The following is a 111,048-nucleotide window of genomic DNA, read 5'->3' on the forward strand; positions in this document are numbered from 1 at the left end:
CGATCTCTTTGAGGCCGGCCTCGACCGGGCACGCAGCGATGCGCTGGCGACCGGCCGCGCCGCGACGCCGATCGGCATCGGTCAGATGGTGCTGCAACGGGTCGGCGCGGGGGCCGATGTCGGCCTGGTCGCGCTGATCGAGCCTGCCGCCGAGACAGCGGCGGCGCGCGAGGCCGCGCCCGAGGTGGCGCCCGATATCGCACGCGGCCAGCCGGCTCCGCCCGCGCCCGAAGTTACCCCCGTCGAGCCTGCGGCCGCAGGGCCGGAGGACGCGCAGCCTGCGCCGTCGAACGCGCCGCCGTCCGCATTCGCGCTGTTCGACGCCTTCACCGAACCGGCCGAAACAGCTGCGCCAGGCGAGACGATCGCGCATACGCCCGGGCAGCCCGGCTGCGAGGCGACACCGGACGTCGCACCGGTCCGGACCATTGAAGAGCCGGTCGCGCCGATCGTCCCCGCCGCGGCCGAAGCCACGCCCAAGACTCCGGTTGAAAACCCGGCAGAGGCCATTGTGTCGCCGCAGGTTGTGCCGATCACTCGAGCCATGGTCGAGCCGGAGTCGGAGTCCTCGGGCCAGCAGGAGCAGCCCGCACCGCGTCAGCATCCGCTGCGCTTCCTCTGGCAGATGGATGCAGAGGGCCGCTTTTTGCTTCTCTCCGATGAATTCATCCGACTGATCGGCGCGCACACGGCCGCCGGCTTCGGCCGCCCCTGGCGCGAGATCGCCGAAACATTCTCGCTCGACCCGGACGGGCGCGTCGCGCAGGCGCTTGCGAGCCACGACACCTGGGCCGGCATCACCGTGAACTGGCCGGCCGACGGCGGCGAGCGTCTTCCGGTCGAGCTCGCGGGCCTGCCGGTCTACGACCGCGAGCGCAATTTCGCGGGCTTCAGGGGATTTGGCGTCTGCCGCGATCTCGACGGCCTCAACCGGCTCGAGGCGCTGCGCCGCTTCGAGCTGCTCGTCGCGCCGCCGGCGCAGCAGGACCTCGCCGCTGACGCCGCCGGGCCCGCTCCGGAGCCGGAGGCCGAGCCCGACGTTGAGCCCGAAGCCGAGCTCGAAGCAGAGCCCGCAGCCGAGCCGGAAGCAACGGCAGCGCCTCCGCCGATCGAACCGCCCGAACCCGAGCCGACACCCGAGCCTGAACCGGCAGCCGCCACAGCCGACGCGAATTCACACCCAACCGATCTGGAAACGCCCGTGGAAACGCCTCCCAATGTCGTGCCGTTCCGACCGTCCGGCGACACGCGACCGCCGACGCTGACGCCGGTCGAGAACAGCGCGTTCAACGAGCTCGCGCGGCAATTGTCCGAACGGCTCGAACGTGATCGCGAGACGATCGCGGCCGATGCGGCCGAGCCGGCGGCGGAGACCGCAGCCGAGCCACCGGCGCCGGAGCCGCCGCTCACCGCGGCCGAATGGCTGAGCGAGCCCGCAGCCCCGGCGCGCGGCATCAGTGCGCGCGACCGCACGCTGCTCGATCTGTTGCCGACGGGAATCCTGATCTACCGGCTCGACCGCCTGCTCTACGCCAATCCCGCCTTCCTCGCGCGCATGGGCTATGCCAGCCTCGGCGCGCTGGAGAATGCCGGCGGGCTCGATGCGCTCTATGTCGAGCCGGGCGTGTCGTCAGCGAGCAGCACCTCGCAAGGCGGCACGCCCGTCACGATCAGCGCGACGGTTGCGAACGGCGAAGCGCCGCTTGCGACGACCGACGCGCATCTGCACACGATCGACTGGGACGGCGAGAGCGCGCACGCGCTGATCTGCGCACTGCCGCAGGCGACACCGGTCGCCGCGGCGCCCGTCATCGCAGAGACCGTGATTGCCGAATCCGTCGTCGCCGGGTCCGTCGTCGCAGCGTCCTACACCTACGAACCCGAGTCCGCGGCGGGCGAAGCCGAGGCCGAGGATCTCGCCGCCATCCTCGACACCACGGCCGAGGGCATCGTCATGTTCGATGCCGAAGGCAACATCCACGCCTGCAACCGCAGCGCCGAGGCGCTGTTCGGCTATGACGGCGAAGCGCTGCTGGAGCAGAACCTCTCGACGCTGTTCGCGCCCGAGAGCCAGCAGATCGTCGCCGATTATCTCGAAAGCCTGAAGAGCCAGGACATTGCGAGCCTGCTCGACCACGGCCGCGAGGTGCTGGGACGCGAGAAGAAGGGCGGCGTCATTCCGCTCGCGATGATCATGGGCCGCACCCGCCCCGACGGCCCGAACTTCTTCGCCGTGTTCCGCGACCTCTCGCAGAGCAAGAAGGGCGAGAGCGAATTGACGCAGGCCCGCCGCCTCGTCGACGGCGCGGCCAATGCCAAGGCCGACATGCTGGCGCGGATCAGCCATGAGATCCGCACGCCGCTCAACGCCATCATCGGCTTTGCCGAGGTGATGATCTCCGAACGCTTCGGCGCGCTCGGCAACGAGCGCTATGGCGAATACATGAAGGTCATCCGCGCCTCCGGCGAGCGCGTCATCGCCATCATCGACGACCTGCTGGAGCTGTCGCGGATCGAGACCGGCAAGCTCGACCTCACCTTCGACAACCTCAACCTCAACGACCTCGTCGAAGCCTGCGTCGCGGTGATGCAGCCGCAGGCCAACCGCGAGCGCATCATCATCCGCACCTCGCTCGCCCATGCGCTGCCGCAGGTCAACGTGGATGCGCGCGCGATGCGGCAGATCACCATGAACCTGATCTCGAACTCGATCCGGCTCGCCAGCGCCGGCGGCCAGGTCATCGTCTCGACCGCGCTGACCGACCACGGCGAGATTGCCTTGCGCATCCGCGACACCGGCCACGGCCTCACCGAGCGCGAGGTCGCCGCCGCGATGGAGCCGTTCCGCACCCCGCCGCCCGGCGATGCCGCGGACAGCGCTGCGCTGAGCCTGTCGCTGACCAAGGCCCTGGTCGAAGCCAACCGCGCCCGCTTCAACATCAAGAGCGCGGGCCACGGCACGCTGATCGAGGTGGTGTTCGCGCCGGCGCTGGCGAAGGCCTGAGGCGCTCACTGGCTTGCGGGAAGACCGCGCCCAAGCGCCGCCGCCTGCTGCAGGCTGATGCCGTTGGCCAGCGGGTCGGCGTGGCGATGCGCCAGGTGCCACTCGGTGCCCACGCGCCGGTAGACGAGCGTCACGCGCAGAGCCCATTCCTGCGCGGGCAGCCCTCCGACCTCGACGCTGTCCCGCTCGATCAGCGCCAGGACGACCATGTCCTGCGAGCCATAGGTCTGGACGACCTCCTGCCTGTGCGTTCCGTTCCTGAAGAACCGGCCCATCCGCTCCCACCTTTCGGGCGTGTACTCCGCGGCCTTTGACGGGACCCCGCCGAACGGCGACATCAGCACGAAATCGTCGGTGATGGAGATCATCTGCCGATAGGCCCCGACGTCGCCGCGCATCAGCGCCGCGTTCGCCTGCTGGGTATGGTCGATCAGTTTCGCGATGACGTCGTCGGCCGTGGCCGCCTCGGCGACGACGAGCGGCATGCACGCCATCCCTGCGAGCGTGTGACGCCTGGACACCGCCGCGGGCGCGGCTGCGCGAGAGGCTTGATCGTTCTTCATTCGAGGGCTCCGGTGTTGAGGGTCCGACGTGGCTGTACGAGACCCTGGATGCCGCTTTGAGCGTCATGAATCCAGTGATAAGATTTCAGGAGCATGATGAATCCTGCTCAGCTTGCACGGATCGACGTCAGCCTCCTCGTCGTGTTCAGCACCGTGCTGGAGGAGCGCCAGGTCTCGCGCGCGGCGGACAAGCTCAAGCTCACGCCCTCGGCGGTGAGCCACGGATTGGCCCGACTGCGGCGCATCTTCCACGATCCGTTGTTCCTGAAGACGCCGAGCGGCGTGAAGCCGACGGAGCGTGCGCTCGCGCTTGCAGGTCCCGTCGCCGAACTCCTGGCGCGCCTCGATGCGATCGTGTCGGCCGCCGAGCCCTTTGACGCGCGAACGGCGAGGCGATCGTTCACGATCGGCACACCGGATGCGCTGGCCGCGGTGTTTCTCGCGTCTCTCCTCGAGACCCTGGCCCGGGAGGGCCCGGGGATCGACATCCGGCTGCTGCAGCTGATGCCGCAACGTCATGGCAAGCCGTCGAGCCAGGTCTGGCACGACACGCTCTCCGAGCTTGATTCGCACCGGCTCGACCTCGCCGTGCTGCCGGTCGGTCCGCTGCCGTCACGTTACGCCGAACGGCTGCTGTTCGAGGAGACCTTCGTCGTCGCCATGCGCAAGGGCCACACGATGGCCCGCAAGGTCACGCTCGCGACCTACCTGGCAGCAAGGCACATGCTGGTCTCGGCGACCGGTGATGCGCTCGGGATCGTCGACGTCAGGCTTGCCGAACGCGGCCATTCCCGGCGCGTGGCGCTGACCGTGCCCAACTTCATGTTGGCGCTGGCGCAGCTCGCCGAGAGCGATTTCATCGCGACCTTGCCGCGCCATCTGGTCGAACGCCATGCCGCGCGTTTCGACCTGGTGATGCGTCCCGTGCCGTTTCCGTGGACGCCCGACCCGGTGCGTGTCGTCGCCTCGCAAGCTGCAATGGCGGATGCCGGTGTCGCCTGGCTGTTCGAGACGATGGCGCGTTGCTTGGGTCCGCCGACGCCGACAGCGCCCAGACGTCGCGTCTCCGCCTGATGCCCGAATAACAAAAAGGGCACGGCGCTTGCGGCGCCGTGCCCTTTCGCATTCCTGTCGCCTGGTCTCAGCTGTAGATCTCGAACAGGCCGGCGCCGCCTTGGCCGCCGCCGATGCACATCGTCACCACGCCCCACTTCGCCTTGCGGCGGGCGCCTTCCTGCAAGAGGTGTCCGGTGAGACGGGCGCCGGTCATGCCGAAGGGATGGCCGATCGCGATCGAGCCGCCGTTGACGTTGTACTTGGCGGGATCGATGCCGAGCTGGTCGCGGCAATACAGGCACTGGCTGGCGAAGGCTTCGTTGAGCTCCCACAGATCGATGTCGTCGATCTTGAGGCCGGTGCGCTTGAGCAGCTTCGGAATCGCGAACACCGGGCCGATGCCCATCTCGTCGGGCTCGCAGCCGGCGGTCGCCCAGGCGACGAAGCGGCCGAGCGGCTTCAGGCCGCGCTTCTCCGCGTCCTTGGCTTCCATCAGCACCACGGCGGCGGCGCCGTCGGAGAGCTGGCTGGCATTGCCGGCGGTGACGTATTTGCCGGGGCCCTTCACCGGCTCGAGCTTGGCAAGGCCCTCCAGCGTAGTCTCCGGCCGGTTGCACTCGTCGCGGTCGACGACGTAGTCGACGATGCTCTCGGCCTTGGTCTGCTTGTCGACGACCTTCATCTTCGTCTTCATCGGGACGATCTCGTCCTTGAACTTGCCGGCCTGCTGCGCCGAGGCCATGCGCCGCTGCGATTCCAGCGAGAACTCGTCCTGATATTCGCGGCTGAGCTTGTAGCGCTCGGCGACGATGTCGGCGGTGTCGATCATGGCCATGAAGATGTCGGGCGCGACCTTGAGCAGCTCCGGGTCGACCGATTCCTTCGGCGTGGCGCCGCCGGGGATCGAGATGCTCTCGACGCCGCCGGCGACGATGCAGTCGGCACCGTCCGAGCGGATCGAGTTGGCGGCCATCGCGATGGTCTGCAGGCCCGAGGAGCAGAAGCGGTTCACCGAGACGCCGGCGGTGGTCTTCGGCAGGCCGGCGAGCAGCGCGGCTTGGCGGCCGATGTTCGGCGCGCCATGGGCGCAATTGCCGAGATAGCAGTCCTCGACATAGTCCTTCTCGACGCCGGCGCGATCGACCGCGTGCTGGATGGCGTGCGCCGCGAGCGACATCGGCGGCGTAATGTTGAACCCGCCGCGGCCGGATTTTGCCAGGCCCGTGCGCGCATAGGAAACGATGACGGCTTCACGCATGTGTTTCTCCCTTTCGAACGATTGGTACGGAGCGTAGTTACGACGCGTTCTGGGCGCCATTGGTACACAAAGTTGGACAGGCGCGGGAAAGAAAAACGCCGCCTCCGGGTGACGGAGGCGGCGTTGTTCCGCGGGTCGGAATATCGATACGAGCCTCGCTCTATCCACACGTCATGCCCGGGCATGTCCCGGACATCCACGTTCTTCGTGCCGAGCGGCAATACGTGGATGGCCGGGACATAGGCGAGCGGAAGCGACGCCGTCCTTTCGGACGGCTATGCCCGGCCATGACGCAAGAGGAGAGAGCGAAATCAGAACGTCAGCGCCTTGGCCTGCTTGACCTGCGGCAGGGCCTGCACCTTGGCGAGCAGGTCCGCCGGCACCGCGCCGTCGACCTCGACCAGCGCAATGGCATCGCTGCCGGGCGCGACGCGGCCGAGATGGAAGGTGGCGATGTTGATCTTGGCGTCGCCCAAAAGGCTCGCGAACTTGCCGATGAAACCCGGCTTGTCCTCGTTGGTGACGTAGATCATCGACTTGCCGAACTCGGCGTCGACGCGGATGCCCTTGATGTCGACGAGGCGCGGCTTGCCGTCGGCATAGACGGTGCCCGAGACCGACCGCTCCTGCCGCTCGGTGGTGACCGTGACGGTGATCAGGCTCTCATAGTCGCTCTGGGCGGCGCGCACGATCTCGTCCACCACCATGCCGCGCTCCTTGGCGACGACCGGCGCGGAGACGACATTGACCTCGCCCAGCATCGGCCGCAGCAGGCCGGACAGCACGGCGGAGGTGATCGCCTTGATCTTCATCTCGGCGACGTGGCCCTCATAGGTGATCTCGACCTTGAGGATGCCGGTCTCGGTGAGCTGGCCGGCGAAGGAGCCGAGCTTCTCGGCAAGCGCGATGAACGGCTTCAGCTTCGGCGCTTCTTCGGCCGTGATCGAGGGGAAGTTGACGGCGTTCGAGATCGCGCCGGTGAGCAGGTAATCCGACATCTGCTCGGCGACCTGGAGCGCGACGTTTTCCTGGGCTTCGGTGGTGGATGCGCCGAGATGCGGCGTGCAGATCACGTTGGGATGGCCGAACAGCACGTTCTTGGTCGCGGGCTCCTCGACGAACACGTCGAAGGCGGCGCCCGCGATGTGCTTGGAGTTGAGCGCATCGACCACCGCCTGCTCGTCGACGAGGCCGCCGCGGGCGCAGTTGATCAGGCGCACGCCCTTCTTCATCCTGGCGATCGCGGCCGCATCGATGATGTTCCTGGTCTTGTCGGTGAGCGGGGTGTGCAGCGTGATGAAATCCGAGCGCTTCAGTAGGTCGTCGAGCTCGACCTTCTCGACGCCGATGTCCTTGGCGCGCTCCGGCGACAGGAACGGGTCGAACGCGACCACCTTCATGCGCAGGCCGAGCGCGCGGTCGGCGACGATCGAGCCGATATTGCCGCAGCCGACGACACCGAGCACCTTGCCGGTGATCTCGACGCCCATGAAGCGGTTCTTCTCCCACTTGCCGGCCTGGGTCGAGGCGTCCGCCTGCGGGATCTCGCGGGCCAGCGCCAGCATCAGGGTGATGGCGTGCTCGGCGGTCGTGATCGAATTGCCGAACGGCGTGTTCATCACGATGATGCCCTTGGCCGTGGCGGCGGGAATCTCGACATTGTCGACGCCGATGCCGGCGCGGCCGATCACCTTCAGCTTCGCCGCCTTCTCGAGGATCTTGGCGGTTGCCTTGGTCGCCGAGCGGATCGCAAGACCGTCGTAATTGCCGATGATCTCGGCGAGCTTGTCCTTGTCCTTGCCGAGATTGGGCTGGAAGTCGACCTCGACGCCGCGATCCTTGAAGATCTGCACGGCGGCGGGCGAGAGCGCGTCGGAAATGAGAACTTTGGGTTTGGTCATGGGGATGTCTTCCTTCACACCCTCCCCTGGAGAGGGAGGGTCGGCGCGAAGCGCCGGGGTGGGGTGAAGCTACAACGAAGAAAATCGCCGATGCGCCGTGTGGAGAGATCACCCCACCCCGCCGCACCTGCTTTGTTTGAGCATGATCTTGTCGGAAAACCGGAGAACCACTTTTCCGGATCATGCTCGCCGGTGCGTCGACCCTCCCCCTTCAGGGGAGGGCCAGATCGTTACGCTGCCTTGGGCAGAGCGGCCTTGGTCTCGGCGAAGGCCCAGTCGATCCACTGCGTCAGCAGCTCGACGTCCCTGGCCTCGACGGTGGCGCCGCACCAGATGCGCAGGCCGGCCGGCGCATCGCGGTAATAGGCGAAGTCGAAGCCGGCGCCTTCCTTCTCGACCAGCGCGACCAGCTTCTTGCAGAAGTCGGCCTGCGCGTCCGCCGAAAGCGAAGTGATCGCGGGATCAGTGAATTTGAGGCACACCGAGGTGTTGGAGCGGATCGAAGCGTCCCTGGCGAGGAAGTCGATCCAGGGCGTCTTCGCCTTCCAGTCGGCGAGCACCTTGGTGTTTGCGTCCGCACGCGAGATCAGCGCCTTGAGGCCGCCAATCGACTTGGCCCAGTTCAGCGCGTCGAGATAGTCCTCGACGCAGAGCATCGAGGGCGTGTTGATGGTCTCGCCGACGAAGATGCCTTCGTTGATCTTGCCGCCCTTGGTCATGCGGAAGATCTTCGGCAGCGGCCAGGCCGGCTTGTAGGTCTCGAGCCGCTCCACCGCGCGGGGCGACAGGATCAGCATGCCATGCGCGGCCTCGCCACCGAGCGCCTTCTGCCAGGAGAAGGTGACGACGTCGAGCTTCGGCCAATCGAGAGCTTGCGCGAATGCGGCGGACGTCGCGTCGCAAATGGTCAGGCCTTCGCGGGTCGCGCTGATCCAGTCGGCGTTCGGCACGCGCACGCCCGAGGTGGTGCCGTTCCAGGTGAAGACGACGTCGCTCTTGGGATCGACCTGCGACAGATCGGGAATCTCACCGTAAGCGGCGTTCAGCTTGGTGACGTCCTTGAGCTTCAATTCCTTGACGATGTCGCTGACCCAGCCCTCGCCGAAGGATTCCCAGGCGAGCGTGGTGACGGGCCGCGCACCGAGCAACGACCACAGCGCCATCTCGACCGCGCCGGTATCGGAGGCCGGCACGATGCCGATGCGGTAATCGGCGGGGACCTCGAGCACTTCGCGCGTCAGGTCGATGGCGAGCTTGAGCTTGGTCTTGCCGATCTTCGCACGATGCGAACGGCCGAGCGCTGCGTCCTTGAGATTTTGGGCGTTCCAGCCGGGGCGCTTGGCGCAGGGACCGGAGGAGAAATGCGGCACGGTCGGCCGCGAAGCGGGCTTCGCTACAGTCATGATCTACCCTTCCAGATAGTAAGCCTCCCGTTGGGGGGAGGTGTCCCGCCGCGGCTGATACGGGAATCGGGAAGACCAGTCAAGGAAGTTCCGGGGCCTCACGTGCGAGTGATGGCGCCTCGGGTGCGATCTCCGGGGATTGGACGACGGCGAGCGCATTCAGCAAGTCCGTGGCATCGCTGATCAATTGCGCAGCCCTGCGGCGGCTGCCGACCTTCAAAATGCATTTGTCATGGGCCTGCACGACGTAGTCGTTGCCGACCTTGATCATTGAATAGCTTGTCATCGAAATCCCCGAACCAACCGAGCCCGGTGCCAGAAGCTGCCGTAGCACTGTTCGTTCCCGATTCAACGTGAACGACGGACGGGTAGTTTACCGCCCATTAAGATGAACGAATGCGCGATCCGAATTTGCTGATCGTGCAAGGCTCGCGGCCAGAGCCCCATTCCGATACAATGGGAACGGGACTCTGGCTTCTTGTATTGACGCGTTCTCTTGACGCGAACTGGTATCCACTTCGCTCGACAACGCTTTTTGCCTCAAAAGCGGACAGTCATGCCCACATGGCTCGCGGCAAATCCGAGACGCTTGTAGAAGCGCTGCGCGTCGACGCGCGTCTGATGCGTCAGCAACTCGACGAGATTGCAATTGCGCGCCTTCGCTTCCGCGACCGCCCATTGCACCAATTGCTCGCCGATGCCGCGGCTGCGACAATCGGAAGCAACGCGAACGTCCTCCAGGAGGCCGCGCAGGCCGCCTTGGGAACTCAGGCCCGGCAGGATCGCGAGTTGTAGGCAGCCGACCACCCTGCCCGCGCTCTCGGCAACGACGAGCGTGAGATTCGGATCGCGCTCGACCCGCGCGAATGCGTCGTAATAGGAGGCGGGCAAAGGATCTTCCACCCGCTCGCGCGCGCGGCCGAGATGATCGTCGGCGAGCATCGCCACAATCGCGGCGACGTCCTCGCGGCGCGCGGGACGGATGGAGACGGCTTCGGCATTCATGTCAGACAACTCCGCACCTCAGCGCGCCGGCGCAAGGCCGAGAAACGCTTCGACTTCCCCGATCCAGCGGCGGACGGACGCATGGCGGCCGAGATCGAAGCCGCCTTCATGCGCGACACGCGTATAGGCGAGCAGCGACACGTCGGCGAGCGAAACCTCATCGCCGGCGAAGAAGCGGCTGCCGGGCAGATGCTGCTCCATGCGGTCGAGCGCCGCATAGCCGCGCTTGACCTTCTCGGGATCGAGCTCGGATGCGTCCTTGCCCAGATAGACGAGTAGAAAGCGGCACACCGCGATATAGGGCTCGTGGCTGTACTGCTCCCAGAACAGCCATTCGTCCATCTTGGCCGCTGCAAAGGCGTCGCGCGGAATGAGCGTACTGTCGCGGGCGAGATAGCGGATGATGGCGTTGGACTGTGCGAGCGTGCGGCCGTCGTCGAATTCGACGGTCGGCACCTGGCCGGCGCCGTTCATCCTAAGGAATTGCGGCGTGCGCGTCTCGCCCTTGCGCGTGTCGATTTCGATCCACTGGTAGGGCACTGCGAGCTTGTCGCAGACCCACTTCACCTTCAGACAGTTTCCGGAATTGCCGTCGCCATAGATCTTCATCGCTGCCGCCCCGTCTTCGGGCGACAGAGCATCAGCACAGAGGGAATCTGTCAACAGGAGACGGACGGCTCAGAACTTGTAGCCGAGCCCGACGCGCGCGTTGTTCAGCGTGACCTGCGTGTTCATGACGGGCGAGAATCTCACATACTCGTATTCCACGCGCGCGAACAACCCGTCCCAAATGCAATATTCGAGCCCGAGGCCCGCGGTCCAACCCACAGCGAAAGTGTTGGTCCTGTGCTGGCTCTGAGTCTGCGATTGCACCGGAACAGCATACGTATTGCTCGTGGTCGTCGTAACGCCGCCGACCGTTGTCGATACGACCTGCGTAAGCGTCACGTCGCTCGTCACCGTGCGGGAGACGTCCATTCGGCCAACCGCGGCGCCGAAGAAGGCATACGGCATGACATCGCCGCCATCCCAACCTACGCGGCCACGGAGCGAAATCATGTCCTTGACCTTCGCCGCGGCGGTGCCGGTCAAGGTCACGTTGTAATTGTTGGTCGTGCCCTCGGGCGGATTATCCCCGGGCGGGTTGGTGATAACGAGCGAGTTGTAACCGCTGGTCTGCGTGTAGAGAGTGTCGAAGTAGCTGTAGGTGCCTTCAAGACCGAGAATGGCATCGTACCATTGCCAGTTGCGGCCGATGAATCCGCCGAAATTGACGCCTTGCGTGTTGGCCTTGTTCAGCAGCGACCAGTTCGCGGTTGGTTGCTGCAGGACGCTGTCGCGGAAGATGTAGTTGGTCAGGCCGACCACGCTCTGGCTGAAATCGGTCGCGTCGGTCGTGTAGCCGGCGTTGCCGCCGATATAGACGCCATCCCAGTTGCGGGTCGTCTTCGACAGGCCGTCGGTGAAGCCGCCGCGCAGGACGGGCAGATCCGGCATGTCGGCCGCGTGCGCGGCAGACACCGTCCCCAACATCGCCGCCCCCAACAAAAGCCCACGCATCGCAACGCTCCATCGACTCGAACTTTCGCCCGTGATCATGGCTCGTTAACCTTAACCAATGGTTGCGGTAGGCAATTTCGTCAGTGCGAGCCGTGAAAAATACGCAAAGCAAAACGGCGCGGGATGATCCCGCGCCGTTAAGAGACGTTAAGCGATGAAGCTGACGATCAGCCCTTGGTGACGAGCGGCGGCGGCATGTAGGCCGGCGGGCTGTTGAGATCCCAGCGCACGCCGAGCTTGATGTCGTGCGAGGTGATGTCCTTGATCTTGATCGAGGTCGGGCCGGAGGCACTGTTGTCGAACAGGCGGTAGTTGCCGGGCGCGGCGTCGCCGAGGTTCATGTAGCTGTAGGCCAGTTCGACCGTGAAGCCGGGGTTGACCTTGTAGGCGAGACCGGCGTGAGCGGCCCAGGCGAAGTTCCACTTTCCGTTGTCGGCGAAATAGGCAACGCTGGCGCTCGGGGTCGGAGTCAGCGCGGCGAGATATGCGACGCCGTCGTCACGGAAGCCGCTGATCTTGTTGTACGAGCCGCCGACGCCGGCGCCGATGAATGGTGTGATGCACCACCAGGTGCCGAGATCGACATAGGCATTGGCCATGACGACCCACTCGGACTTGCTGCCAGTGTAGTTGTCGGAACCGACGAAGCCGGGCCCGATGACGTTGTCTGCACCGTGCAGGTTGGCCTTGCCGCGGTACTGGCCGATCACGTCCGCACGAAACCAATTGTTGAAGCGATAGCCGACACCGAGACCGAACAGCGGCGCCGAGTCGAAGCCGAACCCCTCCGTCGTCTTCTGATACCCAGCCGGCAAGGCGGCGTCGATGCTCTTGGCGCGCTGGTTGGTCATGCCGATGTCGCCGCGCAGATACCAGCCGCCGAAATCGGCGGGCGGGGCGGGCGGCGCGTACATGGGAGGGGGCGCCGCGATCGGCATATCGGCGGCGAACGCCATCGACGAGATCAGGGTTGCCGCACCCGCGGCGAGCAGAGACTTAACGCTACGCATTGCTTCGTCCTTTTGGCCGGTGAGGCAAAGACGGGCGCCCCACGTTCTGGAAACTCACGACCCGGACGATGGCAGCAAATGTTTAAGCGCCACTTAACCCTAATTTTTAAGGTTGATTTTTTCTCACCGCACACGCCAATGCGGCTGCAGCGTTGCAAAAATGCAGCGCGGGGCGGGCCGCATTTCCTAACGATGTATGAAGCTGCAAGGCAGCGAATAGTAATGCGTTAACGCGCGTGCCGCGGCAGCTTGGGCAGGAACACCGCGAGCAGCCCGATCGCCGGCAGATAGGCACAGACCTGGTAGACGAACTCGATCGAGGTGTGGTCGGCGACCTTGCCCAGCACGGCGGCCCCGAGACCGCCGATGCCGAACGCGACGCCGAAGAACACGCCGGAGATCATGCCGAAGCGGTGCGGCACCAGCTCCTGCGCGAACACGATGATCGACGAGGTCGTCGAGGAGATGATCAGGCCGATGACGACGCTGAGCACGGCGCTGGCAACGAGCCCGGCGTAGGGCAGCGCCAGCGTGAACGGCAGCGCGCCCAGGATCGAGATCCAGATCACGATCTTGCGGCCGAAGCGGTCGCCCAAGGGGCCACCGACAAACGCACCCACGGCGTTCGCGGCGAGGAAGATGAAGAGATAGAGCTGGGCAGCCTGCGTCGACACGTCGAAACGATCGATCAGGTAGAAGATGTAGTAGCTCGACAGGCTCGATACGTAGAGCTGTTTGGAGAACAACAGCGCGACGAGCACGGCCAGCGCCAGTGCGACGCGGCGCGAGCTCGGCGCGTCGGGATGGGCCTGAACCATGGCCGTCTTCTTCGCCTTGATCTGCGGCGCATACCAGCGGCCGATGCGCCAGAGGACGAGGATCGCGAGGAACGCGATCGAGGAGAACCAGGCGATGCTGCCCTGACCGAACGGCACCACGATCAGCGCGGCGAGCACCGGTCCCATCGAGGTGCCGAAACTGCCGCCGAGTTGAAACACCGACTGCGCAAAACCGTAGCGGCCGCCGGACGCGAGTCGCGCGATGCGCGCCGACTCGGGGTGAAACACCGCCGAGCCGAGACCGACCAGGGCGGCAGCGACGAGGATGACGAGATACTGATGTGCGGCGCTGAGCAGCAGCAGGCCGAAGAAGGTCGAGGCCATGCCGATCGCCAGCGAATAGGGCTGTGCCTTCTTGTCGGTGTAGTGCCCGACCACCGGCTGCAGCAGCGAGGCCGTGAACTGGAAGGCCAGCGTGATCATGCCGATCTGCGCGAAGTCGAGCGCGTAGGTATCCTTCAGGATCGGATAGACCGAGGCGATCAGCGACTGCATGGTGTCGTTGAGGAAGTGCGAGAAGCTGATGCCGGCGAGCACGATGTAAGCCGGCCCTGCCGCCTTGGCGGCGGCGGGCGACACGTCGCTGACGACGACGGGCTCGGTCAGCGTTTCCTCGGAGACGACGACAGGCTTGTTCAATGGAGCGGTCCCGGCGGGCGCGGCGAACCGCCGCATCCGCTAGTTACGATGCAAGCGGCGGTCGAACCACCGTCAATCGTCGATGGCTGGGATGCGTGGGTGTTCTCGTCGCTTACCCTCCCCTGGAGGGGGAGGGTCGGCTCATGTTGAACGAAGCGAGACATGAGACGGGGTGGGGTGACGGTCTCTCCGCATCCCACAGTGCCCGAGTGGAGAGATCACCCCACCCCGCTCGCGCTTCGCGCGATCGACCCACGGGCGAGCTACGCTCGTCCCGGACCCCTCCAGGGGAGGGTAAGAAAAACATCAAGCCGCGGCCTGGCCGAGCGCCAGGACGATGGTGTCGACGACGTCCTCGACCAGGATGCGGTCCTCGCCCTCGCCCATGACGCGGATCACGGGCTCGGTGCCGGAAGAACGGATCAGCAGACGGCCGTGGCCGTTGAGGCGCATCTCGCCGTCGGAGATCGCCGACTTGACGTCGGAATCGTCGAGCGGCTTGCCGCCCTTGTGACGGACGTTCTTGAGGATCTGCGGCAGCGGGTCGAATCGGTGGCAGACTTCCGAGACCGGCCGGCGCAGCTTCTGCACCACGGCCAGCACCTGCAAGGCAGCCACGAAACCGTCGCCGGTGGTGGCGTAGTCGGAAAGGATGATGTGACCGGATTGCTCGCCGCCGAGATTGTAGCCGCCGTTCAGCATCTGCTCGAGCACGTAGCGATCGCCGACCGGCGTACGCACGAGATCGAGCCCCTGCCCTTTCAGGAAGCGCTCCAGGCCGAGATTGGACATCACGGTGGCGACGATGCCCGGGCGCGACAAGCGTCCGTCCTCTTTCCAGCTCTGCGCGATCACCGCGAGCAGCTGGTCGCCGTCGACGATGTGGCCGCGCTCGTCGACCAGGATGACGCGATCGGCGTCGCCGTCCAGCGCGATGCCGATATCGGCGCGCATCTCGCGCACCTTCTTCGACAGCGCTTCGGGCGAGGTCGAGCCGCATTCCTTGTTGATGTTGAAGCCGTCGGGCTCGACGCCGATCGCCACCACGTCGGCGCCCAGCTCCCACAGCGCTTCCGGCACCACCTTGTAGGCGGCACCGTTGGCGCAATCGATCACGACGCGCAGGCCATCGAGCGACAGGTCGCGCGGCAGCGTGCGCTTGGCGAATTCGATGTAGCGGTCGTGCACGCCGTCGATGCGGCGGGCGCGGCCGAGGCTCGCACTTTGTGCCAGCCTCCTGTCGAGAGATTCGTCGAGCAGCTGCTCGATCTGCTTCTCGACGTCGTCGGAAAGCTTGAAGCCCTGCGGGCCGAACAGCTTGATGCCGTTGTCCTCGAACAGATTGTGCGAGGCCGAGATCATCACGCCGAGATCGGCGCGCATCGACTTGGTCAGCATCGCGACCGCCGGCGTCGGCATCGGGCCGACCAGCAGCACGTCCATGCCGACCGAGGTGAAGCCTGCGACCATCGCGTATTCGATCATGTAGCCGGACAGACGGGTGTCCTTGCCGATCACGACCCTGTGGCGATGGTCACCGCGCTGAAACGCAAGGCCTGCGGCCTGGCCGACCTTGAGCGCGAGCTCCGGCGTGATCAGTCCGTTGGCGCGGCCCCGAATCCCGTCCGTCCCGAAATATTTGCGGCTCATATCGTCCCCCAAAAGGCAACAACCAGGGGATCCCCTCTACAACCACGGGATGCCCGAAAGGGCCCCGCATCCCTGATTTGCTGGGGTCTTATAATGCTATCGCGGCTAACTTGGCTTCAAGAAATATGATGAATCATTACGGAACCGGGCACCGCGCCGGCTCAGTAAGATCTTGTTAACACTATATTTCCGACCGGAACGCGCCACCGAGGCGGAACCCGCCCCTACCGGGTGCGCTTCACATGGCCGTCCTCGCGGCTCGGCGCCGGCTGGGTGACATTGACGGGATCGGAGCCCGGAAAGGTCTCTTCCAATCCTTCTTCCAGCGCCTCCTCGAGATCGCGCTTCTCCTTGATCTCTTCCGGCGAAGGTCCAGCGTGCGGCCTCGTCATCGCGCCCTCCTGCAAAACGTCCTGCAAACGATTTGGCTATGCATCCAACCATGGTAGATGACCCCGAAATCTTCCGATGCAAGACTTCCAAGCAAGACGGGCCGGGGAAAAGACATGAAGCATATCACCTGTATCGACGATCTTCGCGCGCTGCATCAGCGCCGCGTGCCAAAGGCGTTCTTCGATTATTGCGATCGCGGCTCCTATGCGGAGGAAACGCTGCGCGCCAACCGCGAGGACATGCAGGCGATCAAATTCCGCCAGCGCATCCTGGTCGACGTCTCCAAGCGCGACACCTCGACCACGATTTTGGGCGAACCCGCGACCATGCCGCTGATGCTCGCGCCGGTCGGCCTGCTCGGCATGCAGCACGGCGACGGCGAGATCCACGCCTGCCGCGCCGCGCAGGCCGCCGGCATCCCGTTCACGCAGTCGACCATGTCGATCTGCTCGATCGAGGACATCGCCGCCAATGTCGAGAAGCCGTTCTGGTTCCAGCTCTACGTGATGAAGGACCGCGGCTTCATCAAAGCGCTGATCGAGCGCGCGATCGCGGCGAAATGCTCGGCGCTGGTGCTGACCGTCGATCTCCAGGTGATCGGGCAGCGCCACCAGGACATCAAGAACGGCATGACTGTGCCACCGGAATGGTCGCTGTCGAAGCTGATCGATTTCGCCACCAAGCCGGCCTGGGTGTCGGGTGTGCTCCAGGGCAAGCGCCGCACCTTCGGCAATCTCGCGGGTCATCTGAAGGTCAGTGACGACATCACCTCGCTGTCGACCTGGATCAACTCGCAGTTCGACACCTCGCTGAACTGGAACGACATCGACTGGATCCGCTCGATCTGGCCGGGCAAGCTGGTCCTGAAGGGCATTCTCGACGTCGAGGACGCCGAACTCGCCGCAAAGACCGGCGCGCAGGCGATCGTGGTCTCCAACCATGGCGGCCGTCAGCTCGACGGTGCACCGTCCTCGATCGAGGTGCTGCCGGAGATCGTCGACACCGTCGGTGACAAGATGGAGATCATGTTCGACGGCGGCATCCGCTCCGGCCAGGACGTGATGCGCGCGCTCGCGCTCGGCGCAAAATCCTGCATGATCGGCCGCGCCTATGCCTATGGCCTGGGTGCCGGCGGCCAGGCCGGCGTCGCCAAGGCGATCGACATCATCCAGAAGGAGCTGCTCACGACCATGGGCCTGTGCGGCGTCAACCGGATCGACGAGATCGACGATCATATCATTGCGATGTGAGGCGTAACCCTCGCGTCAATCGCGGCCGTCGTCCCGGACAAGCGCTATCTAAGCGCGCCGATCCGGGACGACAGCGGAGATTGTGGCGATAGGCGCTCCTAGATCATCCCTCACATTGGCGGCGCCAGGCCGTCGCGGCCGACGCTGACGCGGTTGGTCTCGAATGAGCCGTCGGGCAATTGCTTCATGAAGGCGATGACCTTCGCACCCGGCTTCAACTCGGATTTGTCGCTCGGCACGAAGAGAGCTGGCCCCGCAAATTCGGACAGTAGCTTGAGTGGATTTTCTGCCTGACAGCGGCGAGGATTCTTGCTGCGAATCAGGAGCGAAGATGACGAAGAAGAGCCGCCGGACGCATTCTCCGGCATTCAAGGCGAAGGTTGCTTTGGCTGCGGTCAAAGGCGACAAGACACTGGCGGAGCTGGCGCAACTGTTTGATGTTCATCCGAACCAGATCACGATCTGGAAAAACCAGCTCCTGGAAGGCGCCGCCGGCGTGTTTGGGCATGACAAGACATCGGCCGAGACGCCGGTCGATTTGAAGGCGTTACATGCCAAGATCGGCGAGCTGGCGTTGGAAAACGATTTTTTGTCCGGCGCGCTCACCAAGGCGGGCCTGCTGAGCGCAAAGCGATGATCGACCGCGATCATGATCTTTCTATCGTGCGCCAGGCGAAGGTCCTGAAGCTGGCTCGCAGCACGGTCTACTATGAACCTCGGCCAGTTTCGGCCGAGGACCTTGCCTTGATGCGTCGGCTCGATGAGCTGCATCTCGATTATCCCTTCGCGGGAGCGCGTATGCTGCGATCGTTGCTGCGGCGGGAGGGCGTATACGCCGGTCGCCGCCACATCGCGACGCTGATGAAGCGCATGGGGATCGAGGCGGTCTATCGTCGCCCGAACACGAGCAAGCCGGCTCCGGGGCACAAGATCTACCCGTACCTGTTGCGCGGATTGAAGATCGAGCGGCCCGACCATGCGTGGGCAATGGACATCACCTACATTCCGATGCGGCGTGGCTTCGTCTATCTCGCGGCGGTCGTCGATGTGTTCAGCCGACGGGTCCTGGCCCATCGCGTCTCGATCACAATGGAGGCGGCCTTCTGCGTCGAAGCGGTCCAGGAGGCGTTGGCGAAGCACGGCAGGCCCGAGATTTTCAACACGGATCAGGGCAGCCAGTTCACCAGCCTCGAGTTCACCGATGTGCTGCTGGACGCGAAGATCGCCATCAGCATGGACGGCAAGGGCGCCTGGCGCGACAACGTGTTTGTCGAGCGGCTCTGGCGCACGGTCAAATACGAAGAAGTATATCTCCGCGCCTACGACAGCGTGTCCGAGGCGCGAGCGTCAATTGCCAAGTATCTGGCCTTCTACAATCAGGGACGCCCTCACTCGAGCCTTGACGGGCGCACGCCCGACGAGGCTTACTTCGGCACGCAAGCTATGGTGATGGCCGCATGACCGTCGCCGACGGTTTTGTCGTCGCTCTGGTCGGGCTACGCCCTCCCGACGCAACGACAAAACCGTAAAGCCCCGCGTTCAGCATAACCCGGCAGGAATCCACTTAAATCCAGCGGGGCGCTGTCCAAACAACCGGGGCCAGCTCTAAGGTCACCACCGGCGTGTTGTCGGCGACGAACACCTTCTTCTCGCCGTCCTTGTACTTGACCAGCAGCGTGTGGCCGTCATTGCCGACGACGCTTTCGGCCACCGTCGCATTGGTCATGCTGGAGTTCGGCTTGAGGTCCCAGGGCCGGGAGCCCTCGCCGGTGCCGCGCATGCTCTCCGGAAACACGTGAACCTCGACCGCGTTCTGGCTGCCGTCCGGTCCCGGCACGGTGGTCGCACCGATGAACGAACCCGGCTTGATGTCGGCGAGTGAAATCCTGGTGATCCCCGACACGTTCACGTCGGAGGCGATATGAAGCCTGACGTCTTCACCGCTGCGCGACTTGACCTGCATGGTGTCGCCATTGACGCTCTCGATCGTGCCGCGCACGCGCGTCGGCACCGGCGCCCTCTGGGCAAAGGCGCAGTAAGTCGAGACGGCCACCATCGCGACGGCGATCAGCGGACGTGTGAAAGTTGCACGTTGAACAGACATGACGGTCTCCGATTGTCCCACGACGGTAGAACTCCAGAGATGGTGTGCTATTCGCCGCGCCCCTCTCAAGACTTTGTGAGATCGGCCTCGACCAGCGCGCGTAGCTCGGCCGTGACCTCGGGCCGCCGGCCGAACCACAGCTCGAAGCCGCGCACCGCCTGGTGCAGCAGCATGCCGAGCCCGTCGGCGGTTTTCAGGCCGCGCGCCGTTGCTGCCGCGAGCAGCGGCGTCACCAAGGGAACATACACGAGGTCGGCAACGACCGCCGTTTGCGGCAGGCGCGCGACATCGATATCGAGCGAAGGCTGGCCGTGCATGCCGAGCGAGGTCGTGTTCACGAGAAATTTTACGCGCGGCAGCACGTCGTTGATCGCGTCCCACGGCAGCGGACGCACATTCGGCCCGAACTGCGTTGCCAGCGTCTCAGCCCGCGCGACGGTGCGATTGGCGACATGCACGCATTTGATGCCGCGTTCCAGCAGGCCGAACACGACCGCGCGCGCGGAGCCTCCGGCGCCCAGCACCAGCGCCTCCTCGGCCGCGCCCCAGCCGGGCGCGCTGGCGTCGAGATTGTTGATGAAACCTTCGACATCGGTGTTGGTCGAACGCAGCTCGCCGTCGGCAAACCACAGCGTGTTCGCAGCGCCGACCGCCGTTGCGCGGGCGTCAGGCGTCGACAGCTCCAGCACGCTTTCCTTGTGCGGGATGGTGACGTTGGCCCCGACGAAGCCACGGAGCGACAGCCGCAGCACGAAATCGCGCAGATTCTCGGGCGGTACCGCCTCGATGACGTAGCCGCCTGCAATGCCGAGCGTGCGCAGCCAGTAATGATGGATCAGCGGCGAGCGCGAATGCGCGGCCGGCCATCCGATCAGACAGGCTGCAGGAGCCTTGGTCAGGGTCATCCGTCCCTCAGGAAGTGTGGGAGGCGATCCATTTCGCGTCCCGCAGGACCTGTCAAGACGCCGGCCCGCGCGGCCGCGGCAGGGTCGGTCAGATCGGCCGGCGCGATAACAGTGTCGTCAGCTCGCGGCTGCCTCGTCGGCGGCCCGGCTCTTGATGTCGGCGATGGCGCGCTCGAGGCTCGTGCGATAGCGCGCGCGCGGCGGCGTCACGCCATGGGTGAGCAGCGCGCGGCGGACCGTGGGCGAGGCTCCCGTGATGAACAGCCTGATGCCCTGGCGGTGCGCCTTGGCGGCAACGCGGCCGAGCACGTTGGCCGCGGTCGAATCCAGGAACGGCACCGCGGCGAAATCGACCACGAAGGCCTTGCGTTTGTCGGCGATGCCGTCGAGCACGCCGCCGATCGCCGAAGCCGCGCCGAAGAAGAACGCACCGCTGATGCGGTAGACCAGCACGTCGCGGTCGACCGCAAGGGCGGAATCGTAGGGAACCCGATCGCCATTGCCGTCGTCGGGGCGATCGGCCGCCACCAGCGGCGTGCGTTCCTCGATGCCGGTCATCTCCGCCATGCGGTGGATGAACAGCACCGCGCCGAGCGCGAAGCCGACCAGGATGCCTTCGGTGAGATCGCGGAAGACCGTGAGCAGGTAGGTCGCGAGCAGGACGACGGCATCGCCCCATGACGAGCGCAGGAGCGTTGCGAATTCGTGCTTCTCCGCCATGGTCCAGGCCACCACGACCAGCACGGAGGCGAGCGCGGCCAGCGGAATGTAGCTCGCCAGCGGCGCCGCGATCAGCATGAACAGCAGCAGGAACACCGAATGCAGCATCCCCGCCAGCGGTCCGCGCGCGCCGGCGCGGATGTTGGTGGCGGTGCGCGCGATCAGGCCGGTGACGCAGATGCCGCCGAACAGCGCCGAGCCGACATTGGCCGCTCCCTGCGCCACCAGCTCGCAATTGGAGCGATGACGGCGGCCGGTCATGCCGTCCGCGACCACCGCCGACAGCAGGGATTCGATGGCGGCCAGCAGCGCGAACGCGATCGCATCCGGCAACACGGCGGTCGCTTTCGCGACCGAGAACGCGGGCAGCGCCGGCGACGGCAATTCGCGCGGAATACCGCCGAAGCGCGAGCCGATGGTCTCGACCGGGAGCGACAGCAGCGCGCTCGCGATCGCCGCAAACACGACCGCGATCAGAATGCCGGGCCAGGACGGCCGCCAGCGGCGCAAGCCGGCGATGATGGCGATGCTGACGATGGCAACAGCGACGGCGGACGGATTGATGGTGTTGAGGCCGCCGGCAAGCGCAATGAGCTTTGGCACGAACTCGCTGGGCTCTTTCCCTGCGAGCGTGATGCCTGAGAGATCGCGGAGCTGGCTGGCGAAGATGATCACGGCGATGCCGGCGGTGAAGCCGACCGTCACCGGATAGGGAATGAACTTGATGTAGGTGCCGATCCGCAACAGGCCCGCGGCGACCAGGAACAGGCCAGCCATCATGGTGGCGAGGATGACGCCATCGACGCCGTGCCGCTCCGCGGTCGCCGCGACCAATACGATGAACGCGCCCGCAGGCCCGCCGATCTGGAAGCGGCTGCCGCCGAGCAGGGAAGCGATGAAGCCGCCGACGACGGCGGTATAGAGACCGCGGTCCGGCGTCACGCCCGAGGCGATCGCGATCGCCATCGACAGCGGCAGCGCGACGATCGCAACCGTCAGGCCGGCGAAGACGTCGGCACGGAAATCCGCGAGGCCATAGCCTTCGCGCCAGACGGTGACGAGTTTCGGCAAATACAGTTCGGCAAAGGTCGGCTGACGCAGCTGGTGCAGCCGGCTTGCCTGATCGCTCGTGATGCTCATCCCCACAATGCTCCAAAGCACCGTGCGCCCCTTCGTTGCCGAGGTGCGACGATGCGCTAGCCCATCCTGATCCCGGGCACGATCAACGCGCGATCATGCTCCGACGCGGCGCGGCTGCCCCGGCTCCTTCAGGCGAACGCCACGCCCGCCGCCGTCGCTGCGGGCCTGCTCGCCGATCAGCTCGACGCCGGCCCGGTCGAACGCCTCGACCACCTTGATCAGGGTTTCGACCACGCCACGAACATTGCCGGTGCTGGCCTCCATCCGCTGGATGGTCGGCAGCGAAACGCCGGCGAGTTCGGCCAAGGTATTCTGGTCAATGCCGAGCAGCGCGCGGGCTGCCCGCATCTGGAATGCCGTGATCACCTTGGCCTCACATATCGGAACTTATATATGATGCTTAGAACATATACAATGATGTATAATACATCATTCTTGCCCAAATGCAAGGCTCTGCGCATGTGTCTCCGCCGTCATGGTGAGAGCTCTTGCGACGAAGCAATCCAGGCCGGCTCCTCGGAGACCGTCCGGATTGCAGCGCTTCGCTCGCGGCAATGACGAAAGGAGGCGGCTTGGCCGGAGGGAACGCCGCGCTCCTGGTTACAGCCTTTCCACCCTCTCCCCGGCCTGAACAATCAGGGCGGGAGAGGGTGTGAGGGAGGGGCGCCTCCCTTCCAGATCACGCCGCGTGCTGATGCGCGGCGATGATCTGGTCGGCGGCGCGGCCGGTGACCTCGGCCATGTGGTCGAACTGGCGGGTGAAGCTGCCGGCGCCGGCGGTGGCCGAGCGCAGCTCGACGATCAGTTCCCCGATTTCGGCTTCGGGCATCATGGCGCGGACGCAGTCCCAGCCGCTCCAACCCTCGCGGGTGTCGAAGCCGAGAATCTGGCCGCGCCGCGCCGACAGGATCGCGTTGATCTTGGCAGTGGCGTCGGTCGGGCAGACGATCTCGACCATGTGGATCGGCTCCAGCAAGACCGGCTGGCATTGCGGCAGGCCTTCGTTCAACCCGACCCGCGCGGCCGTACGGAAGGCGAGATCGGAGGAGTCGACGCTGTGATAGGAGCCGTCGGTCAGCGTCACCTCCACGTCGGTGACGGGGAAGCCGAGCGGGCCGCGGGCCAATCCGTCGACCACGCCTTCTTCCACCGCCGGGATGTAGTTGCGCGGCACCGCGCCGCCCACGACCTTTTCGCCGAACCTGAAGCCGTCGCCGCGCGGCAGCGGCCTGATGTCGAGCACGACGTCGCCGAACTGACCGTGGCCCCCGGACTGCTTCTTGTGCCGCCCGCGTTGGGTGATCGGCTTGCGGATGGTCTCCTGGTAGCCGATCCCCGGCGGATGCGAAGTGACCTTGACGCCGAAGCGATCGCGCAGCCGCTCGCCGGCCACGCGCAGGTGCATCTCGCCCTGCCCCCACAGCACGGTGTCATGGGTCTTGGCGTTCTGCACGACGACGAGTGACGGATCCTCCTCATGCAGCCGCGCCATCGACTGGCCGAGCTTGACGTCGTCCTTGCGATCGACGGCCGCGATCGAGATCGCGAGCACCGGCGGCGTCGGCTCGATCGCGATCAAGGCCGCGGGCGGCGTCTTGCCGTTCGACACCGTGTCGCCAGTCTTGATCGCATCGAGCTTGGCCAGCGCCACCGTGTCGCCGGCTTCGGCCGAGGCACGCTTGGTGTCGTAGGCGCCGCTGACGGCGAGGATGCCGGAGATGCGCCCCAAGCCCCCGGAGGCGGATTGCAGCGTCGCTCCGTCGTCGAGATGGCCGGCAAGCAGGCGCGTCAGCGACAGCTTGCCGCCATGCTGCGAATGTAGTGTCTTGAAGACATAGCCGAGCACGTCCCTGGACTCGGGAACGCCGAGACGCTTCGCCGTCTCCGCGATGCCGGGCGCCTCGTGGCGCAGCGCCTTCATCAGGCGCAGCACGCCGTTTTCGCGCGCAGCCGAGCCCAGCAGCACCGGGCAGATCAAGCCTTCGCGCAATTCGCGGGCGAGATCGTCGAACACCGCATCGCGCGGCGGCTGGATGTCCTCGAGCAGTTGCTCCATCAGCGCATCGTCGTGATCGGCGAGCTTCTCCAGCATCGAGAAGCGGGCTTCCTTCTCGCGATCGAGATCGCCGCCTTCGAGCGCGATCACCTCGGAGGCCTTGTGCTCGCGATAGATGAAGGCGCGTTCCAGCGCGAGATCGACGAAGCCCTCGATCAACTCGTCCTTCCAGATCGGGATCTGGCGCAGCACCAGCGGCACGCGCGAGGCGGGCTGCAGCATGGCAAGCGTCTCGCGGATGCGCTTGTTGGCGCGATCGATCTTGTTCAGGAACAGGAAACGCGGGACCTTCAGCTCCTCCAGCTCGCGCAGGATGATCTGAAGCTGTGGCAGCTTCTTCTCGTCGGCCTCGCAGACCACGATTGCGGCGTCGACCGCGGGAAGCGCGGCGCGCATGTCGTGGGCAAACTCGACGGAACCGGGACAATCGAGGAAAGTGTAGCTGTCGCCCATGAAACTCGTGGTCGCGGCGGTCAGCCCGACGGTCATCTTGTGATGACGGGCCTCCGGCGTGGCGTCGCCGACGGAGGTTCCGGCGTCGACGCTGCCGGCGCGCGGGATTGCGCTCGTTCGCGCCAAGACTGCTTCGAGAAGTGTGGTTTTACCGCTTTGGAAAGGGCCCACCAGCGCGATGCACCGTGGACCTCGGGGACTTCTGACGTCTTGTCCCATTCGCCGCCTCCTTGGTGTGGAGCTCGGCCCGTGATTGGGTCGGCAAACGCGGATGCTCTGCCCCTCCCCGAGATTTGGCAAGCATCAAACGTCGCTGCGGTGCGTCGTCAGGCCTGATTGATCTCGCTCGTCGCGGCCGGCGAAGACAACGGTCAAGCGCACCCGTTCTTCGGCACGAGGCGAGCCAGCATTGGTTCCCTGCAGAGACCGCGGGTCGGCCGCCTCATCCGGCCCGATCAATCATCCAGACCAGAGTTCTCGCGACAGCCTCCGACGATCGCAATTTCCCGTCCTTCTTCAAGGCGATGAAGTCCTGCACGCCGGGAAATTCGGAGCCGCGGATATGTGCTTGCATGTCCGTGTCGACCACACCCGGATTCAGATTGAACACGCGTCGCCCTTCCGTCTCCACGGCACGGACATAGCCTTCGAGCGCGGCCTTCGCAGCACAATAGAGGGACCAATGGGGTATCGGCTTGGCTGCCGCTCCGGATGTCACGTTGGCGATCTCGCCATCGGGGAAATGGCGCAGGAAGGTCGTGATCGCGATGATCGGGGAAGCCACGTTGACGGTAATTTCATGCAAAATTTCGGCCACATCAAACGAAGCCGCTGCACCTATGACTTGGGTCGCTGCATTGTTGACGAACACCGCACGATCGAACTGTTCCGAACGCAGCGACTTGAATGTGGTATCGAGCTTTTCGACATCGACGGCGGATAGATCGAACGCGGGCCGGTTCAATTCCGCGACGCGCCACCCGACCCGCTCGAATTCCTGCTTAAGGGCCCTGCCCAGTCCCCGGCTCGTGCCCGTGATGATGACGAGATTGGTCATCTTCAAAGCGGTTTTGCACAGAGGAAACCGGCGAGACTGGGCGTCAGATTGCGCGGCTTGGAACCCGGAGCGCTCTCTTCCTGGATACGCGAGATTTGAAAGCCGGCTTCGCTAAGCATCTTCTCGACCTCGACGGGATGACGAATGAGGAAGATGTGGTCGGAATGGCCCGCGTTGAGTGCGGCGGTGATAAAGGCTTGCCCTCCCGGGCGGATCATATCGAATAGCCAGCGGCAGAACTCCGCTGGATTTTCCAGATGTTCGAGGACCTCCTGGCAAATCAGGAAATCCGCCTTGACGTCATAGGAGCTATGGCTGATTTTGGGTGACGCGGCCTGATCAGGCGGCGTGGCTTTCAGTGTTCGGAATGACTTCGATTCCGTCGATGAACTTTACACCGGCGATGACTTTCGGCAACTGGTTCGTGCTCTTCAATCGCCGCCAGGTCTTCGAGAGCTATGGCTGATTTTGGGTGACGCGGCCTGATCAGGCGGCGTGGCTTTCAGTGTTCGGAATGACTTCGATTCCGTCGATGAACTTTACACCGGCGATGACTTTCGGCAACTGGTTCGTGCTCTTCAATCGCCGCCAGGTCTTCGATGCGGCGTCGATGAGCTTGAACACCATCAGCTTCGCAGTTTGTTGCGACAGCGATCCCTTGGTCCGCACCGTTCGGTGGCGCACCGTGGCGAAGACGCTCTCGATCGGGTTCGAGCTGCGTAGGTGGATCCAGTGCTCAGCAGGGAAGTCGAAGAAGGCGAGCAGCGCATGGCGATCCTTGATCAGGCACTCCACCGCACGTCCGTATTTGACGTGGTATTTCTCGACGAAGACGTCGATCGCGGTTTCAGCTTCGGCCCGGTGTGGGGCCAGATAGATGTTCCGCAGGTCGTTCTTCATGGGGCCCTGCACGGATTTGGCGACCTTGTCGAGTACGTTGCTCACTTTATGGCACCAGCATCGTTGGTGCCGCGTGCCGGGAAAGGCCTCGTCCAGTGCCTTCCAGAAGCCGAGGGCGCCGTCGCCGATGGCGAGTTGCGGGGCAATCCGTAACCCGCGTTGCCGCAGGTCGATCAGGAGTTCGCGCCAGCTCTGCGCGCTCTCGCGCACGCCGACCTGGAAGCCGATCAGCTCCTTCTTGCCTTCCGGCGTGGTGCCAATCAGCACCAGCATGCATTCGCTGTGATCTTCCATGCGGGCCTGCAGGTACACGCCATCGGCCCAGATGTAGACATAGCGACGCGCCGACAGATCGCGTCTCTGCCAGCGTTCGTACTCGACCTGCCAATCGGCCTTCAGGCCGGCGATCACCGAAGGCGACAGGTTCGGCGCATCCTTGCCGAGCAGCGCCGAGAGCGCCTCCTGGAAGTCGCCGGTCGAGATGCCGCGCAAATAGAGGACCGGGATCAAGGCATCCAGGCTCTTCGTCCGCCGCGCCCATAGCGGCAGGATTGCCGAACTGAAGCGGAGGCGGTCGCCTGGCCCGCTCGCTCCGCGGTCGCGGACCTTGGGACGAGCGACCTCCACCGGACCGATGCCGGTCGCAATCTCGCGCACCGGACCGTGCCCATGTCGGACCAGGCGCGCTCGACCGTCGGGCAGCGTCAGATTGGCCGTGCTGGCCAGAAACGCGCCAACCTCGATCTCGATCGCCCTGGCAAGCAGGTCCCGCGCGCCGGCACGAACGATATCGGTCAGTGGATCATCAACCGCGGACGGCTGACGGAAAGCAAGAACATTGGTAGTCTCGGTCATGGCGTATCGCTCTCCTCGAGAGGTTCTGGCAGGCTCGTCACCCGCCTCGATACGCCGCCTTCCTCACACCGTCATCACCCAGATTCCGCCATAGCTCGGTCTTCGATGCGGCGTCGATGAGCTTGAACACCATCAGCTTCGCAGTTTGTTGCGACAGCGATCCCTTGGTCCGCACCGTTCGGTGGCGCACCGTGGCGAAGACGCTCTCGATCGGGTTCGAGCTGCGTAGGTGGATCCAGTGCTCAGCAGGGAAGTCGAAGAAGGCGAGCAGCGCATGGCGATCCTTGATCAGGCACTCCACCGCACGTCCGTATTTGACGTGGTATTTCTCGACGAAGACGTCGATCGCGGTTTCAGCTTCGGCCCGGTGTGGGGCCAGATAGATGTTCCGCAGGTCGTTCTTCATGGGGCCCTGCACGGATTTGGCGACCTTGTCGAGTACGTTGCTCACTTTATGGCACCAGCATCGTTGGTGCCGCGTGCCGGGAAAGGCCTCGTCCAGTGCCTTCCAGAAGCCGAGGGCGCCGTCGCCGATGGCGAGTTGCGGGGCAATCCGTAACCCGCGTTGCCGCAGGTCGATCAGGAGTTCGCGCCAGCTCTGCGCGCTCTCGCGCACGCCGACCTGGAAGCCGATCAGCTCCTTCTTGCCTTCCGGCGTGGTGCCAATCAGCACCAGCATGCATTCGCTGTGATCTTCCATGCGGGCCTGCAGGTACACGCCATCGGCCCAGATGTAGACATAGCGACGCGCCGACAGATCGCGTCTCTGCCAGCGTTCGTACTCGACCTGCCAATCGGCCTTCAGGCCGGCGATCACCGAAGGCGACAGGTTCGGCGCATCCTTGCCGAGCAGCGCCGAGAGCGCCTCCTGGAAGTCGCCGGTCGAGATGCCGCGCAAATAGAGGACCGGGATCAAGGCATCCAGGCTCTTCGTCCGCCGCGCCCATAGCGGCAGGATTGCCGAACTGAAGCGGAGGCGGTCGCCTGGCCCGCTCGCTCCGCGGTCGCGGACCTTGGGACGAGCGACCTCCACCGGACCGATGCCGGTCGCAATCTCGCGCACCGGACCGTGCCCATGTCGGACCAGGCGCGCTCGACCGTCGGGCAGCGTCAGATTGGCCGTGCTGGCCAGAAACGCGCCAACCTCGATCTCGATCGCCCTGGCAAGCAGGTCCCGCGCGCCGGCACGAACGATATCGGTCAGTGGATCATCAACCGCGGACGGCTGACGGAAAGCAAGAACATTGGTAGTCTCGGTCATGGCGTATCGCTCTCCTCGAGAGGTTCTGGCAGGCTCGTCACCCGCCTCGATACGCCGCCTTCCTCACACCGTCATCACCCAGATTCCGCCATAGCTCACGTCATAGCCGTAGCGGATGTCGCGGTTTTCCAACCTATACCTAGATTCGTAGCCGAACGATTTCATCACCCGGCCGGTGTAATCGAGTGAGTGCTGGCTGATGTCGAAACCAATGCCCCGAATGCCCGGCTTGTTGTCCAGGGTGATCTTGGAATACATGCCACAGCCGACGCCGACTTCGAAGAATACGCCCTCATCCTCGATCCGCGGCAAGACGCAGTTCGTGAATCCGATCAGCGTGAAGTAATGCTGCGGCCAGACGTAGTGCGAGAACCAGAGACCCGGCAGATAGTTCTGAGTCATGTGGTCAGCGTTGTCGTACAACGCCGCGCGCACCTCCTCATAATTGGAGGCACGATATTTTCCGCTTCGCTCGAACATGACCTGATGACGCATGGAATCGTTCGCGAACTCGGCGTAGCAACCCAAGGCGTCTTTCAGTCGACCCGACAACGGACTGCCGATGTCACCATACATCCCCTCGATGGCCGGCACCGCTTCCTCGACCCAACGCGGCCCGAACCGCTTTTCTGCAGCAAGAAACGGGGTCGCGAGAACCGGATAATTTTCCTGCATCTCGTCACAAATGGCGGCCCATTTTTGCAGATTGTTCAACAAATTGACCTCGGCTTTCCACTGCGAAAGTACCACCGAAATCCCGTGGCAAACAAGCTGAACAGGAACATCGGCAATTCGCCCCAGACGCACCACCGGGCTGGCACTTCGCCGCTTCAACCCCGCAGAGCTGTGGTCTGAGCTCTAACTCTAGTTGGGCTTTGACTGCCATACCCGCTTCGTGGGAGCTATGGCGGAATCTGGGTGATGACGGTGTGAGGAAGGCGGCGTATCGAGGCGGGTGACGAGCCTGCCAGAACCTCTCGAGGAGAGCGATACGCCATGACCGAGACTACCAATGTTCTTGCTTTCCGTCAGCCGTCCGCGGTTGATGATCCACTGACCGATATCGTTCGTGCCGGCGCGCGGGACCTGCTTGCCAGGGCGATCGAGATCGAGGTTGGCGCGTTTCTGGCCAGCACGGCCAATCTGACGCTGCCCGACGGTCGAGCGCGCCTGGTCCGACATGGGCACGGTCCGGTGCGCGAGATTGCGACCGGCATCGGTCCGGTGGAGGTCGCTCGTCCCAAGGTCCGCGACCGCGGAGCGAGCGGGCCAGGCGACCGCCTCCGCTTCAGTTCGGCAATCCTGCCGCTATGGGCGCGGCGGACGAAGAGCCTGGATGCCTTGATCCCGGTCCTCTATTTGCGCGGCATCTCGACCGGCGACTTCCAGGAGGCGCTCTCGGCGCTGCTCGGCAAGGATGCGCCGAACCTGTCGCCTTCGGTGATCGCCGGCCTGAAGGCCGATTGGCAGGTCGAGTACGAACGCTGGCAGAGACGCGATCTGTCGGCGCGTCGCTATGTCTACATCTGGGCCGATGGCGTGTACCTGCAGGCCCGCATGGAAGATCACAGCGAATGCATGCTGGTGCTGATTGGCACCACGCCGGAAGGCAAGAAGGAGCTGATCGGCTTCCAGGTCGGCGTGCGCGAGAGCGCGCAGAGCTGGCGCGAACTCCTGATCGACCTGCGGCAACGCGGGTTACGGATTGCCCCGCAACTCGCCATCGGCGACGGCGCCCTCGGCTTCTGAAGGCACTGGACGAGGCCTTTCCCGGCACGCGGCACCAACGATGCTGGTGCCATAAAGTGAGCAACGTACTCGACAAGGTCGCCAAATCCGTGCAGGGCCCCATGAAGAACGACCTGCGGAACATCTATCTGGCCCCACACCGGGCCGAAGCTGAAACCGCGATCGACGTCTTCGTCGAGAAATACCACGTCAAATACGGACGTGCGGTGGAGTGCCTGATCAAGGATCGCCATGCGCTGCTCGCCTTCTTCGACTTCCCTGCTGAGCACTGGATCCACCTACGCAGCTCGAACCCGATCGAGAGCGTCTTCGCCACGGTGCGCCACCGAACGGTGCGGACCAAGGGATCGCTGTCGCAACAAACTGCGAAGCTGATGGTGTTCAAGCTCATCGACGCCGCATCGAAGACCTGGCGGCGATTGAAGAGCACGAACCAGTTGCCGAAAGTCATCGCCGGTGTAAAGTTCATCGACGGAATCGAAGTCATTCCGAACACTGAAAGCCACGCCGCCTGATCAGGCCGCGTCACCCAAAATCAGCCATAGCTCGCTTCGTGGCAATAGTCTGCAATGTCGGGCAACAGTTCGGCAATAATCAGCTATCGATTGCCATCATTGCGGCATACAGCGGACCAGCCACGAATGTTGACAGCATTTCACGTCGGCCAGACCCATCATCTGGGAATTCCGATCACCCGGGATGACCTGGCCCGATATGTCGCGCTGTCCGGCGACACTGCTCCTTTGCATGTTGACGCGGAGTTCGCAAAGGCCGCAGGCTTCGACGGCGTCGTCGTGCACGGGGCTTACCTAATGGCTTTGGTGTCACGCCTCGTCGGAACGGAATTTCCGGGCCCGCGATCGGTCCTTGAGCGAGCGGATATTGCCTTTCGCAAGCCATGCTACGCACCCTGTGACGTCACGCTGGCAGCGACGGTCAGGCAGGTCAGCGAGGCTGTCGCGACGATTGTACTTGATATCGCGATCACTGACGACAGCGGGACTGTTCTGGCATCGGGCAAGACCTGGCATCGCATTCTGGATGTGGGGTCGCTCAATGACGCGACCGATAGCGATTTACCAGTGACCGTCTAGCTCTAATCGGAACTCCCGGCGTATGGATTTGCTCAACTTGCCGCAGGCGTGGGAACTGGCCGATTTGCCGTTCCATCGGTTGATTTCGCTCGGCCGGCGCATCGAACGAAAGGACGGGCAGCCGAACTTGCGTATTGCGCTGCTCGGCGACGCGGCCACCCAACACTACGGGCAGGCACTCGCCGCAACCTTGAAGTTGAGGGGATGGTGGCCTGAGATATACGAGGCCGAGTTCGATATGATACGCCAGGAAATATTGAACCCGGCGAGCGAACTCTATCGCTTCGATCCGGAAGTGGTCATCCTGTTAACGGCAACTCAGGCGCTCTACCACCGTTTTGCGCGAAGTGCCGAAAAGGCCGCGTTCGCGGATAGTGTCAGCAGCGAGATCGTTGAACTGTGGAAGCGGGTTCGGTCGCGCAGTAACGCTATCCTGATTCAGCACAATTTCGTGGTGCCGCTCAATCGTCCGTTTGGCAATCGCACCGCGAGCGAGCGCGAGACTTTGACGTCCACCGTAACCCGGATAAATCAGAGCCTTCTCGACGCCGCTTCCGAGCAGGGCGTGAAGATCGTCGATACCGAATTTCAGGCCAGCTACCACGGCAAGCGCCATTGGCTCGACGAGCGACTCTGGTGCCAGGCGAAGCAGGCATTGTCCCCGTCCTTCATCCCTTCACTGGTCAAGAACGTCAGCGATACCATACTGGTGGAACGCGGCGCCGGCATCAAATGCGTGATCGTCGATCTCGACAATACGATGTGGGGAGGCATTCTGGCCGAGGACGGCGCGGACCGGCTCGAGATTGGGCAGACCGAACTCGGGCTTGCTTTCCAGCGCTTCCAGATCGCTCTGCTCGAACTGAAATCTCGCGGCGTCCTGCTCGCGGTCTGCAGCAAGAACGACCAGGCGAACGTAGCTGACGTCCTGAAAAATCATCCAGACATGATCTTGCGTTGGGATGATTTCGCGGCCGTCGTCGCCAATTTCGGCGACAAGGCCAGCAATATTCTCGCGATCCGGGAAAAGTTGAACCTCGGCCTCGACAGCTTCGTCTTCCTAGACGACACAGCTTTCGAGCGGTCGCTCATCCGAACGGCGTTTCCCGCGATGCAGGTACCGGAGTTGTCGACCGACCCCGCCGACTTCATCAGCGATCTGGCCCGCTGGAATTTGTTCGAAGGCCGGTCGGCGACGGCCGAGGATCTGGCCCGGCTCGCCTATTATCAAGCGGACGACCAGCGTCAGACGATCCGGGAGAAGTTCCACGGGCTGGACGACTTCATCGCCGAACTCGGGATGGAGGCGCACATCCTGCCGTTCGACAGCTACGCGCTGCCCCGTGTCCTTCAGCTTGTCCAGCGCAGCAACCAATTCAACCTCACGACCATCCGGCACAGCGAGGCCGATCTGCGCCAGCTTGCCGCTGATCGCGACGTCGCGGCTTTCTGCATCCGGCTCGCCGACCGGCTTGGCGACAACGGCATCATCGCAACGGTGATCTTTAGGAAGTCGGGCAGTGATGCCATCGTCGACACATGGATCATGAGCTGCCGCGTGCTCGGGCGCCGCGTCGAGGACCTGACGGTTCAGGTTATGGCCGAAAAAGCCAGGCAGCTGGGCTGCCACAGGCTGGTCGGGCGCTACATCCCGACTACAAAGAACGGCATCGTCGAAAATCTTTATCCGCAGCAAGGTTTCGCCGCGGCCGGCGAAGAAGGCACGACGCGCGTCTATTCGCTGGATCTTGGCCAATACCGTCGAGAGTCCATCCCGATCATCATTCACGAACCAGAGCCGCAAACATAATGAGCGATTTTGAAACACGCGTACAGAACGTCTTCCGCGAGGTGTTCGACAATCCGGACTTGAACATCTATCGTGAGATGCAGGCAAAGCATGTCGTGGGTTGGGATTCGCTGAATCACATCACCCTGATCATGACGCTCGAAGAGACCTTCAAGGTGAAATTCAGCACGCGCGAAGTGATGGGTTTCCAGAACGTCGGCGAGATGATGGACTGCTTGCGCGAGAAGCTCCCGACATAGCCAATGGCCTTCAGCGATCTGCGTTACCTGCTGGTTCTTGGAATTGTGACGCTGATCGTGCACGCCATTCCGCAGGGCGCGCCGCGCCTGCTCGCGACGACCTTCATCAGCCTGCTCTTCTATGTCAGCCTCAATCCTGGCACGTGGTACGTGCTGGTCGCAGTCGCCACGCTGGCCTATTTCTCCGGACTCGTCCTGTCTCGCGTGCCCGAGGGCCGGGCGCGGGGTATGCTGTTTGCGGCGCTCCTGACGGCGACCCTCCTGCCGCTGCTGTTCTTCAAGTACGCAGCAACCGCCTATCATCTGCTGCCACCCGACGGCGATCTGGCGGTCCGATGGTCGACGATGGCCAACATCATCCTGCCGATCGGCATCTCGTTCTATTCGTTTCTCGCAGCCGGATACGTCATTGACGTCTTTGTCGGAAGCCAGCCGGCCGAAAGGAACGCGATCCGATTCGGTGCAGTGATGTTCTTCTTCCCGCATCTGACCGCCGGTCCGATCGAGCGCGCGCGGCATTTGCTGCCGCAACTCGGAAATCTCGGCGTGTTCAACTACGAACGCGCGGTTACCGGCTTGCGCGCCATCCTCACCGGCCTGTTCCTCAAGATCGTCGTCGCCGATACGCTGGCACCTTATGTTGACGCCGTCTATTCGGCGCCCCGCAATCACGGGGCCGTCGACCTGGCGCTCGCCACCATCTATTTTTCATTTCAGGTCTACGCAGATTTTGCCGGCTACTCATTGATCGCGATCGGAAGTGCTCGCCTGCTGGGTATCGAACTCACGATCAATTTCATGCAACCCTGGCTTAGCCAGAATCTGCCCGACTACTGGCGGCGCTGGCACATCAGCCTGTCCTCCTGGTTTCGCGACTATGTTTTCATGCCATTGCAGTTCCAGGCGAGGCGTTGGGGGAAGTATGGTCTTGCTGGCGCACTGGTCTTTACGTTCGTTCTGGTCGGCATCTGGCACGGCGCCGGCTTCAACTTCGCCGTTTTCGGCTTGATCCACGGCGCCCTCGTCGCCTTTTCGACGCTCACCTTCGCCCGGCGCGATCGGTTCTGGCGATCCCGCGTTCCGCGTCCAGTGTTGCTGGTGCTGCGCGCCACGACGACGTTCCTCATCGTCACCCTGACGTTCATCCTGTTTCGCGCCAGCGGCCTGCGAGAAGCGCTTTGGATCTACAAGGCCCTCTTCACCGGAGCCGAGGGCGTCCGAACGGTCGCGCTGACGAAGCCTCTGATAGCAATCGCGGCAGTCATCGCATACGACCTCCTGGTCACATGGGCCAAGGACGCCAAGCCCTTCCCGGTCTGGCTCCGCTGGTCAGGCTACTACGCCGCCGTCGCATGCATCGTCTCCGCAATGATCCAGCACGTTTCACAAGCGTCTTCGAATGTCCAGCAGTTCATTTATTTCAAGTTCTAGCCCGTCCTATTCGTGAGAGTGCGGCTTTTGGGCCCGATTGATGCGGCCGCACATCTTGTCTGACGAGGCGCACAGGATTGCCTTCGGCTTTTCGCCGCCTGACGACCGGTACTTTGCAACGCGCTTGAGGGATGGGTTGGGCGAACGGGGGCGGACGCCCCGCCGGTCAAGGACCGAGCGGCAGCAGCGCGCCGGGCAAGCCGCAGATCAGGTCGGCTTCGGGACATGCCGCGGCAAACGCAAGGCGAATGCGGCTCGTGGTCTCGACGACACGGGCGGCGATTTTCAAGAGCCGAAGACGCAGCGTCGCGAACTCGGCAGCGGCCAATTCCCGGGCTTTGGGAATGGCGTCGCGCACGGTCAGCATCAGCCAATAAGCGGCCGTATGGAGCACGAGACGGACCTGGTTGGCGAGCGCCGAACGGCAGCTGGTGCGATCGGAGGCGAGCTGCGTCTTATGCAGCTTGATCAGATTCTCGGCTTGGCCGCGCGCGCAATACAGGCTGTCGTAGATCCACTCGGCCGAGCCGACATCGAGGCTGGTGACGACGAAGCGGATGTCGAGGCCGAGCATCGTCGCCTCAATACGGGCGACAGTGCGCCGTTCGCGATCCCAGGACTTTGCCTTGTGGCGCGTCTCGGTATAGCCACGCAGAACCGGCAGGTTCTCGATGGCGCGTCGCGTGCGGATGTCGTCGGCGACCTCGTCGACTTTTCTGGCGAGAGGCTTGGTGCCGGACAGACCGAAGATGTAGTCGATGCCGTTGGTCTCGCACCACGCCATTGCCTCCGGCCGGGCATAGTGCCCGTCGCCACGGAACGTAATTTGCGTGTTGTGCCATCGCGTCCGGATATGCCGTACCAGGCGGCGCAGATGGGCACGCACCTCGACGCCGCCCGGCGTCTTGCCGGGCCGCAGCACGACGGCCACGGGCCGGCTCTTCTCCGTGTCGTAGACGTGGATCGGCAGGAAGCAGCGTTCGTCATAATGAGCGTTGAACAGCGAGAGCTGCTGATGGCCGTGGACGACGTCGCAGGTATCATCGATGTCGAGCGTGACGGATGCCGGCTCGCGCGGGTAGCTATCCATCCATGCGTCGACCAAAGTGTAGGTCAGCCGGATCACGTCGCGCAGGCGCGGAGCATTCTCCAGCCGCGACAGCGTCGGCTGGGAACACAAATCCCGGCCCGTGTCCGGTAGGCGACCGCAGGCCAGTTTGAATGCCGGATCGGACCTCAGATGATCGAGGTCGTCGGCGTCCTCGTAGCCGCAGCAGATCGCGAACATGCGAGCGCGGAACATATCGACCAGGCTGTGCACGACCCGCGTCGGATCGCGCCGATCCGGGAACACCCGGGCCAGATTGTTGGCCAAACCGAGACGCCGCTCGGCCATCGCCAGAAGCATCACGCCCCCGTTCGAGGTTAGGCGCCCACCATCGAAGGCAGCTGTGACTTTCTTGGCGTGAACGGCTGGAAACGAGAAGGGCGGAATCGTATCGTCGGTCATGGCGGGCGTGGCGTTCGCGGTTGGAGGTGATGGGGTTGGCTTCGCAACCGAATCCTACGCCGCATCAGCGCTTTACCCCTCAGGCGCACTCTTACGAATAAGACGGGTTAAGTTGAAGAAAGATTGAGTGACTCCCGATCATTTCTGTGCCGAAACGTGGAGTCGCGGTCGTGCCGCGTCCAAAGAAACCGGCGCGAGCGGCCTATTAGACGCGGTAGGTGCTCAGCCTCCGAAACGAGACTATCAAGCATGAAGAGATCGAGCGCGAGGCAGAGGTTTTATTTGTGTTGAATTCTTGCTTCTCGATAGTGGTCTGAAATCGTATCATCGGTCATGGCGGGCGTGGCGTTCGCGGTTGAAGGTGATGGGGTGGCTTCGCAACCGAATCCTACGCCGCATCAGCGCTTTACACCACGCTCGCCAGCCTCTCAGGCGCCCTCTCGCGAATAAGACGGGCTAGCCCGTTCACCGGCACTCACCCGGCCAGACGATTCCTCCTGCGGCTGGGCATGTTTCTGCTGCCCCTGGCGATGATCGCAGTTCCTGGACTCGGAATCCCCTTCTGTGCGGCGAACTGCTGCCCGTGAGCACCGTCGCGTGGCTGCAGGCCCATGGAGCGTCATTCGTCTACCTTCCCAAGCTGTCGGATCATTCATACCGGCTGAAGGTCGATGCGGTTCTCCAGAGAAAACCGGAGGCGGTGGCGATGGGATCCTCACGCGCAAATCAGTGGCGTAGCGCCATGTTTCATCCCACAAGGTTTTATAATGCTGCGAACGCGGTTTTTGTGGTCCGTGACTTCGCTCGCATGCTCGAGGAATTCGGCGACTTCAGCCCCCGCGTTATTATTTTCTCGATCGACTATTTCCCCTTCGTTCCCGCATTCGAGACAACCTACTCATCTCAATCCCGCAGCGAAATGGGCGGCTGGGCGACACCTGAACAGATCGGCATTATTCTCGGCGTATTCGAGGATCTGGTGCGCACCCGCAGATTTCCCTGGCCCTCTTACAATGGCACCCCCGCATTGGGTTTGTCGGCGATACGGACCGGCTCTGGATTTCGTCTTGACGGATCCTACAATTACGGATCTCGCACGTTCGACGACGGAACGGACAGCGTTTCTGCAATCGAGGCAGGAAAGCAATGGCCTCTCGTTCCCGCCCAGCGTCTCGACAGCTCTATTCTCCGGGACTTCGAACGCTTCACCGAGTTGGCAAGACAGAAAAGTATCGCGCTGGTCGGAGTGACCATGCCTTACATTCCCAAGGTGCGCGACGCCTTAGAGCGATCATCACACTACGGGGCGTGGCGACAGTTCCGATCGGCAGAAACGCAGGAATGGATCCGAAACCAGGGCGTGCTCTATTTTGACTTCAGCAGACTGGAGAGTTTCGGTGGCCGGCCGGATGAATTTGCCGATCCCTACCATCCGAGCGAACCGGCTTACATTAGGATGCTGCTTTCGATGCTAACCGACGAGAGATTTCGCGCCCTGTTTCCAGACATCGATGCTCACGACCTTCAGGAAAGACTGAAACACGCTACTCGGCTAGCCCGTCTTATTCGTAAGAGTGCGCCTGAGGGCTGGCGAGCGTGGTGTAAAGCGCTGATGCGGCGTAGGATTCGGTTGCGAAGCCACCCCATCACCTTCAACCGCGAACGCCACGCCCGCCATGACCGACGATACGATTCCGCCCTTCTCGTTTCCAGCCGTTCACGCCAAGAAAGTCACAGCTGCCTTCGATGGCGGTCGCCTGACCTCGAACGGGGGCGTGATGCTTCTGGCGATGGCCGAGCGGCGTCTCGGCTTGGCCGACAATCTGGCCCGGGTGTTCCCGGATCGGCGCGATCCGACGCGGGTCGTGCACAGCCTTGTCGATATGTTCCGCGCGCGCATGTTCGCGATCTGCTGCGGCTACGAGGACGCCGACGACCTCGATCATCTGCGGTCCGATCCCGCATTCAAGCTGGCCTGCGGACGGCTGCCGGACACGGGCCGCGATCTGTGTTCCCAACCGACGCTGTCGCGGCTGGAGAATGCTCCGCGCCTGCGCGACGTGATCCGACTGACCTACATTTTGGTCGACGCATGGATGGATAGCTACCCGCGCGAGCCGGCATCCGTCACGCTCGACATCGATGATACCTGCGATGTCGTCCACGGCCATCAGCAGCTCTCGCTGTTCAACGCTCATTATGACGAACGCTGCTTCCTGCCGATCCACGTCTACGACACGGAGAAGAGCCGTCCCGTGGCGGTCGTGCTGAGGCCCGGCAAGACGCCGGGCGGCGTCGAGGTGCGTGCCCTTCTGCGCCGCCTGGTACGGCATATCCGCACGCGGTGGCACAACACGCGAATTACGTTCCGTGGCGACGGGCACTATGCCCGGCCGGAGGCCATGGCGTGGTGCGAGACCAACGGCATCGACTACATCTTCGGTCTGTCCGGCACCAAGCCTCTCGCCAGAAAAGTCGACGAGGTCGCCGACGACATCCGCACCCGACGCGCCATCGAGAACCTGCCGGTTCTGCGTGGCTATACCGAGACGCGCCACAAGGCAAAGTCCTGGGATCGCGAACGGCGCACCGTCGCCCGTATTGAGGCGACGATGCTCGGCCTCGACATCCGTTTCGTCGTCACCAGCCTCGATGTCGGCTCGGCCGAGTGGATCTACGACAGCCTGTATTGCGCGCGCGGCCAAGCCGAGAATCTGATCAAGCTGCATAAGACGCAGCTCGCCTCCGACCGCACCAGCTGCCGTTCGGCGCTCGCCAACCAGGTCCGTCTCGTGCTCCATACGGCCGCTTATTGGCTGATGCTGACCGTGCGCGACGCCATTCCCAAAGTCCGGGAATTGGCCGCTGCCGAGTTCGCGACGCTGCGTCTTCGGCTCTTGAAAATCGCCGCCCGTGTCGTCGAGACCACGAGCCGCATTCGCCTTGCGTTTGCCGCGGCATGTCCCGAAGCCGACCTGATCTGCGGCTTGCCCGGCGCGCTGCTGCCGCTCGGTCCTTGACCGGCGGGGCGTCCGCCCCCGTTCGCCCAACCCATCCCTCAAGCGCGTTGCAAAGTACCGGTCGTCAGGCGGCGAAAAGCCGAAGGCAATCCTGTGCGCCTCGTCAGACAAGATGTGCGGCCGCATCAATCGGGCCCAAAAGCCGCACTCTCACGAATAGGACGGGCTAGAGGCCTATCGAGACAAGTGGCCCGCGAACTAACGCCCCGGACGCAGTTCCAGGCTTTCGAGTCCGGCGGCGATGTTGAGGCCGACCTGGCCCTGCACGCTGAGCGGCTGGAGCGCGATCGAGTTGTTGGAGCCGCCGACCAGCACGTTGCCGCCAAGTCCGACACCGACCGAGGCGCTGCCCTGCGCGCCGGCGTAATTGCCGGAGAGGTCGCCGGGGCCGAGCCGGTCGACCGGTGCGAACACGCCCCAGGCCAGGGCCGTCTCCTGGGTGATGCCGATGTCGAGGCCGACCTTGCGGATGGTCGCGACGTAGCGGTCCTCGGGCAAGCCGTCGGCGCGCAGCACACAGCCGAGATGGGTTACCGATCCCACGATGAAGCCGACACTGGCGCCGCCGCGGCACTCGAGCACGCCGACCCGCGTCATCCGCTGCTGCGCGCCACCGGTCGCGACGGAGGCAAGGAGGCTGGCGGCGGTGAGCCCTGCGAGGAGGAATGAACGGCGCATGAATGTCTCCGGCGATGATGTGATGCGAGCAGAGAGAGCGCCCCACCCGTGTTGCGTGATGGTCTATGCCACAACAGCCGTGGTGGTGCCAGATCGCGCACGAGGATAAACGTGCAAACAATTAAAAAGGCCCGCCAGAGGCGGGCCTTTTCGATGTCTTGTCGCGGCAGAGCCTCAGCGCAGATTGCCACAGAAGCGCTGGATGCGTTTGCAGGCGTCTTCGAGGTCCGAGGTCTTGGTCGCGTAGGAGATGCGGAACGCAGGTCCCAGGCCGAAGGCCGAACCCTGCACCACGGCGACGCCTTCGGTCTCCAGGAGCTCCGTGACGAACTGCTCGTCGTTGGAGATCACATTGCCCGACGGCGCTTTCTTGCCGATGGTGCCGGCGCAGGACGGATAGACGTAGAACGCGCCTTCGGGGCGCGGGCACTCGATGCCGCTCGCCTGGTTGAGCATGGAGACGACGAGGTCACGCCGCTCCTTGAAGACCTTGTTGTTGGCGGGAATGAACTCCTGCGGACCGTTCAGCGCCTCGACCGATGCCCACTGCGCGATCGAGCACGGGTTCGAGGTCGATTGCGACTGGATCGTCGCCATCGCCTTGATGAGATGCGCCGGACCGCCGGCATAGCCGATACGCCAGCCGGTCATGCAATAGGCCTTGGAGACGCCGTTCACGGTGAGCGTGCGGTCGTAGAGACCAGGCTCGACCTGCGCGACGGTGGTGAACTGGAAGTCGTCGTAGACGAGATGCTCGTACATGTCGTCGGTCATCACCCAGACATGCGGATGCTTCACCAGCACGTCGGTGAGTGCTTTCAGTTCCGAACGCGTATAGGCGGCTCCCGTCGGGTTCGACGGCGAGCACAGGATGACCCATTTGGTCTTCGGCGTGATCGCGCGCTCGAGCGCCTCTGCCTGGAGCTTGAAGCCGGTCGCCGCGGTGCAGACCACCGGCACCGGCTCGCCGCCGGCGAGCGCGACCATCTCGGGATAGCTGACCCAATAGGGCGCGGGAATGATCACCTCGTCGCCCGGATTGATGGTCGCCATCAGCGCGTTGTAGAGCACCTGCTTGCCGCCGGTGCCGACGATGATCTGGTTCGGCTTGTAGGCGACGCCGTTCTCGCGCTGAAACTTGGCGATGATGGCTTCCTTCAGCTCGGGGATGCCGTCCACCGCGGTGTACTTGGTCTTGCCGGCCTCGATGGCGTGGATCGCCGCCAGCTTGATGTTGGCGGGCGTGTCGAAGTCGGGCTCGCCGGCGCCGAGGCCGATGACGTTGCGGCCAGCCGCCTTCAGCGCGCGTGCTTTATCCGTGACCGCGATGGTCGCGGACGGCTTCACACGGTCGAGCGCAGCGGCAAGGAAGGACATCATCATCTCCTGGCGAGCGTCGTGAAGCCTGTCGCCTCACGACTCCAATTGTGGGAATGAGCCACCCTAAAACGTGCGCCGCTGCGCCGCAAGAAACTTCGGCCCGATCTCGAAAAAGATTGCCGATTTCCGGCGTTTCAGAGCGCCCCGACCGCAATGTTCCGTAACTTTGCCGGCCAAATTCCTCATATCCGGCAAGGCCTGTCCTCGGAGCAATTTTGCATGCCCGGGACTTGTCCCGCCCAGTCACGTACTTCTTGCCATGTGGCAACACGTGAATGGCCGGGACAAGCCCGGGCCATGACGATGCGGAGGCATCAGTCCGTCTCCGATCGTCGATATGATCCCTACCTACTTGATCATCTCGCCGAGCAATGCCCGCGTTGACGCAAGCGTGAGCTGAATTGCATGCTCGCGCGGAAATGATCTTCCGCAACGTTGCAGTGCGGCAGGGTTTTCGAGTTTTTCTATTGGCCGGCTCTTGCGGCGGATTCGCATCGGCATCATTGTTTAGCCGCCTCGCGGGGGCAACGATCGCCGCGTCTTCACGTCCTCGGATTCGAACTGCAGAATGTACAAGCTCTATTCGATGCAACGCTCGGGCAACAGCTACAAGGTCCGCCTTGCGCTGGCGCTGCTCAACCTGCCTTATGAAGCGGTGGAGGTGGACATCCTGCGCGGCGAGAGCCGCACGCCGGACTTTCTCAGCAAGAACCCGTCGGGACAGGTGCCGCTGCTCGAGGTCGGCGAGGGCCGCTATCTCGCCGAGTCCAATGCCATCCTCTGGTACGTCGCCGTCGGCACGCCGCTCGCGCCGGAAAACCGCATCGATCGCGCCGAGGCGCTGCAATGGATGTTCTTCGAGCAGCACGCGCTCGAGCCGAACATCGGCGCCGCCTATTTCTGGCTGTCGCTGGTCAAGGGTGGCCGCGATCTCCAGACCCATTCGCTGGAGGACTGGATGGAGCGCGGCTATGGCGCGCTCCAGGTGATGGAGAACCATCTCAAGACCAACACCTATTTCGCCGCGCGCCAGCTCACCGTCGCCGACATCGCGCTGTACGGCTACACCCACCTCGCCGACCGCTGCGACTTCGATCTTTCCACCTTCCCGGCGATCCGGGACTGGCTCGAGCGCGTCGAAGCCGCGCCCGGCTTCGTGACCATGGACTGGCGCCCGGCGGACATCGACGACCCCGCCAGCATCGCGGCGGGCGCCTGACGGCGCCACGCCCGGGCGAATAGCGGGCACAAGGGCCCCCTTTGCCGCAATCTCGCCATTTTTGGCGCGATAGCCGCCGCAATATTGCCGGTTGAAACTGGGAAATTCCGGAAAGTCGCGGGTGATTCGCTCGCGTGTTGAAGGATTTAGACCATGATGCGGGCGTCCGGCACGGCAGGCTTTCAGAGCCCATCCGCTACCGTCGCGTCTTCCCGGCTCACCCATGCGGTCGCGGCCTCGCTCGCCGTCGCCGCGCTCTCGCTGTGCCTGATCGTCACCCTGACGGTGCTGTCGACCAAGGCGACCATGGCGATGGGCCTGCCGGTCTGATTCCCGTTTCATCCTGGACCTGCCTTCAGGGCGCCGTGCGGCCCGCGCCGACCGGCATCGCGACAGGACGTCGATGAAATCACCTGTGGTAGTCGTTGCAATCACCTTGACCGCGGCCATCCTGGTCGCGGCGTCGCTGTTGATCATCGTCGGCACGCGCAAGGGCGTAGGGACGTCGACGCTGAATGCGCCCGCACTGCAACAGCGCGTCAAGCACGCGCACATGGTCTAAAATCATCGGAAAGCTTGAGGGGTGCACGCAAGCGCGCCTTAAGCACGCCGCACGAAACCGCATCGCAGTCACGCAACAATCAGTCAGTGTTGCGGCCTGACCTCGTTCGTGAGGAGCGAGACTGGTCCATGCGGTTCGGATGGCGCGCGATCTCCGGTCCGGCGCTGACGGCAGCGGCCCTGCTGCTGGCAATGCTGTTCGATCGCCTTTTCCCTACCCCCTCGCCCGCGCCGCTGTTGGTCTGCATCGTGGCTCTCGCCGGCGCGCTCGCGGGTCTCGCCTCCGCCATGACGACCGCCGTTGTCGCAGTGATCGGCGCGGCGCTGTTCTTCCTCAACCGCCACGGCGTTTCCGGCTATGGCGCCGCCGATCTGGTCCGGCTCGGTCTCCTGACCGTCACGGCTGTCGGCACCGCCGGCATCACCGGCCTGATGCGCGAGCGGCTGCTCGGCACGGTCGCGGCCGAGCGCCGGAGCCACGCCACGGCCGCGCGGCTGTCGGCCGCGCTCGACCAGGTCGATATCGGCATCGTGCTGCTCGATGCCGAGACCCGGGCCGAGTTCATCAACCGCGCGTTCCGCGATTATTTTGCGGTGCCGGACGTGATCGCCGAAAGCAAGCCACCCTTCATAGAGCTGGCCCCGCAAATTCGGACAGTAGCTTGAGTGGATTTTCTGCCTGACAGCGGCGAGGATTCTTGCTGCGAATCAGGAGCGAAGATGACGAAGAAGAGCCGCCGGACGCATTCTCCGGCATTCAAGGCGAAGGTTGCTTTGGCTGCGGTCAAAGGCGACAAGACACTGGCGGAGCTGGCGCAACTGTTTGATGTTCATCCGAACCAGATCACGATCTGGAAAAACCAGCTCCTGGAAGGCGCCGCCGGCGTGTTTGGGCATGACAAGACATCGGCCGAGACGCCGGTCGATTTGAAGGCGTTACATGCCAAGATCGGCGAGCTGGCGTTGGAAAACGATTTTTTGTCCGGCGCGCTCACCAAGGCGGGCCTGCTGAGCGCAAAGCGATGATCGACCGCGGTCATGATCTTTCTATCGTGCGCCAGGCGAAGGTCCTGAAGCTGGCTCGCAGCACGGTCTACTATGAACCTCGGCCAGTTTCGGCCGAGGACCTTGCCTTGATGCGTCGGCTCGATGAGCTGCATCTCGATTATCCCTTCGCGGGAGCGCGTATGCTGCGATCGTTGCTGCGGCGGGAGGGCGTATACGCCGGTCGCCGCCACATCGCGACGCTGATGAAGCGCATGGGGATCGAGGCGGTCTATCGTCGCCCGAACACGAGCAAGCCGGCTCCGGGTCACAAGATCTACCCGTACCTGTTGCGCGGATTGAAGATCGAGCGGCCCGACCATGCGTGGGCAATGGACATCACCTACATTCCGATGCGGCGTGGCTTCGTCTATCTCGCGGCGGTCGTCGATGTGTTCAGCCGACGGGTCCTGGCCCATCGCGTCTCGATCACAATGGAGGCGGCCTTCTGCGTCGAAGCGGTCCAGGAGGCGTTGGCGAAGCACGGCAGGCCCGAGATTTTCAACACGGATCAGGGCAGCCAGTTCACCAGCCTCGAGTTCACCGATGTGCTGCTGGACGCGAAGATCGCCATCAGCATGGACGGCAAGGGCGCCTGGCGCGACAACGTGTTTGTCGAGCGGCTCTGGCGCACGGTCAAATACGAAGAAGTATATCTCCGCGCCTACGACAGCGTGTCCGAGGCGCGAGCGTCAATTGCCAAGTATCTGGCCTTCTACAATCAGGGACGCCCTCACTCGAGCCTTGACGGGCGCACGCCCGACGAGGCTTACTTCGGCACGCAAGCTATGGTGATGGCCGCATGACCGTCGCCGACGGTTTTGTCGTCGCTCTGGTCGGGCTACGCCCTCCCGACGCAACGACAAAACCGTAAAGCCCCGCGTTCAGCATAACCCGGCAGGAATCCACTTAAATCCAGCGGGGCGCTGTCCAAACAACCGGGGCCAGCTCTCAAACCGCAAGCTGACCCGCTACCTGCGCGTCGCGGAGTGATGCAACGGCGCGATTGATCGGCAGTGCGACCATCACGTATGAAGGACGCTTCATCGATCGCGGGAATTTCACATGTCGCTCACCATTCGCGCCGTGACCAGGCAGGATTACGATCAATGGCTGCCGCTGTGGGACGGCTACAACGCCTTCTACGGCCGCTCGGGCCCGACCGCCCTGTCGCCCGAGATTACGAAGATGACGTGGCAGCGCTTCTTCGATGCCTATGAGCCGATGCATGCGCTGGTGGCCGAGGACGACGGCCGCCTGCTCGGGCTGACGCATTATCTGTTTCATCGCAGCACCACCGCGATCGAGCCGTCCTGCTATTTGCAGGACCTGTTCACGCTCGAATCCGCGCGCGGCAAGGGCGTCGCCTCGGCGCTGATCCATGGCGTCTATGAGCGGGCAAAGCTCGCGGGATCGCCGCGCGTGTACTGGCAGACGCACGAGACCAATCTGACGGCGCAGCGCCTGTACGACAAGGTCGCGGAGCGGTCCGGCTTCATCGTCTATCGCAAGATCTTCTGAGTCCTGCGCCCTGGACCCCTGTGGATAACTCCGCCTGTCACCCGCGCGTAACACAGCGAGACTAGGCTGCACCTGCGTCTGGTCAGGCCCCCCGTCACCGATCAAGCGCCCCAAAGCGGTCCCCGTCAGTCGCCGCGTCTGACAGGGGCCGCATTTTTTTGTCCGGGATCGTCTGCATGGCAGCAGCGCAGGCATCGGCTTGCTGATGCGGCGCACGGTGGTCACAATGCGCCGCTGCTCATCTGACGGGATCTCCCATGGAAATTCGCAATCTCGGCGCCTCCGGCCTTCGCGTGTCTGCGGTCGGCCTCGGCTGCAACAATTTCGGCCAGCGCACGGATCTGGAGACCTCGCGCAAGGTGATCCATCGCGCGCTCGATCTCGGCATCACGCTGTTCGACACCGCCGACATCTATGCCGGGATGGGCGGCTCGGAGACGGTGCTCGGCACCGTGCTCGGCGACCGCCGCAAGGACATCGTGCTCGCCACCAAATATGCCAAGCCGATGGCGACCGACGGCACCAGGCAGGGCGCCTCGCGCCGCTACATCATGGATGCGGTCGAGGCGAGCCTGAGGCGGCTCAAGACCGACTACATCGACCTCTACCAGCAGCACGATTACGATCCGCTGACGCCGATGGAGGAGACGTTGCGTGCGCTCGACGATCTCATCCGGCAAGGCAAGGTGCGCTACATCGGCAACTCCAACTTCCCGGCCTGGCGGATCGCGGAAGCCGAGTTCACCGCGCGCGCGATGAATGTCAGCCGCTTCGTCTCCTGCCAGGACGAATATTCACTGCTGGTTCGCGACATCGAGAAGGACCTGCTGCCGGCTGCGCAAGCGTACAGGCTCGGCCTGCTGCCGTTCTTCCCGCTCGCGAGCGGCCTGCTGACGGGTAAGTATCAGCGCGGCGCGGCGGCCCCCGCCGACACGCGCTTTGCCAAGGCGCCGGCGCTACGCGACCGTTACGTCACGCCGCGCAACGAGGACATGGTCGAGAAGCTCCAGGCCTTCGCCAAGGCGCACGGCCGCTCGATGCTGGAGCTCGCCTTTTCCTGGCTCGCCGCGCGCCCGCAGGTGTCGAGCGTGATCGCAGGCGCCACGCGCGTCGAGCAGATCGAGGAGAACGTGAAGGCGATCGCCTGGAAACTCAGCGTGGATGAGATGGCGGAGATCGACGAGATCACTCTGGGCTGAGCTCTGCGGCGCGCTACTTCGCGCCGCGCTCGACCGTCTGCACTACCTCGAAGCCCTCGAACTGGGGATGGCCGAGATAAAGCGGCTTGTTGTCTCCCGCCTTGTGATGCGCCGCGCGAAACGCCTCCGACTTGGTCCAGGCCTCGAACGCGGCGTGGTTCGCCCACACGGTGTGGGAGGCGTAGAGCGTGTGGTCCTCGAGCTCGGGGCCCCTCAGCAGATGGAATTCGACGAAGCCCGGCACCTTGTCGAGATGGGTGTCGCGCGAAAGCCAGACCTGCTCGAAAGCAGCCTCGGAGCCCTTGGCGACGCGGAAGCGGTTCATGGCGATGTACATTGGGTGGTCTCTCCTGATGCTCGGCCCATCATGTCGTCATTCCGGGACGCGCCGCAAGGCGCTGGCCCGGAATCCATTTCGCCACGGAACAAGTCGATGAATGGATTCCGGGGTTCGCGCTCCGCGCGCCCCGGAATGACGGCCTAAGCCACCAGCCCCTTCATTGGCCTTGCGCTTGCGCTATCCGGAAACACCGTCTCCGCCAGCACGTGATCGGACAGGCCGAACCGGTCCTGTAGCACGCCCTTGATCACCGAACGCAGATCCGTGGTGGGCTTGAGGTCGCGGCCCTCATACAGGTTCGCGAGCTTGAGGCCAGGCCAGTCGGCGATGACGCGGCCGCCTTTCACCGCGCCGCCGGCGAGCAGCGCGATCGTTCCCGTGCCGTGATCGGTGCCGTCGGTGCCGTTGATGCGCGCGGTGCGGCCGAACTCGGTGGCGACGACGACGACGGTCTCGCGCCAGCGATCCCCCAGGCCGCTTTCGAACTCGGCGAGCGCGCCGTCGAGGCCGCCGAGCAGGAAGGCGAGACGCCCCACAGGGCCACCTTCATTGGCATGCGTGTCCCAGCCGTCGAAGGCGAGCGCGGCGATGCGCGGGCCGTCATCGGCCGCCATCAGCTTCGCCGCGCCGCGCGCGACCTGCCGCATCTGCGCGACGGCGTTGCCGCCCTTCGCCTTCATATCTTCGCCGGCTGCGACCTTGTCGAGCTGGAGGCCTTGCGACAACGCCGAGGCCAGTGCGGGATCGCGGTGACGGTAGAGCTCCATGAGGCGCATCGCAGTGTCGTCATCCGCCTGCGGCAGCGCCACCGGCGCCCAGCCGACGGTGGGCGCGTTGCCACGCAGCACCAGCGGCGTGGTCGGCCCGACGGCGAGACCGCTCGACACGCGCTCGCCGCGCGGCAGTGCTTCCAGCGCGCGGTTGAGCCAGCCGGACTGCACGCGGCCCGGGCCGGCATAGCCGCTTTCGAGCACGTCCTGGCCGTCGAAATGCGAGCGGTCGCGGTAGGGCGTCGCCACCGCGTGGATCACCGCAGCATGCCTGTCGCGATACATGCGCGCAAATTCCGGCATCGCCGGATGCAGCGCGAAGAAGGAATCGAGCATGATCGCAGGATTCGCACCATCGGCGGTGAGCGTGATCGAGCCGTGCAGGCCGGCATAGTCGGGGTCGCCGATCGGCCCGACGGTCGAGAGACCGTCGAGCGCGCCGCGCAGGATCACCACGATCAATCGCGGATCGCGCCCATCGGCGGCGCGGGCGAATTTCGGCAGGTAAGCCCAGGCTGCAAAGGAGGCGCCGCCGAGCAGCAGGCCGCGGCGCGAGGTGAGGCGCCGGTTCTCGACGCAGTCGATCATCTTCATCTCCTCTGCATTTCCGGCGACATCAACAGCAGCGCCAGCGCCTGCTGTCGCGACTCCGCGCGCTCGATGCTCCGCCGCGTCTCGGTCGAGGCTGCATCGGCGGCTGCGAACTCCAGGAGGTCGAGCGGATCGATGTTGTTGCCGAGCCGCGCGCCGATCTGCGCGGCGATGTCCAGCCTGAGCTTGATGCCTTCAGGCGCGGCCCAGGCGGCATTGGTGTCGGGAAAGCCGTTGGGACCGGGCGGCGACCATAGCGGCTGACCGAGCAGGTTGAGGCCGTTGAGATAGCGGCTCGGGTCCTCCGGCACCTGCGCGAGCAGCCGGCCGCTCGCGACCAGGAAATCGTAAGGCGCGCGCATCTTGGTCAGCGGCGCCTTCCACGCTTCATCGGAATCGACCAGCGCCATGGCAAGCGCCTTGAGATCGCCGTCGGACTTGACGAAGACGTCGCGCAGGCGCGCAACCAGCGCCGGCGGCGGATCATCTGCGACGAAGTGACGAACGAATTTGGTGGCGATGAAATTCGCGGTCGACGGATGCCGCGCGAGGTCGGCGAGCGCGGCTTCGCCCTGTGCGAGCCCGGTGGCCTCGTAGCTCCTGCCGAGCAGGACTTGCGGCCCGGGCTGATGCGCATTGACGTTGAAGACGAAGGAGCCGGGGGACCCTAGCTGCCCCTGCCGGCCGGCAAAGGTCCAGCCGGTGATGATGCGCGCGAGCGAGGTGACGTCGCCTTGCGTGTAGCCGCCGCCGACGCCGAGCGTATGCAGCTCCATGATCTCGCGCGCGAGATTTTCGTTCAGCCCGCGCTTGCGATTCTGCCCGGCGCGCGAATCCGGTCCGAGCGATTGCTGGTTGTCGAGAAAGAACAGCATCGCGGGATGCTGCTCGACCGCCCTCAGCATGTCGGCGAAGCGCCCGAGCACGTGTGGCCTGATCGCCTCGCGCTCGAACGCACCGGCCCAGATCCGTGTCAGCTCGCCCTTGCTGGCGGAGATGCAGAAATGGTTGGACCAGAACGCGACGAGGCGTTCGGTGAAGCCGCACTCGGCCAGCGTCGCGCGCTGCAACCGCGCCAGCGCCTCGGCGCGAAACGTCTTCTGGATCACGTTGAGCGGCTGCGGCGCGGGCTTTGCGGCCGGCGGTGCCGCCGCGTTGGGCTGCATGGCGTCCGACTTTGCCGCATTGTCCACAGGCTTCGCATCCGCCATCTGGCCGGCGATCTCCGTCGCCGCCGCGTTCAGCGAGGGATTGCGGCGGAGCCCGGCGTTTCGTTCAGTCGGCGCGGCCGGCGGCGTCTCAGCGGGCGCGGCGGCCTTCGCCGCCTCGCGCGCCTGCTTGACCTGGTCCTGATAGGCAAAGACGGCCTGCCCGAGTTGCGGCGTCGATTGCAGTCCCGGCGCTTCCAGCAGCACGCCGTTGGGACGCGCAAGCTCGGCCTTCACGAAGCCGCGCGGGTCGGAGCTTGCGTTGATGAGATCGCCCGACGCGCCGCCGCGGGCGCCGAAGCCAAAGCGGTTGAGCGCGACGAGGGCAGCTTGCGTATCGCGGGCCATCGATCTGTCCTTCGCGCGTCGGAGCCGCTTTCCTGATACGTGCGCGGCGCGTAATATACCGCAGCGACAGATGAACCCGACATGAAAATGACGGCGAAGCTTCGGCGTAGATCATGGCAAATCCGAAAGAATCCGCGTTGCAGGAACCACGCCGCCTCGCCTGCTCCCGCTGCGGCACCGAGTTCGGCTGCGACCTCTCGGGCACCTGCTGGTGCGCGGAGGAGACGGCAAAACTGCCGATGCCGCTCGAGGGCGAGGATTGCTTGTGCCGGGAGTGTTTGCGCAAGGCGGCGGCGGCGAGCGCTGCTCGTTAGATGCGAGAGCGCGCGACACACGCCAGTGTCGTCCCCGCGCACGCGGGGACCCATAACCCCAGGGAGAAGTTTGGCGAAGACTGGACGTTCGGGACGAATATCATCAGCAACCGATAGATCACGCGGTATGGGTCCCCGCGCCCCGTGCGCAATTGCGCACTAGGCGGGGACGACAGTGGAAAGAGTGTGCCCTACGCCGCAAACCCCGGCGATGTCCGCGCCATGCCGTCGAACGCATCCAGCAGTCTTTCGCGCCAGCCATAGACCGGATCGTCCGCCTCCAGCAGCTTGAACGGGCTGACCACGCGCGCCCATTGAAAACCGCCGAACACGATGTAGTCGGCGTAGTTCGGCGCGTTGCCACCGAGATAGGGCTGTTTCTTCAAGGCCTGCCGCATCACCTCCAGCGACTTGCGGAACGCGACGACGCCGGTGTCGCGGCTCGCCATGACCTCTTCCAGGCTCTTGCCGCCGAAGCGCGCCTCACGCGACTTGCGGAAATAGACGGCGTCGACCTCGGCAAGGTTGTTCGGGATGTCAGCGACGATCAGCGGAAAGATGCCGCCGACGATGGCGATGTCGCCGAAGGCATTGATCATGCGCGCCATGGCGCGGCCGCCCTCGCCGCCGAACAACGACGGACGATCCGGAAAATTGTCCTCCAGATAATTCGCGATGGTCCAGGAATCGACCACGGGCTTGTCGTCGTGCAACAGCACCGGCACCTTCTCCGAGCCGTGGGGCGCGATCGCACTCTTCTCGGTGAAGCGCCAGGGCAGTGACTCCGCCGACAGCCCCTTGTGCGCCAGCGCCATCCGCGTGCGCCAGCAATACGGGCTGAAGGGACGAGAGGCGTCGGTGCCAACGAGTTCGTAGAGCTTGAGTGACATGGGCTGGCAGCCTCCTTATGCTCCGTCATTGCGCGGAGCTCTTGCGCCGAAGCAATCCAGACTGTCGCCGCGGACGCATTCTGGATTGCTTCGCTGGCGCTCGCAATGACGATGTGGAGGCAGATGTGCGTATCAACGCCCGTTCGTGCGCAGCAATCTCTCGCCGTCCTCCGTCACCGCGATGACCAGCCCCACGCCGGCTATCGTCTCGCGGGCGACGTAGCCGCGATCCGCGGCGTCCTCCCAGATGGTGAGGCGCGGGCAGGAGGTTTTCCAGGTCGCGATCACCTCGGCATAGGCGCGCGGCTCGCGCGCGACCCATTCGACGAAGTCCAGCACCAGCGGATCGGCGTTGCGGCTCATTGCAAACCTCCCTTGTCGAAGGCGGCCAGCACCGGAGTACGAACCAGGAGCCAGCCGCCATAGGCGATGTAGTAGCAGGCAATGGTGGTGATCAGCTTGTTCGACCATGCCAGGAATTGCTGGTCGGTCATGGCTTCGAGGATGCGCCGCGCCAGCGTGGTGCCGAGCATCGAGGCGGCAATCGCAACGCCGGCGAGCACGGGATCGAGGCTCGCCGCCTGGTCGATGATGCCGCCGAAATAGAGGAGCTTGGTGAAATGGCTGACGAGCTGGCACATCGCCTTGGTCGCAACCTTCTCGCGCCGGCCGAAATTGCCGCCGAGGAAGAAGGTGTCGAGCAGCGGGCCGGAGACGCCGGTCATCAGCATCAGGCCCATGCAGATCGTGCCATAGACCGTGCCCTGCCAGAGACGGTCGGGATCGGGCTTGATGTTCGCCGGCAGGAGCCGCGCCATGAACGGCGTGACACCCAGCATCAGCAGCGCGACCGGCTTGTCCGGCACGTAGCGGGTGAGCGACCAGGCCGCGAGCGCGACGGCAGCGCCGACCATATAGTTCGCGACCGGCCGCCAGCGGATATGCGCCCGCCACAGGAAAGCGCGCCAGCCGTTCGAGGCCATCTGCGTGATCGCATGCAGCACCATCGCGGTCGGCAACGGCATCAGGGCCAGCAGCACACCGATCAGGATCAGCCCGCCCGCCATGCCGAACAGCCCGGACAGGAATGCGGTGGCGACCATCAGCAATCCGAGGGCCGCGATCATGAGGGGCGTCACGCGCAGGATCTCCAAGTGCTCGGGTCAGGGGAGCGGGCTGCTGAGGTGAACGTGCCTAGCTTGCCCCTTCTCCGCAAACTGAGTTATCTTGCCCTGGCATCAGCTTTCCTGAGGGTCGGAATTTGCGGCGGTTGCTGTTTCTCAACGGCATCAAGGCGTTCGAGGCGGCGGCGCGGACCGGCAGCTTTGCTGCGGCCGGGCTGGAGCTGAGCGTGTCGGCGGCTGCCGTCAGCCGCATGGTGCATCTGCTCGAAGAGCGGCTCGGCGTCGCGTTGTTCGAGCGCAAGGCCAACCGCCTGGTGCTGACGCAGGCCGGCCGCGCCTATCAGAGCGGGCTGACCCCGATCTTCGATGCGCTGGCGAGCCTCACCGCGCAGGTGACGGCGCCCTCGAGCGTGCGTGTGCTCACCATCGGCGTCGGCCACACCTTTGCGATGCGCTGGCTGATCCCGCGCCTGTCGGAGTTTCGCAGCGAGGAGCCCGACATCGAGGTGCGCTTCACCACCGGCGGCGCGTCGGTGCCGTTCGGCGAGGACTGGAGCTGCGGCATCAAGCTCGGCACCGGCGACTGGCCCGGCCTCGTCGCCGAGCCGCTGTTCGCCGGCGACCTGACGCCGGTCTGCGTGCCCCGCCTCGCGGGCGGCCTGAAGCGGCCGGCCGACCTGAAGGGACCGAGCCTGATCCGCGTCGCGCACTCATCCGAGGACTGGCCGATCTGGCTGAAGGCCGCGGGCGTTGCGCGGATCAACGCGCGGGGGCCCGAGTTCCAGTTCTACGGCCAGGCGCTGCAGGCAGCCGCCGACGGGCTCGGCATCGCCATGGGCATCCGCCCCTATATCGACGACGATCTCGCCGCCGGCCGGCTGGTGGCGCCGTTCGACCTCTCGGTGCCCAAGGGCATGCGCTGGTACCTGCTCTATCGCAGCTTTCAAACCGAGCAGCGCGACTTTGCCGCCTTCCGCCGCTGGATCATGCGCGCGGCCTCGGAACCCGCCGCCCGCCCCCGCCGGATCGGTCGCGCCGGCGCGCGGAACTGAAGTCTTTTCGACAAGCTTGAGCAAAAAAAGCCGCGTCGCTTGTGAACCGCTTCACATTCTGAAACCCGCAATCGTGGTCCCCTGACCCTCCGAAAAAAAAGTGGGACCTACACTCATGACGACCCTTTACGACGGCTTTGACATCGAATCCTTCGAAGCTGGCAAGGGGCTGTGGCACGCGCGGATCCGCCGGGCCGATTTCAGCCCGGTAGCCATCGACGGCGTGCTGTTCCCTGCCATGGAAGTCGGCTTCGCCTGGCCCGATCCCGATGCGGCGATTGCCGATGCCAAGCACCACATCGATCGCTTCCGCCGGCGGGCCGAAGGCGACGACGAATAGCCCAGCGGGTCCGCGGGCGGACCAGAGAAAAAGCGCGCAGGGGGGAACACCGGTCATGTCCATCATCGAAACCGACGCAGCGCGGCCGCGGATCTACACCCGCGCGGTGCTGTCCAACTGCCCGGAATGCGACGGCGATCTCGCGGTGCTCCGCGTGATCGCCGGCCGCGCCGGATGCGAGTACTGGACCATGCGCTGCAGCGATTGCGGCGGCATCCATCTCGACATCCTCGAACCGCATGTCCCGGCCGAAGACGACGGCGGGCCGCTGCCGGCGGCCTGAAGGTCCCGGCCTGCTGCCAACCTGCTGTCAGCAGCGCGCATCGCGACGGGCATTCGCCCTTTATCGCGGGGCGGACTCGTCCCATATTCGGCTGATGGCGAAGAAACCTGCATCCTCCGAAAAGTCCGGCAAATCCCCCAAGACCAAGGCCCCGAACTCGAAGGCTCACCGCCCCGACGTGCAGCCGATCGGGCCGGCGCTGGCCGAGCTGCTCAATCCCGCGATCAATCGCGGCGATGCGGGCCTGGGGTCGGGCACCGGCCTGCAGCCGCCGCCGGACAATTCGCGCGACCGCCGCGCCGGGGGCGAGGCCGCCGCGCATCGCGCGCGCGCTTCGACGCCGAAGGAATTTCCGCAGGATGCCGGCAGCGCGACTCGTGGCTTACCCCCCTCCCCTACCCTCCCCCACAAGGGGGGAGGGAGCGGAGAGACCGGTGGGTTGGAAGAAGCGCCGCAGGCCAATTACGGGACCGCGGCCACGATCCCGACATTCGATCCGGAACTGGCCCGGCAGCTCGGCCTTCCCACCGAGGAGGACGATGCTGAAGCGCTGGCCCGCCCGCCGCGCAGCAAGATGGAGGCGCTCGGCGTCAAGGCCACAGCGGATGCGCTGGATGCGCTGATCCGCGAGGGCCGGCCGGAGTTCCGCAAGGGCGACGGCTCCATGAAGGTGTGGACGCCGCATCGGCCGCCGCGCCCGGAGAAGTCCGAAGGCGGCGTGCGCTTCGAGATCAAGTCGTCCTACGAGCCCAAGGGCGACCAGCCGACCGCGATCGCCGAGCTGGTCGAGGGCATCAATCGCAACGACCGCAGCCAGGTGCTGCTCGGCGTCACCGGCTCGGGCAAGACCTACACCATGGCCAAGGTGATCGAGGCGACGCAGCGCCCGGCCCTGATCCTCGCGCCGAACAAGACGCTGGCCGCCCAGCTCTACGGCGAGTTCAAGAACTTCTTCCCGGACAACGCGGTCGAGTACTTCGTCTCGTATTACGACTATTACCAGCCGGAGGCCTACGTCCCCCGCACCGACACCTATATCGAGAAGGACTCCTCGATCAACGAGCAGATCGACCGCATGCGCCACTCGGCGACGCGCGCGCTGCTGGAGCGCGACGACGTCATCATCGTGGCGTCGGTGTCCTGCATCTACGGTATCGGTTCGGTCGAGACCTACACCGCGATGACGTTCGCGCTGAAGAAGGGCGAGCGCATCGACCAGCGCCAGCTCATTGCAGACCTCGTCGCGCTGCAATACAAGCGCACCCAGGCCGATTTCACCCGCGGCACGTTCCGTGTCCGCGGCGACGTCATCGACATCTTCCCGGCGCACTATGAAGACCGCGCCTGGCGCGTGAACCTGTTCGGCGACACCATCGAGACCATCGAGGAGTTCGACCCGCTCACCGGCCACAAGCAGGACGAGCTCGAATTCATCAAGATGTACGCCAATTCGCACTATGTGACGCCGCGCCCGACGCTGGTGCAGGCGATCAAGTCGATCAAGTCGGAGCTGAAGCAGCGGCTCGACCAGCTGCACGACCAGGGCCGCCTGCTCGAGGCGCAGCGGCTGGAGCAGCGCACCACCTTCGACCTCGAAATGATGGAAGCGACCGGAAGCTGCGCCGGCATCGAGAACTATTCGCGCTATCTCACGGGACGCCGCCCCGGCGAGCCGCCGCCGACGCTGTTCGAATACGTCCCCGACAACGCGCTGATCTTCGCCGACGAGAGCCACGTCACCATTCCGCAGATCGGCGCCATGTTCCGCGGCGACTTCCGCCGCAAGGCGACGCTGGCGGAATACGGCTTCCGCCTGCCCTCCTGCATGGACAACCGCCCGCTGCGCTTCGAGGAGTGGGACATGATGCGACCGCAGACCGTCGCCGTCTCCGCCACGCCCGGCAGCTGGGAGCTGAATGAGAGCGGCGGCGTGTTCGTCGAGCAGGTCATTCGCCCGACGGGCCTGATCGATCCGCCCGTCGACATCCGCCCGGCGCGAACGCAGGTGGACGATCTCGTCGGCGAGGTGCGCGCCACCGCGCAGGCCGGCTATCGCTCGCTGATCACGGTGCTGACCAAGCGCATGGCCGAGGACCTCACCGAATATCTGCACGAGCAGGGCATCCGCGTCCGCTACATGCACTCGGACATCGACACCATCGAGCGCATCGAGATCATCCGCGACCTGCGCCTCGGCGCGTTCGATGCGCTGGTCGGCATCAACCTGCTGCGCGAGGGTCTCGACATTCCCGAGTGCGCCCTGGTCGCGATCCTCGACGCCGACAAGGAAGGTTTTTTGCGCAGTGAAACGTCCTTGATCCAGACCATCGGCCGCGCCGCGCGCAACGTCGACGGCAAGGTGATCCTCTATGCCGACCAGATGACCGGCTCGATGGAGCGCGCCATCGCCGAGACCAACCGCCGCCGCGAGAAGCAGGTCGAGTACAACACTGCCAACGGCATCACGCCGGAGAGCGTGAAGAAGCAAATCGGCGACATCCTCAACTCGGTCTACGAGCGCGACCACGTGCTGGTCGAGGTCGGCGGCCACGACATGACCGACGACGTCATCTCGATCGGCCACAATTTCGAAGCCGTGCTCGCCGATCTGGAAACGCGGATGCGCGAGGCCGCGGCCGACCTGAACTTCGAGGAAGCCGCCCGCCTGCGCGACGAGGTCAAGCGCCTGCGCGCGACAGAGCTCGCCGTGGTCGACGACCCCACCGCCAAACAGCGAACTGTTGCGGGCAAGGCTGGCGCCTATGCCGGCAGCAAGAAGTACGGCGACGCCGCCAACTTGCCGGTCAGTGCGATGAAGAAGAAGACCGTGAGCTCCGCGCTGAAAGCCAGCGGCGGCGGCAGCGGCTCGAAAGTGCACAAGCCGCATCTCGACGAGATGCACGGCCCGGAATCCCTGCCCTACCGCGAGAGCCGCGCGCTCCCGTCAAAACCGTTCGGCAGCACCAGCCGGATCATCCAGCCCACGGACTCAAGGCAGTCGGGTCCAGAGTTCGGACCGGCGCCGAAATCGACGGGCGGGATGCCGGGGCGACGGGGCGGGTGGAAGAAGAGGTAGGCGCAACCGCGCGAGTGGTGGCGATGGATTCCGGGCCCGCTGCTTCGCAGCGCCCCGGAATGACAGGGAGTTACAACCTCCCTTGCCCGTTCACCTGGCTCTGCTGCCGCTGCCTCTCCTGTTCCTTAGCGTGGTGCCGGCCGTAGAGGCAGCCGGCGGCGGCACCCAGGACGCCGTGATGGCCGGCATAGTGGCCAGCGACACCGCCGACGATGGCGCCCTTGATGCAGCCCTTGGCGCTGGCGGCGGAGGTCGCGCTGAGCACGAGCAGCGCGGCCGCGACGAGCGTTTTCATGGATCGATACTCCGGATGGATGTCGGCAACCCAACGGGCCCGAACACGTCGCGGTTCCATGCGCCTGCCCCGCCGTGACGTTGCGCATTGCGCCATGCGTGCCACGCAACACGATGGGCGGGAATTCCTGCATACCGCAATTCAACCCGCAATTGCATGCCATGAACCAGGCATGGCGCTCGCGCGTCATATCGTCTGCAACGTCCCTGTGACCTTGCGGATTGCCGGTGCGCGCGACCGCGCCTTGGCGCTGCGCGGCGGCACGGGCCAAACGAGGACGGGCAGGATGACGGTCGAGAAGCTGAATCGCCAACGCATCGTGCACCTGCTCGAGGCCTTCGCGCGCGGCGACATCGAGACGGCGCTGTCCTGCTGCACCGAGGACGTCGACTTCCTCACCCACGCGCCGACCGACGTGCTGCCGCACATGGTGCCGCGCCACGGCAAGCAAGAGCTGCGCGAGCTCTGGCAGACGGTCTGGTCGCGCTATTCGGAAATCCGCTACAAGGCGCCGCACATCCTCGCCGAAGGCGAGGCGGTCGCGACCTACATGCAGGCCTATTTCAGGAAGCGCAGCAACGACCGCATCGTGCAGTTCGACATGGCGGTGTTCTACACCTTCCGCGGCGGGCTGGTGGCGGAGATCCGCGAGATCATCGATTCCTACGACCTGGTGCAGCAGGTGCTGGAGCGGGAGATCGGGCCGCTGATCACGGCGGCGCGAAGGGATTGATGCTTCTCCCCTCCGCCTGGAACCCGCATCGGGCTCGCGTACGGACCCGGAAGATTATGGGGTTCTGTTGGAAATCTCACAAAATCCGTTCAATGGTGCATTGCAAAAATGTGAATTGCGTTTTGGCCGAAACCGCTTATTTTATTCGTATACAAACGAGTTGAGCCCCGGCACAGACTGTGCGTGGGGTTGTTTTCCGTTTCTTTCGCAAGCCAGCTTCAGGACTGCCCAAAATGACAGAGCACAGCCTCTGGCGTTTCTCGCGCGCGTTGCACCGCGCGATCAACGACCGGCATTTCGAGGACATCGAAGCGCTCATCGACGAGGACGTCGAATGGGCGCTCTATGGCCCGATCGACATGTTTCCGTTCCTCGGCGCGCGCCAGGGCAAGGAGGCCGTGCTCGACGTCATCCGCCAGTTCGCCGACAATTTCCACGTTCGCCGCTTCGACCGCGAGAGCATCATGCTCGGCGTCGATTCCGCCGCCTCGATGCTGCGCTATTCGCTGACCGCTCTGGATTCCAACAAGCCGATCAGCTTGCGCGTGGCGAAGTTCGCCCAGTTCAGGGCGGGCAAGCTCGTCAGCATGCGCGTGCTGATCGACACTTTTGATCTGGTCGAGCAGGCACTCGGCCGCGCCATTCATCTGCCGAAGATGACCAGCGTCGGCTGAGGGGGACGCCAACGGGCCCCGCTTGTCGGGACCGACGACAAGGCTACCGCGACGTCCTGGCCTCCAGCCCCGCCGGATGCCGTTGCATCAAAAGCTCGTCGTCGGGCGCGCGCGGTTCGCGCGGCCCGTTGGTTCGCGTCCCCTTTGGAGAACCGCCACAATTCCGCAACGATGGATCAGCATCCTGTGAGCGGAATGGCGCATGGCCGAACGCCGATGTATATTGTCGGCAAGCATGCGTTGGGGTTCGCGGGCAGGACGATGGAATTCTCGACAGGGTTTGGCTGGACCAGGCTGCCGGTGCTGGCGGCCGCATTCATTCTGGGCTCGGTGCTGACGGTCTCGGCGCAGATCATTCCGCCGGTCGCAGCAGTGCCCGACGAGGAGGCCGAGACCGAGGCCGCCGAGACCCCCGACGTCAACGACCCCGACGTGCTCAAGGGCATCGACGTCGACAAGCTCGATTGGAGCCAGCTCGCGGTCGATGCCGGGACCGGTATCGACCCCATGGCCGCCAAGAAGCGCGCCCAGGCCGCAGCCAGGGACGGCCTGGACTGGTCCTCGAACCCCAATGCAAACGGCTCCTCGGCCGTGACCGTGAAGCAGTCCGTGTTCTCGTTCTGGGATACGCGGATCGGCGCCGACATGACGGTGACGAGCGAGCCGCGGACGATGTCCGAGCTGCTGGCGCAAAAGGCCACCAATGGCGGCAGCCTGCCGCAATCCTCCGGCAGTGCCTGGGCCACCGCGACCGCGCCGGGCGCGGGCTCGCTCTGGGACAAGACCGCCGTGGAAGCCCGGGTCGATCCCGGTGCCGAGCACAGCAAGATCGGGGCATCGCTGACCAAGTCGGTGCCGCTGTCGGGCGACACCTCGCTGACGCTCCAGAACGGCTACAGCGTCAACCAGCAGGGCACCACCGCGGTCCCCGGCATCGGCGGACATGTCACGCGCAATTACGAGACCGACCAGACCGCCAAGGTCACCCTCACCGACACCGGCACCAGCATCACCGCCGGCCAGACGCTGTCGACCACCGACGACAAATGGCTGCGCAGATTCGGCGCCGAACAGAAGCTGTTCGACAACGTCACCGTCTCCGGCTCGGTCGGCGAGACCTCGCAAGGCGCGATCAACAAGAGCGTGACGGCAGGGTTCAAAAAGAGCTGGTGAGCCCTTCGCCCCTCCCCACGTGCGGCAGGGCTATCGCACATTAGACGTGGCTATGGGCACCGACTGTGTCCACGGCGTCATGGCCGGGCTTGTCCCGGCCATCCACGCCTTTCCACGCAGCACAAAGAACGTGGATGCCCGGGACAAGCCCGGGCATGACGACCTCTGCAAGATTCAAATGCGATTCCCTGCCGCCTGCGGGGAGAGGGCCATCACCGCGATAGCGTTCATACTCTCCTAACCATGCGCCACGGCAAAACCCCTGAATCGCCCCCCCTTGCCGCATCTCGGCCCATTTGCGGCCAAATTCGGACGCCTTGATGAGGCAGCCTCACAGACGTCGTCGTGCGGGGGACACTCGCGCTGCGCTCAACGCGAACAGGGGAATAACGATGAACGCCACCCGTCCCGAAAAGATCGAAGCCACCGAGACCGAGACGGTCGACACCAACCTCGCCGCCGTGACCGAGGTCGAAGCCGGCATCCGCGATTTCGTCCGCAACGACATCGCTTATCTGCGCCGCCCGGCCGCGACCACCACGGACGCGCCGCCGCTCGACCCGAGCGCGGAAGCCACCGTCAACAACGTGAACTCGCTGATCCAGCGCGTCGCCGGCACGTCGCTCGCCGAGATCGAGAACTTGATCTCCGAGCTCGAGAGCCTGCGCGACCTGCTCCACGCCGAAGGCCAGCGCGTCCAGCGCGAGATCTCCGGCTACGCCCAGCTCAGCCAGGCCGCGATGAAGTCGACCCGCATGATCGCCGACAACGTCGCGCAGTGGAAGCGCGCCGCCGACGGCCTGCGCAACAGCTGATCGCTGGACCGACGCATCATTGGCCGCCGCGTTCCCGAAAGGGAGCGCGGCGGTTTTGATTCAGGGGGTGCGATCTCCCCAACGAAGGTGTCGTCGCCCGACTTGATCGGACGATCCAGTACTCCGGGACGGTGAAGCAAGAGCCGAGAGGCCGCGGCGTACTGGATGCCCCGGTCAAGCCGGGGCATGACTGTGGAGGGTGGACATGGCAGCGCGGCAGTGAACACGCGGTCACGCGGCCCGACACAGCCCCACCTTTGAACCCTCCACCCCGCTCCGGCGACAAACGCCAAGCGCTCGTGGCCGTTTTGGCCGAGGCCTGGGGACACGTCATGGAAAGCATTCGGCCCGACAACACGGACCCTATATCGCTGCAGCCCGCGCCCAATCAGCTCGGCATCATCATGCTGCGCTTTGTCGGATTGCTGGCGGTTGCGATCGCGGTACTGGCGTTCGTCTACAGCCGCTGACAGAGGGCCGGACGCCGGCCCCCTAAAGCGCGATGCGATTCGGATGAAGCGTCATCGCGCTCCAGATTGTCGTTTAAGCAGATCGTTCCTGAAACCGCTGCGCGCTTTTCGCGATCATGCTTCAGAAATCAACGACCCCTTATCGGGAGGCCTCCACGGTCGAGGCGTCGAGGGTGTAGCCGCCATCGGCATAGCCCTTCACCACCATGCCGGCGACCAGCATCACGGCGAGCGTCGCGGTCGCGAAGATGAATCCAACGAATTTGAGTGCGCCGCGGTCTGCCATGGTCCTCGTCCCCTGTCCTCTGCCAATTCGTTTCAAATAGACAGCGACAGGTTCATAATTAGTTAGCAACTCACTGGTTCCGCCAAACTGCTCGCGGTAACCATGTTGCGCAGGCTTATGGCAGCCACCCGGAATCGCGTCCATAGCGCGCGGGCAACACTCGCGCACTCATTTGCACGTTCATTCTGGAACGAGTCTAAGCGCTGTTCGCACGCGTCGACACGAACGCGCTGGCGGTGATGGAATAGACTTCCTCGCCGCGCTGGTTGGTGCCGGTGGTCCGGGCCGTCAGAATGCCCCAGCCGGGGCGCGAGGCGGAGGTGCGCTTGTCGACGACGACATTGACGAAAGCAACGGTGTCGCCGGCGAGCACGGGCCTGATCCAGCGCAGGTCGCGAAAGCCAGGCGACGGGCCCCACACCGCGACCTCCTCGCCGCGCGAAGCGGCTTCCCGCGCCAGACGCTGGCCGTCGGCGACAAGCAGGCTCATGCAGGCCGAGCCGACATGCCAGCCGGAGGCGGCGAGCCCGCCGAACAGCGAGTTCTTGCCTTCCTCCTCGTCGAGGTGAAAACGCTGCGGATCGAACTTTGCGGCGAACGTCTTGATGGCCTCGGCCGTGAACGTATAGCTGCCGATCTCGCGGCGCTGTCCGATCGCGATGTCTTCGAAGAACCGCATCAGGCCGCTCCCTCGCCCCGCTTGATCAGGATCGGCGAGGTCATCTCGGCGAGGGCCTGCCCCGCCGCGTTGCGCACGGTGCATTTGAACTTGACGATGCCGAGCTCCGGTCGGCTCCTCGAGGCGCGCGCCTCCACCACGTCGACGTCGAGCATGAGATCGTCGCCGGGTCGAAGCGGCGACAGCCAGCGCACCTCATCCACGCCGGGCGAGCCCAGCGATGCGGCGCGGGTGATGAAGCCGTCGGCCATCATCCGCATCATCAGCGAGCACAGGTGCCAGCCCGAGCCGGACAGGCCGCGCAGCATGCTTTTCGCCGCCGCCTCCTCGTCCAGGTGCATCGGCTGCGGATCGAACTCGGCGGCAAAGGCCAATATCTCGTCGCGGGTGACATGGCGCGGGCCGAACGTTCCGAACCGGCCGGGCGGAAAATCTTCGAAGGTCAGGGTCATCTTGGGATTGGTTGGCGGAAATGACCGATTGTGGCCGCACTTTGCGGCAATCTCAACCCGCCGGCCCGCATGGCTCGTGCTACATATGGGGTGTCGGCATTGATCCTGAGTCGGATCTACCGACGGCCGAGGCCTGATTTGCCCCTGGGGAGAGCGATGTTTTCATTCAGCGACCTGTTTCAATGGGACCGCTTCATCACGCCGACGATCATCAAGACCTTCTACTGGCTGGTGATCGCGCTGATCTGCCTGTTCGGCCTCTCCGGCATCTTCTCTGGCCTGGCCGCGATGGCGATCAGCCCGTTCGGCGGTTTCCTGGTGCTGCTCTCCTCGATCGCCAGCGTCGTGGTCGGCATCGTGTTCTCGCGCATCGTCGCGGAGCTGATCCTGATCGTCTTCCGCATCAACGAGCATCTCGGCGCGATCCGTGACCAGGGCGGCGGGATACGATAGCCCGTCATTCCGGGGCGCTCGCAGCGTGAACCCGGAATCCATCGGGCCTCAGAACAAGTGGATGAATGGATTCCGGGTTCGCGCCAAGAGGCGCGGCCCGGAATGACAGCTGTGGCCTACGTATTGAACCTGAAATGCATCACGTCGCCGTCGGCGACGACGTATTCCTTGCCTTCGAGGCGGAGCTTGCCGGCATCGCGCGCGCCGGCTTCGCCGCCGAACGCGACGTAGTCCTCATACGCGATGGTCTCGGCGCGGATGAAGCCCTTCTCGAAGTCGGTATGGATCACGCCGGCCGCGGCCGGCGCCTTGGTGCCGCGATGGATGGTCCAGGCGCGCGCTTCCTTCGGGCCCACGGTGAAGTAGGTGATGAGGTCGAGTAGCCGGTAGCCGGCGCGGATCAGGCGATCGAGGCCGGCTTCCTCCAGCCCCAGCGTCTCCAGGAACTCCGCACGCTCCTCGCGGGAAATGGTGGCGATCTCGGATTCGATCTTCGCCGAGATGACGACGGCAACCGCGCCTTCCTTTGCCGCCTGCTCCTCGACCGCCTTGGAGAAGGCGTTGCCCGTCGCGGCCGAGCCTTCCTCGACGTTGCAGACATAGAGCACGGGCTTGGACGACAGCAGGCCGAGCATGGAGAAGGTGCGCTCCTCCTCGGGCTTGCGCTCGACGAGGCGCGCGGGCTTGCCCTCGCGCAGCAGCACCAGGGTGCGGTTGACGAGGTCGAGCTGCTCCTTGGCGTCCTTGTCGTTGCCCTTGGCTTTCTTGGTGAGATTGTCGACGCGCTTCTCGAGGCTGTCGAGATCGGCGAGCATCAGCTCGGTCTCGATGGTCTCGATGTCGGCGAGCGGGGCGATCTTGCCCTCGACATGGGTGATGTCGGAGTCTTCAAAGCAGCGCACCACATGCGCGATGGCGTCGACCTCGCGGATATTGGCGAGGAACTGGTTGCCGAGGCCTTCGCCCTTGGAAGCGCCGCGCACGAGGCCCGCGATGTCGACAAAGGTCAGCCGCGTCGGAATGATCTGTCCTGACTTGGCGATGGCGGCGAGCTTCTCCAGCCGCGGATCGGGCACGGCGACCTCGCCGACATTCGGCTCGATGGTGCAGAACGGATAGTTCGCGGCCTGCGCCGCGGCCGTCTCGGTCAGCGCATTGAACAAGGTCGACTTGCCGACATTGGGCAATCCGACGATCCCGCATTTGAATCCCATGGTATCCTCTATCCGTATTCGTCATGGCCGGGCTCGTCCCGGCCATCCACGCCTTGACGCGCGGAACGAAGAACGTGGATGCCCGGAACAAGTCCGGGCACGACGGAGAAAACGGCAACCCTATTCCTTGCCGTTGTCGTCCTTGGTCAAAAAACCCTTCGCCTGCATGGCGAGATGCACCCTGTTGGCGAAGGTCGCGTCCGTGCCCTTGGCAAGCAGCGCGGCGTGGTCGGCGACGGCGTCGCAGAGCGTCGCCACCCATTCGTTGTCGGCCTTGGCGAAATCCGACAGCACGTGGCCGTGCACCAGTTCCTTGACGCCGGGATGACCGATGCCGAGCCGCACCCGACGGTAGTCGTTGCCGATATGCGCCGAGATCGAGCGCAGGCCATTGTGGCCGGCGATGCCGCCGCCGATCTTCACCCGCACCTTGCCCGGCGGCAGCTCGAGCTCGTCATGGAACACGGTGACGTCGCCTGGCGCGATCTTGAAGAAGCCTGCCGCCTCCTGAACGCTGCGGCCGGACTCGTTCATGTAGGTCGTGGGCTTGAGCAGGATCACGCGCTCAGACCCGAGCGTGCCTTCCGAGGTCTCGCCCTGAAAGCGGCGGCGCCATGGTGCGAAACCATGACGCCGCGCGATCTCGTCGACGGCCATGAAGCCGATATTGTGCCGGTTGCGTGCGTATTTCGCGCCGGGATTGCCGAGCCCAACAAAGAGTCGCATGACGCGGCGCGCCCCTCGCTCGGCGCGCGATCAAGGACCGCGCGCCAGCCTTGAGAGATTACTTCTTCTTGTCGCCGCCGGCGGGAGCCTTGGCAGCCGCCGCCGGAGCAGCAGCAGCCGGAGCAGCCGCACCAGCCGCCGGAGCCGCCGCAGCGCCCGGAGCCGCGCCACCGGCAGCCGCCGCAGCCGCGGCCTTCTGCTCTTCGGCGTAGCCGGACGGCGGCACGATGGTGACGAGGGTCGCGTCCTCGCGGGTCAGCGCCTTCACGCCGGCCGGCAGCTTGACGTCCGACAGATGCAGCGAGTGACCGATTTCGAGCGAGCCGACATCGGCCTCGATGTACTGCGGAATGCTCTCGACGCCGCATTCGAGCTCGATCGCATGGGCGACGATGTTGACGGTGCCGCCGCGCTTCACGCCCGGCGAGCCTTCCGCCTTCACCACGTGCAAGGGCACGCTGATGCGGATGGTGGCGCCTTCGCCGAGCCGCATGAAGTCGACATGGATCGGGAAATCCTTGACCGGATCGAGGTGGTAGTCGCGCGGAATCACGCGGTGCTTCTTGCCCTCGAGGTCGATGTCGACCAGCGTGGTCAGGAACCGGCCGGCGAGGATGCGCTGGCGCAGCTCACGATCTTCGATCGAGATCGTCACCGGGGGCTGGTTGTTGCCGTAGATCACTCCGGGCACTCTGCCGGCGCGACGCTCAGCCCGGGCGGCCCCCTTGCCGCTCTTCGGACGTGCGGTCGCCTTCAATTCCTTGACGGTCGTCGCCATGTCGTTAAGTCCTTGTTTTTGCAAAAGTTAATGGGCCGCAGCGCGGCCCATGGCATCATCCGCAGCAAGCCTCCAGGGGTGCGGGGGCCGCGAACGTGGCGGGCTTTTACCCGGAAGACGCGGAAATGACAAGGAGAATGGGCTGGCGGGAACGGGTTCTTACCCTCCCCTGGAGGGGGAGGGTCGGCTCACATTGAGCGCAGCGAAATGTGAGACGGGCTGGGGTGATCTCTCCCACGGGCACTGTTCAACGCGGAGAGACCGTCACCCCAACCCCGCTCGCGCTACGCGCGATCGACCCTCCCCCTCCAGGGGAGGGTAGGAGTACCCTACCCGCCGAGCTTGGCCTCCAGCGCTGCAATCCTTGCCTTCAGCGCCTCGTTCTCCTCGCGCGCGAGGCGCGCCATGTCCTTGACCACCTCGAACTCCTCGCGCTTGACGAGGTCCATGTCGCGCAGGAATTTTTCCGCCTGGGTGCGCATCACGGTGTCGAACTCGCGCTTGACGCCCTGGGCGGCACCGGCGGCGTCGTTCATCAGGCGGCCGATCTCGTCGAACAACCGGTTGCTGGTCTGGGTCATTTCGGCCTCCGATAAACTTTGCGCGAACTCTCGAAAAGACAATGGCAATCCGCATCGAACGGTTCAAGGGCCGATCGCTGGTATCCTTGTCATGAACCGGTTTCCTTGCAATCGTATTCAACGTGCCTGCATAAGAAGAATCACGCGGCGCCCGCTGCTGGTGCTCCGTCGCCGCAATCTCGTCCAGACATAGAAGGCGCGATGCCCTTTCTGCTGATCGACTTTCCCGCCTTCAAGCCGATCGCGATCGAGATCGGTCCATTCGCGATCCGATGGTATGCGCTGGCCTATATCTGCGGCATCGTGTTCGGCTGGCTCTATGCGCGCTCGCTCCTGAAGAACCAGCGCCTGTGGGGCGGACCGGCGCCGATCTCGCTGGTGCAGATCGACGACTTCATCCTGTGGGTCACGCTCGGCATCATCCTCGGCGGCCGCACCGGCTACGTGCTGTTCTACAACCTGCCCTTCTTCATCGATCATCCCGCCGCGATCTTCAAATTGTGGGAGGGCGGCATGTCCTTCCACGGCGGCTTCCTCGGCTGCGTCGTCGCGGTGATGTGGTTTGCCTATCGCAACAAGATCCCGATCCTGTCGCTCGGCGACATCACCACCGCCGTCGCCCCGGTCGGGCTGCTGCTCGGACGAATCGCCAATTTCATCAACGGCGAATTGTGGGGCCGCGCCGCGGACCCGAGCCTGCCCTGGGCGATGGTCTTCCCCAACGATCCGACGCAGCTGCCGCGCCATCCGAGCCAGCTTTACGAAGCGGGCATGGAGGGCATCCTGCTGTTCACGGTGCTCGCGATCATGATCCGCTTCGGCGCGCTGAAGCGCCCCGGCATGATCCTCGGCGCCTTCATCCTGATCTACGGCCTGACCCGCATCGCCGGCGAGCATTTCCGCGAGCCGGACGCGCAGCTCGGTTTCCTCTGGGGCGGGTTAACCATGGGCATGCTGTTGTCGATCCCGATGCTTATCGTCGGCGCGATACTTATTGTATGGGCTGTCAGGCGGGGGGCGCCGAAGCCCCTCCAGGCCATTCGTTAGTTCATTTCGAGAAGACAGCCGTGACCGACTCGCCGCTCCTCAACGAGATCAAGGCGCTGATCAAATCCGCAGGCCCGATGCCGGTCTGGCGGTACATGGAATTGTGCCTGATGCATCCGCGCTACGGCTATTACGTCTCGCGCGATCCGCTCGGGCGCGAGGGCGACTTCACCACCGCCCCCGAAGTCAGCCAGATGTTCGGCGAGCTCCTGGGACTGTGGACCGCCTCGGTCTGGAAGCACATGGGCTCGCCGCAATTCTTGCGACTGATCGAGCTTGGCCCCGGCCGCGGCACCATGATGGCGGATGCGCTGCGCGCCTTGCGCGTGCTGCCGCCGCTCTACCAGGCGCTCAACATCCACCTGGTCGAGGTCAATCCCGTCCTGCGCGAACGGCAGAGTGCGACGCTGGCGAACGTTCGCAACATCGCCTGGCATGACAGCATCGACGACGTACCGGACGGCCCAAGCATCATCCTCGCCAATGAATATTTCGACGTGCTGCCGATCCGCCAGATGGTGCGGCTTGAGAACGGCTGGCACGAGCGTGTGATCGAGATCGATCCCAACGGCAAGCTTCAGTTCGGCGCGGCGCCGGAGCCGACACCGCGCTTCGAGGTGCTGCTGCCGCCTCTGGTGCGCGCGGCGCCCATCGGGGCGGTGTTCGAGTGGCGGCCCGACGGCGAGATCATGAAGCTCGCCACGCGCGTGCGCGACCAGGACGGCGCGGCGCTGATCATCGACTACGGCCATCTGCGCAGCGATGCCGGCGACACCTTCCAGGCCATCGCGCGCCACAGCTTCGCCGATCCCTTGAAAGCCCCGGGCCAGGCCGACGTCACCGCCCATGTCGACTTCCAGGCGCTGGCGCGCGCGGCCGAGGATGTCGGCGCCCGCGTGCACGGCCCGGTAACGCAAGGCGACTTCCTCAAGCGTATCGGCATCGACACCCGCGCCGCAGCCTTGATGCAGAAGGCGACACCCGAAGTCGCCACCGACATTTCGGTCGCGCTCAAGCGCCTGACCGATACCGGGCGCGGCGGCATGGGATCGATGTTCAAGGTGCTCGGCATCTCCGAGCCGCGGCTGACGGGCCTTGCCGGCCTCAGCGATCTCGAACAGGCTGGAGAGACCTCATGACGGTTGCTTCGTCGCTGCTGTCCGCCGTGCCCGGCCTGCGCCATGCCTTCTTCACCCGCGAAGGCGGCGTCTCCGGCGGCATCTATTCCGCGCTGAACGGCGGGCTCGGCTCCCATGACGATCAGGCCCTCGTCGCCGAGAACCGCCGCCGCATGGCCGAGCATGTCGGCGTCGCGCCCGAGCGCTTCCTCAGCCTGCACCAGACCCATTCGCCCGACGTGCTCGTGGCCGATGCGCCGTGGCCGAACGGGCCACGGCCCAGGGGCGACGCGCTGGTGACCAGGACGCCAGGCATCGCGCTCGGCGTCTCCACTGCCGATTGCGGGCCGGTGCTGTTCGTCGATCCCAATGCGCGCGTGATCGGCGGCGCGCATGCCGGCTGGAAGGGCGCACTCACCGGCGTGCTGGAAGCGACGATCTCGGCGATGGAGAAGCTCGGCGCCACGCGCGGCGGCATCATCGCCGCAATCGGCCCCCTGATCCGGCAGGAGAGCTACGAGGTCGGCAACGAGTTCGTGACGCGTTTCATCGAGGCGGACGCCGAGAACGCCGTGTTCTTCATCCCGTCGGTGCGCGAGGGCCACGCGATGTTCGATCTCGCCGGCTTCATCCGCAAGCGGCTGGACATGGCGGGCATCCTGATGATCGACGATCTCGGCCTCGACACCTATGCCGACGAGCGCTTCTTCAGCTATCGCCGCTCGGTGCATCGCAAGGAGCCGGATTACGGCCGGCACGTGCACGCCATCGCGCTGGAAGGGTGAGATCTCGTGCCCCGGACGCGGCGCAGCACGCAAGTAATGCGCCGCTGAGCCGGGGCCCATGTCTCTGCGATCTCGATCTCGGCGGCAATCTGGGTCCCGGGCTCAGCGCAGCGGCACCGCGCGCCGCAGCGCGTCCGGGACGCGCACCGTTTTCCCGACCATCGCTTTGAAGGCTGCACGCTGGACGCGTGAACACAACGGCAACCCCGTGTCATTCCGGGGCGATACCTGGGACGTAACACGGCAGCCTGTGGCGCCGCCGCCCTAGACGTTAATGCGTTTTAACGATATCGCTGCCCTCCATAATGAGGGAAGCGTCATCTTTTCTGCGCCGCGCGGGGTCGCGCGTGCTGGCGGTCATGCTGCTGGCGGCTGCGACTGCGCTTGGCGGCTGTGCCGGCGGCAACGCGCCGGGCAATTCCTATGCGATGGCGCCGAGCGGCGGCGGCGCCACGGTGGCGTTCGAATCCATCGACGGACCGCCGCCGCAGGTGTTCGACCGCATGGTCGGGGTGCTCGACAGCGAATCCAAGCTGCGCAGCCTGTCCGTGGTCTCCCGCGAGGGCACGGCCGCCTACCGCGTGCGCAGCTACCTTTCCGCCCAGGTGGTGCGCGGCAAGACGGTGATCGCCTGGGTCTGGGACGTCTACGACGCCAACCAGCAGCGGGCGCTGCGCCTCTCCGGCGAGGAACCGACCTCGGCCAAGGGCGGCCGCGACGCGTGGGCGGCTGCTGACGATCTCGTGTTGCGGAAGATCGCCCAGGCCGGATTCAGCGGACTTTCCAACATGATCAACGGAACGCCGGATGCACCGGGCGCGGCTCCGGCGCTGCGCGGACCGGCGGTGGCGAGCGTCATCAAGGACGCTCCGCGGTCGGACATGCCGGCCTCGGCCCTCGGCTATGCCGAGCAATAACCCTCGCTAAACCACGGCCCCAAGTTGCGGCCAAGCCGTTGACCCGACTCTGGATTTTCAAAGGGAAAACGTAGCATTCCGGGTTGCCATTGCAGCCTCCGGCCTGATATTTCCTCGCCCGTCGTAACCGTGCTTCCAGTGGGTATTTTCTGATGTTGAACGTCGTATCCAGCAAAGCGCGGGAGGAAGCGTCCATGTCGGGCAAGAACGGCTCCATCAAGCTCGTCGCCGGCAACTCCAATCCGGCTCTCGCACAGGCCATCGCGCAAGGGCTCCACATGCCGCTGACCAAGGCGGTGGTGCGGCGCTTCGCCGACATGGAGATCTTCGTCGAGGTCCAGGAGAACATCCGCGGTTCGGATGCCTTCATCATTCAGTCGACCTCGTTTCCGGCGAACGACAATCTGATGGAGCTGCTGATCATCACCGACGCGCTGCGCCGCTCCTCGGCGCGCCGCATCACCGCAGTGATCCCCTATTTCGGCTATGCCAGGCAGGACCGCCGCTCCGGCTCGCGCACGCCGATCTCGGCCAAGCTCGTCGCCAATCTGATCACCCATGCCGGCGTCGACCGCGTCATGACGCTCGACCTGCATGCCGGCCAGATCCAGGGCTTCTTCGACATCCCGACCGACAATCTGTTCGCTGCCCCCCTGATGGTGCGCGACATCCGCGAACGCTTCGACCTCGGCAAGGTGATGGTGGTCTCGCCCGACGTCGGCGGCGTGGCCCGCGCCCGCGGCCTCGCCAAGCGCATCAACACCCCGCTCGCGATCGTCGACAAGCGCCGCGAACGTCCCGGCGAGTCCGAGGTCATGAACGTGATCGGCGACGTCTCCGGCTACAGCTGTATCCTGGTCGACGACATCGTCGACTCCGGCGGCACGCTGGTGAACGCGGCCGACGCGCTGATCGCCAAGGGCGCCAAGGACGTCTACGCCTACATCACCCATGGCGTGCTCTCCGGCGGCGCGGCCGCCCGCATCACGAACTCCAGGCTGAAGGAGCTCGTGATTACCGACTCGATCCTGCCGACCGAGGCGGTGAGCAAGGCGCCGAACATCCGCACGCTGCCGATCGCGAGCCTGATCTCGGACGCGATCGCGCGCACCGCGGCGGAAGAGTCGGTGTCGAGCCTGTTCGACTGACACCGTCATTCCGGGGCGGCGCGTCAGCGCCGAACCCGGACTCCATCTTGCAGCATTCCGTGTCGATAAATGGATTCCCGGGCTCGCGCTACGCGCGCCCCGGAATGACCATTGCCTAGCCCACGATTCCCGCGGCGACCTGGCCGCGCAGTCGCTCCAGGCCGTGCAACGTCTCCGCACAGGCTGCCGCGACTTCCACGCCCTTGATGGCAAAATGCTTGCGGAAGAAGTCGTAGTGCACCTCGGTCTCGTGGAACTGCTGCGGCGTCAGCACGGCCGAGAACACCGGCACCTCGGTGCGGAGCTGCACGTCCATCAGCGCCTTGATCACGGTGTCGGCGACGAACTCGTGCCGGTAGATTCCGCCGTCGACGACGAGGCCGGCGGCGACGATCGCGGTGTAGCGCCGCGTCTTGGCGAGGACCTGCGCGTGAAGCGGAATCTCGAACGAGCCCGGCACCTCGAACACGTCGACATGGGTGAGGTGCCGCGCCTCCGCCTCCCTCATGAAGGCGATGCGGGCTTCCTCGACGACGTCGCGGTGCCAGCAGGCTTGCACGAAGGCCACCCGCTGCGGCTTGGCAAAGCGCGGATGCTCGATTGCCGGCGGGTCCACGGGAACCGGCGGCTGGGTCGTCTGGGACGTTTCGTTTTGGGGATCTTGCAGCATCTGATTCATGGCTTTCCTCGGTTTAAGGACCAGAATCAGGGCACACGGAACGACAAACAGCCGCACCTTGCGATGCGTCTGCCACCGACCGTTCTCTTTCATCCGGACTTTAACCGTCGGCTTCGGAGTTGCACCGAATCTGCTGACCCTTCCCTTCGGGATACCCCTCACGGAAGGCGCTCGCGGGCTTGGGCCTTTCGGCCCTTACCGCCGGTGGGGACTTTCACCCCGCCCTGAGAACATCGGCCGTCCGGGATGAACGGCCTATCGGGAAATATGCCGCCGGCGGGACGTCGCGGCAAGCATGTTCCGCATGGGCAAAGCGCATGGTGCCATCGCCTGGCGGAATTTGCGGTAAGCGCTTCTTGCGGAATCCGATTCCGGTTTGTTCTCGTCCGTTAAGAATTGTGGCGGAGATGAGCTGTGGACGAACGAGTCCTGGCTTGTGGACGGACTCGCGACCCCGTTGCGCAGATTCCGCAAATCACATCACTTGATCCGCGACAGGCCCGCGCTGATCCGAGGGGCTCGCGAGAGCGACCCCAGGGATCGCCGCAGCGACGTTTAGGGAGCGCGCGCCGGACCCAACCGCGTGCGTATCAAAGACAACAAGAAGGCAAGAGGTCGAGACGGCATGTCCCTGCTCGAAGGCACCATCGATTCCAGAAGCCATCCGCTCGCGGTGGTCGAGGACATCGCTGCCAGCAACAACTGGCCGTTCGAACGCTCCGGCGAAGACGAACTCACGATTGTCTCCAAGGGACAATGGACCGACTACCAGCTCTCCTTCACCTGGATGGGCGAGATCGAGGCGCTGCATCTGGCCTGCGCCTTCGACATGAAGATTCCATTGCCGCGGCGGAGCGAGGTGCAGCGGCTCGTCGCAGCGGTGAACGAGCAGCTGTGGGTCGGCCATTTCGACCTGTGGACCAACACCGGCATGGTGATGCATCGCCAGGCCCTGGTGCTGCCGGGCGGCCTCATCGCCTCGACCGCGCAGTGCGAAGCCATGCTCGCCGGCGCCATCCACGCCTGCGAGCGTTACTTCCCGGCGTTCCAGTTCGTGGTGTGGGCCGGCAAAACCACCGCGCAAGCCATGGACGCAGCAATGTTCGACACGGTGGGCGAGGCGTAGGGGATCGCCTCTCTCCAGCGTCGTCCCGGACGAACGAAGCGAAGATCCGGGACCCATACTGCGTGATGCCCCTTGTGGCACAACGCTTGTTGCCACCATCTTCATCCACTAGAACCGCCTGTGGTTATGGGTCCCCGCTTTTGCGGGGACGACACTGAGCGTGTGGCAGCAGCGATGGCGAACAGCACCCTTCAAGACATCACCGGCACCATCCTCCTCGCCGGCGCCGGCAAGATGGGTGGCGCGATGCTGACGGGATGGCTGGCGGGCGGGCTCGATCCGAGCCGCGTCGCGGTGATCGATCCGCACATTGCGCCCGAGATCTCCGCGCTTGCCGCCAAGGGCGTCGTGCTCAATCCGGATGTGAAGACCGCCGGCCCCGTCGAGACGCTGGTCGTCGCGGTCAAGCCGCAGATGTTCCGCGAGGCCGGCGCCAAGCTGAAACCGTTCGTCTCGAACCAGACCTTGGTGGTCTCGATCATGGCGGGCACCACGATCGCCTCGCTTGCCGAAGTCTGCGGCGGCGCCGTGGTGCGCGCGATGCCGAACACGCCGGCTGCGATCGGCCGCGGCATCACCGTCGCGGTCGCAGCCCAGGACGTCAGCGCCGCCCAGCGTAACGTGGCCGATGCGCTGCTGCGCGCCACCGGCGTGGTGGAATGGGTCGAGGACGAAGGCCTGATGGACGCGGTCACCGCCGTGTCGGGCTCGGGGCCGGCCTATGTGTTCCTGCTCGCCGAGGAGCTCGCGCGCGCCGGTGTGGAAGCGGGCCTGCCCGAAGCGCTGGCGACCAAGCTCGCCCGCGAGACCGTCGTCGGCTCCGGCGAGCTGCTGCACCGGTCGGAGCTTCCCTCGGCCACGCTGCGCCAGAACGTCACCTCGCCCGGCGGCACCACCGCCGCGGCCCTCGGCGTGCTGATGGGCGAGCCCGGCCTGCGCGATCTCATGATTCGCGCGATCGCCGCGGCGACGCAGCGATCCAAGGAATTGGCGAAGTAACAGGTGGCGCGCGCTACGCCCCAAGCCGCTTGTTGAACATCTCGACATTGACGAGACCGCGGGCATGGCGGCCCTCGCCGAGCTTGCGCGTGCCCTCGAAGGCCTCGACCTCGAAGCGGATGACGCGGCGCTCGACCGCAACCACCTTCGCCGTGGTCCGCACCGTCGCGCCGACCAGCGCCGCGGCCAGATGGCGGATGTCGACCTCGGTACCTACCGTGACCCAGCCCGGCTGGAGCGCAGCGCGGATCGCATCGCCCGCCGCCATCTCCATCTCGAGGATCATCATCGGGGTCGCATAAACAAACGGCATGCCGGGCACGAAATGCCCGACCGTGCGCTCGGCCGGGACCACCAGCGTGCGCTCGGCACTCATGCCGGCCTTGATGAAGTCGCGTGCATCCATGGTGCCTCAAACTCCGCTGTCGTCCCGGACAAGCGCAGCGAAGCGGAGCGCCGATCCGGGACCCATAACCGCAGGGAGTAGTTTGACGAGGACTCGGAGTTACCAGTTCGCTCGATAACCACTCCCTGTGGTTATGGGTCCCCGCCTTCGCGGGGACGACAGTTGTGATCGGCGCTGCAGCGTGGCCTATTTCTTCGCCGCTGCTGCGCGCTCCACGAAGGTCTTGCCGCCCTTCATCTTGTGGCGCAGCGGGGCTTCGTTGATCTGGATGACGACGGCATCGGCATCGACGCCGAGATTCTTCACCAGCGCCTGGGTGATGTCGCGCATCATGCCGGCCTTCTGCTCGTCGGTGCGGCCTTCGGCCATGCTGATGGTGATCTCAGGCATTTTTCTCTCCCTGCTGCTCTGCTGCTGTCGTCATGGCCGGGCTTGTCCCGGCCATCCACGTTCTTTTCCATCAAACAAGACGTGGATGCCCGGGACAAGCCCGGGCATGACGACCTGCCGGAATGGCTAACCCCAGCTCACGTCATGGCGGGCCAGGACCTCGCGCACCTTGGCGACGAGATCGGCTTCGCTGCACGAGAACTGCGCCGGCCGGGTCTCGCGCCATTCCTGGTTCGAGGCGATCGCGGCGGCTGCCTTCGCGCCCTCGATCAGGTCCTTGACCTGCACCTCGCCGCGCGCCTTTTCATCCGAGCCCTGGATGATGACGCAAGGTGAGTTGCGGCGGTCGGCATATTTGAGCTGGTTGCCCATGTTCTTGGGATTGCCGAGATAGAGCTCGGCGCGGATGCCGGCAGTGCGCAGGCTTGCCACCATCTTCTGGTAGTCCGCGACGCGGTCGCGGTCGAACACGGTGACGACGACGGGGCCGAACTCCGGCCGCGTGTCGAGCTTGCCGAGCAGCGTCAGCGCGGCCTGGAGCCGCGACACGCCGATCGAGAAACCGGTCGCCGGCACCGGCTCGCCGCGGAAGCGCGAGACGAGGCCGTCGTAGCGCCCGCCGCCGCCAACCGAGCCGAACCGCAGCGGGCGGCCCTTCTCGTCCTTGGTGTCGAGCAGCAATTCGACCTCGTAGACCGGGCCGGTGTAATATTCGAGGCCGCGCACGACGGAGGGATCGATCTTGATGCGATCCGCGCCATAGCCTGACGCCGTCACCAGCCTGGCAATCTCTTCAAGCTCGCTCACGCCGGCCTGACCGACTTCGCTCTTGGCAAGGTAAGTTTCCGCCGCAGCAATGGCCTCTTTCCAATCGTCGCGCGGCTTGGTGATGGCGAGAACGACGTCGGCTTCCGCCGCGCTCAGGTTGGCGCCTTTGGTGAAGTCGCCCTTGCCTTCTTCACCGCCGTCCCATCGTCCGGGACCCAGCAGCTTGCGCACTTCGTCGGTGGAGAACTTGTCGAGCTTGTCGATCGCGCGCAGCACGGTCAGCCTGCGGCCCGCGTTCTCGTCACCGGCGAGCCCAATGGCTTCCAGAACGCCGTCAAGCACTTTGCGGTTGTTGACCTTCACGACGTACTGGCCGCGCGCAATGCCGAGCGCCTCCATCGTGTCGGCCGCCATCATGCAGATCTCGGCATCCGCCGCCGGCGTCGCCGAGCCGACCGTGTCGGCGTCGAACTGCATGAACTGGCGGAAGCGGCCGGGGCCTGGCTTCTCGTTGCGGAAGACATAGCCGACGCGGTAGCTGCGGTACGGCAAGACCAGACCGTCGGTACCGTAGCGCTCGCCGACGTAGCGCGCGAGCGGCGCGGTCAGATCGTAGCGCAGGCTGATCCACTGCTCGTCGTCGTCCTGGAACGAGAACACACCCTCGTTCGGACGATCCTGGTCGGGCAGGAACTTGCCGAGCGCGTCGGTGTATTCCATCGCCGGCGTCTCCACCGGCTCGAAGCCGTAGAGCTCGTAGACGGCGCGGATCTTCTCGACCATCTCGCGCGTCGCCCGGATCGCTGAGGGATCGCGATCCTCGAGCCCGCGCGGCAGACGCGCCTTCAGTTTCTGGGGTTTTTTGGGTTTCTCGGCCATGCGCGGCGTTTACCAGCCGGGGCGCGGGGCGGCAACCGCCGCCTTGCCGCTACGGCTGCTCCATCCGGGCCCTGAGGGCGTCGGCATCCGCCTTCGGCAGCGATTTCAGTGTCGGCTTGATGGTTTCGCCGCCGACGATCTTGCCGTTGCGCATGAACATCCAGTCCGAGATGTCGGCGTCGTTGAACGAGACCTTGTCGCGGGCGTGCTTGCCGGGCATGTCGCGCGGCTCGTTGGCGAAGAGGCCGGAATAGGTGCCATTTGGCAGCTTCTTCACCTCGCCGATCCAGATGTGCTCGCCGCCCTTGCGGGTCGAGAAGCGCACCTTCAGGGCGTGCCCGGTCTCCGCCGGCTTCGCCGATTCGTAGGAGGTCCAGAAGGTCGGGAGCGTGCCGCGGGCCCGCGCAATCGCCGCGTTCATCTCGGGATCGCTGGTGCGCACGTCGACGATCGGCGAGCGGTCTTGCGCGACCACCTCGTGCGTCGGGCCGATGGTCAGGATGCCGAAGACGGAGAGGCCGGTGATTGCGGCGAGAACGACCCATTTCATGGGCTGGGAGAGTTTTGCTGCCATGATCGCGATATCCAGGATGCTTGTTGTGTCCTGGCTTTGTCGCATGTCGGCAGCAGCGCGTTCAGTGCGCAATAAGCCACAAGCGTTGCGCTTCTTACCCTCCCCTGGAGGGGGAGGGTCGGCTCGCATCTGAGCGGCGCGAAGATGAGAGACGGGGTGGGGTGACGGTCTCTCCACATCGAACACTGCCCAAGTGGAGAAATCACCCCACCCCGCTCGCGCTTCGCGCGATCGACCCTCCCCCTCCAGGGGAGGGTGAAGACCTCAAAACACCTTCCGGATCCAGTTGCGCGGATCGTTGGTGCGGCCGTACTGGATGTCGACGAGCTGCTTGCGCAGGCCCATGGCGACAGGGCCGGCGACGCCGCCCGAGATCTCGAAATCGCCGCTCACCGAACGCACCTTGCCGATCGGCGAGATCACGGCGGCGGTGCCGCAGGCAAAGGCTTCCTTCAGGCGGCCCGAGGCCGCATCCTTGCGCCACTGCTCGATCGAATACGGCTCCTCGCGCACGGTCTTGCCGGCATCGCGGGCCAGCGTGATGATGGAGTCACGGGTGATGCCGGGCAGGATGGTGCCGAGCGGCGGCGTCGTGAGCGAGCCGTCGTCGAACACGAAGAACACGTTCATGCCGCCGAGTTCCTCGATGTAGCGGCGCTCGATCGCATCGAGGAAGACGACCTGATCGCAGCCGTGTTGCATGGCCTCGGCCTGCGCGCGCAGGCTCGCCGCATAATTGCCGCCGCATTTGACGGCGCCGGTGCCGCCGACCGCGGCGCGGGTGTAATTCTCGGACACCCAGATCGAGACCGGCGCAGGGCCGCCCTTGAAATAGGAGCCGACGGGCGAGGCGATCACCGCGAAGATGTATTCGGAGGACGGCTTGACGCCGAGGAAGGTCTCGCTCGCGATCATGAAGGGGCGCAGATAAAGGCTCCCCTCGCCGCCCGGCATCCAGGCGCGATCGATGCGCACGACCTGCTCGACGGCCTCGATGAAGACGTCTTCCGGCAGTTGCGCCATCGCCATGCGGTCGGCGGAATCCCTGAAGCGGCGCGCATTGGCGTCGGGACGGAACAGGTTCACCCCGCCGTCGTCGCGCTTGTAGGCCTTGAGCCCCTCGAAGATTTCCTGGGCGTAGTGCAGGACCGCGCCGGCCGGATCGAGCTGGAAGTTGGCGCGCGCTTCGATCCGCGCCTCGTACCAGCCGCCCTTGGCCTGGCTGTAGCGGACGATCGCCATGTGATCGGTGAAGACCCTTCCGAAGCCGGGGTCCACCAGCTTGGCGACGCGGTCCTTCTCGGGGGTTGGATTGGATGCGGGCTGGATGTCGAATTTCATGCTCATTCCCTTGCCTCCCGCTGCCGGTGGCGGCGCTGTTCTGGCGCCCGCCTGCCCGCTTTCGGGGCCCGGCTGGCTTTGATTGGTTTCTGCCGGACCACCGCCAGCCTTTTTACGGCCGGTTTCCGTGGACAGCATGTCGCCGAGGACATGCTTTTGCGGAAGGCGGAAGTCCAGTATGTTTTGCCGAAATGCCGCTCGACAATCGCACGGTAGATCTGATCCGGCCGTCGTCGCCTGTCCGGCTCTCTCCGGCGCCTTGCTCCGACGCTACCCGACGCGAAGCGATCTAAAATTTCGTGCGGGTCGATCGTTTTGTAACATTGAACCCAAGATACGTCAATATGCCTGACATAAATTTCGTGACTTCCCCTCACGACGCCGCCGAGCCCAGGCCGGCCGCAGACGGTGGAGGCAATTTGCGCTGGGATATCATCGAGCTGCTGTTCTTCGCCTACCGCGACTTCGTCGGCGATCCCGACCAGGAGCTGGAGGCATTCGGCTTCGGCCGGGCCCACCACCGCGTCCTGCATTTCGTCTACCGCTATCCCGGCCTCAAGGTCGCCGACCTCCTCGACGTCCTGCGGATCACCAAGCAATCGCTTGGCCGCGTGCTCAAGCAGCTGCTGGACGAGGGCTACATCGTGCAGAAGACCGGCGACAATGATCGCCGCCAGCGCCTGCTCTACGCGACGCCGAAGGGCGAGGCGCTGGTGCAGAAGCTCGCCGGCCTCCAGACCACGCGGATCAACAGGGCGCTTGCGGAGATGGCTCCGCAGGACGCCGAGACCGTGAAGCGCTTCCTGCGCGCGATGATCGACCGCGACGACCCGGACAAGGTGCTCGAGACGATCTTCGCTTCCGTCAACCACGACGCCAAGGAGTGACCGTGCCGCTCGCTGCCACGCTCGCCCGCCCGCCGGTGCAACCCGTCGACGACGCCCCGCATCTGCTGCTGGTCGATGACGACCGCCGCATCCGCGATCTGCTCTCGCGCTTTCTCGCCAGTGAAGGCTACCGCGTCACCACCGCAGCGAGCGCCGGCGATGCACGCTCGAAACTGCTGGGCCTGCATTTCGACCTCCTGATCCTCGACGTCATGATGCCGGGCGAAACCGGGTTCGATCTCGCCCGCTTCATCCGGACCTCCTCCTCGGTGCCGATCGTGATGCTGACGGCGCGCCACGAACCGGAATCCCGCATCGAGGGCTTGCAGATCGGCGCCGACGATTACGTGGCAAAGCCGTTCGAGCCGCGCGAGCTGGCGCTGCGCATCAACAACATCCTCAAGCGCGCCGCCCCGCCGCCACAGGTCGCGATCGTGGAGAAAATTGCCTTCGGTCCCTACGTCTACCATCTCGAGCGCGGCGAATTGCGCCAGGGCGAGGAGGTCATCCATCTCACCGACCGCGAGCGCGAGATGCTGCGGATTCTCTCGGAAACACCGGGAGAGACCGTGCCGCGCAGCGCGCTGACCGGCAACGGCAGCGTCAACGAGCGCGCCGTCGACGTGCAGATCAACCGCCTCAGGCGCAAGATCGAGACCGACCCCGCCAATCCGCTATTTCTGCAGGCGGTGCGCGGCATCGGCTACCGGCTGGTGGCTTCGCCTTGAGACCTGAGCAGTGAAGCGCGACCGATGAGCACGATCGATACCGGCCTGACGCTGCTGCGAAGCGCCGCCGGCCGCGTCTCCGCCGCCAATGGCTGGATGGGCAACGCGTTCAAGGGCTGGATGCCGACCGGCCTCTACGCCCGCGCGCTTCTCATCATGATCGTGCCGATGGTGGTGCTGCAATCGGTCGTCGCCTTCGTGTTCATGGAGCGGCACTGGAACACGGTGACGCGCAGATTGTCGGCTGCGGTGGTGCAGGACATCGCCGCGCTGATCGACGTCTACAAGGGCTATCCGCAGGACAAGGACCGCGACCAGATCCGCCGCATCGCCCAGCAGCGCCTCGGCCTCGTGGTCGACTTCCTGCCCGCCGGCGACATGCCGCCGCCGGGGCCAAAGCCGTTCTTCTCGCTGCTCGACCAGACGCTGTCGGTGCAGCTCGGCCGCCAGATCGGGCGCTCGTTCTGGATCGACACGGTCGGCCGCTCCAACCTCGTCGAGATCCGCATCCAGCTCGACGACGCCGTGATGCGCGTGTTCGCGCAGCGCAGCGCAGCCTATGCCTCAAACTCGGAGATCTTCCTGTTCTGGATGGTCGGCACGTCCTCGATCCTGTTGATCGTCGCCGTGCTGTTTCTGCGCAACCAGATCAAGCCGATCCTGCGGCTTGCGGATGCCGCCGAAAGCTTCGGCAAGGGCCGCGAGGCGCCGAACTTCAGACCGCGCGGCGCGCGCGAGGTGCGGCGTGCGGCAGTCGCCTTCCTCGAAATGAAGTCGCGCATCGAGCGCACCATGGAGCAGCGCACCGCGATGCTCGCCGGCGTCAGCCATGATCTCCGCACCATCCTGACCCGCTTCAAGCTCGAGCTGGCGCTGATCGGCGACAGCCCAGAGCTCGACGGCATGCGCAAGGACGTCGACGAGATGTCGATGATGCTGGAGGATTACCTCGCCTTCGCCCGCGGCGATTCCGGCGAGCAGTCGCAGCCGACCGACATGGCCCAGGCCCTCGAAGAGCTGCGCAGCGATGCCGAACGCCACGGCCACATCGCGACCGTCGCGTTCCACGGCCTGCCCGTGGTGACGGTGAAGCCGGCCTCGTTCAAGCGCTGCCTCGCCAACCTCGTCACCAACGCGGCGCGCTACGGCAGGAACATCGCGATCACCGGCCAGCGCGATCACCGTTATTTGACCGTCACGGTCGACGACGACGGCCCGGGCATTCCCGCTCACCTGCGCGAAGAAGTGTTCAAGCCGTTCCTGCGGCTCGACAACGCCCGCAACCAGGACGAAGGCGGCACCGGCCTGGGGCTCGCGATCGCCCGCGACATCGCCCGCTCGCATGGCGGCGACATCACGCTCGGTGACAGCCCGATGGGGGGATTAAGGGCGAGCGTGCGGATTCCGGTGTAGGCTGCCCCTGCCTCTCCCCGCAAGAACGGGCGAGGGCGCCGCACCGCCTGCGCGGCGAGCAAATCCTACTTCGGCAGCAGCGCCTTCAGCTTATCCATGTCGCGCGTGTTCATCTTGAAGCCGCCGGGCATGACGATATCGCCGGGCTTCTGATCCGGCTTGCAGGCTCCCAGCCACTTGGCTTGCAGCGTCGTGGTGCTATCGCGCCCCGCCGCACCGGCAACGCCGCCTTTTGCGTGCGAAGTGGTCTTCACCGTGTAGGCCGAGTTGAAATCGCCGGTGATTTCGGCATGCGAGGTCGTGCTGACGCCGGCGACGTTGCACTCGGAATCGCTGACATAGCCGGTCGCGGTCTTCTTGATCTCCTGCTTGGCGCAGATCTGCTTGGCCATCGGGGAGACGTTGTTGCTCATCTCCTTGTCGACGGTCTCGTCGGTGCAGTGCTGCATGGTCATCTCGGGCACCGGCGAGCCGGTCGTGACCAGCTTCATTTCCCAAAGACCAGCCTTGCGCACCGGCAAATCGTCGGCGCTCGCGGTGCCTGCCGACAACACGAGACAAGTGGCCGCGCCGAGCAAAGCGAGTTTGCGCCTCATGTGGAGGGCTCCCGGCTGAGAGTGCGGACCTTCGACGGCGCCTCAGTACAGCGTGCGGATCGGTTGCTCGGCGGCACCATAGGGCACCCAGCGGCAGGCGAAAGAGATGTAACCGCCGTCATAGCCCTGCACCGCCAGGAATTTGGCGACCTTGCCGTAGCGTGCGCAGTGATCGACAGCGACCTGACGCGCGTCGACCCGGGTCGCCATCGAATAGGCGATGATCCCGCCGGTGTCGTTGCCCTTGAACGGCGGCACGATATCGGCGCGCGCCGACTGGCTCGCCATCATACCCAGGGCAAGAAGGCCAGCGGCCGCAATGATTCGCATTCCCGTCACTCCAGTTGGCTGGCGCCAGTCTACGGTGCCGGGACGGAAGTGAAAAGAACAGAAGCCCGGTTGGCCGCGACGTCCTGGTCAACTCCTGGCCAAGTGTTGCCGCGCTGCACTTGACCTCCCCCGGCCTTCGCGGCACCGTCTGAGCTTCGCAAGACCTAAGCAGTCTGGATTGACCATGCGCGCCCCCTCCCCGAAATCGCTTCGCTTTGCCGCCCTTCTCGGCCTCATGTTCGGGGCGCTGTCGCTCGGCGAGGCCAGGGCCGCCAATCCGCTGGAGCTGAATTTCTGGCTGAGCGGACCGCGCTACGACGGCGCCGTCGTCGATTGCGACAAGGCCCTGCCGACGATCGCCACCCAGTTCTGGGAAAAAGAGAGCTCGTTCTGGAATTCCTCGTTGAAGATCACCAGCTTCTCCGCCGTTCGCGAGGTCGCCTTCAGGCCCTGGCAGTCCGACAACATTCCGCGCCGCTTTTGCACCGGCGAGGCCATGCTCAATGACGGCAAGGTGCGCAAAGTGCACTTCTCGATCGCCGAGGATACTGGCTTCGCCGGCTATGGCGATGGCGTCGAATGGTGCGTGGTCGGGCTCGACCGCAACTGGGCCTACAATCCGGCCTGCCGCGCCGCCAGGCCCTGATCCGAAGAGCGACTGATTCGGGCTGATCAACCCGCCGACGACAGCCGCTTCGAATTTTGTTCTTGAAATGTTCTCTTTGCCTGCTAGGCTGCGTGCACAGTCTAGTTGAGGGGCGTTGCCATGTTTCATCCCAGATTGCGTTCGTTGTCCCGTCTGATGATCTCGCTGACCCTCGCCGCCGGGCTGGCAGCGCTCGCCGGCGGCGCGAAAGCCCAGGACAAGCGGCAGAACGCGCCGGGCGAGTTCGACTTCTATGTGCTCGCGCTGTCATGGTCGCCCTCGTTCTGCGAAGAGGCGGCCGAGCGCGGCGGCCGTTCCCAGATCCAGTGCGGCGGACGGCCCTACGCTTTCGTCGTGCATGGGCTGTGGCCGCAATATGAGAATGGCTTCCCGGAATATTGCCAGCGGCCGGCGCCGCGGCTGAATCGCAACATCGTGTCCTCGATGCTCGATTTGATGCCGGCGCCGGGCCTGATCTTCAACGAATGGGACAAGCATGGCACCTGCTCCGGGCTCGAGGGCCGCAGCTATTTCGAGACGATCCGGAAAGCGCGCGCCGCGATCAAGATCCCGGCCGACTATCTCGATCTGTCGCAGGCCAAGACCGTAGCGCCGGCGGAGGTCGAGGAGGCCTTCATCAAGGCCAATCCGGGCCTCAGCAATGCCAGCATCTCGGTCACCTGCAACCGGACACGGCTGTCCGAGGTCCGCATCTGCCTCAGCAAGGACCTACAATTCCGCGCCTGCGACGAGATCGAACGCCGCGCCTGCCGCCGCGACCAGGTGACGATGCCGCCGATCAGGGGCGGTTGAGGCCGACTGCTCCGATCCTCGTTTCGGGGGCGCAACGCGCGAACTATGGTGCGCAGCATCGCGCGATGTCGTAACTCTCCGCCATGAACTACCGCCACGCCTTCCACGCCGGCAGCTTCGCCGATGTCGTCAAGCACATCGTGCTGGCGCGCATCCTCACTTATTTGCAGGACAAGCCGGCGGCGTTCCGCGTCGTCGACACCCATGCCGGCGCCGGCCTCTACGATCTCGATAGCGACGAGGCGCGCCGGGGCGGCGAATGGCTGACCGGCATTGCGCGGCTGCTGCAGGCGCGCCTGTCGAACGAGACCGCGGCGCTGACCAAGCCCTATCTCGACATCGTCCGCGCCTTCAATCCGAAGGGCGAGCTCAAGGCCTATCCGGGCTCGCCGTTGATCGCGCGCGGCCTGCTGAGGCCGCAGGACCGGCTCGTCGCCTGCGAGGTCGAGCCGAAGGCGCGGAAAGCGCTGATCGACGTGCTGCGCCGCGACGAACAGGCCCGCGTGGTCGATCTCGACGGCTGGGTGGCACTGCCGGCCTTCGTGCCGCCGAAGGAGCGGCGCGGCCTCGTGCTGATCGACCCGCCCTTCGAGGCCAAGGACGAGTTCGATCGGCTGGGCGAAGCCTTCTCGACAGCTTTCGCGAAATGGCCGACCGGTATCTATGTAATCTGGTATCCCGCCAAGAGCCGGCGTGCCACCGACACGCTGGCGCAGCTTGTGGCGCGGCTCGCATCCGCAGCAAAACCGCAGGGAAAATGCCTGCGCCTCGAATTCAGCGCTGCGCCGCAAGTCGATGGCGGGCCCCTCACATCGACCGGGCTTTTGATCGTCAATCCGCCCTACACGCTGCAAGGCGAGCTCAAGACCATCCTGCCCGAACTGGAAATGCCGCTCGGCCAGGGCGGGGCTGCCAGATTCCGATTGGAGGTGCCCAAGCCTTAAAGCCAAGCCGTAACACTCCGGCATTCTTGGGAAAAATATGCAGGACCGGTAGTCAATCTGCGAAGAACCGTATTATGCTGTTTCCGTGACTGGCTTTACGTTCCGCTTCCGCGAATGGTTGCGGCGGAGTGAAGGCCTAAGAAAGATCCGGCCGGACCGATGGTCCGTCCAAGGATGGCCAGCTCCCGGGCTCCGTAAGGCCCGGTCATGTCGTGACGTGAGTCTGCGTCGCGGCGGAGGAGCAATGAGGGGGAGTTTCCCGATGGCCATGACGGGAACGGTCAAGTTCTTCAACGGCGAGCGCGGCTACGGTTTCATCAAGCCTGACGACGGCGGTCGCGATGTCTTCGTTCACATCACCGCTGTGGAGCGGGCGGGACTGAAGGACCTTGCCGAAGGACAGCGTATCACTTTCGAAGTCGAACCGGACAAGAAGGGGAAAGGGCCGAAGGCGGTCAACCTGGTGATCCTAGCCTAGGGAGCCTGGCGCAAAAAAATCCCGGCCGCGAGCGGCCGGGAGGCTGGTCCGGTATTTTCTTCTTGAGACGTCAGAAGTGATAGTTCACGCCTGCGCGGACAACGTTGGCGCTATAGCCGTTTGACACGCCCGTAATCGCGAACTGACTCGTGGACAGATCGATGTAGAGATATTCGAGCTTGACGCTCCAGTTCGGCGCGAGGCCCACTTCCGCGCCGGCACCGATGGTCCAGCCCGCGGTGGTGTGCGACTCCGTCCAGCCGAAGGTCTGCCCACGCAGCTCGCCGAACGCAAGGCCGGCAGTGCCGTAGAAGAGCACGTTGCTGAACGCATATCCCGCGCGGCCGCGCAGGGTGCCGAACCACGGGTTGGAGAATTTCCACGGCGCGAAGGTGTCGTCGGCGCCGGCGGCCTGGATGTCGCCCTCGACACCGAACACCCACGGGCCGTTCTGGAAATTGTAGCCGGCTTGCACACCGCCGACGAAGCCCGACGGCTTCGAAGGGTTGTTGTCCACCGAGCCCCATTCATAGCCGATGTTGCCGCCGAGATAGGGACCTGCCCAGCTATAGGCATTGAGCGGCTGGTTGACGGTATAGGGCGCACGTTGCCCATAACTGAGATCGGCGGCTTCTGCCGAAGCCGTCCAGCCGGCCGCAACCAACGCGGCCGCGCCCACAACGAGCCCCTTCATCACTCACTCCAACGCAACTGTCGCAACCTGCGCGATGCCTGCGCCGCCGCGCCGGCCCTGCATGGTTACGGAACCAAGAACTTTTCGCGTAGGATTTATCGAGAGTTTTAAGTTAAAGGGCTGTTAAGTCGGGTTACTGCGCTGTTAACAGACTTAAGGAAGCGTTACCGGGACCTGTGCGTGCGGCAGGGCCGGAACTTCAAATCAACACCCCCAGCGCCTAAATTCGTCCCATGGTTCACGATTCCACCGACAATCCGGACGACGCACGCGCGCGCAAATCCCGGCGCGGCATGGCACCGGATGGCCCGCCCCAGGAGATCCAACAGGAGACGGCGCCGCCGGACCTCGATCCCGCCAGCGCAAGCGGCGACGACGAGGACGATGCGCGGCTGCCTGATATCCTGGAGGAGAGTGGCGCCGTCGGCGAAGGCCCGCTCGCAACCGGCCACGAGGCGATCGAACGCGCGGTTCGGCTCGCCCCCACCTCGCCCGGCGTCTATCGCATGCTCAATGCGAATTCCGACGTGCTCTACGTCGGCAAGGCCAAGAACGTCAAAAAGCGCCTGTCCAGCTATGCGCGCCAGAGTGCCCCGCTGCCGGCCCGCATCCTGCGCATGATCGCCGCCACCGTCACCGTGGAGATCGTCTCGACCAACACCGAGACCGAGGCGCTGCTGCTCGAGGCGAACCTCATCAAGCAGCTGCGGCCGCGCTTCAACGTGCAGCTGCGCGACGACAAGTCGTTTCCCTATATCCTGATCACCGGCGACCATTGGGCGCCGCAGATCCTGAAACATCGCGGCGCGCAAACCAGGCCCGGGCGCTATTTCGGCCCGTTCGCCTCCGCGGGCGCGGTCAACCGAACCATCACGGCGCTGCAGCGCGCATTCCTGATCCGCTCCTGCACCGATTCCTTCTTCGAGAGCCGCACCCGGCCCTGCCTGCTCTACCAGATCCGCCGCTGCGCCGGCCCCTGCACCCGCGAGATCGATTTTCCCGGCTATACGACACTCGTGCGCGAGGCGACCGACTTCCTCTCCGGCAAGAGCCATGCGGTGAAGCAGGAGCTTGCCGGGGAGATGGAGAAGGCGGCCAACGAGCTCGAATTCGAGCGCGCCGCGCTCTACCGCGACCGCCTTGCCGCGCTCTCGGCAATCCAGTCGCAGCAGGGCATCAATCCGCGCACGGTGGAAGAAGCCGACGTGTTCGCCATCCACCAGGAGGGTGGCTTCTCCTGCGTCGAGGTGTTCTTCTTCCGCACCGGCCAGAACTGGGGCAACCGCGCCTATTTCCCACGCGCGGAAAAGACCTTTACGCCGGAAGAAGTGCTCGGCTCGTTCCTCGCCCAGTTCTACGACGACAAGCCGCCCCCGAAGAACATCCTGCTGTCGCACGAGATCGAGGAGAGCGAGCTGCTCGCCAATGCGCTGTCGATCAAGGCCGGCCACAAGGTCGAGGTCTCGGCGCCCAAGCGCGGCGAGAAGAAGGAGCTCGTCACCCACGCGCTGACCAATGCGCGCGAGGCGCTCGGCCGCAAGCTCGCGGACACCGCGACGCAAGGCCGCCTGCTGGATGCCATGGCCGCGACGTTGAACCTGCCGCACCCGCCCAAGCGCATCGAGGTCTATGACAACAGCCACATCCAGGGCACCAATGCGGTCGGCGCCATGATCGTCGCGGGACCCGACGGCTTCGTGAAGAATCAGTACCGCAAGTTCAACATCAAGTCGGAAGGACTGACGCCCGGCGATGACTACGCCATGATGCGCGAAGTGCTGGAGCGCCGCTTCAAGCGCCTGATCAATCCGCCCGAGGAGGGTGCAGCCAAGGCGAAGGACGACGACTTCCCGCAATGGCCCGACCTCGTGATCATCGACGGCGGCCGCGGGCAGCTCAACGCCGTCCGCGAAATCTTTGCAAATCTCGGCCTGACGGAGGTGTCGCTGATGTCGGTCGCCAAGGGGCCGGACCGGGATGCCGGCCGTGAGACCCTGTTCATGCCGGAACGCGAGGCCATCAAGCTCGAGCCGCGCGATCCCGTGCTCTATTTCATTCAGCGCCTGCGCGACGAGGCCCACCGCTTCGTCATCGGTTCGCACCGCAAGCTGCGCAAGAAGGACATCCGCGAGGCCGGCTTGCAGGAGATTCCGGGCATCGGCCCGTCACGCAAACGTGCCTTGCTGCATCATTTCGGGACCCTGAAGGAGATCGAGCGGGCCTCGATCGCCGATCTCGGCAAGGTTCCGGGGGTCAGCGCCGAGAGCGCCCGCAGGATTTTCGAGTATTTCCATCCCCAGCCGGGATGAACTAAAGGGGGACCGCGGTCATATGGTCGTCGTATCCCGCACCCATCTGGGAAGCGGAACGGTTGACCTTCAGGCTCGAGCGGTATTGGTAGGACGGATGAACATCGCCACGACACGAGGGACGACCAGGCGCGCGATGTCCCTCCCCAACATCCTGACCTATGGCCGGATCGCCGCGATTCCGGTCGTGGTCGGATGCATTTACGCGCAGTCCATCCTGGATCAGCCGCTGTGGCTGCGCTGGGTCGCGGTCGCCATCTTCATTGCGGCTGCGGTCACCGACTACCTCGACGGCTATTACGCGCGGATCTGGAATCAGCAATCGGCGTTCGGCCGGATGCTCGATCCGATCGCCGACAAGCTGCTGGTCGCCTCCTGCCTGCTGATGCTCGCCGCCGACGGCATCATCCACGGCTGGTCGCTGTGGGCCGCCATCGTGATCCTGTGCCGCGAGATCCTGGTCTCGGGCTTGCGCGAATACCTCGCTGCGCTCCGCGTCAGCGTGCCCGTGACCAAGCTTGCGAAGTGGAAGACCACGGTCCAGCTGGTTGCGATCGGCTTCCTGCTCGCCGGCCCGGCTGGCGACGAGGTGCTGCCCATCGTCTCGATGATCGGTCTGGCGCTGTTGTGGGCTTCGGCGATCCTCACCATCTACACCGGCTACGACTATTTCCGTGCGGGCATCCATCACCTCATCAAGGAGGACGAGGGATGAAGGTGAAGTATTTCGCCTGGGTGCGCGAGCGCGTCGGCAAGGCCGAGGAGACGATCGAGCCGCCCCCGAACGTGCGCACCGTCGAGGAGCTGATCGCCTGGCTGTCCGGCCAGGGCGAGGCTTATGCGTATGCGTTCGAGAAGCCAAAGGTGATCCGCACCGCGATCGACCACGCCCACGTCAAATCGGACGCCGCGATCGCGGGTGCCCGCGAGATCGCGTTCTTCCCGCCGATGACCGGCGGCTAGGCTCATGACCTGCCCCGTCACCATCCGCATCCAGGAGGGCGATTTCGACATCGCGCGCGAGATCGCGCTCCTGACCCAAAGCCGCACTGACATCGGCGCGGTCGTGAGCTTCTCCGGCATCTGCCGCGCCGACGAGGACAGCGCCAAGGTCGCCGCGCTGACGCTCGAACATTATCCGGGCATGGCAGAAGAAGAGATCAGGCGCCATGTCGACGAGGCGACCTCGCGCTGGCCGCTGAACGGCGTCACCGTGATTCACCGCGTCGGCCGCTTCATGCCGGGCCAGAACATCGTGCTGGTGCTGACCGCCTCGCAGCACCGACAGGCCGCGTTCCAGGCGGCTGAGTTCCTGATGGACTACCTCAAGACCAGCGCGCCGTTCTGGAAGAAGGAAGAGAGCGCCACCGGCACGGGCTGGGTCGAGGCCCACGCCCGTGACGACGAGGCCGCCGCGCGCTGGACGAAATCCTGATGGCAAAAGCCTCCAAGAGAACCCCGCGCGGCCGCGCCGCGCCGAGGCTTGCGAAAGTCGGACGCGGCGAGCTTCTCACGCTGCTCGACTTCGTCCGCTACGCGGTGAGCCGCTTCGTCGAAGCCAGGCTCGCTTTTGCCCACGGCACCACCGATCCGGTCGCGGAAGCCGCCTTCCTGGTCTGCGAGGCGCTGCATCTCAATCCCGAACAGTTCGAGGCCTTCGCCAATGCCCGCGTCACGGCCGCCGAGAGCAAGATCCTGCTCGACCTGATCCACAAGCGCGTCACCACACGCAAACCGGCCGCCTATCTCGTCAACAAGATCTATATGCGCGGCCTGCCCTTCTATGTCGACGAGCGCGTCATCGTTCCGCGCTCCTTCATCGGCGAGCTCCTGGATTCGCATTTCGGCAGCGAGGGCGAGGCCGGCTCGCTGATCGACGACCCCACGGCGGTCGCGCGCGTGCTCGACCTCTGCACGGGATCGGGATGCCTCGCCATCCTCGCCGCAAATCATTTCCCGAACGCCACCGTCGATGCCGTCGACATCTCCAAGGGGGCACTTGAAGTCGCCGCGCGCAATGTCGGCGAATACGGGCTCGAGGACCGGATCACCCTCTATCGCGGCGACCTGTTCGCCCCGCTCGGCGACAACAGATACGACCTGATCATCACCAATCCGCCTTACGTCGATGCCGAAGGCATGGCGGCGTTGCCGCCGGAGTGCCGGGCCGAGCCGAAGCTCGCCTTCGACGGCGGCGCCGACGGTCTCGACGTGGTGCGCCGCATCCTGCGCGATGCGCCCGATCACCTGACGCCGGATGGCGGGTTGATCTGCGAGATCGGCCGCGGCCGCGAGCTGGTCGACGAAGCCTTTCCGGAGCTGCCGCTGCTCTGGCTGGACACTGAGGATTCCGAGGGCGAGGTGTTCTGGATCGCAGCCGCCGATCTCGGCTGATTCAGCACGACGGATCACGCTCCGTCGGAACAAGTCAAATACCGCCACGTTCATCCCCCGAGGAATTTTCTCAATCTCGGAGGATGTCCGCATGCTCGCGCCATCGGGCGAACTGCTGCGCGCCGGCATGGCGCTCAAGCTCAATCACGTCAAACGCGCCGCCCAATCCTATTTGCGTGACCAGACCAGCCACGCAACCGGCAAGGTGACATCCTACGCGGTGGCCGGCGGACTGTTCGCGGTCGCGGGCCTGTTCGTTGTCGCAGCATTTTTCGTCGGACTGATCGCCCTGTACCGCTGGATCGCGATCACTTACGGCCAATTCTGGGGTTTTGGTGCCGTCGGCGCCCTGCTGCTGGCGCTGGCTGCGGTCTGTACTGGGGTGGCAATGGCGCAGATGAAACGCAAGGCCAAGCCGATCGTGCCGCTTGCGAGCCGTCTGCGCGTGGCGATCGCGACGCCGCGGATCCCACGTGGAACGGTCAAGCAGGCGGTGAAGGAGGTCGCAACGACGATTCCCCTCGTGCCGCTTGCGCCGGGTGAACGCGGTCATGGCAGCAAGGCTTGGCCGGTCCGCGCCAACCGCCCCGTGCAACTTGGCCTGATGCTCGCAGCCGTCGGCCTGGTCGGGCTGACGGCCGTCCGCCGGCGGCGCCACAGGCAAAGCCTCGAGGCGTGATGCTGGTGCGTCGCTCCGAGCAGATCGATTCCTGGCTGCTGGTGGCGGCAACGGCCGTCTTCGTGTTGACGGCGGAGCGCTACTTTCAGGACTCGGGCCTGATCCGGTCGGGGCCCCCGCAAGACCACCGCAACGGCGAAGCGAATTCACCGGAAACGCACCCGGCCAGTGCGGCGACACAGCCCGGCCGGGGCCGCCATGCGAAGAGCCCGTTCACGATCCCCTGGGCGGGTTGGAAGGATATCTTCTGGCGGACCTATCAGCGCATCGACGACGATCGCCTGCTCGCGACGGCGGGCGGCGTCGTCTTCTTCGGACTGCTCGCTATCTTCCCCGCCGTCACGGCGCTCGTCTCCTCCTATGGCCTGTTCGCCAATCCGGCGACGATCAGCGCCAACCTCCACACGCTTGCGACCATGCTGCCCGAGGGCTCGTTCCAGATCGTCGAGGAGCAGGTTGCGCGCGTGGTATCGAACGGCACCGCCACGCTGGGTGTCACGTTCCTGTTCGGCCTGCTGCTTGCGATCTGGAGCGCCAATGCCGGTGTCAAGGCGATCTTCGACGCCCTCAACGTCGCCTACGAGGAACGCGAGAAGCGCAGCTTCATCCGGCTGAACATGGTCTCGCTGGCCTTTACTGTCGGCGGCATCGTGGCGCTGCTGTTGATGGTGGGGGCCGTCGTCGCCTTCCCGCTTGCGCTCAATCATCTCGGCATGGCGCCTGAAAGCAAGCTGATCGTGGCGCTGGCACGATGGCCGCTCCTGTTCCTGATTCTGCTCGTCGCACTCGCCATCCTCTACCGCTTCGCTCCCAGCCGTGACGCGCCGCGCTGGCAATGGCTGAGCCTCGGCGCCGTGACGGCCGCGATCCTCTGGATCGCCGGTTCGGCCCTGCTCTCCTGGTACCTCTCGGAATTCGCCAATTACAACGCGACCTACGGCTCTCTGGGCGCTGCGATCGGCCTGATGATGTGGATGTGGATGTCGGCGATCGTCATCATGTTCGGTGCCGAGCTGAATTCGGAGATCGAGCGGCAGACGCTGCGCGACACGACCACCGGGCGGCCGAAACCGCTCGGCAACCGTGAAGCCGTCTCGGCCGACACGGTCGGCGCCACCGCTCCCTTCTGATCGGTGGCGGTCAGGCCGGAGCCGGCCCGACCGCATCTTTGGGCCATCAGCGCTTGGTGATCACGGCTTCCAGATATTCGCTGTGCACCACGATCGTGCCGTCCTCGGCGTGGTTGAACTCCCCGAGCAGCGCCAACAGGTCGCGCTTCAGCGCAGCCTGGCCGCTCTCGTCGAGCGCGGCAAACGCCTTCAGTGTCGGCCCGTAGAAGGTCTTGAAGATGTCGAGCCAATGGTCCGGGGAGCGATAGCGGAACACGAACATGCGCGGCTCGGCGGCAATCTCGGAAGCCTGGCTTCCGAACATCTCTTCCAGCCGCGCGGCCGTGCCCCACAGCGCCGGTGACTTCACCCCCGCCGGCGGCGGCAAATGCTTGCCGATGGTCTTGAAAAGCTGGCCGATGAAACCTTGCGGCGTCCAGTTGGCGAGGCCGATTTTGCCGCCGGATCTGCAGACCCGCGCGAGCTCGGAGGCGGCCTTGTCCTGATCCGGTGTGAACATCACGCCGAAGGTCGAGAGCACGACGTCAAAGGTGGCATCGGCAAACGGCAACGCTTCGGCATCCGCCTCGCGGAACTCGACCATGAGATGTTCGGCCGCCGCGCGCTCCTGCCCGCGCTTGAGCAATGCCGGCACGTAGTCGGTGGATGTGACGTCACACCAGCGCCGCGCCGCAGCCAGCGTCGCATTGCCGTTGCCGGCGGCGACGTCAAGCACCTTGCTGCCGGCGCGCAAGTCAATTGCCTCACAGAGCTGTTCGCCGACGATCTGCAAGGTGGTGCCGACAACGGCATAGTCGCCCGACGACCAGGCGCCGTGCTGGCGCTGCTTGACGGCGGCAAGGTCAGGCTGGGATGTGGGCTGTTTGAGGGCTGCGGATGTCGACATGGGCAAATCTCCTGGGGTTGAAAACGCCGGGACGATAGGGCGCATGCGGCCCGCTGGCCTTGAGAGCAGCGTTATTTTACGCTGAGAGCGCCTTGATTTCCGGACGGGAGCCGCGGCGGGCCTGATGCAGGCTGCCAGACAGTCACTATCCCCTCGAATCAACAATGATGTTAGGGTCATGCATTGCTTGGGGGAGCATGAGCCGTGACGGGTTGGAGCGCGACCCGTGTTTTCCCGGTGAAGCAGTCAGCTCTTGAGGCATAACGCGCGGCATGATTCGCATTTCGACGATCTTCATCGCCATCTGCATGGTCCTGGTCGCGGCCTCGCTCGGGCTCGTGCTCTATTCGGTCGCCGGCATCAGCGGAACGGAATCGGCCATCGTCGCGCTGACCGCGCTGACGTTCCTGATCCTCTACAACGCGGTGTCGATGCGACTGCGCGACCGCAGCGACGTCGGCGGGCAGATCGCCGACCTCTCGCGGGGCACCGCCGACCTCGCCCGCCAGGTGGCCGAGTTCGGCCGCCGGCTTGCCGCGATCGAGGGCCGCATCGCCTCGTCCAATTCGGCCAACTCCGACCGCGTCCAGTCGGTGATCGGCGAGATCAACGAACTCGGCGGATTGGTCAGGCAGCTTGCCACCACCGTGTCGGCCCATGAGGACCTGCTGGCCGGCAACGCGCCGGCCCCCGCCCCGGTCATGAGGCCCGAGCCGGAGACGCCGATCGATCTGGCTGCCCCCTTCGAGGAGAAGCCGGTCGCCGCTCCCCCGCTCCCCGCGCCGCCCCGGCCGGCACCGGCGGTCCAGGCCCAGCCCGCCAACCCGGTTCAGACCGGCAACGGACGCAGCCAGACCCAGTTGCTGGCGACGCTGCGCAATGCAATCGACGAGAACCGCATCGACATATTCCTGCAGCCGATGGTGACGCTGCCGCAGCGCAAGGTGCGGTTCTACGAGGCGGTGACGCGCCTGCGCGACGAGCGCGACCAGCTGATCACCGCCGAGGAGTTCATCAGCATCGCGGAAGCTTCGGGCTTGATCGGCCGCATCGACAACATGGTGATGCTGCGCTGCGTGCAGGTGCTGCGGCGCCTGATGGTGCGCAACAAGGACGTCGGCGTGTTCTGCAACCTCGCAGCCTCCACGCTCGGCAATTCCACCACCTTCGCGCAATGCCTCGACTTCCTCGAAGCCAACCGGGCGCTGGCGCCCTCCCTGGTGCTGGAGTTCAAGCAGTCGACGTTCCGCAATCTCGGCCCCGCCGAGACCGAGAATCTCGCGGCGCTCGCCCAGCGCGGCTTCCGTTTCTCGATCGACCATGTCACGGATCTGCGCATCGAGCCGCGCGAACTGGCCGATCGCGGGGTACGCTTCATCAAGGTGCCGGCCACGCTGCTGCTCGATCCCAGGCAGGCCTCGACCTCGGACATCCATCCCTCCGATCTCTCCGACCTGCTCGGCCGCTTCGGCATCGACCTGATCGCCGAGCGGATCGAGGGCGAGCGCGCGGTGGTCGACCTGCTCGACTACGATGTGCGCTTCGGTCAGGGGTTCCTGTTCGCGCCGCCGCGGCCATTGCGGCCGGAGGGGGCATCTGCTACCGCCGGGGCCCCGCCGAACCAGACGAAAGATATTCAGGGACCTCATGGCTCTGGCACACCCAGCTCAGGCGCGACGTCTTCTGCGCCTCCGCCACAACGCATCACCGGCAACGCGGCGCTCGCGCGCCGCATCTGATCGGCCGCGCAGATCATGACCACGCTGCATTTTGCCGAAGGCCTGCGCGAGCTCGTGGGCGGTGTGGACGTCGTGCTCAGCGACATCTGGGGCGTGGTCCACAACGGGCTGGAATCCTTCCCCGAAGCCTGCGAGGCGCTGCACACCTATCGCAGCCGCGGCGGTACGGTGATCCTGATCACCAACGCGCCGCGCCCGGCCGATTCCGTCCAGCGGCAATTGCGCAAGCTCGGTGTCCCCGATGAGACCTATGACGCGATCGTATCTTCAGGCGACCTGACCAGGCTCTATGTCGCCGAGCATCCCGGCCGCAAGATGCTCTGGCTCGGCCCCGAGCGCGACAACTCGATCTATCGCGGCCTCGATGCCGTGACCGCGCCGCTGGAGGAAGCCGACTACATCGTCTGCACGGGCCTCTATGACGACGAGACCGAGACGGCGGAAGACTATCGCGGCATGATGCTGAAGGCACGCGAGCGCAAGCTGACGCTGGTCTGCGCCAACCCCGACATCGTGGTGCAACGCGGCGACCGGCTGATCTATTGCGCCGGGGCGATCGCGGAGCTCTACCGCGAGCTCGGCGGCGAGGTGATCTTCTATGGCAAGCCGCACCGGCCGATCTACGAGTGCGCCATGGCGCTAGCCGGGGAACGCCAGGGCAACCAGATCGACCGCAAGAAGGTGCTGGCGATCGGGGATTCCGTCCGCACCGACTTAACCGGCGCGCGCGAATTCGGCATCGACTGCCTGTTCGTGACCCGCGGCATCCACGCCGAGGAGTTCGAGGGTCTTGACCAGCTCGACCCGACATCGGTCGTGGAATTGTTCGGCCACCCGCCGAAGGCGCTGATGCGCGAATTGAAGTGGTGACGGCGCGGATAACCGCGCAGGCACTTCAGGCTTAGACCGTTTGCCTAAGTGTCCGACGCCGTCATGGCCGGGCTTGACCCGGCCATCCACGTCTCTCTGCACCGCAAACGTGGATGCCCGGGACGAGCCCGGGCATGACGATCTCAACAAATGAATGTTATCAGACGAGGCGCGCTTACGCGCTCGCCATGTCCGGGAAGACCGCCTCGATCTTGGTCTTCAGCGTCGCCGCATTGAACGGCTTGACGATGTAGTTGTTCACGCCGGCCTTCTTGGCCGCGATCACGTTCTCGGTCTTGGATTCTGCCGTGATCATGATGAAAGGCGTGGTGGCGAGGTTCGGATCCGCGCGGACTTCGCGCAGGAGGTCGTAACCCGTCATCGGCTCCATGTTCCAGTCGGAGATCACGAGCCCGTACTTCTTGCCGCGCATCTTGTTCAGCGCTGCCGAACCGTCGCTGGCATCATCGATGTTCTCGAAGCCAAGCTGCTTCAGCAGATTCCGGATGATACGGATCATGGTGCTGTAGTCATCCACCACCAGAACCGGCATCGACAAATCAACCGCCATCTCGACTCCCCCAACGCAAACCCAGGAATATTAGGATCGGACCTGCCAAGCCGGAGCCCGGCAGTTCCACGCCTCAAGGACTAGCATCAAGGCGTTAAACAGCGCGTTAACTGCGGACGCCTCCGAAGGATTGAAATCGTGTTCAATGTCTGCGCGCTCCGGCTTGACTCCGTCAGGCCGGTGGCGCCACGGTCCGGGCCGGTCCTGCCCGGTTCGAGAATTTCCCCTGATGGCTCCGCCTTTTACCGTTATCCGCGACACAACGCCGGATTCCTCGATTCCGAGAGGCGCCGTGGTCGCCATGGGCAATTTCGACGGCGTTCATCTTGGCCATCGCGCCGTGATCGCGGCAGCGCTGGAGATGGGCCGGACGCATGGCCGCCCTGCGCTGGCATTGACCTTCGAGCCGCATCCGCGGCGGTTTTTCAGTCCCAACACCCCGCAATTCCGCCTGACGGACGAGCGGGCCAAGCTGCGGCTGTTGGCCGGCACCGGGCTCGCCGGCGCCGTGGTCATGACCTTCGACAAGGCGCGTGCCGGAACCAGCGCGCAAGATTTCATTCACCATGACCTGATCGGGCGCCTCGGCGTCAGCGGCATCGCGGTTGGTTACGACTTCCATTTCGGCAAGGGGCGGGTCGGCTCGCCGAGCCTTCTCGTCAACGAGGCGCCCCGGCTCGGCATCGAGGTCGACGTGCAACCGCATGTCGATATCGACGAGCGGCCCGTCTCTTCCAGCGCGATCCGGATCGCCCTCGCCGAGGGCCAGCTCGAGGACGCGACCACCATGCTGGGCGCGCCCTGGTTCATTACGGGCGAGGTCATCCATGGCGAAAAGCGCGGCCGCGACCTCGGCTATCCCACCGCCAACATTCGCCTGGACGCCAATTGCGGGCTCAAGCACGGCATCTACGCGGTGCGGGTCGGCCGCGGTGCCGAACGTCTGGACGGGGTGGCCAGCTTCGGCCGCCGTCCAACCTTCGACAATGGCGCCCCGCTCCTGGAGATCTTCCTGTTCGACTTCAAGGGCGACCTCTACGGGCAGCTCCTCGACTGCGCCTTCATCGGCTTCATCCGCGAAGAGCTGAAATTCGACAGCCTGGAGGCCCTGATCCGCCAGATGGACGACGATTCCGCCCGCGCCCGCGCCATCCTGGCCGCCGCCCGGGACGCGTTTCCGAGGCTGGGCGTGATCGATTGAGCCCGAAACCGGGCCACCCGAACCTTTGCGCTTCCCTTAGCCCCCTGCTATGGAGAGCCCATGTTTGCGCGGCGCATCATAGGGATTAGCGGCCCGGCTTCCGCCTGAGCCTTTGGCTCGGCGCAAGACCGGGATTTTGTCGGTTCACTCCCGCGATTCCGCATCGCGATCCGTTCCCGCGCCCTTCCGAGCCAGTCAGCCTCATGTCCGAAAAGCCGCAGAAGTCCCAAAAGTCTGAAGCCAAAGACTATTCGAAAACCCTGTTCCTGCCGCAGACGGAATTCCCGATGCGCGCCGGCCTGCCGCAGCGCGAGCCGGAGATCCTCAAGCGCTGGTACGAGATCGGCCTCTACGAGAAGCTGCGCCAAGCTGCGAAGGGCCGCGCCAAGTTCGTGCTGCATGACGGCCCGCCCTACGCCAACGGCAACATCCATATCGGCACCGCGCTGAACAAGATCCTGAAGGATCTCGTCACCAAGAGCCAGCAGATGCTCGGCTTCGACTCCAACTACGTGCCGGGCTGGGACTGCCACGGCCTGCCGATCGAGTGGAAGGTCGAGGAGGAGCACTATCGCAAGAAGGGCAAGCAGAAGCCCGACTTCCGCGACAGCGCCGCAATGATCGATTTCCGGAAGGAGTGCCGCGCCTATGCCACGCACTGGCTCGGCGTCCAGCGCGAGGAGTTCAAGCGCCTGGGGGTGATCGGCGACTGGGACCATCCCTACGCCACCATGAGCTATCCCGCCGAGGCCCAGATCGCGCGCGAGCTGATGAAGTTCGCCGCCAACGGCACGCTCTATCGCGGCTCCAAGCCGGTGATGTGGAGCGTGGTCGAGAAGACCGCGCTGGCCGAAGCCGAAGTGGAGTACGAGGACCACACCTCCGATACGGTGTTGGTGAAATTCCCGGTGACCTCGCCCGCGCACGGTGCGCTCGCCTCCGCAAGCGTCGTGATCTGGACCACCACGCCCTGGACGCTGCCGGGCAACCGCGCCATCTCGTTCTCGCCGAAGATCGCCTACGGCCTCTACAAGGTGACGGACGCGCCCGCCGACAATTGGGCCAAGACCGGCGATCTCCTGATCCTCGCCGACGCGCTCGCGGAGGAAGTCTTCAAGCAGGCGCGCGTGACGGCTTTTGAGAAGGTCCGCGAGGTCCCCGGCGATACCATGGACGTGATCGAATGCGCTCATCCGCTGAAGGGCCTTGGCGGCGGCTATGACTTCGTCGTGCCGCTGCTGCCCGGCGACCATGTCACCGACGACACCGGTACCGGCTTCGTGCACACGGCGCCCGGCCATGGCCGCGAGGACTTCGATGTCTGGACGGCGCAGGCGCGCGATCTCGACGCGCGCGGCATCAACACCGCGATCCCCTACACCGTCGACGAGAACGGCGCCTACACCGATCATGCGCCGGGTTTTGCCGGCAAGCGCGTCATCAACGACAAGGGCGAGAAGGGCGATGCCAACGAGGCCGTGATCAAGGCGCTCGTCGACAGAGGCATGCTGCTCGCGCGCGGCCGGCTGAAGCACCAATATCCGCACTCCTGGCGCTCCAAGAAGCCGGTGATCTTCCGCAATACGCCGCAATGGTTCATCGCGATGGACAAGCCGATTGTGGACGCCCCGGGCAAAGCCGGGGCTACGGACATCGCGACGGGCGGCAAGACCAAGAGCGGCGACACGCTGCGCGCCCGCGCGCTGCACGCGATCTCGGTGACGCAATGGGTGCCGCCATCGGGCGAGAACCGCATCAACGGCATGATCGAGGCGCGGCCGGACTGGGTGATCTCGCGCCAGCGCGCCTGGGGCGTGCCGATCGCCGTGTTCGTGCGCGAGAAGGGCGACGGCTCCGCCGAGATCCTCCAGGACGAGGCCGTCAATGCGCGCATCGGTGAAGCGTTCGAGAAAGAAGGCGCCGACGCATGGTACGCGAAGGGTGCGCGCGAGCGCTTCCTCGGGGCGCGCGCGAACGAAGACTGGCAGAAGGTCGACGACATCCTCGACGTCTGGTTCGATTCAGGCTCGACCCACGCCTTCGTGCTCGAAGACCCCGTGCATTTCCCGGGGCTGTCAGGCATCAAGCGCAAGGTCGACGGCGGCACCGACACGGTGATGTATCTGGAAGGCTCGGACCAGCACCGCGGCTGGTTCCACTCCTCGCTGCTGGAAAGCTGCGGCACGCGCGGTCGGGCTCCTTACGACATCGTGCTGACCCACGGCTTCACCCAGGCCGAGGACGGCCGCAAGATGTCGAAGTCGCTCGGCAACACCATCGAGCCGCAGGCCGTCATCAAGGACTCCGGCGCCGACATCCTGAGACTCTGGGTCGCGTCCAGCGACTACACCGACGACCAGCGCATCGGCCCCGAGATCCTGAAGAACACCGTCGAGACCTATCGCAAGCTGCGCAACACCGTGCGCTGGATGCTGGGCACGCTGCATCACTACAAGCCGGCCGACGCAGTCGCGCCCGCCGAGATGCCCGAGCTGGAGCGCCTGATGCTGCACGAGCTCTCAGGTCGCACCGCCGCGATCGACAAGGCCTACCGCGAGTTCGACTACAAGTCCGTGGTTGCGATCCTGTCCGCCTTCCTCAACAGCGAGCTCTCCGCGTTCTACTTCGACATCCGCAAGGACACGCTGTATTGCGAACCGCCGTCGTCACTGACGCGCAAGGCGGCGCTGACCACCATCGACCTGTTGTGCGCCTCGATCCTGAAATGGCTCGCCCCGATCCTCAGCTTCACCGCGGAGGAAGCCTGGCGCATGTACCGGCCCGACGCCGAGCCGTCGGTGCATCTGACGCTGTTCCCGACCGGTCTCGAAGACTTCCGCGACGACAAGCTCGCCGCGAAGTGGGAGACGATTCGCAACGTCCGCCGCGTCGTCACCGGGGCGCTCGAGCTCGAACGCGCCGCCAAGAACATCGGCTCCTCGCTCGAGGCGTCGCCGGTGATCTATGTCGCCGACCGAGACATGCTGATGACGCTGTTCGACACCGATCTCGCCGAGATCTGCATCACCTCGAACTACGAGGTGCGGGAGGGCGAGGCGCCGGCTTCGGCGTTCCGTCTCGATGCCGTGCCCGGCGTTGCGGTCGTGGTGGAGAAGGCGGTCGGCACCAAATGCGCCCGCTCCTGGAAGATTTCGCCGACCGTCGGCGAGGACCCCGAATACCCCGACGTCACCCCGCGCGATGCGAAGGCGCTGCGCGAATGGAAGGCGCTGGGGGTGAGCGTCTGATCGGTCGCCCATGACCCCGCTCCGCGCCGGCATCCTCGCGGCAATGGTCACGTTGGTGGCCGACCAGGCCTCGAAGCTCTGGCTCCTGAACGTGTTCGACCTCGCCGGTCGCGGCGCGGTGCGGGTGACGCCATTCTTCGACCTGGTGCTGGCCTGGAACATCGGAATCAGCTTCGGCTGGCTCCAGAACGACAGCCAGGCAGCGCAGCTCGCGCTGATGGCCGTCAAAGGTATCGCGGTGGTCGCGCTGGCGATCTGGATGGCCCGCTCGCACACCATGCTTGCTACGATCGCGCTCGGCCTGATCATCGGCGGCGCCATCGGTAACGGCATCGACCGCCTGGCCTATGGCGCGGTGGTGGATTTCGCCCTGCTCCACATCGAGATCGCCGGAAAAACCTATAATTGGTATGTGTTTAACCTCGCGGACGTGGCCATCGTTGCTGGGGTGGCAGCGCTATTGTATGATTCTTTCCTGGGGGTACCCGCCGCAAAAGCGCCCTGATCGCGGCCGATACGGACCGGCGGTGGAACCCGGCCTTTGCGAGGATGAGAGCCGCGTGCGCGCGGCGATCTGCCACAATATGGAACAGGTAAAGCAATGCGCAGCGCGATGACCAGCGATTCGATGGTGCGAGACCTCCGGTGGGGGCTCTGGCGGGCATTGAAATTGTCCGCTGTCGCACTTGGCATCGGTCTCGTCATGTCGACCGGCGCGGCCCGCGCCGGTGACGACGACGAGGAAGACGATATGACCTTCGAAGAGAGGCTCATCGACAACCTGATGTCCGGCATCGGCGCCAAGAGCATGGAAAAGAAGGGCATCGAATACCGCGAGCGTTCGCCGCTGGTCGTGCCGCCCAAGCTCGATCTGCCGCCGCCTGCGACCGAAGCCAAGGCTGCGCCGAACTGGCCCAAGGACCCCGAAGAGAAGCGCCGCAAGGAAGCCATCGCCGCGCGCAAGAAGGCCAGCAAGGCAACTGAGAACTGGCAGGCCGCCCAGCCGCTGACGCCTGCCGAGATGAAGGCCGGCCAGGTCGCCGCAGCGCCCCGCACGAGCAACGATCCGATTCAGCCGGGCACCAACGGCAACCCCTCGCTGAGCCCCGCCGAGCTCGGTTTCACCGGCGGCCTGTGGAACATGATGAAGGGCGGCAACAGCTCCGAGTCCAAGGAGTTCACGTCGGAGCCGCCGCGCCAGTCGCTGGTCGAGCCGCCGCCGGGCTACCAGACGCCGTCGCCGAACTACGCCTATGGCGCCGGGCCGGACAAGTCGCGGCGAATGTATTACGACATCATGTCCGGCAAGGAGAAGGAACAATAGCGTTCCTGTCCACTGCGACATCCTGACAAAAGCTAGGCCGGCGCCGGCGCGCCCGGCGCAGCCGTAAATTGCCTATCAGTAACTTGCCTACGAGATGCGTTCTCTGCTTCGTGACGCGAAGCCTCAGCTGCACGGTGTAGCATGCCGTGCCTCCGAGCCGGACATCCGGGCTCGGCCTTTCAAAAGGATCATGATGTCCTCTTACCGATCGGCTGCCTGCCTCCTTGCCGCGCTGCTTTCGACGAGTGTCCTCTCAGCCGGCACGTCCCTCGCCCAGACCACGGTAACATCGGCTCCGCCCGCCAGCTTCACGCTCAGCAACGGCATGCAGGTGGTGGTGATTCCGGATCACCGCACGCCCGTCGTCACCGAGATGATCTGGTACAAGGTCGGCTCGGCGGACGAGACGCCAGGCAAATCCGGGCTCGCGCACTTCCTCGAGCACCTGATGTTCAAGGGCACCTCGAAGCATCCGGCCGGAGAATTCTCCCAGACCGTGCTTCGCGTCGGCGGCAACGAGAACGCCTCGACCTCGGTCGACTACACCAATTACTACCAGCGTGTGCCGAAAGAGCAGTTGCCGACCATGATGGAGTTCGAGGCCGACCGCATGACGGGCCTCGTCCTCAAGGACGAGAACGTGCTGCCCGAGCGCGACGTCGTGCTCGAAGAGTACAACATGCGCGTCGCCAACAATCCGGATGCGCGGCTGAACGAGCAGATCATGGCCGCGCTCTATCTCAACCATCCCTACGGGCGCCCGGTGATCGGCTGGCATCAGGAGATCGAAAAGCTCGACCGCGAGGATGCGCTCGCCTTCTATCGCCGCTTCTATGCGCCGAACAACGCGATCCTGGTGATCGCCGGTGACGTCGACGCCGCCGAAATCCGCCCGCTGGTCGAGCGCAATTTCGGCTCCATCCCGGCGCAGCCGGCCATCCCGGCACGCCGCGTCCGTCCGCAGGAGCCGGAGCCCGCCGCCCCGCGCACCGTCACGCTGGCCGACCCGCGCGTCGAGCAGCCGAGCATGCGGCGCTACTATCTGGTGCCCTCCGCGACCACGGCGGCAGCCGGCGAGAGCGCGGCCCTCGACGTGCTGGCGCAGCTGATGGGCAGCGGCAGCAATTCCTATCTCTATCGCGCACTCGTCGTCGACAAGCCGCTCGCGGTCTCCGCCAACGCCAGCTATTCGAGCATCTCGCTCGACCCGACCCAGTTCGCGATCTCCGCCGCGCCGAAACCCGGCGTCAGCTTCGCAGAAGTGGAGCAGGCGGTCGCCGGCGTCATTGCCAGCGTCGCGCAGAACCCGATCCGCGCCGAGGATCTGGAGCGCGTGAAGACCCAACTCATCGCCGAGGCGATCTATGCCCAGGACAACCAGGCGGTGCTGGCGCGCTGGTACGGCGGCGCGCTGACGACGGGCCTGTCGATCGAGGACATCAGGAGCTGGCCCGACCGCATCCGCGCCGTCACCGCCGAGCAGGTTCGCGCCGTCGCGCAGAAATGGCTCGAGAAGAAGCGCTCGGTGACGGGCTATCTGATCAAGGACACCGCTACCGCCAAGCGCGAGGAGAAGCGTTCGTGACCTATCCCTTCCTTCGACGCGTTGCATTCTCCCTTGCCACCGGCGCGACGCTCGCGCTCGCCGCAGTCTCGCCGTCACATGCCGCCGCAAAAATTCAGCACCTGATCTCGCCCGGCGGCATCGAAGCCTGGTTCGTGCAGGACGCGACCGTGCCGCTGATCGCGATGGAGTATTCCTTCGCCGGCGGCTCGTCCCAGGACCCCAAGGACAAGCCGGGCGTCGCCAATCTGGTCGGCGATCTCCTCGACGAAGGCTCCGGCGATCTCGACTCCAAGACGTTCCATGAACGGCTCGACCGCCGTGCCATCGAGCTCTCCTTCAACGCCACCCGCGATACGTTTCGCGGCAGCCTGCGCATGCTGCGCGACAACAAGGACGAGGCCTTCGACCTGCTCAGGGGCGCGCTGACCTCGCCGCATTTCGACCCGGCGGATGTCGAGCGCATCCGCTCGCAGGTCATCTCGGGTCTGCGCCGCGAGACCACCAATCCGACCTCGCTGGCGAGCCGCAAGTTCCTGGAAGTCGCCTTCGGCGAGCATCCTTACGGCCGGCAGACCAACGGCAACCTCGACAGCGTGCCGACCATCACCGTCGCTGACATGAAGGATTATGTCGGCCGCGTCCTCGCCAGGGACGGGCTGAAGATCGCGGTCGTCGGCGACGTCGATCCGGCGACCCTGGGCAAGCTGCTCGATCACACATTCGGCAGCCTGCCTGCCAAGGCCAATCTGACGCCGGTTCCCGACGTCGAGGCTGCGAAGCCGCCGCAACGCACCTTCGTGACGCTCGACGTGCCGCAGACCGTGATCACCTTCGGCGGCCCCGGGGTGAAGCGCAGCGATCCGAACTTCATGGCGGCCTATGTCGTCAACCACATCCTCGGCGGCGGCGGATTGTCCTCCCGGCTCTATCGCGAGGTCCGCGAGAAGCGCGGACTGGCCTATTCGGTGTTCGAATCGCTGCTCTGGATGGAGCATTCGGCGATCTTCATCGGCAACACCGGCACGCGCGCCGACCGCGCCGGCGACACCATCGACGCCATCGAGAAGGAGGTGCGCCGCATGGCCGAGGAGGGCCCGACGCAGAAGGAGCTCGACGAGGCCAAGTCCTACCTCAAGGGCTCGCAGATGTTGGCGCTCGACACCTCCTCCAAGCTGGCACAGGCGCTGCTGCAGTATCAGCAGGACAAGCTGCCGATCGACTATATCGAGAAGCGCAACGCCATCGTCGACGCCGTGACGCTGGACGACGCCAAGGCGGCGGCCAAGCGCCTCTGGGGCCAGGGGCTGCTGACCGTCATTGTCGGCCGCGCCCCGCAGGCCGCGGCCCAACCGGCGGCTGCGACCCCGAAGTCGAACTGATCTGTTCTCCACACGCTCCCTGAATGGCCGGGCTCGTCCCGGCCATTTGCGTTTGCATGAGCACCATTGCCGAACCTGAACGTCCGCGATATGTCCAGACATCACGGATGGTGCCTACATGCTGCGGATATCCCGCAATCTCGTCATCGACGAGGACGATATCGAGATCGGTTTTGTCCGCGCCTCCGGCCCGGGCGGGCAGAACGTCAACAAGGTCGCGACCTCGGCACAGCTGCGCTTCGACACGCGCAAGCTGACCTTGCCGGAGGACGCGGCCCTGCGGCTTGCGCGCCTTGCCGGCCAGCGCATGACCAAGGACGGCGTCATTGTGATCCAGGCGCAGCGCTTCCGCACCCAGGAGCGCAACCGCCAGGATGCCATCGACCGTCTCACGGAGATGCTGCGCGAGGCGATGATCAGGCCGACGCCGCGGCGCGCGACGCGGCCGACCTTCGCCTCCAAGCAGCGCCGGCTCGAGGGCAAGAAGCGCCGCAGCGACGTCAAGGCAGGACGCGGCCGAAGCTTCGACGACTAACTGGCGCGGCAAAGAGCTCCGGCCGCGAGGCGACCGGAGCTTTGCCGATTCACCCGGCGAGACTAAAGCGCGATGGGATTAGGATGAATCGTCATCGCGCTTTAGGTTGTTGTTGAAGCATGATCTTTTCGGAAAACCGCTGCGCACTTTTCCGGATCATGCCTTAGTAACGTTTGGACGGGGCCGCGCCGCCCGTCGCGGCATCGCCGGCCGTTCCCTTGTGCGTAGCGCTGCCCGTGGTGCCGACCGTGCCCCTGGTGCCTTTGGTCGACTTCATGCCGGTCTTCTCACCCGCCGCTTCCGGCTGAGAGCTCATTTCTTCGTCGCCGCTGCCCATGGTGCTGCCCTGCATCGGTTTGCTCTGCACGGTGCCGCCCGTCTTGGCAGGTGGCGCGCCCTGCGCGAGAACGGGCGCGGCAACGAGAACCGATAGAGCGCATGCGATCATCGAGGTCTTGACCAACTTCATCCATTTCTCCTGGATTCTTTCGCGAGGAACGGCTCGGCGGCTCCCCACGCCGCTCATCTGCGCCGGCCATGTCATCGCGTTGAGAGTTCGGCGGCGTGATCGTCATGCAAACCGGATGGTGTGGTGATCGTTTAGGGATTTGACGGCGGTTTCGCGGAATTGTGCTCCGCATATAAGGCGCCGCGGAACATCACACGCGCCACACGTTTCCGCTTGCCGCGAAACAGCCCGCTACTACCACCACGTCTTTGACGCCGACTAGAGTTTGCACACGCTGGATTTGACGTGGATGAGCGAGCTCTTGGCGATACGCACGATCGTGCTGGGATTGTGCACCGCGATGGTGCTGATGGCGCGAGGCGCCGATGCGCAGATGCTGCCGGCGGCAAAGCCGCCGGATGGCGCGACGCTGTTCAAGCAGCAATGCGCTGTGTGCCATACCACCAATCTGTCGGATCCGATGCGGCAAGGTCCGCCGCTGGTCCGGATCGTGGGCCGCGCTGCCGGCAAGGTCGAAGGCTTTCATTATTCAGACGGCCTCGCCAAAGCTGACTTCACCTGGGACGAGGCCCGGCTGGACGCGTGGCTGGCCAATCCGCAAGCCGTCATCCCTGGTGTGATCATGGCCTATCGGCAGGCCAGGCCCGACACGCGCGCCGCCATCATCACTTACCTCAAGGAGCTGAACTGAATGGCAAAGCCGGTCCATTCCATGATCCGCGTGCTGGAGGAGGCGCGCTCGCTCGACTTCTACAAGCGTGCCTTCGGCCTGGAGGTCACCGACCATTTGAAGTTCGCGGATTTCGCCCTGATCTATCTGCGTCACCCCTCCTCGCCTTTCGAGGTCGAGCTGACGGTGAATTTCGATCGCAAGGAGCCGTACCAGCTCGGCGACGGCTACGGCCATCTCGCCGTGGTGGTTGAAGACGTCGATGCCGAGCATGCCCGCTTCGAGCGCGAGAAGCTCGCACCGGGCCCCTTGCGCGATTTCAAGCACGACGGCCGAACGCTGGCGCGCTTCTTCTTCGTCAGTGATCCCGATGGCTACAAGATCGAAGTGATCCAGCGGGGCGGCCGTTTCAACTGATCAAACCATAATCAAAAATCCACGGAGGACATGCCATGAGAGAAGTCGATCGTCGAAGCAAGCACAGCCGCCGCGTCTTTCTCAAGGGCGCGGCAACCGCCGTGCCGGTCGCGGCCGTTGCGACCAGCGTCGGCGTCCGCATCGATGACGCCTGGGCCGAAGAGACGAGCGCGCTCTCGTCCGCGACGATGAAGACGCTGCTGAAGGTCGCGCGCGACATCTATCCGCACGACGTGCTCGGCGACAGCTACTACATCATCGCGATCAAGCCGTGGGACGGCAAGGCGGCGAAGGATCCTGCCGTCAAATCGCTGATTAGCGACGGCATTGCGCGGCTCGATCAGAACGCGCGCGACCGCCACAAGGTGCCTTATGTCGAAGTGGCCTGGGAAGCCGACCGCGTTGTGCTCCTGAAGGAGATCGAGCAAAGCGACTTTTTCCAGAAGGTGCGGGGCGATCTCGTCGTCTCGCTCTACAACCAGAAAGAGGTCTGGCCGCGGTTCGGCTACGAGGGCTCCTCCGCCGAGCTCGGCGGCTACATCAACCGCGGCTTTGCCGACATCGACTGGCTGCCGAAGGCTTAGATCGCCACCCAACGGTTCAGGAGAACGCACATGGCAAAATTCGATCTGAACGACTCCGGCGTTGTGGTGATCGTCGGCTCCGGCGCCGGCGGCGGCACGCTGGGCAACGAGCTCGCGCAGAAAGGCGCCAAGGTCGTCATTCTCGAGGCAGGCCCCCGCATCGAGAACCACGACTTCATCAACGACGAATGGGAGAGCTTCTCCCAGCTCGCCTGGACCGATGCGCGCACCACGTCGGGCACCTGGCGCGTCGCCAAGGATTTTTCGGGCCTTCCCGCCTGGATCGTCAAGGCGGTCGGCGGCTCGACCGTGCATTGGGCCGGCGCCTCGCTGCGCTTCGACGAGCACGAGTTCAGGGTGAAGAGCACCTACGGCAACATTCCCGGCGCGAACCTCCTGGACTGGCCGGTCACGCTTGCCGAGATGGAGCCGTGGTACGCCAAGGCCGAGAACAAGATGGGCGTGACTCGGACCAACGGCATTCCCGGACTTCCCGGCAACAATAACTTCAAGGTGCTGGAGGCCGGCGCGAAGAAGCTCGGCTACAAGACCGTGCACACCGGCAACATGGCGATCAACAGTCAGCCGCGCGACGGACGAGGCTCGTGCCAGCAGATCGGGTTCTGCTTCCAGGGCTGCAAATCCGGCGCCAAATGGTCGACGCTCTACACCGAGATCCCCAAGGGCGAGGCAACCGGCAATCTCGAGGTCCGCCCCGGCAGCATGGTGGTGAAGATCGAGCATGACGCGAGCGGCAAGGTCACTGGCGTCGTCTACGCTGACGAGCAAGGCGCGATGCAGCGTCAGAAGGCGCGCATCGTTGCGGTGGCCGGCAACTCCATCGAGAGCCCGCGGCTGCTGCTCAACAGCGCCTCGCCCGTGTTCCCCGATGGCCTCGCCAACTCCAGCGGCCAGGTCGGCCGCAACTACATGCGTCACATGACCGGCAGCGTCTACGCGGTGTTCGAGAAGTCGGTGCACATGTATCGCGGCACCACCATGGCCGGCATCATCCGCGACGAGGCCGCCAACAACCCCAAGCGCGGCTTCGTCGGCGGCTACGAGATGGAGACGCTGTCGATCGGCTTGCCCTTCATGGCGGCGTTCCTCAACCCCGGCGCCTGGGGACGCTCGTTCACGTCCGCGCTCGACGGCTACCCGCGCATGGCCGGCATGTGGCTGGTCGGCGAGGACATGCCGCAGGAGACCAATCGCATCACGCTCGATCCGGTCGTCAAGGACAAGTTCGGGCAGCCGGTCGCGAGCGTGCATTTCGACGATCATCCCAACGATGTCGCGATGCGCGCGCATGCCTACAAGCAGGGCGCCGCGGTCTACGACGCCGTCGGCGCCACCGTGACCTATCCGACACCGCCCTATCCGAGCACGCACAATCTCGGCACCAACAGGATGAGCGAAAAGCCCCGGGACGGCGTGGTCAACAAGTTCGGGCAGAGCCACGACATCAAGAACCTGTTCGTCTCCGATGGCAGCCAGTTCACCAGCGGCGCGGCCTGCAACCCGACACTGACCATCGTCGCGCTCGCGATCCGGCAGGCGGACTACATCGCCGGTGCGATGCAGAAGAAAGAGATCTAGCGCCCGACAGGCAAACCGCTCTCTCCCCCGAGCGAAGCGAAGCAATCCAGACTGCCGACGCGGAAAGATTCTGGATTGCTTCGTCGCATCAGCGCAAAATTGCTACTCAATTTTGTCGCGAGCTCCTCGCAATGACGATGTGAAGGGAGTCGCGTAGCCCGATGGACGACACCGAGGGTGCAGCAGCTATTCGGCCGCGTCGAGAATGGGCGCAACAACTGCCTTGAACTCCCGGACCGGCGCAACGCTTCGAGATCGGTAGATCAGGCAGGAGCAGCGCAGCAGCGAGGCGAAATTGTTGACCTCGCCATGATGGTCGAGCACCTCGTTGTAGAGCGTGGTCAGGAACTTGCCGAGGCTCATGCTCTCCTTGGCCGCGATCTCCTCCAGCGTGTCCCAGAACGCCATTTCCAGACGGATCGACGTGCAGTGCCCACCGATCCGCAAAGACCGTGTCTGGGATTCGTAGTCGCGTTGGGGCTGATGCGCGAAGAGATGGCACATGGCGTCCTCCCGTCCTGTTGCCGTTTTTTCACGATGCTACACCGCTGCCCGGCGCCTCACAATCACAACCACGGCCGAAAGCCGGCGCGTCGACACCGCGGCATTGTCCCGAACGCCCAATGTCTTCAATGAGATAGGGGGCCTTCTTCCCCAGCCCGTCACGCA

The 111,048-nt window shown here is 64.8% G+C and carries 111 protein-coding genes, 4 pseudogenes and 1 riboswitch (1 of these 116 only partly in view); of the genes and pseudogenes, 62 read left to right on the forward strand and 53 right to left on the reverse strand.

The genetic code is table 11. The annotated features are described in order from the left end of the window. Window positions 1-3,004, forward strand: partial view of a PAS domain S-box protein gene (locus tag ABIF91_RS10220; RefSeq protein ID WP_028180062.1) — the 3' portion only. It extends 500 nt beyond the left edge of the window; only the last 3,004 of its 3,504 coding nucleotides appear in the window; its start codon lies off the left edge, out of view; its stop codon occupies window positions 3,002-3,004. A 5-nt stretch (window positions 3,005-3,009) separates the two neighbouring features. Here ABIF91_RS10220 and ABIF91_RS10225 read toward each other — a convergent pair whose 3' ends face one another. After that, on the reverse strand, window positions 3,010-3,489 hold the full coding sequence (locus ABIF91_RS10225) for a YybH family protein (protein WP_035672127.1): 480 nt from the start codon (window positions 3,487-3,489) through the stop codon (window positions 3,010-3,012). A 171-nt stretch (window positions 3,490-3,660) separates the two neighbouring features. Between ABIF91_RS10225 and ABIF91_RS10230 the strand changes: the two genes are divergently transcribed. Continuing rightward, window positions 3,661-4,641 carry a LysR family transcriptional regulator gene (locus ABIF91_RS10230; protein ID WP_050995253.1) on the forward strand — a complete coding sequence of 327 codons (981 nt, stop codon included), beginning with the start codon at window positions 3,661-3,663 and terminating at the stop codon, window positions 4,639-4,641. Between the two features lie 67 nt (window positions 4,642-4,708). Here ABIF91_RS10230 and ABIF91_RS10235 read toward each other — a convergent pair whose 3' ends face one another. From ABIF91_RS10235 to ABIF91_RS10285, 11 genes are all read right to left on the reverse strand, one after another. Beyond that, a complete protein-coding gene (locus ABIF91_RS10235; protein WP_035672129.1) occupies window positions 4,709-5,881 on the reverse strand; it encodes a thiolase family protein in 1,173 nt (390 codons plus the stop codon). Between the two features lie 311 nt (window positions 5,882-6,192). Continuing rightward, the gene (serA, locus tag ABIF91_RS10240; RefSeq protein WP_028180064.1) at window positions 6,193-7,782 is read right to left on the reverse strand and encodes a phosphoglycerate dehydrogenase; all 1,590 of its coding nucleotides are present in this window, start codon (window positions 7,780-7,782) and stop codon (window positions 6,193-6,195) included. 230 nt (window positions 7,783-8,012) lie between these two features. Continuing rightward, window positions 8,013-9,185 carry a phosphoserine transaminase gene (locus ABIF91_RS10245; protein WP_028180065.1) on the reverse strand — a complete coding sequence of 391 codons (1,173 nt, stop codon included), beginning with the start codon at window positions 9,183-9,185 and terminating at the stop codon, window positions 8,013-8,015. A gap of 79 nt (window positions 9,186-9,264) precedes the next feature. Beyond that, the gene (locus ABIF91_RS10250; RefSeq protein ID WP_239621322.1) at window positions 9,265-9,456 is read right to left on the reverse strand and encodes a hypothetical protein; all 192 of its coding nucleotides are present in this window, start codon (window positions 9,454-9,456) and stop codon (window positions 9,265-9,267) included. Window positions 9,457-9,725: 269 nt separating this feature from the next. After that, the gene (locus ABIF91_RS10255; RefSeq protein ID WP_028180067.1) at window positions 9,726-10,190 is read right to left on the reverse strand and encodes a GNAT family N-acetyltransferase; all 465 of its coding nucleotides are present in this window, start codon (window positions 10,188-10,190) and stop codon (window positions 9,726-9,728) included. Window positions 10,191-10,208: 18 nt separating this feature from the next. Continuing rightward, a complete protein-coding gene (locus ABIF91_RS10260) occupies window positions 10,209-10,799 on the reverse strand; it encodes a glutathione S-transferase family protein (protein ID WP_028180068.1) in 591 nt (196 codons plus the stop codon). A 69-nt stretch (window positions 10,800-10,868) separates the two neighbouring features. Beyond that, window positions 10,869-11,750, reverse strand: a complete 882-nt coding sequence (locus ABIF91_RS10265; protein WP_028180069.1) for an outer membrane protein — start codon at window positions 11,748-11,750, stop codon at window positions 10,869-10,871. A gap of 167 nt (window positions 11,751-11,917) precedes the next feature. After that, window positions 11,918-12,760, reverse strand: a complete 843-nt coding sequence (locus ABIF91_RS10270) for an outer membrane protein (protein WP_028180070.1) — start codon at window positions 12,758-12,760, stop codon at window positions 11,918-11,920. Window positions 12,761-12,987: 227 nt separating this feature from the next. Next, window positions 12,988-14,238, reverse strand: a complete 1,251-nt coding sequence (locus tag ABIF91_RS10275; protein ID WP_028180071.1) for an MFS transporter — start codon at window positions 14,236-14,238, stop codon at window positions 12,988-12,990. 306 nt (window positions 14,239-14,544) lie between these two features. Further along, on the reverse strand, window positions 14,545-15,888 hold the full coding sequence (gene glmM, locus ABIF91_RS10280; protein WP_028180072.1) for a phosphoglucosamine mutase: 1,344 nt from the start codon (window positions 15,886-15,888) through the stop codon (window positions 14,545-14,547). Window positions 15,889-16,112: 224 nt separating this feature from the next. Next, on the reverse strand, window positions 16,113-16,280 hold the full coding sequence (locus ABIF91_RS10285; protein ID WP_162832046.1) for a hypothetical protein: 168 nt from the start codon (window positions 16,278-16,280) through the stop codon (window positions 16,113-16,115). 114 nt (window positions 16,281-16,394) lie between these two features. Between ABIF91_RS10285 and ABIF91_RS10290 the strand changes: the two genes are divergently transcribed. Then, on the forward strand, window positions 16,395-17,531 hold the full coding sequence (locus ABIF91_RS10290) for an alpha-hydroxy acid oxidase (RefSeq protein WP_028180073.1): 1,137 nt from the start codon (window positions 16,395-16,397) through the stop codon (window positions 17,529-17,531). 110 nt (window positions 17,532-17,641) lie between these two features. On the opposite strand, the gene ABIF91_RS10295 is transcribed toward ABIF91_RS10290, so the two are convergent. Beyond that, window positions 17,642-17,770 carry a hypothetical protein gene (locus tag ABIF91_RS10295; protein WP_283805407.1) on the reverse strand — a complete coding sequence of 43 codons (129 nt, stop codon included), beginning with the start codon at window positions 17,768-17,770 and terminating at the stop codon, window positions 17,642-17,644. A gap of 92 nt (window positions 17,771-17,862) precedes the next feature. On the opposite strand from ABIF91_RS10295, the gene ABIF91_RS10300 reads away from it, so the two are divergent. Further along, window positions 17,863-18,992, forward strand: a protein-coding gene (locus tag ABIF91_RS10300; protein WP_129557670.1) for an IS3-like element ISRj2 family transposase whose coding sequence is annotated in 2 segments (ribosomal slippage) — window positions 17,863-18,115 and window positions 18,115-18,992 — 1,131 coding nt in all. Because the reading frame shifts where the segments join, the coding sequence is not laid out codon by codon here. A gap of 148 nt (window positions 18,993-19,140) precedes the next feature. On the opposite strand, the pseudogene ABIF91_RS10305 reads toward ABIF91_RS10300, so the two are convergent. The 10 genes and pseudogenes from ABIF91_RS10305 to ABIF91_RS10350 form a co-directional block, all read right to left on the reverse strand. After that, window positions 19,141-19,635: pseudogene (locus tag ABIF91_RS10305) on the reverse strand (hypothetical protein); the annotation flags it as partial. A 65-nt stretch (window positions 19,636-19,700) separates the two neighbouring features. Beyond that, window positions 19,701-20,540, reverse strand: a complete 840-nt coding sequence (locus ABIF91_RS10310; RefSeq protein ID WP_028181786.1) for a shikimate dehydrogenase — start codon at window positions 20,538-20,540, stop codon at window positions 19,701-19,703. Between the two features lie 117 nt (window positions 20,541-20,657). Continuing rightward, on the reverse strand, window positions 20,658-22,400 hold the full coding sequence (locus ABIF91_RS10315; protein WP_424579142.1) for a SulP family inorganic anion transporter: 1,743 nt from the start codon (window positions 22,398-22,400) through the stop codon (window positions 20,658-20,660). Window positions 22,401-22,493: 93 nt separating this feature from the next. Next, entirely contained in the window at window positions 22,494-22,766 is a 273-nt protein-coding gene (locus tag ABIF91_RS10320) for a helix-turn-helix domain-containing protein (protein WP_028181784.1), read from the reverse strand. A gap of 313 nt (window positions 22,767-23,079) precedes the next feature. Further along, the gene (locus tag ABIF91_RS10325) at window positions 23,080-25,128 is read right to left on the reverse strand and encodes an elongation factor G (RefSeq protein WP_028181783.1); all 2,049 of its coding nucleotides are present in this window, start codon (window positions 25,126-25,128) and stop codon (window positions 23,080-23,082) included. A gap of 223 nt (window positions 25,129-25,351) precedes the next feature. Next, window positions 25,352-25,966, reverse strand: a complete 615-nt coding sequence (locus ABIF91_RS10330) for an SDR family NAD(P)-dependent oxidoreductase (RefSeq protein ID WP_050995252.1) — start codon at window positions 25,964-25,966, stop codon at window positions 25,352-25,354. 2 nt (window positions 25,967-25,968) lie between these two features. Beyond that, window positions 25,969-26,325: a methyltransferase domain-containing protein gene (locus ABIF91_RS10335; RefSeq protein WP_424579357.1), complete on the reverse strand. Its 357-nt coding sequence runs from the start codon at window positions 26,323-26,325 to the stop codon at window positions 25,969-25,971. A gap of 127 nt (window positions 26,326-26,452) precedes the next feature. Beyond that, window positions 26,453-27,721, reverse strand: coding sequence for an IS256 family transposase (locus ABIF91_RS10340; protein WP_038952271.1), 1,269 nt, complete (start codon window positions 27,719-27,721; stop codon window positions 26,453-26,455). 79 nt (window positions 27,722-27,800) lie between these two features. After that, window positions 27,801-28,982: pseudogene (locus tag ABIF91_RS10345) on the reverse strand (IS256 family transposase); the annotation flags it as partial. Window positions 28,983-29,045: 63 nt separating this feature from the next. Beyond that, the gene (locus ABIF91_RS10350; RefSeq protein WP_424579143.1) at window positions 29,046-29,792 is read right to left on the reverse strand and encodes a hypothetical protein; all 747 of its coding nucleotides are present in this window, start codon (window positions 29,790-29,792) and stop codon (window positions 29,046-29,048) included. 186 nt (window positions 29,793-29,978) lie between these two features. On the opposite strand from ABIF91_RS10350, the pseudogene ABIF91_RS10355 reads away from it, so the two are divergent. The 5 genes and pseudogenes from ABIF91_RS10355 (at window position 29,979) to ABIF91_RS10375 (ending at window position 35,305) form a co-directional block, all read left to right on the forward strand. Next, a pseudogene (locus ABIF91_RS10355) lies at window positions 29,979-31,246 on the forward strand (IS256 family transposase). Window positions 31,247-31,372: 126 nt separating this feature from the next. After that, a complete protein-coding gene (locus ABIF91_RS10360) occupies window positions 31,373-31,825 on the forward strand; it encodes a MaoC/PaaZ C-terminal domain-containing protein (RefSeq protein WP_284277832.1) in 453 nt (150 codons plus the stop codon). Between the two features lie 22 nt (window positions 31,826-31,847). Next, entirely contained in the window at window positions 31,848-33,635 is a 1,788-nt protein-coding gene (locus ABIF91_RS10365; RefSeq protein WP_424579144.1) for an HAD-IIIC family phosphatase, read from the forward strand. Further along, the gene (locus ABIF91_RS10370; protein WP_028182120.1) at window positions 33,635-33,874 is read left to right on the forward strand and encodes an acyl carrier protein; all 240 of its coding nucleotides are present in this window, start codon (window positions 33,635-33,637) and stop codon (window positions 33,872-33,874) included. The genes ABIF91_RS10365 and ABIF91_RS10370 overlap by 1 nt, the downstream gene beginning before the upstream one ends. Before the next feature lie 3 nt (window positions 33,875-33,877). Then, window positions 33,878-35,305, forward strand: a complete 1,428-nt coding sequence (locus ABIF91_RS10375) for an MBOAT family O-acyltransferase (protein ID WP_050995250.1) — start codon at window positions 33,878-33,880, stop codon at window positions 35,303-35,305. 166 nt (window positions 35,306-35,471) lie between these two features. Here ABIF91_RS10375 and ABIF91_RS10380 read toward each other — a convergent pair whose 3' ends face one another. After that, entirely contained in the window at window positions 35,472-36,815 is a 1,344-nt protein-coding gene (locus tag ABIF91_RS10380) for an IS1380-like element ISBdi2 family transposase (protein WP_208086440.1), read from the reverse strand. 1,676 nt (window positions 36,816-38,491) lie between these two features. Between ABIF91_RS10380 and ABIF91_RS10385 the strand changes: the two genes are divergently transcribed. Further along, window positions 38,492-39,835 carry an IS1380-like element ISBdi2 family transposase gene (locus ABIF91_RS10385; RefSeq protein ID WP_424578699.1) on the forward strand — a complete coding sequence of 448 codons (1,344 nt, stop codon included), beginning with the start codon at window positions 38,492-38,494 and terminating at the stop codon, window positions 39,833-39,835. A 198-nt stretch (window positions 39,836-40,033) separates the two neighbouring features. Here the strand turns inward: ABIF91_RS10385 and ABIF91_RS10390 are convergent, their stop codons facing one another. Further along, window positions 40,034-40,513 carry a DUF992 domain-containing protein gene (locus tag ABIF91_RS10390; RefSeq protein ID WP_028176679.1) on the reverse strand — a complete coding sequence of 160 codons (480 nt, stop codon included), beginning with the start codon at window positions 40,511-40,513 and terminating at the stop codon, window positions 40,034-40,036. Between the two features lie 174 nt (window positions 40,514-40,687). Continuing rightward, window positions 40,688-41,890, reverse strand: coding sequence for a pyridoxal phosphate-dependent aminotransferase (locus ABIF91_RS10395; protein WP_028176678.1), 1,203 nt, complete (start codon window positions 41,888-41,890; stop codon window positions 40,688-40,690). 571 nt (window positions 41,891-42,461) lie between these two features. Between ABIF91_RS10395 and ABIF91_RS10400 the strand changes: the two genes are divergently transcribed. The 7 genes and pseudogenes from ABIF91_RS10400 to ABIF91_RS10430 all read left to right on the forward strand — a co-directional run bounded on the left by ABIF91_RS10400 (window position 42,462) and on the right by ABIF91_RS10430 (window position 47,437). After that, the gene (locus tag ABIF91_RS10400; protein WP_028176677.1) at window positions 42,462-43,112 is read left to right on the forward strand and encodes a glutathione S-transferase family protein; all 651 of its coding nucleotides are present in this window, start codon (window positions 42,462-42,464) and stop codon (window positions 43,110-43,112) included. A gap of 153 nt (window positions 43,113-43,265) precedes the next feature. Then, a complete protein-coding gene (locus tag ABIF91_RS10405; protein WP_162832045.1) occupies window positions 43,266-43,442 on the forward strand; it encodes a hypothetical protein in 177 nt (58 codons plus the stop codon). 73 nt (window positions 43,443-43,515) lie between these two features. Further along, complete coding sequence (locus tag ABIF91_RS10410; RefSeq protein ID WP_035672192.1) at window positions 43,516-43,674, forward strand: hypothetical protein; 159 nt, start codon at window positions 43,516-43,518, stop codon at window positions 43,672-43,674. Between the two features lie 128 nt (window positions 43,675-43,802). Continuing rightward, window positions 43,803-44,312, forward strand: a pseudogene (locus tag ABIF91_RS10415) (DUF4118 domain-containing protein); the annotation flags it as partial. A gap of 81 nt (window positions 44,313-44,393) precedes the next feature. Continuing rightward, window positions 44,394-45,523, forward strand: a protein-coding gene (locus tag ABIF91_RS10420) for an IS3-like element ISRj2 family transposase (protein WP_086023025.1) whose coding sequence is annotated in 2 segments (ribosomal slippage) — window positions 44,394-44,646 and window positions 44,646-45,523 — 1,131 coding nt in all. Because the reading frame shifts where the segments join, the coding sequence is not laid out codon by codon here. Window positions 45,524-45,782: 259 nt separating this feature from the next. Beyond that, window positions 45,783-46,238, forward strand: a complete 456-nt coding sequence (locus ABIF91_RS10425; protein WP_028176675.1) for a GNAT family N-acetyltransferase — start codon at window positions 45,783-45,785, stop codon at window positions 46,236-46,238. A 257-nt stretch (window positions 46,239-46,495) separates the two neighbouring features. Continuing rightward, window positions 46,496-47,437 (forward strand): aldo/keto reductase, encoded by a 942-nt coding sequence (locus tag ABIF91_RS10430; protein ID WP_284278727.1) that lies wholly within the window; start codon window positions 46,496-46,498, stop codon window positions 47,435-47,437. A gap of 13 nt (window positions 47,438-47,450) precedes the next feature. Here the strand turns inward: ABIF91_RS10430 and ABIF91_RS10435 are convergent, their stop codons facing one another. From ABIF91_RS10435 to ABIF91_RS10445, 3 genes are all read right to left on the reverse strand, one after another. Then, the gene (locus tag ABIF91_RS10435; protein WP_028176673.1) at window positions 47,451-47,774 is read right to left on the reverse strand and encodes an antibiotic biosynthesis monooxygenase family protein; all 324 of its coding nucleotides are present in this window, start codon (window positions 47,772-47,774) and stop codon (window positions 47,451-47,453) included. 143 nt (window positions 47,775-47,917) lie between these two features. Next, window positions 47,918-49,135: a DUF1501 domain-containing protein gene (locus ABIF91_RS10440; RefSeq protein WP_028176672.1), complete on the reverse strand. Its 1,218-nt coding sequence runs from the start codon at window positions 49,133-49,135 to the stop codon at window positions 47,918-47,920. A gap of 2 nt (window positions 49,136-49,137) precedes the next feature. Then, complete coding sequence (locus ABIF91_RS10445; protein ID WP_035672202.1) at window positions 49,138-50,694, reverse strand: DUF1800 domain-containing protein; 1,557 nt, start codon at window positions 50,692-50,694, stop codon at window positions 49,138-49,140. 113 nt (window positions 50,695-50,807) lie between these two features. Here ABIF91_RS10445 and ABIF91_RS10450 point away from each other — a divergent pair, with 113 nt between their 5' ends. Continuing rightward, complete coding sequence (locus ABIF91_RS10450; protein ID WP_035672205.1) at window positions 50,808-51,008, forward strand: cysteine-rich CWC family protein; 201 nt, start codon at window positions 50,808-50,810, stop codon at window positions 51,006-51,008. A 191-nt stretch (window positions 51,009-51,199) separates the two neighbouring features. On the opposite strand, the gene ABIF91_RS10455 is transcribed toward ABIF91_RS10450, so the two are convergent. The 3 genes from ABIF91_RS10455 to ABIF91_RS10465 all read right to left on the reverse strand — a co-directional run bounded on the left by ABIF91_RS10455 (window position 51,200) and on the right by ABIF91_RS10465 (window position 53,037). Continuing rightward, window positions 51,200-51,898, reverse strand: a complete 699-nt coding sequence (locus ABIF91_RS10455; RefSeq protein ID WP_028176670.1) for a glutathione S-transferase family protein — start codon at window positions 51,896-51,898, stop codon at window positions 51,200-51,202. Window positions 51,899-52,030: 132 nt separating this feature from the next. Then, entirely contained in the window at window positions 52,031-52,261 is a 231-nt protein-coding gene (locus ABIF91_RS10460) for a hypothetical protein (protein WP_028176669.1), read from the reverse strand. Then, window positions 52,258-53,037: a sulfite exporter TauE/SafE family protein gene (locus ABIF91_RS10465; protein ID WP_028176668.1), complete on the reverse strand. Its 780-nt coding sequence runs from the start codon at window positions 53,035-53,037 to the stop codon at window positions 52,258-52,260. The genes ABIF91_RS10460 and ABIF91_RS10465 overlap by 4 nt, the downstream gene beginning before the upstream one ends. 122 nt (window positions 53,038-53,159) lie before the next feature. Here ABIF91_RS10465 and ABIF91_RS10470 point away from each other — a divergent pair, with 122 nt between their 5' ends. From ABIF91_RS10470 to uvrB, 4 genes are all read left to right on the forward strand, one after another. Continuing rightward, window positions 53,160-54,074, forward strand: coding sequence for a LysR substrate-binding domain-containing protein (locus ABIF91_RS10470; RefSeq protein ID WP_028176667.1), 915 nt, complete (start codon window positions 53,160-53,162; stop codon window positions 54,072-54,074). Window positions 54,075-54,189: 115 nt separating this feature from the next. After that, window positions 54,190-54,414, forward strand: coding sequence for a hypothetical protein (locus ABIF91_RS10475; protein ID WP_028176666.1), 225 nt, complete (start codon window positions 54,190-54,192; stop codon window positions 54,412-54,414). A 55-nt stretch (window positions 54,415-54,469) separates the two neighbouring features. Beyond that, window positions 54,470-54,697: a hypothetical protein gene (locus tag ABIF91_RS10480; protein ID WP_028176665.1), complete on the forward strand. Its 228-nt coding sequence runs from the start codon at window positions 54,470-54,472 to the stop codon at window positions 54,695-54,697. A gap of 94 nt (window positions 54,698-54,791) precedes the next feature. Beyond that, window positions 54,792-57,773, forward strand: a complete 2,982-nt coding sequence (gene uvrB / locus ABIF91_RS10485; protein ID WP_080659856.1) for an excinuclease ABC subunit UvrB — start codon at window positions 54,792-54,794, stop codon at window positions 57,771-57,773. Between the two features lie 70 nt (window positions 57,774-57,843). Here uvrB and ABIF91_RS10490 read toward each other — a convergent pair whose 3' ends face one another. Next, a complete protein-coding gene (locus ABIF91_RS10490; protein WP_028176664.1) occupies window positions 57,844-58,068 on the reverse strand; it encodes a hypothetical protein in 225 nt (74 codons plus the stop codon). 172 nt (window positions 58,069-58,240) lie between these two features. Between ABIF91_RS10490 and ABIF91_RS10495 the strand changes: the two genes are divergently transcribed. From ABIF91_RS10495 to ABIF91_RS10515, 5 genes are all read left to right on the forward strand, one after another. Continuing rightward, on the forward strand, window positions 58,241-58,801 hold the full coding sequence (locus tag ABIF91_RS10495; RefSeq protein ID WP_244430152.1) for a nuclear transport factor 2 family protein: 561 nt from the start codon (window positions 58,241-58,243) through the stop codon (window positions 58,799-58,801). A gap of 233 nt (window positions 58,802-59,034) precedes the next feature. Beyond that, the gene (locus ABIF91_RS10500; protein WP_028176662.1) at window positions 59,035-59,475 is read left to right on the forward strand and encodes a nuclear transport factor 2 family protein; all 441 of its coding nucleotides are present in this window, start codon (window positions 59,035-59,037) and stop codon (window positions 59,473-59,475) included. A gap of 261 nt (window positions 59,476-59,736) precedes the next feature. Then, on the forward strand, window positions 59,737-60,648 hold the full coding sequence (locus tag ABIF91_RS10505) for a hypothetical protein (protein ID WP_028176661.1): 912 nt from the start codon (window positions 59,737-59,739) through the stop codon (window positions 60,646-60,648). 392 nt (window positions 60,649-61,040) lie between these two features. After that, entirely contained in the window at window positions 61,041-61,463 is a 423-nt protein-coding gene (locus ABIF91_RS10510; protein ID WP_028176660.1) for a hypothetical protein, read from the forward strand. Between the two features lie 332 nt (window positions 61,464-61,795). After that, on the forward strand, window positions 61,796-61,933 hold the full coding sequence (locus ABIF91_RS10515; RefSeq protein ID WP_162832044.1) for a hypothetical protein: 138 nt from the start codon (window positions 61,796-61,798) through the stop codon (window positions 61,931-61,933). Window positions 61,934-62,072: 139 nt separating this feature from the next. Here ABIF91_RS10515 and ABIF91_RS10520 read toward each other — a convergent pair whose 3' ends face one another. From ABIF91_RS10520 to ABIF91_RS10530, 3 genes are all read right to left on the reverse strand, one after another. After that, entirely contained in the window at window positions 62,073-62,219 is a 147-nt protein-coding gene (locus tag ABIF91_RS10520; RefSeq protein ID WP_028176659.1) for a hypothetical protein, read from the reverse strand. Between the two features lie 196 nt (window positions 62,220-62,415). Then, complete coding sequence (locus tag ABIF91_RS10525) at window positions 62,416-62,898, reverse strand: MaoC family dehydratase (protein ID WP_028176658.1); 483 nt, start codon at window positions 62,896-62,898, stop codon at window positions 62,416-62,418. Further along, a complete protein-coding gene (locus ABIF91_RS10530; protein ID WP_028176657.1) occupies window positions 62,898-63,350 on the reverse strand; it encodes a MaoC family dehydratase in 453 nt (150 codons plus the stop codon). The genes ABIF91_RS10525 and ABIF91_RS10530 overlap by 1 nt, the downstream gene beginning before the upstream one ends. A 156-nt stretch (window positions 63,351-63,506) precedes the next feature. Between ABIF91_RS10530 and ABIF91_RS10535 the strand changes: the two genes are divergently transcribed. Then, window positions 63,507-63,803, forward strand: a complete 297-nt coding sequence (locus ABIF91_RS10535; protein WP_028176656.1) for a DUF4282 domain-containing protein — start codon at window positions 63,507-63,509, stop codon at window positions 63,801-63,803. Between the two features lie 116 nt (window positions 63,804-63,919). On the opposite strand, the gene ychF is transcribed toward ABIF91_RS10535, so the two are convergent. The 4 genes from ychF to ABIF91_RS10555 all read right to left on the reverse strand — a co-directional run bounded on the left by ychF (window position 63,920) and on the right by ABIF91_RS10555 (window position 67,102). Beyond that, window positions 63,920-65,017, reverse strand: coding sequence for a redox-regulated ATPase YchF (ychF, locus tag ABIF91_RS10540; RefSeq protein WP_035677214.1), 1,098 nt, complete (start codon window positions 65,015-65,017; stop codon window positions 63,920-63,922). A gap of 120 nt (window positions 65,018-65,137) precedes the next feature. Continuing rightward, a complete protein-coding gene (pth, locus tag ABIF91_RS10545) occupies window positions 65,138-65,743 on the reverse strand; it encodes an aminoacyl-tRNA hydrolase (RefSeq protein ID WP_028176654.1) in 606 nt (201 codons plus the stop codon). Window positions 65,744-65,801: 58 nt separating this feature from the next. Continuing rightward, complete coding sequence (locus ABIF91_RS10550; protein ID WP_028176653.1) at window positions 65,802-66,521, reverse strand: 50S ribosomal protein L25/general stress protein Ctc; 720 nt, start codon at window positions 66,519-66,521, stop codon at window positions 65,802-65,804. A gap of 329 nt (window positions 66,522-66,850) precedes the next feature. Next, window positions 66,851-67,102, reverse strand: a complete 252-nt coding sequence (locus ABIF91_RS10555) for an accessory factor UbiK family protein (protein WP_028176652.1) — start codon at window positions 67,100-67,102, stop codon at window positions 66,851-66,853. A 201-nt stretch (window positions 67,103-67,303) separates the two neighbouring features. Here ABIF91_RS10555 and lgt point away from each other — a divergent pair, with 201 nt between their 5' ends. From lgt to ABIF91_RS10580, 5 genes are all read left to right on the forward strand, one after another. After that, complete coding sequence (gene lgt, locus ABIF91_RS10560; protein WP_028176651.1) at window positions 67,304-68,149, forward strand: prolipoprotein diacylglyceryl transferase; 846 nt, start codon at window positions 67,304-67,306, stop codon at window positions 68,147-68,149. Window positions 68,150-68,169: 20 nt separating this feature from the next. After that, complete coding sequence (locus ABIF91_RS10565) at window positions 68,170-69,288, forward strand: class I SAM-dependent methyltransferase (protein ID WP_028176650.1); 1,119 nt, start codon at window positions 68,170-68,172, stop codon at window positions 69,286-69,288. After that, window positions 69,285-70,052: a peptidoglycan editing factor PgeF gene (gene pgeF, locus ABIF91_RS10570; protein WP_028176649.1), complete on the forward strand. Its 768-nt coding sequence runs from the start codon at window positions 69,285-69,287 to the stop codon at window positions 70,050-70,052. The genes ABIF91_RS10565 and pgeF overlap by 4 nt, the downstream gene beginning before the upstream one ends. A 305-nt stretch (window positions 70,053-70,357) precedes the next feature. Next, on the forward strand, window positions 70,358-70,969 hold the full coding sequence (locus ABIF91_RS10575; protein WP_028176648.1) for a hypothetical protein: 612 nt from the start codon (window positions 70,358-70,360) through the stop codon (window positions 70,967-70,969). 194 nt (window positions 70,970-71,163) lie between these two features. Beyond that, window positions 71,164-72,117: a ribose-phosphate pyrophosphokinase gene (locus ABIF91_RS10580; RefSeq protein ID WP_028176647.1), complete on the forward strand. Its 954-nt coding sequence runs from the start codon at window positions 71,164-71,166 to the stop codon at window positions 72,115-72,117. 115 nt (window positions 72,118-72,232) lie between these two features. Here ABIF91_RS10580 and ABIF91_RS10585 read toward each other — a convergent pair whose 3' ends face one another. Next, complete coding sequence (locus ABIF91_RS10585) at window positions 72,233-72,796, reverse strand: 6,7-dimethyl-8-ribityllumazine synthase (protein WP_028176646.1); 564 nt, start codon at window positions 72,794-72,796, stop codon at window positions 72,233-72,235. 77 nt (window positions 72,797-72,873) lie between these two features. Then, a riboswitch (FMN riboswitch) is annotated at window positions 72,874-73,032 on the reverse strand. 389 nt (window positions 73,033-73,421) lie between these two features. Here ABIF91_RS10585 and ABIF91_RS10590 point away from each other — a divergent pair. Continuing rightward, complete coding sequence (locus ABIF91_RS10590; protein ID WP_028176645.1) at window positions 73,422-73,922, forward strand: YbjN domain-containing protein; 501 nt, start codon at window positions 73,422-73,424, stop codon at window positions 73,920-73,922. Window positions 73,923-74,096: 174 nt separating this feature from the next. Further along, window positions 74,097-74,921, forward strand: a complete 825-nt coding sequence (gene proC, locus ABIF91_RS10595; RefSeq protein WP_028176644.1) for a pyrroline-5-carboxylate reductase — start codon at window positions 74,097-74,099, stop codon at window positions 74,919-74,921. Window positions 74,922-74,934: 13 nt separating this feature from the next. Here proC and ABIF91_RS10600 read toward each other — a convergent pair whose 3' ends face one another. The 5 genes from ABIF91_RS10600 to ABIF91_RS10620 all read right to left on the reverse strand — a co-directional run bounded on the left by ABIF91_RS10600 (window position 74,935) and on the right by ABIF91_RS10620 (window position 79,285). Next, on the reverse strand, window positions 74,935-75,327 hold the full coding sequence (locus ABIF91_RS10600; protein WP_028176643.1) for a thioesterase family protein: 393 nt from the start codon (window positions 75,325-75,327) through the stop codon (window positions 74,935-74,937). Between the two features lie 186 nt (window positions 75,328-75,513). Continuing rightward, window positions 75,514-75,717: a tautomerase family protein gene (locus ABIF91_RS10605; RefSeq protein ID WP_025033847.1), complete on the reverse strand. Its 204-nt coding sequence runs from the start codon at window positions 75,715-75,717 to the stop codon at window positions 75,514-75,516. Window positions 75,718-75,843: 126 nt separating this feature from the next. Continuing rightward, on the reverse strand, window positions 75,844-77,364 hold the full coding sequence (gene hisS / locus ABIF91_RS10610) for a histidine--tRNA ligase (RefSeq protein ID WP_028176642.1): 1,521 nt from the start codon (window positions 77,362-77,364) through the stop codon (window positions 75,844-75,846). A gap of 49 nt (window positions 77,365-77,413) precedes the next feature. Then, the gene (locus tag ABIF91_RS10615; RefSeq protein WP_028176641.1) at window positions 77,414-77,938 is read right to left on the reverse strand and encodes a YegJ family protein; all 525 of its coding nucleotides are present in this window, start codon (window positions 77,936-77,938) and stop codon (window positions 77,414-77,416) included. Window positions 77,939-78,202: 264 nt separating this feature from the next. Continuing rightward, entirely contained in the window at window positions 78,203-79,285 is a 1,083-nt protein-coding gene (locus ABIF91_RS10620) for a branched-chain amino acid aminotransferase (RefSeq protein WP_028176640.1), read from the reverse strand. A 338-nt stretch (window positions 79,286-79,623) separates the two neighbouring features. Between ABIF91_RS10620 and ABIF91_RS10625 the strand changes: the two genes are divergently transcribed. From ABIF91_RS10625 to ABIF91_RS10635, 3 genes are read left to right on the forward strand one after another with little or no spacing between them, the layout of a single operon-like run. Continuing rightward, entirely contained in the window at window positions 79,624-80,166 is a 543-nt protein-coding gene (locus tag ABIF91_RS10625; RefSeq protein ID WP_028176639.1) for a MarR family winged helix-turn-helix transcriptional regulator, read from the forward strand. Next, the gene (locus ABIF91_RS10630; protein ID WP_028176638.1) at window positions 80,163-80,894 is read left to right on the forward strand and encodes a response regulator; all 732 of its coding nucleotides are present in this window, start codon (window positions 80,163-80,165) and stop codon (window positions 80,892-80,894) included. Before ABIF91_RS10625 ends, ABIF91_RS10630 begins: the two co-directional genes overlap by 4 nt. A gap of 24 nt (window positions 80,895-80,918) precedes the next feature. Continuing rightward, a complete protein-coding gene (locus tag ABIF91_RS10635) occupies window positions 80,919-82,307 on the forward strand; it encodes an ATP-binding protein (RefSeq protein ID WP_028176637.1) in 1,389 nt (462 codons plus the stop codon). A 65-nt stretch (window positions 82,308-82,372) separates the two neighbouring features. Here ABIF91_RS10635 and ABIF91_RS10640 read toward each other — a convergent pair whose 3' ends face one another. Both ABIF91_RS10640 and ABIF91_RS10645 read right to left on the reverse strand, forming a co-directional pair. After that, a complete protein-coding gene (locus ABIF91_RS10640) occupies window positions 82,373-82,903 on the reverse strand; it encodes a DUF3617 domain-containing protein (protein WP_028176636.1) in 531 nt (176 codons plus the stop codon). A gap of 42 nt (window positions 82,904-82,945) precedes the next feature. Next, the gene (locus tag ABIF91_RS10645; RefSeq protein ID WP_028176635.1) at window positions 82,946-83,233 is read right to left on the reverse strand and encodes a hypothetical protein; all 288 of its coding nucleotides are present in this window, start codon (window positions 83,231-83,233) and stop codon (window positions 82,946-82,948) included. Between the two features lie 184 nt (window positions 83,234-83,417). Between ABIF91_RS10645 and ABIF91_RS10650 the strand changes: the two genes are divergently transcribed. From ABIF91_RS10650 to ABIF91_RS10665, 4 genes are all read left to right on the forward strand, one after another. After that, entirely contained in the window at window positions 83,418-83,879 is a 462-nt protein-coding gene (locus ABIF91_RS10650) for a hypothetical protein (RefSeq protein ID WP_028176634.1), read from the forward strand. 120 nt (window positions 83,880-83,999) lie between these two features. Next, window positions 84,000-84,692 (forward strand): ribonuclease T2 family protein, encoded by a 693-nt coding sequence (locus ABIF91_RS10655; protein WP_028176633.1) that lies wholly within the window; start codon window positions 84,000-84,002, stop codon window positions 84,690-84,692. 83 nt (window positions 84,693-84,775) lie between these two features. Then, the gene (locus ABIF91_RS10660; protein ID WP_028176632.1) at window positions 84,776-85,636 is read left to right on the forward strand and encodes a 23S rRNA (adenine(2030)-N(6))-methyltransferase RlmJ; all 861 of its coding nucleotides are present in this window, start codon (window positions 84,776-84,778) and stop codon (window positions 85,634-85,636) included. Window positions 85,637-85,898: 262 nt separating this feature from the next. After that, window positions 85,899-86,114, forward strand: coding sequence for a cold-shock protein (locus ABIF91_RS10665; RefSeq protein WP_028176631.1), 216 nt, complete (start codon window positions 85,899-85,901; stop codon window positions 86,112-86,114). 70 nt (window positions 86,115-86,184) lie between these two features. On the opposite strand, the gene ABIF91_RS10670 is transcribed toward ABIF91_RS10665, so the two are convergent. Continuing rightward, entirely contained in the window at window positions 86,185-86,808 is a 624-nt protein-coding gene (locus ABIF91_RS10670; protein WP_028176630.1) for an outer membrane protein, read from the reverse strand. Between the two features lie 233 nt (window positions 86,809-87,041). Here ABIF91_RS10670 and uvrC point away from each other — a divergent pair, with 233 nt between their 5' ends. The 7 genes from uvrC (at window position 87,042) to ABIF91_RS10705 (ending at window position 93,320) form a co-directional block, all read left to right on the forward strand. Then, a complete protein-coding gene (gene uvrC / locus ABIF91_RS10675) occupies window positions 87,042-89,117 on the forward strand; it encodes an excinuclease ABC subunit UvrC (RefSeq protein ID WP_035674602.1) in 2,076 nt (691 codons plus the stop codon). Between the two features lie 97 nt (window positions 89,118-89,214). Then, the gene (gene pgsA, locus ABIF91_RS10680) at window positions 89,215-89,832 is read left to right on the forward strand and encodes a CDP-diacylglycerol--glycerol-3-phosphate 3-phosphatidyltransferase (RefSeq protein ID WP_028176628.1); all 618 of its coding nucleotides are present in this window, start codon (window positions 89,215-89,217) and stop codon (window positions 89,830-89,832) included. Then, window positions 89,829-90,080 (forward strand): molybdopterin converting factor subunit 1, encoded by a 252-nt coding sequence (gene moaD, locus ABIF91_RS10685; RefSeq protein WP_028176627.1) that lies wholly within the window; start codon window positions 89,829-89,831, stop codon window positions 90,078-90,080. Before pgsA ends, moaD begins: the two co-directional genes overlap by 4 nt. A gap of 4 nt (window positions 90,081-90,084) precedes the next feature. After that, the gene (locus ABIF91_RS10690; RefSeq protein WP_028176626.1) at window positions 90,085-90,552 is read left to right on the forward strand and encodes a molybdenum cofactor biosynthesis protein MoaE; all 468 of its coding nucleotides are present in this window, start codon (window positions 90,085-90,087) and stop codon (window positions 90,550-90,552) included. After that, window positions 90,552-91,511, forward strand: coding sequence for a 50S ribosomal protein L3 N(5)-glutamine methyltransferase (prmB, locus tag ABIF91_RS10695; protein WP_028176625.1), 960 nt, complete (start codon window positions 90,552-90,554; stop codon window positions 91,509-91,511). The genes ABIF91_RS10690 and prmB overlap by 1 nt, the downstream gene beginning before the upstream one ends. Window positions 91,512-91,602: 91 nt before the next feature. After that, window positions 91,603-92,190, forward strand: coding sequence for a phage holin family protein (locus ABIF91_RS10700; RefSeq protein WP_028176624.1), 588 nt, complete (start codon window positions 91,603-91,605; stop codon window positions 92,188-92,190). Next, window positions 92,190-93,320: a YihY/virulence factor BrkB family protein gene (locus ABIF91_RS10705; RefSeq protein ID WP_028176623.1), complete on the forward strand. Its 1,131-nt coding sequence runs from the start codon at window positions 92,190-92,192 to the stop codon at window positions 93,318-93,320. The genes ABIF91_RS10700 and ABIF91_RS10705 overlap by 1 nt, the downstream gene beginning before the upstream one ends. Window positions 93,321-93,366: 46 nt before the next feature. On the opposite strand, the gene ABIF91_RS10710 is transcribed toward ABIF91_RS10705, so the two are convergent. Further along, complete coding sequence (locus ABIF91_RS10710; RefSeq protein WP_028176622.1) at window positions 93,367-94,206, reverse strand: class I SAM-dependent methyltransferase; 840 nt, start codon at window positions 94,204-94,206, stop codon at window positions 93,367-93,369. 272 nt (window positions 94,207-94,478) lie between these two features. Here ABIF91_RS10710 and ABIF91_RS10715 point away from each other — a divergent pair, with 272 nt between their 5' ends. Further along, window positions 94,479-95,945 carry an EAL domain-containing protein gene (locus tag ABIF91_RS10715; protein ID WP_284278777.1) on the forward strand — a complete coding sequence of 489 codons (1,467 nt, stop codon included), beginning with the start codon at window positions 94,479-94,481 and terminating at the stop codon, window positions 95,943-95,945. A 15-nt stretch (window positions 95,946-95,960) separates the two neighbouring features. Beyond that, complete coding sequence (locus ABIF91_RS10720; protein ID WP_424579145.1) at window positions 95,961-96,815, forward strand: TIGR01459 family HAD-type hydrolase; 855 nt, start codon at window positions 95,961-95,963, stop codon at window positions 96,813-96,815. Window positions 96,816-96,990: 175 nt separating this feature from the next. Here ABIF91_RS10720 and ABIF91_RS10725 read toward each other — a convergent pair whose 3' ends face one another. Next, on the reverse strand, window positions 96,991-97,386 hold the full coding sequence (locus tag ABIF91_RS10725) for a response regulator (protein ID WP_008567674.1): 396 nt from the start codon (window positions 97,384-97,386) through the stop codon (window positions 96,991-96,993). Between the two features lie 229 nt (window positions 97,387-97,615). On the opposite strand from ABIF91_RS10725, the gene ABIF91_RS10730 reads away from it, so the two are divergent. The 7 genes from ABIF91_RS10730 to arfB all read left to right on the forward strand — a co-directional run bounded on the left by ABIF91_RS10730 (window position 97,616) and on the right by arfB (window position 106,640). Continuing rightward, window positions 97,616-98,587 (forward strand): bifunctional riboflavin kinase/FAD synthetase, encoded by a 972-nt coding sequence (locus ABIF91_RS10730; RefSeq protein ID WP_028176619.1) that lies wholly within the window; start codon window positions 97,616-97,618, stop codon window positions 98,585-98,587. A gap of 203 nt (window positions 98,588-98,790) precedes the next feature. Next, window positions 98,791-101,835 (forward strand): isoleucine--tRNA ligase, encoded by a 3,045-nt coding sequence (gene ileS / locus ABIF91_RS10735; RefSeq protein ID WP_028176618.1) that lies wholly within the window; start codon window positions 98,791-98,793, stop codon window positions 101,833-101,835. A gap of 10 nt (window positions 101,836-101,845) precedes the next feature. Continuing rightward, on the forward strand, window positions 101,846-102,340 hold the full coding sequence (lspA, locus tag ABIF91_RS10740) for a signal peptidase II (protein WP_028176617.1): 495 nt from the start codon (window positions 101,846-101,848) through the stop codon (window positions 102,338-102,340). Window positions 102,341-102,436: 96 nt separating this feature from the next. After that, complete coding sequence (locus ABIF91_RS10745) at window positions 102,437-103,159, forward strand: hypothetical protein (RefSeq protein WP_028176616.1); 723 nt, start codon at window positions 102,437-102,439, stop codon at window positions 103,157-103,159. Between the two features lie 190 nt (window positions 103,160-103,349). Continuing rightward, the gene (locus tag ABIF91_RS10750) at window positions 103,350-104,744 is read left to right on the forward strand and encodes a M16 family metallopeptidase (protein WP_424579146.1); all 1,395 of its coding nucleotides are present in this window, start codon (window positions 103,350-103,352) and stop codon (window positions 104,742-104,744) included. Continuing rightward, the gene (locus ABIF91_RS10755) at window positions 104,741-106,105 is read left to right on the forward strand and encodes a M16 family metallopeptidase (protein ID WP_028176614.1); all 1,365 of its coding nucleotides are present in this window, start codon (window positions 104,741-104,743) and stop codon (window positions 106,103-106,105) included. Before ABIF91_RS10750 ends, ABIF91_RS10755 begins: the two co-directional genes overlap by 4 nt. A 118-nt stretch (window positions 106,106-106,223) precedes the next feature. Beyond that, complete coding sequence (arfB, locus tag ABIF91_RS10760; protein WP_028176613.1) at window positions 106,224-106,640, forward strand: alternative ribosome rescue aminoacyl-tRNA hydrolase ArfB; 417 nt, start codon at window positions 106,224-106,226, stop codon at window positions 106,638-106,640. Between the two features lie 163 nt (window positions 106,641-106,803). On the opposite strand, the gene ABIF91_RS10765 is transcribed toward arfB, so the two are convergent. Continuing rightward, window positions 106,804-107,109: a hypothetical protein gene (locus ABIF91_RS10765; RefSeq protein ID WP_424579147.1), complete on the reverse strand. Its 306-nt coding sequence runs from the start codon at window positions 107,107-107,109 to the stop codon at window positions 106,804-106,806. Between the two features lie 340 nt (window positions 107,110-107,449). Between ABIF91_RS10765 and ABIF91_RS10770 the strand changes: the two genes are divergently transcribed. The 4 genes from ABIF91_RS10770 to ABIF91_RS10785 are packed head-to-tail and all read left to right on the forward strand — an operon-like array spanning window position 107,450 to window position 110,379. Beyond that, entirely contained in the window at window positions 107,450-107,800 is a 351-nt protein-coding gene (locus ABIF91_RS10770; RefSeq protein WP_050995318.1) for a c-type cytochrome, read from the forward strand. Beyond that, a complete protein-coding gene (locus tag ABIF91_RS10775) occupies window positions 107,801-108,196 on the forward strand; it encodes a VOC family protein (protein ID WP_028176610.1) in 396 nt (131 codons plus the stop codon). Between the two features lie 35 nt (window positions 108,197-108,231). After that, window positions 108,232-108,780: a hypothetical protein gene (locus ABIF91_RS10780; RefSeq protein WP_028176609.1), complete on the forward strand. Its 549-nt coding sequence runs from the start codon at window positions 108,232-108,234 to the stop codon at window positions 108,778-108,780. A gap of 30 nt (window positions 108,781-108,810) precedes the next feature. Next, entirely contained in the window at window positions 108,811-110,379 is a 1,569-nt protein-coding gene (locus tag ABIF91_RS10785; protein WP_028176608.1) for a GMC family oxidoreductase, read from the forward strand. A gap of 186 nt (window positions 110,380-110,565) precedes the next feature. On the opposite strand, the gene ABIF91_RS10790 is transcribed toward ABIF91_RS10785, so the two are convergent. Then, the gene (locus ABIF91_RS10790; protein WP_028176607.1) at window positions 110,566-110,883 is read right to left on the reverse strand and encodes a ribbon-helix-helix domain-containing protein; all 318 of its coding nucleotides are present in this window, start codon (window positions 110,881-110,883) and stop codon (window positions 110,566-110,568) included. Window positions 110,884-111,048: the final 165 nt, after the last annotated feature.

The organism is Bradyrhizobium sp. USDA 241 (assembly GCF_049739505.1).
GTDB classification, from domain to species: Bacteria; Pseudomonadota; Alphaproteobacteria; order Rhizobiales; family Xanthobacteraceae; genus Bradyrhizobium; species Bradyrhizobium liaoningense.

Excerpts from the sequence above, each read along its gene's own strand:
- ABIF91_RS10375 (WP_050995250.1), top strand. The coding sequence starts at position 33,878 with ATGGCCTTCAGCGATCTGCGTTACCTGCTGGTTCTTGGAATTGTGACG.
- serA (WP_028180064.1), bottom strand. The coding sequence starts at position 7,782 with ATGACCAAACCCAAAGTTCTCATTTCCGACGCGCTCTCGCCCGCCGCC.
- ABIF91_RS10225 (WP_035672127.1), bottom strand. The coding sequence starts at position 3,489 with ATGCCGCTCGTCGTCGCCGAGGCGGCCACGGCCGACGACGTCATCGCG.
- hisS (WP_028176642.1), bottom strand. The coding sequence starts at position 77,364 with ATGGCCGAGAAACCCAAAAAACCCCAGAAACTGAAGGCGCGTCTGCCG.
- ABIF91_RS10600 (WP_028176643.1), bottom strand. The coding sequence starts at position 75,327 with ATGGATGCACGCGACTTCATCAAGGCCGGCATGAGTGCCGAGCGCACG.
- ABIF91_RS10590 (WP_028176645.1), top strand. The coding sequence starts at position 73,422 with ATGTCCCTGCTCGAAGGCACCATCGATTCCAGAAGCCATCCGCTCGCG.
- ABIF91_RS10625 (WP_028176639.1), top strand. The coding sequence starts at position 79,624 with ATGCCTGACATAAATTTCGTGACTTCCCCTCACGACGCCGCCGAGCCC.
- ABIF91_RS10325 (WP_028181783.1), bottom strand. The coding sequence starts at position 25,128 with ATGGGACAAGACGTCAGAAGTCCCCGAGGTCCACGGTGCATCGCGCTG.
- ABIF91_RS10525 (WP_028176658.1), bottom strand. The coding sequence starts at position 62,898 with ATGCGGTTCTTCGAAGACATCGCGATCGGACAGCGCCGCGAGATCGGC.
- ABIF91_RS10455 (WP_028176670.1), bottom strand. The coding sequence starts at position 51,898 with ATGTCACTCAAGCTCTACGAACTCGTTGGCACCGACGCCTCTCGTCCC.
- ABIF91_RS10480 (WP_028176665.1), top strand. The coding sequence starts at position 54,470 with ATGTCCATCATCGAAACCGACGCAGCGCGGCCGCGGATCTACACCCGC.
- ABIF91_RS10520 (WP_028176659.1), bottom strand. The coding sequence starts at position 62,219 with ATGGCAGACCGCGGCGCACTCAAATTCGTTGGATTCATCTTCGCGACC.
- ABIF91_RS10785 (WP_028176608.1), top strand. The coding sequence starts at position 108,811 with ATGGCAAAATTCGATCTGAACGACTCCGGCGTTGTGGTGATCGTCGGC.
- ABIF91_RS10660 (WP_028176632.1), top strand. The coding sequence starts at position 84,776 with ATGAACTACCGCCACGCCTTCCACGCCGGCAGCTTCGCCGATGTCGTC.
- ABIF91_RS10440 (WP_028176672.1), bottom strand. The coding sequence starts at position 49,135 with ATGATCGACTGCGTCGAGAACCGGCGCCTCACCTCGCGCCGCGGCCTG.
- ychF (WP_035677214.1), bottom strand. The coding sequence starts at position 65,017 with ATGGGATTCAAATGCGGGATCGTCGGATTGCCCAATGTCGGCAAGTCG.
- ABIF91_RS10750 (WP_424579146.1), top strand. The coding sequence starts at position 103,350 with ATGATGTCCTCTTACCGATCGGCTGCCTGCCTCCTTGCCGCGCTGCTT.
- ABIF91_RS10380 (WP_208086440.1), bottom strand. The coding sequence starts at position 36,815 with ATGACCGACGATACGATTCCGCCCTTCTCGTTTCCAGCCGTTCACGCC.
- proC (WP_028176644.1), top strand. The coding sequence starts at position 74,097 with ATGGCGAACAGCACCCTTCAAGACATCACCGGCACCATCCTCCTCGCC.
- arfB (WP_028176613.1), top strand. The coding sequence starts at position 106,224 with ATGCTGCGGATATCCCGCAATCTCGTCATCGACGAGGACGATATCGAG.
- ABIF91_RS10365 (WP_424579144.1), top strand. The coding sequence starts at position 31,848 with ATGGATTTGCTCAACTTGCCGCAGGCGTGGGAACTGGCCGATTTGCCG.
- ABIF91_RS10445 (WP_035672202.1), bottom strand. The coding sequence starts at position 50,694 with ATGGCCCGCGATACGCAAGCTGCCCTCGTCGCGCTCAACCGCTTTGGC.
- uvrC (WP_035674602.1), top strand. The coding sequence starts at position 87,042 with ATGGTTCACGATTCCACCGACAATCCGGACGACGCACGCGCGCGCAAA.
- ABIF91_RS10490 (WP_028176664.1), bottom strand. The coding sequence starts at position 58,068 with ATGAAAACGCTCGTCGCGGCCGCGCTGCTCGTGCTCAGCGCGACCTCC.
- ABIF91_RS10650 (WP_028176634.1), top strand. The coding sequence starts at position 83,418 with ATGCGCGCCCCCTCCCCGAAATCGCTTCGCTTTGCCGCCCTTCTCGGC.
- ABIF91_RS10395 (WP_028176678.1), bottom strand. The coding sequence starts at position 41,890 with ATGTCCTTCCTTGCCGCTGCGCTCGACCGTGTGAAGCCGTCCGCGACC.
- ABIF91_RS10715 (WP_284278777.1), top strand. The coding sequence starts at position 94,479 with ATGATTCGCATTTCGACGATCTTCATCGCCATCTGCATGGTCCTGGTC.
- ABIF91_RS10370 (WP_028182120.1), top strand. The coding sequence starts at position 33,635 with ATGAGCGATTTTGAAACACGCGTACAGAACGTCTTCCGCGAGGTGTTC.
- ABIF91_RS10640 (WP_028176636.1), bottom strand. The coding sequence starts at position 82,903 with ATGAGGCGCAAACTCGCTTTGCTCGGCGCGGCCACTTGTCTCGTGTTG.
- ABIF91_RS10700 (WP_028176624.1), top strand. The coding sequence starts at position 91,603 with ATGCTCGCGCCATCGGGCGAACTGCTGCGCGCCGGCATGGCGCTCAAG.
- ABIF91_RS10505 (WP_028176661.1), top strand. The coding sequence starts at position 59,737 with ATGGAATTCTCGACAGGGTTTGGCTGGACCAGGCTGCCGGTGCTGGCG.
- ABIF91_RS10460 (WP_028176669.1), bottom strand. The coding sequence starts at position 52,261 with ATGAGCCGCAACGCCGATCCGCTGGTGCTGGACTTCGTCGAATGGGTC.
- ABIF91_RS10290 (WP_028180073.1), top strand. The coding sequence starts at position 16,395 with ATGAAGCATATCACCTGTATCGACGATCTTCGCGCGCTGCATCAGCGC.
- ABIF91_RS10510 (WP_028176660.1), top strand. The coding sequence starts at position 61,041 with ATGAACGCCACCCGTCCCGAAAAGATCGAAGCCACCGAGACCGAGACG.
- ABIF91_RS10360 (WP_284277832.1), top strand. The coding sequence starts at position 31,373 with ATGTTGACAGCATTTCACGTCGGCCAGACCCATCATCTGGGAATTCCG.
- ABIF91_RS10270 (WP_028180070.1), bottom strand. The coding sequence starts at position 12,760 with ATGCGTAGCGTTAAGTCTCTGCTCGCCGCGGGTGCGGCAACCCTGATC.
- moaD (WP_028176627.1), top strand. The coding sequence starts at position 89,829 with ATGAAGGTGAAGTATTTCGCCTGGGTGCGCGAGCGCGTCGGCAAGGCC.
- ABIF91_RS10435 (WP_028176673.1), bottom strand. The coding sequence starts at position 47,774 with ATGTACATCGCCATGAACCGCTTCCGCGTCGCCAAGGGCTCCGAGGCT.
- ABIF91_RS10580 (WP_028176647.1), top strand. The coding sequence starts at position 71,164 with ATGTCGGGCAAGAACGGCTCCATCAAGCTCGTCGCCGGCAACTCCAAT.
- ABIF91_RS10770 (WP_050995318.1), top strand. The coding sequence starts at position 107,450 with ATGGTGCTGATGGCGCGAGGCGCCGATGCGCAGATGCTGCCGGCGGCA.
- ABIF91_RS10230 (WP_050995253.1), top strand. The coding sequence starts at position 3,661 with ATGATGAATCCTGCTCAGCTTGCACGGATCGACGTCAGCCTCCTCGTC.
- ABIF91_RS10530 (WP_028176657.1), bottom strand. The coding sequence starts at position 63,350 with ATGACCCTGACCTTCGAAGATTTTCCGCCCGGCCGGTTCGGAACGTTC.
- lgt (WP_028176651.1), top strand. The coding sequence starts at position 67,304 with ATGCCCTTTCTGCTGATCGACTTTCCCGCCTTCAAGCCGATCGCGATC.
- ABIF91_RS10745 (WP_028176616.1), top strand. The coding sequence starts at position 102,437 with ATGCGCAGCGCGATGACCAGCGATTCGATGGTGCGAGACCTCCGGTGG.
- ABIF91_RS10655 (WP_028176633.1), top strand. The coding sequence starts at position 84,000 with ATGTTTCATCCCAGATTGCGTTCGTTGTCCCGTCTGATGATCTCGCTG.
- ABIF91_RS10500 (WP_028176662.1), top strand. The coding sequence starts at position 59,035 with ATGACAGAGCACAGCCTCTGGCGTTTCTCGCGCGCGTTGCACCGCGCG.
- ABIF91_RS10265 (WP_028180069.1), bottom strand. The coding sequence starts at position 11,750 with ATGCGTGGGCTTTTGTTGGGGGCGGCGATGTTGGGGACGGTGTCTGCC.
- ABIF91_RS10385 (WP_424578699.1), top strand. The coding sequence starts at position 38,492 with ATGACCGACGATACGATTCCGCCCTTCTCGTTTCCAGCCGTTCACGCC.
- ABIF91_RS10665 (WP_028176631.1), top strand. The coding sequence starts at position 85,899 with ATGGCCATGACGGGAACGGTCAAGTTCTTCAACGGCGAGCGCGGCTAC.
- ileS (WP_028176618.1), top strand. The coding sequence starts at position 98,791 with ATGTCCGAAAAGCCGCAGAAGTCCCAAAAGTCTGAAGCCAAAGACTAT.
- ABIF91_RS10260 (WP_028180068.1), bottom strand. The coding sequence starts at position 10,799 with ATGAAGATCTATGGCGACGGCAATTCCGGAAACTGTCTGAAGGTGAAG.
- ABIF91_RS10635 (WP_028176637.1), top strand. The coding sequence starts at position 80,919 with ATGAGCACGATCGATACCGGCCTGACGCTGCTGCGAAGCGCCGCCGGC.
- ABIF91_RS10310 (WP_028181786.1), bottom strand. The coding sequence starts at position 20,540 with ATGACCCTGACCAAGGCTCCTGCAGCCTGTCTGATCGGATGGCCGGCC.
- ABIF91_RS10285 (WP_162832046.1), bottom strand. The coding sequence starts at position 16,280 with ATGACGAGGCCGCACGCTGGACCTTCGCCGGAAGAGATCAAGGAGAAG.
- ABIF91_RS10450 (WP_035672205.1), top strand. The coding sequence starts at position 50,808 with ATGGCAAATCCGAAAGAATCCGCGTTGCAGGAACCACGCCGCCTCGCC.
- ABIF91_RS10710 (WP_028176622.1), bottom strand. The coding sequence starts at position 94,206 with ATGTCGACATCCGCAGCCCTCAAACAGCCCACATCCCAGCCTGACCTT.
- ABIF91_RS10605 (WP_025033847.1), bottom strand. The coding sequence starts at position 75,717 with ATGCCTGAGATCACCATCAGCATGGCCGAAGGCCGCACCGACGAGCAG.
- ABIF91_RS10340 (WP_038952271.1), bottom strand. The coding sequence starts at position 27,721 with ATGACCGAGACTACCAATGTTCTTGCTTTCCGTCAGCCGTCCGCGGTT.
- ABIF91_RS10790 (WP_028176607.1), bottom strand. The coding sequence starts at position 110,883 with ATGTGCCATCTCTTCGCGCATCAGCCCCAACGCGACTACGAATCCCAG.
- ABIF91_RS10495 (WP_244430152.1), top strand. The coding sequence starts at position 58,241 with ATGGCGCTCGCGCGTCATATCGTCTGCAACGTCCCTGTGACCTTGCGG.
- glmM (WP_028180072.1), bottom strand. The coding sequence starts at position 15,888 with ATGAGCCGCAAATATTTCGGGACGGACGGGATTCGGGGCCGCGCCAAC.
- ABIF91_RS10705 (WP_028176623.1), top strand. The coding sequence starts at position 92,190 with ATGCTGGTGCGTCGCTCCGAGCAGATCGATTCCTGGCTGCTGGTGGCG.
- ABIF91_RS10400 (WP_028176677.1), top strand. The coding sequence starts at position 42,462 with ATGTACAAGCTCTATTCGATGCAACGCTCGGGCAACAGCTACAAGGTC.
- pgsA (WP_028176628.1), top strand. The coding sequence starts at position 89,215 with ATGAACATCGCCACGACACGAGGGACGACCAGGCGCGCGATGTCCCTC.
- ABIF91_RS10330 (WP_050995252.1), bottom strand. The coding sequence starts at position 25,966 with ATGACCAATCTCGTCATCATCACGGGCACGAGCCGGGGACTGGGCAGG.
- ABIF91_RS10315 (WP_424579142.1), bottom strand. The coding sequence starts at position 22,400 with ATGAGCATCACGAGCGATCAGGCAAGCCGGCTGCACCAGCTGCGTCAG.
- ABIF91_RS10255 (WP_028180067.1), bottom strand. The coding sequence starts at position 10,190 with ATGAATGCCGAAGCCGTCTCCATCCGTCCCGCGCGCCGCGAGGACGTC.
- ABIF91_RS10550 (WP_028176653.1), bottom strand. The coding sequence starts at position 66,521 with ATGGCGACGACCGTCAAGGAATTGAAGGCGACCGCACGTCCGAAGAGC.
- ABIF91_RS10730 (WP_028176619.1), top strand. The coding sequence starts at position 97,616 with ATGGCTCCGCCTTTTACCGTTATCCGCGACACAACGCCGGATTCCTCG.
- ABIF91_RS10775 (WP_028176610.1), top strand. The coding sequence starts at position 107,801 with ATGGCAAAGCCGGTCCATTCCATGATCCGCGTGCTGGAGGAGGCGCGC.
- pgeF (WP_028176649.1), top strand. The coding sequence starts at position 69,285 with ATGACGGTTGCTTCGTCGCTGCTGTCCGCCGTGCCCGGCCTGCGCCAT.
- ABIF91_RS10430 (WP_284278727.1), top strand. The coding sequence starts at position 46,496 with ATGGAAATTCGCAATCTCGGCGCCTCCGGCCTTCGCGTGTCTGCGGTC.
- ABIF91_RS10405 (WP_162832045.1), top strand. The coding sequence starts at position 43,266 with ATGATGCGGGCGTCCGGCACGGCAGGCTTTCAGAGCCCATCCGCTACC.
- pth (WP_028176654.1), bottom strand. The coding sequence starts at position 65,743 with ATGCGACTCTTTGTTGGGCTCGGCAATCCCGGCGCGAAATACGCACGC.
- ABIF91_RS10645 (WP_028176635.1), bottom strand. The coding sequence starts at position 83,233 with ATGCGAATCATTGCGGCCGCTGGCCTTCTTGCCCTGGGTATGATGGCG.
- ABIF91_RS10515 (WP_162832044.1), top strand. The coding sequence starts at position 61,796 with ATGGAAAGCATTCGGCCCGACAACACGGACCCTATATCGCTGCAGCCC.
- ABIF91_RS10765 (WP_424579147.1), bottom strand. The coding sequence starts at position 107,109 with ATGAAGTTGGTCAAGACCTCGATGATCGCATGCGCTCTATCGGTTCTC.
- ABIF91_RS10235 (WP_035672129.1), bottom strand. The coding sequence starts at position 5,881 with ATGCGTGAAGCCGTCATCGTTTCCTATGCGCGCACGGGCCTGGCAAAA.
- ABIF91_RS10555 (WP_028176652.1), bottom strand. The coding sequence starts at position 67,102 with ATGACCCAGACCAGCAACCGGTTGTTCGACGAGATCGGCCGCCTGATG.
- ABIF91_RS10475 (WP_028176666.1), top strand. The coding sequence starts at position 54,190 with ATGACGACCCTTTACGACGGCTTTGACATCGAATCCTTCGAAGCTGGC.
- ABIF91_RS10250 (WP_239621322.1), bottom strand. The coding sequence starts at position 9,456 with ATGATCAAGGTCGGCAACGACTACGTCGTGCAGGCCCATGACAAATGC.
- lspA (WP_028176617.1), top strand. The coding sequence starts at position 101,846 with ATGACCCCGCTCCGCGCCGGCATCCTCGCGGCAATGGTCACGTTGGTG.
- ABIF91_RS10535 (WP_028176656.1), top strand. The coding sequence starts at position 63,507 with ATGTTTTCATTCAGCGACCTGTTTCAATGGGACCGCTTCATCACGCCG.
- ABIF91_RS10670 (WP_028176630.1), bottom strand. The coding sequence starts at position 86,808 with ATGAAGGGGCTCGTTGTGGGCGCGGCCGCGTTGGTTGCGGCCGGCTGG.
- ABIF91_RS10245 (WP_028180065.1), bottom strand. The coding sequence starts at position 9,185 with ATGACTGTAGCGAAGCCCGCTTCGCGGCCGACCGTGCCGCATTTCTCC.
- ABIF91_RS10410 (WP_035672192.1), top strand. The coding sequence starts at position 43,516 with ATGAAATCACCTGTGGTAGTCGTTGCAATCACCTTGACCGCGGCCATC.
- ABIF91_RS10575 (WP_028176648.1), top strand. The coding sequence starts at position 70,358 with ATGAGGGAAGCGTCATCTTTTCTGCGCCGCGCGGGGTCGCGCGTGCTG.
- ABIF91_RS10425 (WP_028176675.1), top strand. The coding sequence starts at position 45,783 with ATGTCGCTCACCATTCGCGCCGTGACCAGGCAGGATTACGATCAATGG.
- ABIF91_RS10690 (WP_028176626.1), top strand. The coding sequence starts at position 90,085 with ATGACCTGCCCCGTCACCATCCGCATCCAGGAGGGCGATTTCGACATC.
- uvrB (WP_080659856.1), top strand. The coding sequence starts at position 54,792 with ATGGCGAAGAAACCTGCATCCTCCGAAAAGTCCGGCAAATCCCCCAAG.
- ABIF91_RS10620 (WP_028176640.1), bottom strand. The coding sequence starts at position 79,285 with ATGAGCATGAAATTCGACATCCAGCCCGCATCCAATCCAACCCCCGAG.
- ABIF91_RS10390 (WP_028176679.1), bottom strand. The coding sequence starts at position 40,513 with ATGCGCCGTTCATTCCTCCTCGCAGGGCTCACCGCCGCCAGCCTCCTT.
- ABIF91_RS10615 (WP_028176641.1), bottom strand. The coding sequence starts at position 77,938 with ATGGCAGCAAAACTCTCCCAGCCCATGAAATGGGTCGTTCTCGCCGCA.
- ABIF91_RS10585 (WP_028176646.1), bottom strand. The coding sequence starts at position 72,796 with ATGAATCAGATGCTGCAAGATCCCCAAAACGAAACGTCCCAGACGACC.
- prmB (WP_028176625.1), top strand. The coding sequence starts at position 90,552 with ATGGCAAAAGCCTCCAAGAGAACCCCGCGCGGCCGCGCCGCGCCGAGG.
- ABIF91_RS10780 (WP_028176609.1), top strand. The coding sequence starts at position 108,232 with ATGAGAGAAGTCGATCGTCGAAGCAAGCACAGCCGCCGCGTCTTTCTC.
- ABIF91_RS10720 (WP_424579145.1), top strand. The coding sequence starts at position 95,961 with ATGACCACGCTGCATTTTGCCGAAGGCCTGCGCGAGCTCGTGGGCGGT.
- ABIF91_RS10725 (WP_008567674.1), bottom strand. The coding sequence starts at position 97,386 with ATGGCGGTTGATTTGTCGATGCCGGTTCTGGTGGTGGATGACTACAGC.